At 65.3% G+C, this 113768-nt stretch carries 106 protein-coding genes and 2 tRNA genes (1 of these 108 running past the window's edge); 53 read left to right on the top strand and 55 right to left on the bottom strand.

Features of this window, described 5'->3' with window-relative positions:
- Positions 1–243 precede the first annotated feature (243 nt).
- The 8 genes from dnaK to I6F24_RS31110 all read left to right on the top strand — a co-directional run bounded on the left by dnaK (position 244) and on the right by I6F24_RS31110 (position 7688).
- A complete protein-coding gene (gene dnaK, locus I6F24_RS31075) occupies positions 244–2145 on the top strand; it encodes a molecular chaperone DnaK (protein ID WP_036003245.1) in 1902 nt (633 codons plus the stop codon).
- A 272-nt stretch (positions 2146–2417) separates the two neighbouring features.
- A complete protein-coding gene (gene dnaJ, locus I6F24_RS31080; RefSeq protein ID WP_036003248.1) occupies positions 2418–3554 on the top strand; it encodes a molecular chaperone DnaJ in 1137 nt (378 codons plus the stop codon).
- Between the two features lie 88 nt (positions 3555–3642).
- Complete coding sequence (locus I6F24_RS31085; RefSeq protein WP_036003251.1) at positions 3643–4242, top strand: rRNA adenine N-6-methyltransferase family protein; 600 nt, start codon at positions 3643–3645, stop codon at positions 4240–4242.
- Positions 4243–4297: 55 nt separating this feature from the next.
- Positions 4298–4876 carry an NAD(P)H-dependent oxidoreductase gene (locus I6F24_RS31090; RefSeq protein ID WP_225113132.1) on the top strand — a complete coding sequence of 193 codons (579 nt, stop codon included), beginning with the start codon at positions 4298–4300 and terminating at the stop codon, positions 4874–4876.
- 6 nt (positions 4877–4882) lie between these two features.
- Positions 4883–5593, top strand: coding sequence for an orotidine-5'-phosphate decarboxylase (gene pyrF / locus I6F24_RS31095; protein WP_225113131.1), 711 nt, complete (start codon positions 4883–4885; stop codon positions 5591–5593).
- A 26-nt stretch (positions 5594–5619) separates the two neighbouring features.
- A complete protein-coding gene (locus tag I6F24_RS31100) occupies positions 5620–5931 on the top strand; it encodes a DUF1330 domain-containing protein (RefSeq protein ID WP_036003256.1) in 312 nt (103 codons plus the stop codon).
- 291 nt (positions 5932–6222) lie between these two features.
- Positions 6223–7038: a 4-hydroxy-tetrahydrodipicolinate reductase gene (gene dapB / locus I6F24_RS31105; protein WP_036024349.1), complete on the top strand. Its 816-nt coding sequence runs from the start codon at positions 6223–6225 to the stop codon at positions 7036–7038.
- Positions 7039–7064: 26 nt separating this feature from the next.
- Entirely contained in the window at positions 7065–7688 is a 624-nt protein-coding gene (locus tag I6F24_RS31110; RefSeq protein ID WP_036003261.1) for a 2,3-bisphosphoglycerate-dependent phosphoglycerate mutase, read from the top strand.
- A gap of 151 nt (positions 7689–7839) precedes the next feature.
- On the opposite strand, the gene I6F24_RS31115 is transcribed toward I6F24_RS31110, so the two are convergent.
- Together I6F24_RS31115 and I6F24_RS31120 are read right to left on the bottom strand one after the other, a co-directional pair.
- The gene (locus I6F24_RS31115; RefSeq protein WP_036024351.1) at positions 7840–8736 is read right to left on the bottom strand and encodes a bifunctional helix-turn-helix domain-containing protein/methylated-DNA--[protein]-cysteine S-methyltransferase; all 897 of its coding nucleotides are present in this window, start codon (positions 8734–8736) and stop codon (positions 7840–7842) included.
- 54 nt (positions 8737–8790) lie between these two features.
- Positions 8791–9324: a DUF2244 domain-containing protein gene (locus I6F24_RS31120; RefSeq protein ID WP_036024353.1), complete on the bottom strand. Its 534-nt coding sequence runs from the start codon at positions 9322–9324 to the stop codon at positions 8791–8793.
- Between the two features lie 22 nt (positions 9325–9346).
- Here I6F24_RS31120 and nth point away from each other — a divergent pair, with 22 nt between their 5' ends.
- Positions 9347–10099 (top strand): endonuclease III, encoded by a 753-nt coding sequence (gene nth / locus I6F24_RS31125; protein WP_036024369.1) that lies wholly within the window; start codon positions 9347–9349, stop codon positions 10097–10099.
- Between the two features lie 22 nt (positions 10100–10121).
- Here the strand turns inward: nth and I6F24_RS31130 are convergent, their stop codons facing one another.
- The 3 genes from I6F24_RS31130 to I6F24_RS31140 all read right to left on the bottom strand — a co-directional run bounded on the left by I6F24_RS31130 (position 10122) and on the right by I6F24_RS31140 (position 14021).
- A complete protein-coding gene (locus I6F24_RS31130) occupies positions 10122–10862 on the bottom strand; it encodes a sulfate transporter family protein (RefSeq protein WP_036024354.1) in 741 nt (246 codons plus the stop codon).
- Between the two features lie 137 nt (positions 10863–10999).
- Positions 11000–11446 carry a nickel-responsive transcriptional regulator NikR gene (nikR, locus tag I6F24_RS31135; RefSeq protein ID WP_036003294.1) on the bottom strand — a complete coding sequence of 149 codons (447 nt, stop codon included), beginning with the start codon at positions 11444–11446 and terminating at the stop codon, positions 11000–11002.
- Between the two features lie 124 nt (positions 11447–11570).
- On the bottom strand, positions 11571–14021 hold the full coding sequence (locus I6F24_RS31140) for a heavy metal translocating P-type ATPase (RefSeq protein WP_036024355.1): 2451 nt from the start codon (positions 14019–14021) through the stop codon (positions 11571–11573).
- 63 nt (positions 14022–14084) lie between these two features.
- Between I6F24_RS31140 and I6F24_RS31145 the strand changes: the two genes are divergently transcribed.
- On the top strand, positions 14085–14360 hold the full coding sequence (locus tag I6F24_RS31145; protein ID WP_036003300.1) for a metal-sensitive transcriptional regulator: 276 nt from the start codon (positions 14085–14087) through the stop codon (positions 14358–14360).
- 153 nt (positions 14361–14513) lie between these two features.
- Here the strand turns inward: I6F24_RS31145 and I6F24_RS31150 are convergent, their stop codons facing one another.
- Positions 14514–15479, bottom strand: coding sequence for a YiiX/YebB-like N1pC/P60 family cysteine hydrolase (locus I6F24_RS31150; protein ID WP_074447580.1), 966 nt, complete (start codon positions 15477–15479; stop codon positions 14514–14516).
- Positions 15480–15668: 189 nt separating this feature from the next.
- On the opposite strand from I6F24_RS31150, the gene I6F24_RS31155 reads away from it, so the two are divergent.
- Positions 15669–17057, top strand: coding sequence for an NAD(P)/FAD-dependent oxidoreductase (locus I6F24_RS31155; protein WP_036024359.1), 1389 nt, complete (start codon positions 15669–15671; stop codon positions 17055–17057).
- A 190-nt stretch (positions 17058–17247) separates the two neighbouring features.
- On the opposite strand, the gene I6F24_RS31160 is transcribed toward I6F24_RS31155, so the two are convergent.
- The 5 genes from I6F24_RS31160 to rpmI form a co-directional block, all read right to left on the bottom strand.
- The gene (locus I6F24_RS31160; RefSeq protein ID WP_074447579.1) at positions 17248–18018 is read right to left on the bottom strand and encodes a sulfite exporter TauE/SafE family protein; all 771 of its coding nucleotides are present in this window, start codon (positions 18016–18018) and stop codon (positions 17248–17250) included.
- Positions 18015–20423 carry a phenylalanine--tRNA ligase subunit beta gene (gene pheT / locus I6F24_RS31165; protein ID WP_036024377.1) on the bottom strand — a complete coding sequence of 803 codons (2409 nt, stop codon included), beginning with the start codon at positions 20421–20423 and terminating at the stop codon, positions 18015–18017. Before pheT ends, I6F24_RS31160 begins: the two co-directional genes overlap by 4 nt.
- Entirely contained in the window at positions 20420–21502 is a 1083-nt protein-coding gene (pheS, locus tag I6F24_RS31170; RefSeq protein ID WP_036024378.1) for a phenylalanine--tRNA ligase subunit alpha, read from the bottom strand. The genes pheT and pheS overlap by 4 nt, the downstream gene beginning before the upstream one ends.
- 214 nt (positions 21503–21716) lie before the next feature.
- On the bottom strand, positions 21717–22076 hold the full coding sequence (gene rplT / locus I6F24_RS31175; RefSeq protein WP_027550107.1) for a 50S ribosomal protein L20: 360 nt from the start codon (positions 22074–22076) through the stop codon (positions 21717–21719).
- A gap of 79 nt (positions 22077–22155) precedes the next feature.
- Positions 22156–22356 (bottom strand): 50S ribosomal protein L35, encoded by a 201-nt coding sequence (gene rpmI / locus I6F24_RS31180; RefSeq protein WP_008539890.1) that lies wholly within the window; start codon positions 22354–22356, stop codon positions 22156–22158.
- Between the two features lie 275 nt (positions 22357–22631).
- Here rpmI and I6F24_RS31185 point away from each other — a divergent pair, with 275 nt between their 5' ends.
- A complete protein-coding gene (locus I6F24_RS31185; protein WP_036024380.1) occupies positions 22632–23027 on the top strand; it encodes a hypothetical protein in 396 nt (131 codons plus the stop codon).
- 68 nt (positions 23028–23095) lie between these two features.
- On the opposite strand, the gene infC is transcribed toward I6F24_RS31185, so the two are convergent.
- Complete coding sequence (gene infC / locus I6F24_RS31190) at positions 23096–23635, bottom strand: translation initiation factor IF-3 (RefSeq protein WP_074447655.1); 540 nt, start codon at positions 23633–23635, stop codon at positions 23096–23098.
- A 251-nt stretch (positions 23636–23886) separates the two neighbouring features.
- Here infC and I6F24_RS31195 point away from each other — a divergent pair, with 251 nt between their 5' ends.
- The gene (locus tag I6F24_RS31195) at positions 23887–24675 is read left to right on the top strand and encodes an alpha/beta hydrolase (RefSeq protein ID WP_036003334.1); all 789 of its coding nucleotides are present in this window, start codon (positions 23887–23889) and stop codon (positions 24673–24675) included.
- Positions 24676–24869: 194 nt separating this feature from the next.
- The gene (locus I6F24_RS31200; RefSeq protein ID WP_036024382.1) at positions 24870–25337 is read left to right on the top strand and encodes a nuclear transport factor 2 family protein; all 468 of its coding nucleotides are present in this window, start codon (positions 24870–24872) and stop codon (positions 25335–25337) included.
- Positions 25338–25466: 129 nt separating this feature from the next.
- Here the strand turns inward: I6F24_RS31200 and I6F24_RS31205 are convergent, their stop codons facing one another.
- The 3 genes from I6F24_RS31205 to I6F24_RS31215 all read right to left on the bottom strand — a co-directional run bounded on the left by I6F24_RS31205 (position 25467) and on the right by I6F24_RS31215 (position 28262).
- A complete protein-coding gene (locus I6F24_RS31205; RefSeq protein WP_036024383.1) occupies positions 25467–26264 on the bottom strand; it encodes an acyl-CoA thioesterase domain-containing protein in 798 nt (265 codons plus the stop codon).
- A 181-nt stretch (positions 26265–26445) separates the two neighbouring features.
- Complete coding sequence (gene queG / locus I6F24_RS31210) at positions 26446–27621, bottom strand: tRNA epoxyqueuosine(34) reductase QueG (protein ID WP_036024385.1); 1176 nt, start codon at positions 27619–27621, stop codon at positions 26446–26448.
- Positions 27570–28262: a glutathione S-transferase family protein gene (locus tag I6F24_RS31215; protein ID WP_036024387.1), complete on the bottom strand. Its 693-nt coding sequence runs from the start codon at positions 28260–28262 to the stop codon at positions 27570–27572. The genes queG and I6F24_RS31215 overlap by 52 nt, the downstream gene beginning before the upstream one ends.
- Positions 28263–28431: 169 nt before the next feature.
- Here I6F24_RS31215 and I6F24_RS31220 point away from each other — a divergent pair, with 169 nt between their 5' ends.
- The 3 genes from I6F24_RS31220 to I6F24_RS31230 all read left to right on the top strand — a co-directional run bounded on the left by I6F24_RS31220 (position 28432) and on the right by I6F24_RS31230 (position 31483).
- A complete protein-coding gene (locus tag I6F24_RS31220) occupies positions 28432–29238 on the top strand; it encodes an undecaprenyl-diphosphate phosphatase (RefSeq protein WP_225151954.1) in 807 nt (268 codons plus the stop codon).
- Positions 29239–29413: 175 nt separating this feature from the next.
- Positions 29414–30739: an FAD-binding oxidoreductase gene (locus I6F24_RS31225; protein WP_036024419.1), complete on the top strand. Its 1326-nt coding sequence runs from the start codon at positions 29414–29416 to the stop codon at positions 30737–30739.
- A gap of 3 nt (positions 30740–30742) precedes the next feature.
- Positions 30743–31483, top strand: a complete 741-nt coding sequence (locus I6F24_RS31230; protein WP_036024388.1) for an SDR family oxidoreductase — start codon at positions 30743–30745, stop codon at positions 31481–31483.
- 186 nt (positions 31484–31669) lie between these two features.
- On the opposite strand, the gene I6F24_RS31235 is transcribed toward I6F24_RS31230, so the two are convergent.
- A complete protein-coding gene (locus tag I6F24_RS31235) occupies positions 31670–32635 on the bottom strand; it encodes a complex I NDUFA9 subunit family protein (protein WP_036024389.1) in 966 nt (321 codons plus the stop codon).
- Positions 32636–32786: 151 nt separating this feature from the next.
- On the opposite strand from I6F24_RS31235, the gene I6F24_RS31240 reads away from it, so the two are divergent.
- Positions 32787–32873: transfer RNA gene (locus tag I6F24_RS31240), tRNA-Leu, on the top strand.
- Positions 32874–33029: 156 nt separating this feature from the next.
- Here I6F24_RS31240 and I6F24_RS31245 read toward each other — a convergent pair.
- The 3 genes from I6F24_RS31245 to I6F24_RS31255 all read right to left on the bottom strand — a co-directional run bounded on the left by I6F24_RS31245 (position 33030) and on the right by I6F24_RS31255 (position 36227).
- Positions 33030–33527 (bottom strand): DUF1311 domain-containing protein, encoded by a 498-nt coding sequence (locus tag I6F24_RS31245; protein WP_225151956.1) that lies wholly within the window; start codon positions 33525–33527, stop codon positions 33030–33032.
- Between the two features lie 294 nt (positions 33528–33821).
- Positions 33822–34775, bottom strand: a complete 954-nt coding sequence (locus tag I6F24_RS31250; RefSeq protein ID WP_050995914.1) for a tripartite tricarboxylate transporter substrate binding protein — start codon at positions 34773–34775, stop codon at positions 33822–33824.
- A gap of 186 nt (positions 34776–34961) precedes the next feature.
- The gene (locus I6F24_RS31255) at positions 34962–36227 is read right to left on the bottom strand and encodes an MFS transporter (protein ID WP_036024395.1); all 1266 of its coding nucleotides are present in this window, start codon (positions 36225–36227) and stop codon (positions 34962–34964) included.
- A 307-nt stretch (positions 36228–36534) separates the two neighbouring features.
- Here I6F24_RS31255 and I6F24_RS31260 point away from each other — a divergent pair, with 307 nt between their 5' ends.
- The 11 genes from I6F24_RS31260 (at position 36535) to I6F24_RS31310 (ending at position 48305) form a co-directional block, all read left to right on the top strand.
- Positions 36535–37812 (top strand): UbiA family prenyltransferase, encoded by a 1278-nt coding sequence (locus I6F24_RS31260; protein ID WP_036024420.1) that lies wholly within the window; start codon positions 36535–36537, stop codon positions 37810–37812.
- A 206-nt stretch (positions 37813–38018) separates the two neighbouring features.
- Positions 38019–38633 (top strand): ribonuclease D, encoded by a 615-nt coding sequence (locus I6F24_RS31265; protein ID WP_225151958.1) that lies wholly within the window; start codon positions 38019–38021, stop codon positions 38631–38633.
- A 164-nt stretch (positions 38634–38797) separates the two neighbouring features.
- Positions 38798–39529, top strand: a complete 732-nt coding sequence (gene lptC, locus I6F24_RS31270; protein ID WP_036024399.1) for an LPS export ABC transporter periplasmic protein LptC — start codon at positions 38798–38800, stop codon at positions 39527–39529.
- Positions 39530–39534: 5 nt separating this feature from the next.
- Positions 39535–40251, top strand: coding sequence for an LptA/OstA family protein (locus tag I6F24_RS31275; RefSeq protein WP_036024401.1), 717 nt, complete (start codon positions 39535–39537; stop codon positions 40249–40251).
- Between the two features lie 224 nt (positions 40252–40475).
- Positions 40476–41489, top strand: coding sequence for an LPS export ABC transporter ATP-binding protein (gene lptB, locus I6F24_RS31280; protein ID WP_036024403.1), 1014 nt, complete (start codon positions 40476–40478; stop codon positions 41487–41489).
- Between the two features lie 90 nt (positions 41490–41579).
- Positions 41580–43202: an RNA polymerase factor sigma-54 gene (gene rpoN / locus I6F24_RS31285; protein ID WP_036024405.1), complete on the top strand. Its 1623-nt coding sequence runs from the start codon at positions 41580–41582 to the stop codon at positions 43200–43202.
- Between the two features lie 81 nt (positions 43203–43283).
- A complete protein-coding gene (gene raiA, locus I6F24_RS31290; RefSeq protein ID WP_036009184.1) occupies positions 43284–43889 on the top strand; it encodes a ribosome-associated translation inhibitor RaiA in 606 nt (201 codons plus the stop codon).
- A 220-nt stretch (positions 43890–44109) separates the two neighbouring features.
- The gene (gene ptsN, locus I6F24_RS31295) at positions 44110–44571 is read left to right on the top strand and encodes a PTS IIA-like nitrogen regulatory protein PtsN (RefSeq protein ID WP_008141251.1); all 462 of its coding nucleotides are present in this window, start codon (positions 44110–44112) and stop codon (positions 44569–44571) included.
- 347 nt (positions 44572–44918) lie between these two features.
- Positions 44919–46202, top strand: a complete 1284-nt coding sequence (locus I6F24_RS31300) for an O-antigen ligase family protein (RefSeq protein WP_225151960.1) — start codon at positions 44919–44921, stop codon at positions 46200–46202.
- 13 nt (positions 46203–46215) lie between these two features.
- On the top strand, positions 46216–47235 hold the full coding sequence (locus tag I6F24_RS31305) for a cellulase family glycosylhydrolase (protein ID WP_225135196.1): 1020 nt from the start codon (positions 46216–46218) through the stop codon (positions 47233–47235).
- A gap of 230 nt (positions 47236–47465) precedes the next feature.
- Complete coding sequence (locus tag I6F24_RS31310; protein ID WP_036009176.1) at positions 47466–48305, top strand: outer membrane beta-barrel protein; 840 nt, start codon at positions 47466–47468, stop codon at positions 48303–48305.
- Positions 48306–48341: 36 nt separating this feature from the next.
- Here I6F24_RS31310 and I6F24_RS31315 read toward each other — a convergent pair whose 3' ends face one another.
- Both I6F24_RS31315 and I6F24_RS31320 read right to left on the bottom strand, forming a co-directional pair.
- Positions 48342–48968 (bottom strand): GNAT family N-acetyltransferase, encoded by a 627-nt coding sequence (locus tag I6F24_RS31315; RefSeq protein WP_036009173.1) that lies wholly within the window; start codon positions 48966–48968, stop codon positions 48342–48344.
- 97 nt (positions 48969–49065) lie between these two features.
- Positions 49066–49701 carry a TetR/AcrR family transcriptional regulator gene (locus I6F24_RS31320; RefSeq protein ID WP_050991851.1) on the bottom strand — a complete coding sequence of 212 codons (636 nt, stop codon included), beginning with the start codon at positions 49699–49701 and terminating at the stop codon, positions 49066–49068.
- A 316-nt stretch (positions 49702–50017) separates the two neighbouring features.
- Here I6F24_RS31320 and I6F24_RS31325 point away from each other — a divergent pair, with 316 nt between their 5' ends.
- The 3 genes from I6F24_RS31325 to I6F24_RS31335 are packed head-to-tail and all read left to right on the top strand — an operon-like array spanning position 50018 to position 53586.
- A complete protein-coding gene (locus tag I6F24_RS31325; protein WP_225151962.1) occupies positions 50018–50821 on the top strand; it encodes an SDR family oxidoreductase in 804 nt (267 codons plus the stop codon).
- A 38-nt stretch (positions 50822–50859) separates the two neighbouring features.
- Complete coding sequence (locus tag I6F24_RS31330) at positions 50860–51990, top strand: DUF5938 domain-containing protein (protein WP_225151964.1); 1131 nt, start codon at positions 50860–50862, stop codon at positions 51988–51990.
- A gap of 57 nt (positions 51991–52047) precedes the next feature.
- Positions 52048–53586: an AMP-binding protein gene (locus tag I6F24_RS31335; RefSeq protein WP_225151966.1), complete on the top strand. Its 1539-nt coding sequence runs from the start codon at positions 52048–52050 to the stop codon at positions 53584–53586.
- A 210-nt stretch (positions 53587–53796) separates the two neighbouring features.
- Here the strand turns inward: I6F24_RS31335 and I6F24_RS31340 are convergent, their stop codons facing one another.
- The 11 genes from I6F24_RS31340 to I6F24_RS31390 form a co-directional block, all read right to left on the bottom strand.
- Positions 53797–54717, bottom strand: coding sequence for an FAD binding domain-containing protein (locus I6F24_RS31340; protein ID WP_225151968.1), 921 nt, complete (start codon positions 54715–54717; stop codon positions 53797–53799).
- A complete protein-coding gene (locus I6F24_RS31345) occupies positions 54714–57401 on the bottom strand; it encodes a molybdopterin-dependent oxidoreductase (RefSeq protein WP_225151970.1) in 2688 nt (895 codons plus the stop codon). Before I6F24_RS31345 ends, I6F24_RS31340 begins: the two co-directional genes overlap by 4 nt.
- Positions 57398–58039, bottom strand: a complete 642-nt coding sequence (locus I6F24_RS31350) for a TetR/AcrR family transcriptional regulator (protein ID WP_225151972.1) — start codon at positions 58037–58039, stop codon at positions 57398–57400. The genes I6F24_RS31345 and I6F24_RS31350 overlap by 4 nt, the downstream gene beginning before the upstream one ends.
- Positions 58040–58256: 217 nt before the next feature.
- Positions 58257–58529 carry a DUF1150 domain-containing protein gene (locus I6F24_RS31355; protein ID WP_007598581.1) on the bottom strand — a complete coding sequence of 91 codons (273 nt, stop codon included), beginning with the start codon at positions 58527–58529 and terminating at the stop codon, positions 58257–58259.
- A 50-nt stretch (positions 58530–58579) separates the two neighbouring features.
- On the bottom strand, positions 58580–59005 hold the full coding sequence (locus I6F24_RS31360) for an Hsp20 family protein (protein WP_024338612.1): 426 nt from the start codon (positions 59003–59005) through the stop codon (positions 58580–58582).
- 267 nt (positions 59006–59272) lie between these two features.
- The gene (locus I6F24_RS31365) at positions 59273–60361 is read right to left on the bottom strand and encodes a sn-glycerol-3-phosphate import ATP-binding protein UgpC (RefSeq protein WP_036009161.1); all 1089 of its coding nucleotides are present in this window, start codon (positions 60359–60361) and stop codon (positions 59273–59275) included.
- A 108-nt stretch (positions 60362–60469) separates the two neighbouring features.
- Positions 60470–61318, bottom strand: coding sequence for a sn-glycerol-3-phosphate ABC transporter permease UgpE (gene ugpE / locus I6F24_RS31370; RefSeq protein WP_036024416.1), 849 nt, complete (start codon positions 61316–61318; stop codon positions 60470–60472).
- A complete protein-coding gene (gene ugpA, locus I6F24_RS31375; RefSeq protein ID WP_036009149.1) occupies positions 61318–62199 on the bottom strand; it encodes a sn-glycerol-3-phosphate ABC transporter permease UgpA in 882 nt (293 codons plus the stop codon). The genes ugpE and ugpA overlap by 1 nt, the downstream gene beginning before the upstream one ends.
- A gap of 47 nt (positions 62200–62246) precedes the next feature.
- Entirely contained in the window at positions 62247–63563 is a 1317-nt protein-coding gene (ugpB, locus tag I6F24_RS31380; RefSeq protein WP_036009146.1) for a sn-glycerol-3-phosphate ABC transporter substrate-binding protein UgpB, read from the bottom strand.
- A 282-nt stretch (positions 63564–63845) separates the two neighbouring features.
- Positions 63846–65048 (bottom strand): CaiB/BaiF CoA-transferase family protein, encoded by a 1203-nt coding sequence (locus I6F24_RS31385; protein WP_036024418.1) that lies wholly within the window; start codon positions 65046–65048, stop codon positions 63846–63848.
- Between the two features lie 180 nt (positions 65049–65228).
- Positions 65229–65654 (bottom strand): organic hydroperoxide resistance protein, encoded by a 426-nt coding sequence (locus tag I6F24_RS31390; RefSeq protein ID WP_036009140.1) that lies wholly within the window; start codon positions 65652–65654, stop codon positions 65229–65231.
- Positions 65655–65809: 155 nt separating this feature from the next.
- Between I6F24_RS31390 and I6F24_RS31395 the strand changes: the two genes are divergently transcribed.
- Positions 65810–66268: a MarR family transcriptional regulator gene (locus tag I6F24_RS31395; protein WP_074447577.1), complete on the top strand. Its 459-nt coding sequence runs from the start codon at positions 65810–65812 to the stop codon at positions 66266–66268.
- 4 nt (positions 66269–66272) lie between these two features.
- On the opposite strand, the gene I6F24_RS31400 is transcribed toward I6F24_RS31395, so the two are convergent.
- The 3 genes from I6F24_RS31400 to I6F24_RS31410 all read right to left on the bottom strand — a co-directional run bounded on the left by I6F24_RS31400 (position 66273) and on the right by I6F24_RS31410 (position 67247).
- The gene (locus tag I6F24_RS31400) at positions 66273–66509 is read right to left on the bottom strand and encodes a GIY-YIG nuclease family protein (RefSeq protein WP_036024431.1); all 237 of its coding nucleotides are present in this window, start codon (positions 66507–66509) and stop codon (positions 66273–66275) included.
- Between the two features lie 157 nt (positions 66510–66666).
- Positions 66667–66742 (bottom strand) — tRNA-Ala (locus I6F24_RS31405).
- A 97-nt stretch (positions 66743–66839) separates the two neighbouring features.
- Positions 66840–67247 carry a TIGR02300 family protein gene (locus I6F24_RS31410; protein WP_036024433.1) on the bottom strand — a complete coding sequence of 136 codons (408 nt, stop codon included), beginning with the start codon at positions 67245–67247 and terminating at the stop codon, positions 66840–66842.
- A gap of 158 nt (positions 67248–67405) precedes the next feature.
- Between I6F24_RS31410 and aroA the strand changes: the two genes are divergently transcribed.
- The 12 genes from aroA (at position 67406) to I6F24_RS31470 (ending at position 79743) form a co-directional block, all read left to right on the top strand.
- The gene (gene aroA / locus I6F24_RS31415) at positions 67406–68743 is read left to right on the top strand and encodes a 3-phosphoshikimate 1-carboxyvinyltransferase (protein ID WP_036024496.1); all 1338 of its coding nucleotides are present in this window, start codon (positions 67406–67408) and stop codon (positions 68741–68743) included.
- Entirely contained in the window at positions 68740–69378 is a 639-nt protein-coding gene (gene cmk / locus I6F24_RS31420; protein ID WP_036024437.1) for a (d)CMP kinase, read from the top strand. Before aroA ends, cmk begins: the two co-directional genes overlap by 4 nt.
- A 266-nt stretch (positions 69379–69644) precedes the next feature.
- Positions 69645–71351, top strand: coding sequence for a 30S ribosomal protein S1 (rpsA, locus tag I6F24_RS31425; protein ID WP_036009120.1), 1707 nt, complete (start codon positions 69645–69647; stop codon positions 71349–71351).
- A gap of 377 nt (positions 71352–71728) precedes the next feature.
- Positions 71729–72709, top strand: coding sequence for a signal peptide peptidase SppA (sppA, locus tag I6F24_RS31430; protein WP_036024439.1), 981 nt, complete (start codon positions 71729–71731; stop codon positions 72707–72709).
- Between the two features lie 172 nt (positions 72710–72881).
- Positions 72882–73187: an integration host factor subunit beta gene (locus I6F24_RS31435; protein WP_025032949.1), complete on the top strand. Its 306-nt coding sequence runs from the start codon at positions 72882–72884 to the stop codon at positions 73185–73187.
- 82 nt (positions 73188–73269) lie between these two features.
- A complete protein-coding gene (locus tag I6F24_RS31440; protein ID WP_036009133.1) occupies positions 73270–73662 on the top strand; it encodes a lipopolysaccharide assembly protein LapA domain-containing protein in 393 nt (130 codons plus the stop codon).
- A 67-nt stretch (positions 73663–73729) separates the two neighbouring features.
- Positions 73730–74401 (top strand): phosphoribosylanthranilate isomerase, encoded by a 672-nt coding sequence (locus I6F24_RS31445; RefSeq protein WP_036024441.1) that lies wholly within the window; start codon positions 73730–73732, stop codon positions 74399–74401.
- A complete protein-coding gene (trpB, locus tag I6F24_RS31450) occupies positions 74398–75612 on the top strand; it encodes a tryptophan synthase subunit beta (RefSeq protein ID WP_036024444.1) in 1215 nt (404 codons plus the stop codon). Before I6F24_RS31445 ends, trpB begins: the two co-directional genes overlap by 4 nt.
- Positions 75609–76445, top strand: a complete 837-nt coding sequence (trpA, locus tag I6F24_RS31455) for a tryptophan synthase subunit alpha (RefSeq protein WP_036024448.1) — start codon at positions 75609–75611, stop codon at positions 76443–76445. Before trpB ends, trpA begins: the two co-directional genes overlap by 4 nt.
- A 171-nt stretch (positions 76446–76616) precedes the next feature.
- Positions 76617–77558, top strand: a complete 942-nt coding sequence (gene accD, locus I6F24_RS31460) for an acetyl-CoA carboxylase, carboxyltransferase subunit beta (RefSeq protein WP_036024449.1) — start codon at positions 76617–76619, stop codon at positions 77556–77558.
- Positions 77555–78898, top strand: coding sequence for a folylpolyglutamate synthase/dihydrofolate synthase family protein (locus tag I6F24_RS31465; protein ID WP_036024450.1), 1344 nt, complete (start codon positions 77555–77557; stop codon positions 78896–78898). The genes accD and I6F24_RS31465 overlap by 4 nt, the downstream gene beginning before the upstream one ends.
- A gap of 104 nt (positions 78899–79002) precedes the next feature.
- Positions 79003–79743 (top strand): metallophosphoesterase family protein, encoded by a 741-nt coding sequence (locus I6F24_RS31470; RefSeq protein ID WP_036024451.1) that lies wholly within the window; start codon positions 79003–79005, stop codon positions 79741–79743.
- A gap of 99 nt (positions 79744–79842) precedes the next feature.
- Here the strand turns inward: I6F24_RS31470 and I6F24_RS31475 are convergent, their stop codons facing one another.
- The 12 genes from I6F24_RS31475 to ubiE form a co-directional block, all read right to left on the bottom strand.
- The gene (locus I6F24_RS31475; RefSeq protein WP_225152025.1) at positions 79843–80850 is read right to left on the bottom strand and encodes an ATP-dependent DNA ligase; all 1008 of its coding nucleotides are present in this window, start codon (positions 80848–80850) and stop codon (positions 79843–79845) included.
- Between the two features lie 156 nt (positions 80851–81006).
- A complete protein-coding gene (trxA, locus tag I6F24_RS31480; RefSeq protein WP_008540017.1) occupies positions 81007–81327 on the bottom strand; it encodes a thioredoxin in 321 nt (106 codons plus the stop codon).
- A gap of 70 nt (positions 81328–81397) precedes the next feature.
- Positions 81398–84907, bottom strand: coding sequence for a double-strand break repair helicase AddA (gene addA, locus I6F24_RS31485; RefSeq protein WP_225151974.1), 3510 nt, complete (start codon positions 84905–84907; stop codon positions 81398–81400).
- The gene (gene addB / locus I6F24_RS31490; RefSeq protein WP_225151975.1) at positions 84901–88047 is read right to left on the bottom strand and encodes a double-strand break repair protein AddB; all 3147 of its coding nucleotides are present in this window, start codon (positions 88045–88047) and stop codon (positions 84901–84903) included. Before addB ends, addA begins: the two co-directional genes overlap by 7 nt.
- A gap of 197 nt (positions 88048–88244) precedes the next feature.
- Positions 88245–88967: a nucleotidyltransferase family protein gene (locus tag I6F24_RS31495; RefSeq protein ID WP_225151978.1), complete on the bottom strand. Its 723-nt coding sequence runs from the start codon at positions 88965–88967 to the stop codon at positions 88245–88247.
- 115 nt (positions 88968–89082) lie between these two features.
- Positions 89083–89400, bottom strand: coding sequence for a PilZ domain-containing protein (locus I6F24_RS31500; RefSeq protein ID WP_036009083.1), 318 nt, complete (start codon positions 89398–89400; stop codon positions 89083–89085).
- Positions 89401–89487: 87 nt separating this feature from the next.
- A complete protein-coding gene (tsaE, locus tag I6F24_RS31505) occupies positions 89488–91005 on the bottom strand; it encodes a tRNA (adenosine(37)-N6)-threonylcarbamoyltransferase complex ATPase subunit type 1 TsaE (protein ID WP_225151980.1) in 1518 nt (505 codons plus the stop codon).
- Positions 91002–93506, bottom strand: coding sequence for a PAS domain-containing sensor histidine kinase (locus I6F24_RS31510; protein WP_225151982.1), 2505 nt, complete (start codon positions 93504–93506; stop codon positions 91002–91004). Before I6F24_RS31510 ends, tsaE begins: the two co-directional genes overlap by 4 nt.
- 205 nt (positions 93507–93711) lie before the next feature.
- Positions 93712–94170, bottom strand: coding sequence for a dUTP diphosphatase (dut, locus tag I6F24_RS31515; RefSeq protein WP_225151984.1), 459 nt, complete (start codon positions 94168–94170; stop codon positions 93712–93714).
- Positions 94167–95609 carry a bifunctional phosphopantothenoylcysteine decarboxylase/phosphopantothenate--cysteine ligase CoaBC gene (gene coaBC / locus I6F24_RS31520; RefSeq protein ID WP_225151986.1) on the bottom strand — a complete coding sequence of 481 codons (1443 nt, stop codon included), beginning with the start codon at positions 95607–95609 and terminating at the stop codon, positions 94167–94169. The genes dut and coaBC overlap by 4 nt, the downstream gene beginning before the upstream one ends.
- A gap of 56 nt (positions 95610–95665) precedes the next feature.
- A complete protein-coding gene (ubiB, locus tag I6F24_RS31525) occupies positions 95666–97240 on the bottom strand; it encodes a 2-polyprenylphenol 6-hydroxylase (RefSeq protein WP_225142412.1) in 1575 nt (524 codons plus the stop codon).
- Positions 97237–97998: a bifunctional demethylmenaquinone methyltransferase/2-methoxy-6-polyprenyl-1,4-benzoquinol methylase UbiE gene (gene ubiE / locus I6F24_RS31530; protein ID WP_225151988.1), complete on the bottom strand. Its 762-nt coding sequence runs from the start codon at positions 97996–97998 to the stop codon at positions 97237–97239. The genes ubiB and ubiE overlap by 4 nt, the downstream gene beginning before the upstream one ends.
- 81 nt (positions 97999–98079) lie before the next feature.
- Here ubiE and mutM point away from each other — a divergent pair, with 81 nt between their 5' ends.
- Complete coding sequence (gene mutM / locus I6F24_RS31535; protein ID WP_036009051.1) at positions 98080–98961, top strand: bifunctional DNA-formamidopyrimidine glycosylase/DNA-(apurinic or apyrimidinic site) lyase; 882 nt, start codon at positions 98080–98082, stop codon at positions 98959–98961.
- A gap of 234 nt (positions 98962–99195) precedes the next feature.
- Here mutM and I6F24_RS31540 read toward each other — a convergent pair whose 3' ends face one another.
- Together I6F24_RS31540 and I6F24_RS31545 are read right to left on the bottom strand one after the other, a co-directional pair.
- The gene (locus tag I6F24_RS31540; protein ID WP_225151990.1) at positions 99196–99939 is read right to left on the bottom strand and encodes a ParA family protein; all 744 of its coding nucleotides are present in this window, start codon (positions 99937–99939) and stop codon (positions 99196–99198) included.
- 273 nt (positions 99940–100212) lie between these two features.
- Positions 100213–101571: a serine protease gene (locus I6F24_RS31545; protein WP_225151992.1), complete on the bottom strand. Its 1359-nt coding sequence runs from the start codon at positions 101569–101571 to the stop codon at positions 100213–100215.
- Between the two features lie 261 nt (positions 101572–101832).
- Between I6F24_RS31545 and moeB the strand changes: the two genes are divergently transcribed.
- Positions 101833–102636: a molybdopterin-synthase adenylyltransferase MoeB gene (gene moeB / locus I6F24_RS31550; protein WP_225144095.1), complete on the top strand. Its 804-nt coding sequence runs from the start codon at positions 101833–101835 to the stop codon at positions 102634–102636.
- Positions 102637–102645: 9 nt separating this feature from the next.
- On the opposite strand, the gene I6F24_RS31555 is transcribed toward moeB, so the two are convergent.
- Positions 102646–103653, bottom strand: coding sequence for an aldo/keto reductase (locus tag I6F24_RS31555; protein WP_225151994.1), 1008 nt, complete (start codon positions 103651–103653; stop codon positions 102646–102648).
- Positions 103654–103765: 112 nt separating this feature from the next.
- Between I6F24_RS31555 and I6F24_RS31560 the strand changes: the two genes are divergently transcribed.
- Entirely contained in the window at positions 103766–104677 is a 912-nt protein-coding gene (locus I6F24_RS31560) for a LysR family transcriptional regulator (RefSeq protein ID WP_225151995.1), read from the top strand.
- 3 nt (positions 104678–104680) lie between these two features.
- Here I6F24_RS31560 and I6F24_RS31565 read toward each other — a convergent pair whose 3' ends face one another.
- Positions 104681–105682, bottom strand: a complete 1002-nt coding sequence (locus I6F24_RS31565) for a D-glycerate dehydrogenase (protein WP_036009043.1) — start codon at positions 105680–105682, stop codon at positions 104681–104683.
- Between the two features lie 321 nt (positions 105683–106003).
- On the opposite strand from I6F24_RS31565, the gene I6F24_RS31570 reads away from it, so the two are divergent.
- Positions 106004–106534 (top strand): SH3 domain-containing protein, encoded by a 531-nt coding sequence (locus I6F24_RS31570; RefSeq protein WP_036009040.1) that lies wholly within the window; start codon positions 106004–106006, stop codon positions 106532–106534.
- Positions 106535–106716: 182 nt separating this feature from the next.
- On the opposite strand, the gene irrA is transcribed toward I6F24_RS31570, so the two are convergent.
- Positions 106717–107205 (bottom strand): iron response transcriptional regulator IrrA, encoded by a 489-nt coding sequence (irrA, locus tag I6F24_RS31575; RefSeq protein WP_036009037.1) that lies wholly within the window; start codon positions 107203–107205, stop codon positions 106717–106719.
- A 348-nt stretch (positions 107206–107553) separates the two neighbouring features.
- Here irrA and fabA point away from each other — a divergent pair, with 348 nt between their 5' ends.
- From fabA to fabI, 3 genes are all read left to right on the top strand, one after another.
- Positions 107554–108075, top strand: a complete 522-nt coding sequence (fabA, locus tag I6F24_RS31580) for a bifunctional 3-hydroxydecanoyl-ACP dehydratase/trans-2-decenoyl-ACP isomerase (protein ID WP_036009034.1) — start codon at positions 107554–107556, stop codon at positions 108073–108075.
- Positions 108076–108114: 39 nt separating this feature from the next.
- Positions 108115–109338 carry a beta-ketoacyl-ACP synthase I gene (gene fabB, locus I6F24_RS31585; protein ID WP_036024480.1) on the top strand — a complete coding sequence of 408 codons (1224 nt, stop codon included), beginning with the start codon at positions 108115–108117 and terminating at the stop codon, positions 109336–109338.
- 135 nt (positions 109339–109473) lie between these two features.
- Positions 109474–110274, top strand: a complete 801-nt coding sequence (gene fabI / locus I6F24_RS31590; protein ID WP_225151997.1) for an enoyl-ACP reductase FabI — start codon at positions 109474–109476, stop codon at positions 110272–110274.
- 130 nt (positions 110275–110404) lie between these two features.
- Here the strand turns inward: fabI and I6F24_RS31595 are convergent, their stop codons facing one another.
- The 3 genes from I6F24_RS31595 to I6F24_RS31605 all read right to left on the bottom strand — a co-directional run bounded on the left by I6F24_RS31595 (position 110405) and on the right by I6F24_RS31605 (position 112549).
- Positions 110405–111001, bottom strand: a complete 597-nt coding sequence (locus I6F24_RS31595) for a glutathione S-transferase family protein (RefSeq protein WP_036024484.1) — start codon at positions 110999–111001, stop codon at positions 110405–110407.
- Between the two features lie 167 nt (positions 111002–111168).
- Entirely contained in the window at positions 111169–111618 is a 450-nt protein-coding gene (locus I6F24_RS31600) for a GNAT family N-acetyltransferase (protein ID WP_036024486.1), read from the bottom strand.
- A 4-nt stretch (positions 111619–111622) separates the two neighbouring features.
- Positions 111623–112549 carry a hydrogen peroxide-inducible genes activator gene (locus I6F24_RS31605; RefSeq protein ID WP_036024487.1) on the bottom strand — a complete coding sequence of 309 codons (927 nt, stop codon included), beginning with the start codon at positions 112547–112549 and terminating at the stop codon, positions 111623–111625.
- Between the two features lie 114 nt (positions 112550–112663).
- Between I6F24_RS31605 and katG the strand changes: the two genes are divergently transcribed.
- On the top strand, positions 112664–113768 hold the 5' portion of the coding sequence (gene katG / locus I6F24_RS31610; protein WP_036009010.1) for a catalase/peroxidase HPI. It continues 1070 nt past the right edge of the window; only the first 1105 of its 2175 coding nucleotides appear in the window; its start codon is at positions 112664–112666; its stop codon lies off the right edge, out of view.

The following is a 113768-nucleotide window of genomic DNA, read 5'->3' on the forward strand; positions in this document are numbered from 1 at the left end:
GGCTTGCCGACGCCCGGACCTGTTAATAATTCCTCACCCGCAAGGGCGGTTGAGCCCGGATATCACCTTCCAAAACCCGATGTTTTAGCGGCAGAAACCTAGCTTCGGTCCTTGCGGGCCCCTCCCCCCCTCCTATATGAGCCTCAATCATCGCAATATCGCGGATGTTTGATCTTAGGGGGTTTCGGTTCGGGTGCCTCTTGGGCCCAGCCAACCTGCCGCAAAAAGAAGGATATCAGGACCATGGGAAAGGTCATTGGGATCGACCTCGGCACCACGAATTCGTGCGTCGCCGTGATGGATGGCAAGAACGCCAAAGTCATCGAGAATTCCGAAGGCATGCGCACGACGCCTTCGATCGTCGCCGTCACGGATGACGGTGAGCGCCTCGTCGGCCAGCCGGCCAAGCGCCAGGCCGTCACCAATCCCGAGCGCACCTTCTTCGCAGTGAAGCGCCTCATCGGCCGCCGCTACGACGACCCGATGGTCGAGAAGGACAAGAAGCTCGTTCCCTACAAGATCGTGAAGGCTTCCAACGGCGACGCCTGGGTCGAGGCCGACGGCCAGACCTACTCGCCCTCGCAGGTCTCGGCTTTCATCCTGCAGAAGATGAAGGAGACCGCGGAAGCCCATCTCGGCCAGAAGGTCGAGCAGGCCGTCATCACCGTTCCTGCCTACTTCAACGACGCCCAGCGCCAGGCGACCAAGGACGCCGGCAAGATCGCGGGCCTCGAAGTGTTGCGCATCATCAACGAGCCGACCGCGGCCGCGCTCGCCTATGGCCTCGACAAGACCAAGGCCGGCACCATCGCGGTATATGACCTCGGCGGCGGTACGTTCGATATCTCCATTCTCGAAATTGGCGACGGCGTGTTCGAGGTGAAGTCGACCAACGGCGATACCTTCCTCGGCGGTGAAGACTTCGACATGCGCCTCGTGGGTTATCTCGCCGACGAGTTCCAGAAGGAGCAGGGCATCAACCTGCGCAACGACAAGCTCGCGCTGCAGCGCCTGAAGGAAGCCGCTGAAAAGGCCAAGATCGAGCTGTCCTCGACGACGCAGACCGAGATCAACCTGCCCTTCATCACCGCGGACCAGACCGGCCCGAAGCATCTGACGATGAAGCTCACCCGCGCCAAGTTCGAGGCGCTGGTCGACGACCTCATCCAGAAGACCGTCGAGCCCTGCCGCAAGGCGCTGAAGGACGCCGGCGTCACCGCCGGTGAGATCGGCGAGGTCGTGCTGGTCGGCGGCATGTCGCGCATGCCGAAGGTCCAGGAAGTCGTGAAGCAGCTGTTCGGCAAGGAGCCGCACAAGGGTGTCAACCCGGACGAAGTCGTGGCGATCGGCGCTGCGATCCAGGCCGGCGTGCTCCAGGGCGACGTCAAGGACGTGCTGCTGCTCGACGTCACCCCGCTGTCGCTGGGTATCGAGACGCTGGGCGGCGTGTTCACCCGCATCATCGACCGCAACACCACGATCCCGACCAAGAAGAGCCAGGTGTTCTCGACGGCTGAAGACAACCAGAATGCCGTCACCATCCGCGTCTTCCAGGGCGAGCGTGAAATGGCAGCCGACAACAAGATGCTTGGCCAGTTCGACCTGATGGGCATTCCGCCGGCGCCGCGCGGCATGCCGCAGATCGAGGTGACCTTCGACATCGACGCCAACGGCATCGTCAACGTCTCGGCCAAGGACAAGGCCACGGGCAAGGAGCAGCAGATCCGCATCCAGGCCTCCGGCGGTCTGTCGGAAGCCGACATCGAGAAGATGGTCAAGGACGCCGAGGCCAATGCCGAGGCGGACAAGAAGCGCCGCGAGGCCGTCACCGCCAAGAACGAGGCGGATGGCCTGGTGCATTCGACCGAGAAGGCTTTGGCCGAGCACGGCTCGAAGGTTGCCGAGAGCGAGCGCCGCGCCATCGAGGATGCCGTCAGCGACCTCAAGGAAGCGCTGAAGGGCGACGATGCCGAGGCGATCAAGGCCAAGACCCAGACGCTGGCGCAGGCTTCGATGAAGCTCGGCGAGGCCATGTACAAGCAGCAGGCCGAGGCCGACGCCAAGAAGGATGCGGCCAAGGACGACGTCGTCGACGCGGAATTCACCGAGGTCGACGACGACAAGAACAACAAGAAGTCCGCTTAAGCCCCGAGAGGGTGACGATGCGGACGGCTTGGACCCCACACACGCTACCGGCCTCCTCCCTCGCGGGGGAGGCCGTCGTGTCGGGACGGACGGGCCAGGACTCCTTTCAAGGCTCCTTCAAAGTCGGCCCCGTTACGATCGATCAATTCCCAGCCGTTATTCTCAGCGCTGCCAGGCTGCCCTCTGCCGCAAGGTCGAAGGGCGCTCATTCCGCCGCATGTCAGCGTTGTTCCGCGCCAACTTGAATCGCGATTGGATAGACCGAGCTCATCATGTCCACGTCCACCAAGCGCTGCTATTACGAGACCCTCGAAGTCGAACGCGACGCCGACGAAGGCAAGCTGAAATCGTCGTTCCGCAAGCTGGCGATGAAATTCCATCCCGACCGCAATCCCGGGGATGAGACCAGCGAAGTCAAGTTCAAGGAAATCAATGAGGCTTACGAGGTCCTGAAGGACAAGGACAAGCGCGCCGCCTATGATCGTTACGGCCACGCCGCGTTCGAGCAGGGCGGTGGCTTCGGCGGTGGCGCCGGTTTCGGTGCCGGCTTCGCCTCCTCTTTCTCCGACATCTTCGAGGATCTGTTCGGCATGGCCGGACAGCGCGGCCGCGGCGGCCGCGAGCGCGGCGCCGATCTGCGCTACAATATGGAAATCACCCTCGAGGAAGCCTTTGGCGGCAAGACCGCGCAGATCGAGATTCCGGTCTCGGTCACCTGCGAGGCCTGCTCGGGCATCGGTGCCAAGGCCGGCACCAAGCCGAAGACCTGCTCGACCTGCGGCGGCGCCGGCCGCGTGCGGCAGTCGCAGGGCTTCTTCACGCTGGAGCGGACCTGCCCGGGCTGTCAGGGCCGCGGCCAGATGATCGAAGACGCCTGCCCGTCCTGCGCGGGACAAGGGCGGGTCACCCGGGAGCGGACGCTCTCGGTCAACATTCCCCAAGGCGTCGAGGACGGCACACGGATCAGGCTCGCCGGCGAGGGCGAGGCGGGGGTCCGCGGCGGACCGCCCGGCGACCTCTACATTTTCCTCTCGCTGGCCCAGCACCAGTTCTTCCAGCGTGACGGCGCGGATCTGCATTGCCGCGTGCCGATCTCGATGGTGACCGCCGCGCTCGGCGGCGAATTCGAGGTGCCGACCATCGAGAAGGGCAAGACCAAGGTGAAGGTGCCCGCCGGCACCCAGTCGGGCCGTCGTTTCCGCATTGCATCAAAGGGCATGCCGGTGCTGCGGTCGCGCCAGATGGGCGACATGTACGTTCAGGTCATGGTCGAGACCCCGCAGAACCTGACCAAAAAGCAGCAGGAATTGCTGGCCGAGTTCGAGAAGCTCTCCTCCGGCAACACCCAGCCGGAAGCCGAGGGTTTCTTCGCCAAGGTCAAGGATTTCTTCGGCAATCGGGCGAACTGACGCGTCTTGACCGTATCGCCTCCGGCCTATACGTCTTTATGACCATTTTCTGACACGCCGCGGTCCTGCGGTTCCGTCCGGTCCCGACATGCCATTGCCATCGTCCGCGCGTGCGTTGAAGAAGCCTCGTCTCGATGACGAGGTGCGCTTTCTCAGGTCGTGGATCGAAAAGCCCTTGCACATGGGCGCGGTGATGCCGTCCGGCAAGCTGCTGGCGCGGACCATGGCTCATTATGTCGATCCCGATTCCGACGCACCGGTGGTCGAGCTCGGACCCGGCACCGGCGCCATCACGTCCGCGCTGATCGAGCGCGGGGTCGACCAGAAACGTCTCGTTCTCGTCGAATACAATCCCGGCTTCTGCGCGCTGCTGCGCGACCGCTACCCGCAAGCCAAGGTGGTGCAGGGCGATGCCTACCGCCTGCGCGACACGCTCTGGAATGTCTTGAGCGCGCCGGCCAGCGCGGTCGTGTCCGGCCTGCCGCTCGTCACCAAACCGATGCTGACGCGGCTGCGGCTCATTCGCGATGCCTTCACCGCGCTCGCGCCCGGTGCGCCCTTCATCCAGTTCACCTATGCGGTGGTGCCGCCGATCCCGAAATCGCTATCCGGCGTGTCCACAGAGGCCTCGGAACGGATCTGGATGAACCTTCCGCCGGCCCGCGTCTGGGTGTATCGCAAGCATTAAATCCGCCGGCTCCTCTTTGCGCGGCGGGCTCGTTTCGCCGAATGCATGAGATTGGATGCCAGCCCCCAAGATCCTGATCATTCCCGGCTCGCTGCGCACCGGCTCGCACAATGCGAAGCTGGCGGCTGTCGCTGCTTACGAATTCGTCCAGGCCGGCGTCGACGTCACCCGCATCTCGCTCGCCGATTTTCCGCTGCCGATCTATGACGGCGATCTCCAGGCCAAATCGGGCGTGCCCAAGCACGCGATCAATCTGAAGCGCATGATCGGCGCGCATCACGGTGTCCTCATCGTCTCGCCCGAATACAACGCCTCGGTGCCGCCGCTCCTGAAGAACGCGATCGACTGGGTCAGCCGCGTGCACGAGCTGCACGAGGCGCGCGGAGAGGTGTTCCGCAACCGGGTCTTCGCGCTTGCCGGCGCGTCCCAGAGCCGGTTAGGTGCCGCCCGCGCGCTGCAGGCGCTGCGGCTGATCCTCTCCGCCTGCCACGCCAACGTGATTGCCAGCCAGCTCACGCTCGCCTTTGCCGACCAGGCCTATGACGACAGGGACAGGCTGAAGAACGAGAGCGATATCGCCGCGCTGAAGGAGCTGGTGACGCAGTTGATCGACGTTTCCCAACGCATGATGTGAGGTGACATGACGCCAGCCGAGATCGCCCCGAAGGACCGCCTGATCGTTGCGCTCGATCTGCCGAGCGTTGATGCCGCGGAGGCGATGATCGCGAAGCTCGGCGACAGCGTCACGTTCTACAAGATCGGCTATCAACTCGCTTATGCCGGCGGCCTGCCGCTGATCGGCAAGCTCGCTGATGCGGGCAAGAAGGTGTTCGCCGATCTCAAGATGCACGATATCGGCAACACCGTGACGCGCGGCGTGGAGAGCGTCGCCAAGCTGGGCGCGACCTTCGTCACCGTGCACGCCTATCCGCAGACCATGAAGGGCGCCGTCGAAGGCCGCGGCAGGGCCAGCCTGAAGATCCTCGCCGTGACGGTGCTGACGTCCTACGACGACGACGATTTGCATGCGGCCGGTTATCGGCTCAGCGTGTCGGAGCTGGTCGAGGCGCGTGCGCAGCAGGCGCAGGTGCTCGGTGTCGATGGCCTCGTGTCCTCGCCGGAGGAGGTGGGTAGCCTGCGCAAGATCGTCGGCCACCAGATGAGCCTCGTCACCCCCGGCATTCGTCCGGCGGGCGCCGCCAGCGGCGACCAGAAGCGCATCATGACGCCTAGCCGTGCGATCGCCGCCGGCGCGGATTATCTGGTCGTCGGGCGCCCGGTTGTGGAAGCCGCCGATCCCAAGGCGGTCGCGGACACCATCCACGCCGAGATCGCGCAAGCGCTCGGCTAACCCACTAAACAACAGGGAGAAGAACAATGGCAAAAGGCTACTGGATCGGGCGTGTCGACGTCAGCAATGACGAGGGCTATAAGCCCTACGCCATCGCCAACGGCCCGATCTTCAAGAAATGGGGCGGCCGCTTCGTCGTCCGCGCCGGCAAGTTCACCGCCGTCGAAGGCGCCAGCCGCAACCGCAACGTCGTGATCGAATTCCCTGACTACGAGACCGCGCTCGCCTGCTACAACTCGCCGGAATACCAGGCCAACATCAAGGTGCGCCAGCCGCACTCGATCGCCGACCTCATCGTCATCGAAGGCTACGACGGCCCGCAGCCGCAGGACGGCTGAGGCTCGATCCCGTCTTACCCTCCCTGGAGGGGCCTGGAGGGGAAGGGTCGATCGCGCGCAGCGCGAGCGGGGCGGGGTGATCTCTCCACCGGGCACTGTTCGTCGCGGAGAGACCGTCACCCCACCCCGTCACGCAATCTCGCTTTGCTCGATCGCGTGCCGACCCACGGGCGAGCTACGCTCGTCCCGGGCCCCTCCAGGGAAAAAGTAAGAGCGCCTGCGCCCCCCGATCGCCCCTCGGTTGCCGGAACTGCCTCCCCCCGCTACAACGGCCTCGAAGAGGATCACACCATGTCCGACATGCGCTTGATTGTTGCGGGAGCCGGCGGCCGGATGGGCCGGGCGCTGGTGCGGGCGATTGCTGAAAGCGAGGGCGCCGTGCTGGCCGGCGCGCTGGAGGCGCCGGGCTCCCAGCTGCTCGGCAAGGATGCCGGCGTGCTCGCCGGCCTGCCCGCCAACGGCATCAAGCTCTCCGCCGATCTCTGGGCGATGTGCAAGGAGGCCGACGGCATCCTCGATTTCACAGTGCCTGCGGCGACCATCGCCAATGTCGCGATCGGCGCCGAACGCGGCCTCGTGCACGTCATCGGCACGACCGGCCTGTCCGGCTCGGACAATGCCGTGATCAAGAGCGTCACCAATCGCGCCGTGGTGGTGCAGTCGGGCAATATGAGTCTCGGCGTCAATCTGCTCGCCGCCGTGGTCAAGCGCGTTGCGAAAGCGCTCGACCAGAGTTTTGATATCGAGATCGTCGAGACCCATCACCGCATGAAGGTCGATGCACCCTCGGGCACCGCGCTGATGCTGGGGCAGGCCGCAGCGAGCGGCCGCGGCGTCACCCTCGATGACCATTCCGAGCGTGGCCGGGACGGCATCACCGGCGCGCGCCGGCCGGGCAATATCGGCTTCGCCTCCTTGCGCGGCGGCACCGTGGCCGGCGACCATAGCGTCACCTTCCTTGGCCCGTTCGAGCGCCTGACGCTGTCGCATCAGGCCGAGGACCGCATGCTGTTCGCCCATGGTGCGCTCAAGGCGGCGCTGTGGGCGCACGGCAAGAAGCCGGGGCACTACACCATGGCCGACGTGCTCGGCCTCGACGATATCTGATCCAATCAAGCAACGGAAAGCAGTCAATGAGCGAACGCCTTCTCGTGCTCGTGCGCCACGGCCAGAGCGAATGGAATCTGAAGAACCTGTTCACGGGCTGGAAGGACCCTGACCTCACCGAGCTCGGCGTGAAGGAAGCCAAAGAAGCCGGCCGCAAGCTGAAGGCACAGGGCCTGGTGTTCGACGTCGCCTACACCTCGGTGCTGACGCGCGCGCAGCACACGCTCGATCTCATCCTCGCTGAGCTCGGCCAGGAGGGTCTGCCGACTTCGAAGGACCTCGCGCTCAACGAGCGCGACTACGGCGATCTCTCCGGTCTCAACAAGGACGACGCCCGCAAGAAATGGGGCGAGGAGCAGGTGCTGATCTGGCGCCGCTCCTACGACGTGCCGCCGCCCGGCGGCGAAAGCCTGAAGGACACGCTCGCGCGCGCGTTGCCGTACTACGTGCAGGAGATCCTGCCCGGTGTGCTCAACGGCAAGCGCACGCTGGTTGCCGCCCACGGCAACTCGCTGCGCGCGCTGATCATGGTGCTGGAGAAGCTCTCGCCCGAAGGCATTTTGAAGCGCGAGCTCGCCACCGGCGTGCCGATCATCTACCGCCTCAACGCGGATTCGACCGTGGCCTCGAAGCTGGATCTGGCGGGGTAGACTTTGCCGCAAGCGCGGTGCCGTAGGGTGGGTTAGACGGCGACTGCGCAAAGCGCAGTCGCTGGCGTAACCCACCACTTCTGTTCTGCGGAAACCAGAGAGGTGGGTTACGCTGCGCTAACCCACCCTACGAAATCCTACTGCATCTTGCCTACTGCAGCCCAAGCTGCCCGGCCTCCCAGCCCAGCATCGCCTGCTTGCGGGTGATGCCCCAATGATAGCCGGTGAGCGTGCCGCTCTTGCCGAGTGCGCGGTGGCAGGGCACGACGAAGGAGACCGGGTTCTTGCCGACGGCGGCACCGACGGCGCGTGAAGCCTTGGGATTCCTGATGTTGCAGGCGATGTCGGAATAGGACACTGCGCGGCCCATCGGAATCTTCAAGAGCGTCTCCCACACCCGCACTTCGAAATCGGTGCCGATCAGCACCACGCGCAGCGGCTGATCCGGCCGCCACAATTTTGGATCGAAGATGCGCGCGGCGAGCGGCGCGGTGCCTTCGTGATCTTCCACATAGGTGGCGTTCGGCCAGCGCCGCGTCATGTCGGCGAGCGCGATCTTCTCCTCGCCGTGATCGGCGAAGGCGAGGCCCGACAGGCCGCGATCGGTGGCGATCACGATCGCGGTGCCGAACGGCGAGGAATGGAAGCCGTAGCGCAGGGTGAGGCCGGCACCGCCGTTCTTCCATTCGCCCGGCGACATCGCTTCATGGGTGACGAAGAGGTCGTGCAGCCGGCCCGGCCCGGACAGGCCGGAGTCGAGCGCCGCGTCAAGGATGCTGGCGGAATCCCTGAGCAGGTTCTTGGCGTGGTCGAGGGTGAGCGCCTGCATGAAAGCCTTCGGCGTGATCGAAGCCCAGCGGCGGAACAGATGGTGCAGCTCATCCGGCGTGACGCCAGCGGCATCCGCCATCGCCTCGATGGTCGGTTGCGCGCGCCAGTTCGCCGAGATGAAGGCGATCGCCCGCCGCACCGAATCATAGTCGCGCAACGCGGCGTTCTGGGTGCCCGGCCTGGCCAGGCGCTGGTCATGTATCGCAAGGGTCATCATGACCGGAAATGTAGGGGAGGCGCTGGCGCGAAACCACCCGATTTCCGACTGTGCTCAGGTCGCCGGATGATAGGTCGGGCCGCGCCGCGCGGCGTTGAGAGCCCCCACCAAGGCATTGTAAAAGCTGGCCTTTTCTGCCGGCCCGAGAAAGCCCGCGATAAGCAGGCGGCGGCCGCGGGAGATCAGATAAAGGTGCTCGATGCCGTATTCCTCATCGACCTCCTGGTCGAGCCGGACCCAGAGCGGATTGAAGGTCCATTCGGCAACCTGGCCACGATGGCTGACGCGTCGCACCCGCAATTCCGACGGCGTCACCACGATTTCCTCGCTGGCCCGTGCGGCGCGAAAATTGACCTTGAAGGCCCACCAGATCACGAGCACGTCGAGACCGAAGAAGCCGAGCACCGGCCAGGCGCCCATCATCAGGAAAGCAAGGCCCGTGACGAAGCCGACGGCGCTCAGGAACAGCATCACGGCGAGAAAGCCGGTGCGGTTCAGCGAGCGGTGCGGCGTCAGCAGCGCGGAGAAGATCTGAGGCTCGTCCTCGCTCTCGGATCGCGTCCGCGCAATTTCGTTGCCAGTGCTCATCGTCCATCAGTATATCCCGATCATGGCGAAAATCACCCGCAAGCCGGTCCCGCGCAAAGCGGCGGTGCCGAAGAAAACGGCAAGACCGGTCGCGACCAAGCCGAGAGCACCCGCGAAGAAATCACTCAAAACCACAAAGCCGTGGACGCCGGCCGAGGTCCACGAGGTCTTCAGCCGCTTCCGCAAGGCCAATCCGGAGCCCAAGGGCGAGCTCGAGCACGTCAACCCGTTCACGCTGCTGGTCGCGGTGGTGCTGTCGGCACAGGCGACCGACGCCGGCGTCAACAAGGCGACGCGTGCGCTGTTCGAGGTTGCCGACACCCCGCAGAAGATGCTCGATCTCGGCGAGGAGCGCTTGCGCGACTACATCAAGACGATCGGCCTCTACCGCACCAAGGCCAGGAACGTGATCGCGCTGTCGGCCAAGCTGCTCAGTGAATTCGGCGGCGAGGTGCCGCGCACGCGGGCCGAGATCGAGTCGTTGCCCGGCGCAGGCCGCAAGACCGCCAACGTCGTGCTCAACATGGCCTTCGGCGAGCACACGATGGCAGTCGACACCCACGTCTTCCGCGTCGGCAATCGCACGGGCCTAGCGCCCGGCAAGACGCCGCTCGAGGTCGAGCTTGGCCTGGAAAAGGTGATCCCGGCCGAGTTCATGCTGCACGCGCATCATTGGCTGATCCTGCACGGCCGCTATACGTGCCTCGCGCGCAAGCCGCGCTGCGAGGTCTGCCTGGTCAACGATCTCTGTCGCTGGCCGGAGAAGACGGTGTGAGGCAGCGCCGCCCCGGGCGCCCCTATCGCACCTGCCGCGCCGGTTCGATCAGCTCGGGCCGCGGGCCCGACAGGCGCTTGTGCATGTGGACCATGAAGGCCATGCCGAAGATCGGCGTCGCCAGATTGACGATCGGGATCGAGACGAAGGCGGCGATGAACAGGCCGGCGGTGAAGATGGTCGCGGCATTGTCGCGCCGCATCGCCTTGGCTTCCTCCGGCGGGCGGAAGCGCATCGCGGCGAGCTCGAAATATTCGCGGCCCAGCAGCCAGGCGGCGGCGAGGAAGAAGATCAGGAAACCGGCGCCGGCGAACAGCACCAGCGGCAGAGCGGCGAGATAGACCAGGATGGCCACGAGCGCGGTCTTGATGCCCTCGAGCATCGCCCGGCTGAACGGCAGTGCCGCGCCCGGCCGCTCGGCCGGATAATGCTCGCGCTCGACGATGTCGGCGACGTCGTCGACGAACAGGCTCGCCACCAGCGAGGTGATCGCCGGCATCAGGAAGATGCCGCCGAACACGACGCCGAGACCCGTCGCGATCGAGACGATCCAGGACAGAACCTCGATCGATGAATGCCAGCCCGGCCCGAGCAGGCCTTCCAGCCACACCTCGCCGGAGGTCGCAAACCAGCTGAGCAGCCGCTGCAAGCCGATCGCCAGCACGGTGATCAGCACCAGCGCAAGCCCGATCGACCGCCACAGGATCGAGCGCATCGGCGGCGAGATCAATTGCGACAGCGCCTTAATGGCGGCATCCAGCATGGGGGACCCTCTGAGGTAAACACTGCGCGAGAGGTAGACACCCAATGCGGCTTCGGCAAGGGCGGTGGGCCGTCTCCCCTTGTCGGTGAAGGTGGCGCGATTTCTTCTTTACCCTCCCCTGGAGGGTAAGATTCAGCCTAGTCGTGTCTATGCCCGTGCTTGCGCGCCTTCGCCGGCTTGCCATCCCCGGTCGGGATCATCACCACGCGGCCGTAGCGCACGCCGCGTTCGGCGATGATGTGGTCGGCGAAATGTCTGACTTCGGAGGCAGCGCCGCGCAACGCCGTCATCTCCATGCAATTGTTGTCGTCGAGGTGAACATGCAGCGTCGCCAGCGCGAGGTCGTGGTGGCCGTGGAATTCCTGCACCAGCCGTTTCGACAGATCGCGCGCCGCGTGGTCATAGACGTAGACGAGGCCGGCGACGCATTGGCCAGTTTGCGCGGTGTCCTCGGCGCTCTGCTGCAGGCCGGCGCGCGCGAGGTCGCGGATGATCTCGGAGCGGTTCTGGTAACCGCGCGCTTCGGCCGCGGCGTCGATCTCCGCCAGGAGATCGTCCTCGATCGTGATGGTAATCCGCTGCATCAGATGCTCCCGCTTATGTCCTCTGAACCGTAGCCCGGATGGAGCGAAGCGCAATCCGGGACGGTGCAATATGAGGCAGGACCCCCGGATTTCGCTTACGCTCCATCCGGGCTACACAGCGTCCTTACAGCCGCGTCGCACGCAGCCGCAGCGCGTTGCCGACGACGCTGACCGAGGACAGCGCCATCGCCGCCGCGGCGATGATCGGGGAGAGCAGCAGACCGAACGCCGGATAGAGAACGCCGGCGGCGATCGGAATCCCGGCGGCGTTGTAGATGAAGGCGAAGAACAGGTTCTGCCGGATGTTGCTCATCGTCGCCTGCGACAGTTTTCGCGCGCGGACGATGCCGACGAGGTCGCCCTTGAGCAGCGTCACGCCGGCGCTCTCCATCGCAACGTCGGTGCCGGTGCCCATGGCGATGCCGACCTCGGCCGCCGCCAGCGCCGGCGCGTCGTTGACGCCGTCGCCGGCCATGGCGACGCTGCGGCCGGCCTTCTGCAGCTTGGTCACTACCGCGCTCTTCTGGTCCGGCAGCACTTCGGCCTCGACCTCGGCGATGCCGAGCCGGCGCGCCACGGCCTCGGCCGTGGTGCGGTTGTCTCCGGTCAGCATGATCACCTTGATGCCTTCCGCCGCGAGCGCCTTCAGCGCCTCCGGCGTCGAGGCCTTGACCGGATCTGCGATCGCAAACAGGCCGGCAAGCCGGCCGTCGACGGCCATGTTGATCACGGTGGCGCCGTCACCGCGCAGCCGCTCGGCTTCGGCGGCGAGCGAATGGGTGTCGACGCCGAGCGACGACAGATATCTGGCATTGCCGAGCACGATGGTCTTGCCGTCGACCTTGCCCGTCGCGCCCTTGCCCGTCGGCGAGTCGAACTGCTCGACCTGGCCGAGGGTGAGCTGCTTTTCCTTGGCCGCGCGCACGATGGCGTCGGCCAGCGGATGCTCGCTGGCGCGCTCGACGGTGGCCGCCAGCCGGAGGATGTCTTCTTCCGCGAAGCCGGACGCCGGCGCGATCGTCACCACCTTGGGCTTGCCTTCGGTCAGCGTGCCTGTTTTGTCGACCACGAGCGTGTCGATCTTCTCCATACGCTCCAGCGCCTCGGCGTTCTTGATGAGCACACCGCCTTGCGCGCCGCGGCCGACGCCGACCATGATCGACATCGGCGTCGCGAGGCCGAGCGCGCAGGGACATGCGATGATCAGCACGCTGACAGCCGCGACCAGGCCGAAGGCCAGCCGCGGCTCCGGTCCGAACCAGGCCCAGGCACCGAAGGCGGCGAGGGCAACGACGATCACGGCCGGCACGAACCAGCCGGAGACTTGGTCGGCCAGGCGCTGGATCGGCGCGCGCGAGCGCTGCGCATCCGCGACCATTTGCACGATCTGCGACAGCATCGTCTCGCGCCCGACCTTGTCGGCACGCATGATGAAGCTGCCGGACTGGTTCAGCGTGCCGGCAATGACCTTGGCGCCAGTCTCCTTGGTGACCGGCATGGATTCGCCTGTCACGAGTGATTCATCTAGCGACGAGCGGCCTTCGAGGATGACGCCGTCGACCGGCACCTTCTCGCCGGGACGGACGCGCAGGCGATCGCCGGCGTGCAGCGTGTCGATCTCGACCTCGTGCTCGCTGCCGTCGGCGTCGACGCGGCGCGCGGTCTTCGGCGCGAGCTGCAGCAGCGCCTTGATCGCGCCCGAGGTCGCATCGCGGGCGCGCAGCTCCAGCACCTGGCCGAGCAGCACCAGGACGGTGATGACGGCGGCCGCCTCGAAATAGACTGCGACCGCGCCCTCATGGCCGCGGAAGGTGGCGGGGAAGATCTGCGGCGTGACCGTGCCGAGCACGCTGTAGACATAGGCAACGCCCGTACCCATCGCGATCAGCGTGAACATGTTGAGATTGCGCGTCAGCAGCGATTGCCAGCCGCGAACGAAGAACGGCCAGCCGGCCCACAGCACCACGGGCGTTGCAAAGACGAGCTGGATCCAATTCGACACGGTCGGATCGATCCAGCTGTGGGGGCCCGCGAGGTGGCCGCCCATCTCCAGCGCGATCGGCGGCAGCGACAGCACGCCGCCGATCCAGAACCGTCGCGTCATGTCGGCGAGCTCGGGATTTGGGCCGGTCTCAAGGCTTGCGACCTCAGGCTCCAGCGCCATGCCGCAGATCGGGCACGTGCCCGGACCGACTTGGCGGATCTGCGGGTGCATCGGACAGGTGTAGATCGTGCCCGCGGGCATCTCCGGTTCGGGCGCCTTGTCCTTGGCAAGATACTTGGCGGGATCGGCGGCGAACTTGGTGCGGCAGCCGGACGAGCAGAAATGGAAGGTCTCGCCGTGATGTGTGATGCGATGCTTCGAGGTCGCGGGATCGACCATCATGCCGCAGACGGGATCTTTGACCTTGGTTGCGGCGTCGCCGTGATGATGGTCGTGGCCGGCATGATCGCCGTGGCCGCCGCAGCACGAGGTAGCCTCGGGCTTCGCCGCCGGCGCTGCAGCTTTCGTGGAACAGCCGCATCCGGAATGCGTTCCCGCGCTGTGACGATGCTCGTGCTCGTTGTTGTTCATTGCCATGTTCCGGCCTTTGCGCTTGGTCTTGAAACCTATACCCGGTAGGGGTATATAGACCCCATGCGCAAGGACATCAAGGCATCCGTCGGAAAACGTCTCGGCCGAATCGAGGGCCAGGTTCGTGGCCTCTCGAGAATGGTAGAGGAAGACCGCTACTGCATCGACATCGTGACGCAAATCGCGGCGGTGCGCGCCGCGCTGCGCCGGGTCGAGGAAGAGGTTTTGAAGGATCACGTCGCCCATTGCGTCGAGCACGCCATCGCGAGCGGCGACAAGGCCGACCAGCGCGCCAAGATCGCGGAGCTGATGGCGGTGATCGGACGGGCGGATCGGTAGCGCGCGCTCTCTCCACCGCCGTTGCTTCGCTGCGCTCGTGGCGAAGTCTCGTAGGGTGGGCAAAGCGGAGCGTGCCCACCGTCGGTCAGTGATCGCGCCCGAACGTGGGCACGGCGCTTCGCGCCTTTGCCCACCCTACGAGACCGTGCGAACCTAAGCCGTCTTCTCCCGCGCCCGCGCGCGATACATCGCGAGCTCGCTCAGCTGCACGAAATGCTCGGAGAAAGCCACACTGGCTCGCGCAGGCGGCGCGCTCACTTCTTGAGCCGGAATTTCACCCGACGTCGCTTCGTCAGCCGCTTCAGGAGCGAGCGGCGGCGCCACGAGCGCTTCTGGAAACACACTGAATGAGCCCGCCACCTCCTCGAGCGGCTTCTGCTTGTCGGCCCAGTGCAAGGCGGTGTAGTCGAACCCGTGCACGATGGTGGGTTTGACGACTTCGAAATAGGGCGAGATGTCGAAGTCGCGGGGCATGTAGAGCGAGGAATCGCGGATGTGCAGTATCTCGCGCCGTGCGGCGCGGCTGCCGGCCTTGGTGATCTTCGGCAGGATCGGGTAGCGCACGGCGTCGAAGGCCTGCGCGATCAGCGCCGAGCAGATGATCTTGGTCGGGTCGCCCGAGCCGATCGCGATCATGCGTCGGCGCCAGCGCTGCGGTATCGGCAGCGGGAACAGATAGCGCATGAGGTCGACGATGTTCTTGGTGTCGTAGCCGAAGCCGATGCGGTTGATCGCATAGCGGCACACCGTGGTGCGATCCTCATAGGACAGCCCGACCGGGCGGCAGACGCGGGTGTGATAGGGGAAATATTTCGACAGCGGCGCCGAGGTGACGCCCTCGCCGATATTGGCCTCGATCAGAACATGCGGCTCGCCATTGGACTCCTCTGCCCCATCGATCGGACCGACATAGAGCGCGGCGTGCGACCAGGTCGACTGCGTCAAGTATTTGATGATGCCGGAGATGCGGTTGTTGCCCTCGACCAGCAGCACGTCGCCGGGCTCGATGATGCCGCGCAGATGCTCGGGGTCGCTCGGCGTGAACGGCTCATAGCCCGGCACCTCCTTTGAGAGGTACGCGGCAATCACCTTGCCGACAGAATCCAGGACCGTCCCCATCTCAACCCCCCACGGCCTTTTCCGGCCGTCTTTTTCCCTTCTCTATCATGGTCGAAACGTGTTGCAATTCGGTTCATCACTCTGTGAGATCAAGCATGGTTGATTCACCATCCTGGTTGCTGCGCAACATCGGATACGGCAAGGTTCGCGGGCTGTTCACGTTCGCCGCAAGTCCCCGGAAACCATGACATGACAATCACGCGCCGCGGCTTTCTTTCGGCGTCGGCGGCCCTTGCGGCGATGCCGGTGCTGCGCGCATCGGCCGCGCCCCTGCCGCGCGAGGCTGATATCGTCGTGATCGGTGCGGGGGCGGCGGGAATTGCCGCGGCGCGGCGTATCTTGGCAACGGGCCGCAAGGTCATCGTGGTGGAAGCGGCCGCGCAGGTCGGCGGCCGCTGCATCACCGACAGCACCACCTTCGACACGCCGTTCGACCGGGGCGCGCGCTGGATGTACAATCCCGACACCAACCCGATGATCCGGCTGGCGCGCAGTGCCGGGCTGGACGTGCTGCCGGCGCCCTCGGGCCAGAAGATGCGCATTGGCCGCCGCAACGCGCGCGCGGGCGAGACCGAGCAATTCCTGGCCGCCCTGGTGCGCGTCAACCGCGCCATCGACGAGGCCGGACGGGGCAAGCTCGACACCTCCTGCGCATCGGTGCTGCCGAAGGATCTCGGCGACTGGGCCGGCGCGGCCGAGTTCATGCTGGGCGCGAGCTTTGCCGGCAAGGACCTGAAGGAGCTGTCTGCCATCGACAAGGGACGCGCGCAGGACCGCAACGCGGCGATCGCCTGCCGCCAGGGCCTGGGCACGCTAATCGCCAAGCTCGGCGAGCAGGCGCCGGTGGCGCTGTCCACACCAGCGAGCCGCATCGCCTGGAGCAACCGCGACGTCAGCGTCGAGACGCAAGCCGGCAAGATCGCCGCGCGCGCCGCCATCGTCACGGTCTCGACCAATGTGCTGACATCGGGCGCGATCAAATTCGCGCCCGACATTCCCAAGCGGACGCTGGATGCGGCATCGAAGCTTAGCCTCGGCAGCTACGATCGTATCGTGCTGCAGCTGCCGGGCAATCCCCTCGGCCTGTCGCGCGACGACATCCTCATCGAGCAGAGCAACTCGACCCGCACGGCGCTGATGTTAGCCAATATCGGCGGCTCCTCGCTGTGCTCGATCGATGTCGGCGGCTCGTTCGGCCGCGATCTCGCCGAGCAGGGCGAGAAGGCGATGGTGGCTTTCGCCAGGGAATGGATCACGAAGCTGTTCGGCAGCGAGGCCGCTTCCGTGGTGCAGAAGACCAGCGCCACGCGCTGGAACGCCTCGCCCTACGTCATGGGCGCGATGTCGGCAGCCTCGCCGGGCGGCCAGCTGTCGCGAAGGACCCTGGCCGAGCCGATCGGCAATGTGTTCCTCGCCGGCGAAGCCACGCACGAGACGCTCTGGGGCACCGTCGACGGCGCCTGGGAAAGCGGCGAACGCGCCGCGGACGCCGCCTTGCGCAAGATCGGCGCGCTGAAGGACGAGCCGGCCGACGTGCCGACGCAGTCGACGAAGAAGCGGCGCGTGCCGAAGCAGTAAGACGATCAAGCCGCGATAAATTCCACTGTCGTCCGGACAGGCGCAGCGAAGCGGAGCGCAGATTCGGGACCCATACTCACAGGGAGTGGTTTGGCGAAGACTCGGAGTTGCCACCTTGCCCCATAACCACTCCCCGGGGTTATGGGTCCCGGGCTCGCGCTACGCGCGCCCCGGGACGACAGCGGAGATGTTATCGCAGCACGCCATCCAGCACCGGCAATCCAAAGATCACCGCCATCGCAATCAGCGCGTAGCAGATGCCGCGAAACACCTTCTCGCTGGCGCGGCCGAACAATGAGCTGCCGAACGCAACGCCAACCGCATAGACCGGGCCGACGATCAGCGACAGCACCAGCGATTCGCGGCTGATCAGGCCGGTCGCCGCGTAGCTGATCATCGAGAAGAAATCCGAGGCGCCGAAGAACAGCACGATGTTGGCGCGCGCGACCATCGGCGCGATCGGGCGGCCGAGCCAGTAGCCGACGATCGGCGGGCCGCCGGTTTGCGCGAGCCCGCTGCAGAAGCCGGAGAGGCCGCCGATGCCCACCGACAGCCAGGCATGGTCCTTGCCGCGATAGCGCCAGCCCGACAGCAGCAGAAGGAGCAGCGCCGCTACGAAGCAGGAGATGATCCAGCGCGTGGTAACGGGTTCGAGCACGCTGAGGAAATAGGTGCCGATGGGTACGCCGATCAGCGCGCCCAGCACTATCACGGCCGTGGCCTTGCGATCGGCCTTCCGCCATGCATCCGGCAGCAGCGGCGCGGCTGCGACGAAATCGATGACGAGAAGCAGGGCAGCAACGAGCCGCGGTGCCGCGATGCTGCTCGCCAGCGGCATGAAGATCAGCGCCGAACCGAAGCCGGAGAAGCCGCGCGCTGTGCCCGAAACGAAAGCGACGGCGCAGAGCGCCGCCGCGATCGTGAGGCTGACGTCCTTCGGAAGGAAGTCAGCAGGACTCATCCGCGCAACGTGCCGCCGGTCTTCTTGGTGACCTCGGCCACGATCTTCGTGGCGACGGCCTCGATCTCCTGATCGGTCAGGGTTTTCTCGCGCGGCTGCAGCGTGATCGCGATCGCGATCGACTTCTTGCCGTCATCGATGCCCTTGCCTTCGTAGATATCGAAGACATTGACGCCGGTGATCAGCTTCTTGTCGACGCCTTGCGCCGCGCGAACGATGTCGCCGGCCTTGACGGCGCGGTCGACAATGAAAGCGAAGTCACGCGACACCGGCTGGAACGCCGAGAGCTCGATCAAGGGCTTGGCGCGCGTCGGCTTCTTCTTCGCCTCGGGGATGCGGTCGAGGATCACCTCAAAGACGACAAGCGGCCCGTCGGCGCCGAGCGCCTCGAGGGCTCTCGGGTGCACTTCGCCGAAATATCCGAGCACGTTCTGCGGCCCGATCTGGATCGTGCCGGAGCGACCCGGATGCAGCCAGCCGGGACCACCCGCCACGATCTGCAGCGCCTGCATCGGCGCGCCGGCCACCGCCAGCACCGCCAGCGCATCGGCCTTGGCGTCGAACACGTCGGCCTGCGCCGAGCCGGTCCAGTGCCGGCCGAGCCCTTCGGACGAAGCAAGGCCGCGGCGCACGCCACTCGCCGCCATGAACTGGTCCTGCGGGAGATCGCCCTTGAACACCTGGCCGACCTCGAACAGCGCGACATCGCCGAAGCCGCGATCGGCATTGGCCTGCGCCGCCGCGATCAGGCCGGCCAGCAGGGTCGGGCGCATGTCGGAGAGATCCGAGGCGATCGGGTTGGCAACCTCGAGCTCGCGCTGTCCGCCGCCGAACAATTCGGCCGCAGATTTTGCGATGAACGACCAGGTCACGGCTTCGACCATGCCGCGGCTCGCGAGCGCGCGCCGCGCGCGGCGGTTGCGCAGCTGCAGCGGCGTCAGCACCGGCTTGCGCGGCTCGTCGCCGCGCTCGAACGGCGTCATCGGCACCTTGTCGACGCCGAAGATGCGGACGATCTCCTCGACGATGTCGGCCTTGCCGTGCACGTCGGAGCGCCAGGACGGCACCGCGACCTTCACCACCGGGCCGGGACCCGCCATCATGAAGCCGAGATGGGTCAGGATGCGCTTCATCTCAACCTGCGGCACCTCAATGCCAGACAGGCGCTTGACTTCGGTGATCGGGAATTCGATCAGGCGGTCGTCGCCAAAGGTCTTGCCGACCAGGACGGTTTCAGAGGGCGCGCCGCCGCACATCTCCATCACCAGCTTGGTCGCGAGCTCGATGCCGGGCACCATGAAGGCTGGATCGACGCCGCGTTCGAAGCGGTAGCGCGCGTCCGAATTGATGCCGAGCTTGCGGCCGGTCTGGGCGATGTTGATCTCGTTCCACAGCGCCGATTCGATCAGCACGTCTGTGGTGTTCTCGTCGCAGCCCGATGCTTCGCCGCCCATGATGCCGGCGAGCGATTCGACGCCGTGCTCGTCCGCGATCACGCAAATGGCGGGATCGAGATTGTAGGTGCGGCCGTCGAGCGCCAGCAGGCTCTCGCCCTCGCGCGCGCGGCGCACGACGAGATTGCCCTTCACCTTCTTGGCGTCGAACACGTGCAGCGGGCGTGCGCGGTCGTAGGTCACAAAATTGGTGATGTCGACCAGCGCGTTGATCGGACGCAGGCCGATCGCGGTCAGCCGCTTCTGCAGCCATTCCGGTGACGGCCCGTTCTTGACCCCGCGCACGAGACGGAGCGCAAAGCCCGGGCACAGCGTGGCATCCTCGACCGTCACCTTCACGGGACAGGGGAATTCGCCCTTGACCGGCTTGATGGTGGGATCCTTGAACTTGCCCATGTCGGCGGCGGCGAGATCGCGCGCGATGCCGTGCACGCCGGTGCAGTCCTGCCGGTTCGGCGTCAGATTGATCTCGATGACGGGATCTCCGAGGCCGGCCCATTCGGCATAGGCAGCACCGATTGGCGCGTCCGCCGGCAATTCCATGATGCCGTCATGATCGTTGGAGATCTGCAGCTCGGCCGCCGAGCACAGCATGCCGCGGCTCTCGACGCCGCGGATGGTGCCGACACCGAGCGTGATATCCTTGCCGGGAATGTAGGTGCCGGGCGGCGAGAACACGCTGACGAGCCCGGCGCGCGCATTCGGCGCGCCGCACACCACCTGCACCGGCGCACCACCGTCGCCGGTGTCGACCATGCAGACGCGCAGGCGATCCGCATTCGGATGCTGCTCGGCCGAGATCACCTTCGCAATGGTGAACGGCTTCAGCGCCTTCGCCTTGTCCTCGATGTTCTCGACCTCGAGCCCGATCATGGTGAGCTTGTCGGCGAGTTTTTCGAGCGGCTCGTCGGTCTCGAGATGATCCTTCAGCCAGGAGAGGGTGAATTTCACGTGCTGAGCCCTCCGGCAAGCGTTGGCACTTCGAGCGGCTTGAAGCCATAGTGGCTCAGCCAGCGGACGTCGCTGTCGAACAGCTGGCGCAAATCGGCGATGCCGTATTTCAGCATGGCGATGCGGTCGATGCCCATGCCCCAGGCGAAGCCCTGGTGCTCGTCGGGATCGATGCCGCAGGCGCGCAGCACGTTGGGATGCACCATGCCGCAGCCGAGAATCTCGAGCCAATCCTCGCCCTCGCCGAAGCGGATCTCGCCCTTGTCGCGGCGGCACTGGATGTCGACTTCGAGCGAAGGCTCGGTGAACGGGAAGAACGAGGGCCGGAAGCGCATGTTGATGTGGTCGACCTCGAAGAACGCCTTGCAGAACTCGTGCAGGATCCATTTGAGATGGCCGAGATGCGAGCTCTTGTCGATGACGAGGCCCTCGACCTGGTGGAATTGCGGCGTGTGGGTCGCGTCCGAATCGATGCGATAGGTGCGGCCCGGGCAGATCACGCGGATCGGCGGCTTCTGGCTCAGCATGGTGCGCACCTGCACCGGCGAGGTGTGGGTCCGCAGCAGCATGCGCGAGCCGTCCTGCTTCGGATGGAAGAAGAACGTGTCGTGCATCTCGCGCGCCGGATGGCCTTCCGGGAAATTCAGCTTGGTGAAGTTGTAATCGTCGGTCTCGATGTCGGGGCCTTCGGCCACCGAGAATCCCATGTCGGCGAAGATGGTGGTGAGCTCGTCCCAGACCTGGCTCAGCGGATGGATGCGGCCGGCCTCAGCCGGCGCATCGCGCAGCGGCAGGGTCACGTCGACGGTCTCGGACGCCAGCCGCGCATCGAGCGCCGCCGACTTCAGCACGTCGCGCCGCGCAGCAAGCGCCTGGCTGACTTCGTCCTTGGCCTGGTTGATCGCCGCGCCTTGCGTCTTGCGCTCGTCCGGCGACATCTTGCCGAGCGTGGCGAGCAGCGCCGAGATCGAGCCCTTCTTGCCGAGGGCTGCAACACGCACGGCCTCGAGCGCGGCCTCGTCGGCAGCGGCGGCGATGTCGGCGATGATCTGGGCTTGGAGCTGGGCAAGATCGGTCATGGCAATCCCTTTTGGCCAGGATGCTGAGCCGATGATCCTAGCCCGTCACGCCCGGCCAAAAGCGCGAAGCGCATCTTCGCGTTAGATTCGCCGGGCATCCACGTCGGAGAAGTGTATGCGCGAGAGATGACGGCCGGGGCGATGAACGCGCGACACGCGCCTCTGCCCGGGCCATCACAAGCTGAACGCTGCGCAAGTCGCGCAGTGGGGCGGCTTACGCCGCCAGCGCGGCTTTGGCCTTCTCGGCGATCGCTTGGAACGCGGCGGGCTCGCGGATCGCGAGATCCGACAGCACCTTGCGGTCCACGGTGATGCCCGACTTGGCAAGGCCGTCGATAAATCGGCTGTAGGTCAGGCCGAACGGACGGACCGCGGCGTTGAGGCGCTGGATCCAGAGCGCGCGGAAGGTGCGCTTGCGACGCTTGCGGTCGCGGAAGGCGTATTGCTGGGCCTTCTCCACGGCCGGCTTGGCGGCGCGGATGGTGTTCTTGCGGCGGCCATAGAAGCCCTTGGCGGCCTTGTAGACTTTCTTGTGCTTGGCGTGGGCGGTCACACCGCGTTTGACGCGAGACATGACGAGATCCTTCAGAGATGACTTGGTTATCGGATCGCCGCGGGATGCGCGGCAGAGGTGGCAATGATCGTGGACCCGATCAGGCGTTCGGCAAGAAGTACTTCTTGACGTTGTCGCCGTCGGTCTTGAACAGCACGCGGGTGCCGCGGAGCTGACGGATCTGCTTCTTCGTCCGCTTGATCATGCCGTGACGCTTGCCGCGCTGGGCGTGCATCACTTTGCCGGTGGCAGTCACCTTGAAGCGCTTTTTAGCGCCCGATTTGGTCTTCAGCTTGGGCATTTGGCTCTCCTAATGGCCACAGAGATCCGCCCGCGAAGGCGGCTGGACCGTCAAAAATGCTCGTTAGAGCGTTGATTGTGCTCAAGTTTTGCGAACAGGCGCGAAACCCGCACGAGACACCGCCACGGCAGCCCGTAAATCAGCCGGGCGGTGAAGGCTGGGCTTATGACAGAGGACAGGCCAATTGGCAACGATGAACCGCCGCAACCTGCCCGCCGACTATTGAACGCTGCCACCCCTCATGTCCAAGCCTTCTCGCCTGAAGCAGGTCCAAAATGGCTCATTTCCCGCAACTTCTGATTTCATTCGCCCGCCCGCGCCCTCTGGCGCTGTTCGCCGTGCTCGCCGCGGCTGCGCTGCCACAGGCGGCTGACGCCCGCGCCGGCGGCTATGACGGCATCTGGAACGTCACCTTCGCCACCACCCGCGGCAATTGCAGCTCGGGCTACAGCGTTCCCTTCACCGTGACCGGCACCCGCGTCTCCTCCGCCGGCGGCGGCCGGGTCTCGGGCCGGGTCAACCGTTCCGGCGCTGTCGCCGTGCAGGTCTCGGTCGGCGCCTCCCACGCCAGTGGCGGCGGCCGGCTCGCCGGCGTGAACGGCGCCGGGTCGTGGAAGGGAATTATCTCCGGCGACCAGTGCAGCGGAACCTGGCAGGCGACGAGGACCTGACACACAAAACGGCCCGCCGGGGATCCGGACGGGCCGTTGAAATTCTCGAGGTCCTAAAGCGTTGCGCGTCAGCGCGGCGCCAGCACCATTACGACCTGGCGACCTTCGAACCGCGCGTCCTGCTCGACCTTGGCGAGCTCGGCGACGTCGGTCTTGATCTTGTCGAGCAACTTGGTGCCGATCTCCTGGTGCGCCATTTCGCGGCCGCGATAGCGCAGCGTGATCTTGACCTTGTCACCCTCTTCGAAGAAGCGCTGCATCGCGCGCATCTTCACGTCGTAATCGTGGTCGTCGATCATCGGACGGAGCTTGATCTCCTTGATCTCGACGGTCTTCTGCCGTTTGCGGGCTTCCGCGGCTTTCTTCTGAGCGGAATACTTGTACTTCCCGTAATCCATGATCTTGCAGACGGGAGGGCTGGTATTCGGCGAAATCTCGACCAGGTCCATCCCGACTTCCTGCGCCATGCGGATGGCGACGACGGTCTCGACCGTGCCTTTGTTGTCACCGGTCTGGTCGATCAGCTGGATCTGCGCATTGCGGATATCATCATTGATGCGCGGCCCGTCTTTGCTGGCAGCGGGCGGAGCTTTATTAGGACGGCGAATGGGTGGTTCTCCAAAGTTGTGAAAGAAGCGGCTATTTTGAAGGAAGATGCGTTTGCCGGCAAGCAAGTCGCTGGTGCGAGGCGCGAAAAACCCTCAAATGCGATGCATTTTGGTCACGGCCCTCGGCACGCTGACCGACATAGACACCTTGCCTCTGTTCCGCAAGCGTCCCAAAGGACCAATACCGATGCCGGTCGTGCTTTCGGAACAGGTCCGGACAGCTCAAACCGCACAATCAGAGTAAACGTTCCATGACCGACGCAATTCCCGATGCCGCGCTTGAATTCATCGATGTGGGCGAAGGGCCGTCCGCCCGCAGGATCGCGGTGCGCCGCCGTCCTGGGAAAGGCCCCGGCCTGGTCTGGCTCGGCGGATTCAAGTCGGACATGCAGGGCGGCAAGGCCGTGGCGCTGGATGCCTGGGCCCACGAGCGCGGCCGCGCAATCGTTCGCTTCGACTATTCCGGCCACGGCGAATCCAGCGGCGATTTCGCCATGGGGACCATCGGCAGCTGGCTCGAGGACAGTGTTGCGGTGTTCGAACGCTTCTGCGACGGCCCGCAAATCCTGATCGGCTCGTCGATGGGCGGCTGGATGGCGCTGCTGCTCGCGCGCGAGATCAAGAAGCGTGCCGGCAAAGCGTCGCTCGCAGGGCTCGTCCTGATCGCGCCGGCGCCCGATTTCACCGAAGAGCTGATGTGGAAGAATTTTTCGCCCGCAGTGAAGAAGGAGATCGAGACCAAGGGCTTCTGGCTGCGCCCATCGGAATATGGCGACGGCTCGCCCTATCCGATCACGCGGAACCTGATCGAGGAGGGACGCAATCACCTCGTGCTGGGCAGCGCCATCGATCTCGGCTGCCCCGTCCGCATCCTGCAAGGCGCGAAGGACCCTGATGTGCCCTGGCAGCACGCGTTTGCGCTGACTCATCGCCTGCCGGCCGACGACGTCGTGCTGACCATGATCCAGGACGGCGATCACCGCCTGTCCCGCCCGCAGGACATCGCGCGCCTTCTTGCGGCGGTGGCTGAGATCGGGTGATGTGTCATCTTCCTTCTCCCCTTGCGGGAGAAGGTGGCTTCGCGAAGCGAAGTCGGATGAGGGGTTCTCTCCACGGGCCCGAATGAGAGTTGGACTCGCGGAAGCAACCCCTCACCCGAACGAAATGCGCGTCAACGAGCGGAGCTGGCCTCTCCCGCAAGGGGAGAGGGCATAACAACTGGGAGGCAACGCCAATGACCACCACCGCCATGCTGCGCGCCTTCTGCGATGCCGTCGAGCAGCGCAACGGCGAAGCCTTCGCCCAGCTGTTCACCGAGGACGGCGTCTATCACGATGTCTTCTACGGCGCCTTCGCCGGCCGCGCGAAGATCGCCGCGATGATCGACGACTGGTTCTACCGCACGGCGACCGATTTCCGCTGGGACATGCATGATCCCGTCACCGACGGCACCACGCTCTATGCGCGCTACACCTTCAGCTATAGATCGACCCTGCCGGAAGCAAACGGCGCGCGGGCGATGTTCGAGGGCGTTGCGATCATGACGCTGAAGGGCGGCAGGATCGCGAGCTATCACGAGGTCGCCAACACCGCGCCGGCGTTCGTCGATTTGAACTTCGCCCCGGAGCGGATCGCGAAGATCGTCGCCAAGCAGGGTGCCGAACTGAAGGCGCGGCCGGAGATGCAGCGGCATTTGGACTAGGTCGTCATTCCGGGGCGCGCGAAGCGCGAACCCGGAATCCATTTCAACTCTTGGCCTGCGGCCCGATGGATTCCGGGTCTGCGCCTGACGGCGCATCCCGGAATGACGACCGGAGAGAGGCGCGCGCTCCTACCGCTTCGACGGATTCACCATCGGCTTGCGCTGCGCCAGCGCGGCCACCGTCGCGGTGCCGATCGGACCCTGTTCGTCATAGAGCCAGCATTCGCCGATCGCGACACCGTCGGTGGCGTGGTGGTTCACCACCTCGAAGCCGATCCACTCCGTCGCCGGCAGGCGGTGCAGATAGATCGTGACATCGCTGTTGATGTAGCCGAGCCCCTGGTCGCCGGCATTGGCAAACGGGCTCGCAAAATCGGCGCCGGTGGCGACGCGGACGAACGGCGTCATCGGGGTGCCCGCGACGAGCTCACGCACCTCGCTCATCCACAATCTGCGCGGGCCGAGCGAGCCCATATGGCCGACGATCGGGCGTGTCGCCCATTTGCCGTTCATGCCGAGCCTGGGATCGGTCGGCTTGGGGATCTCGGCCGGCTTCGGTGCGTCCCAGTTCGGCGGCGACCAGACATTGCCATCGGGATTTTGCGTCTTGCGCAGCAGCTGGCACGAGGCGCGCGCCATGCTGACCCCGCCGGAAAAGAACTCCGCTTCCACCACGCGGATGCGCATGCCGTCGCGCACCAGCCGCGTCGTCACTTCGATCGGCTTGTCGATAGTCGGCAGCCGGAACATGTCGACCGTGAGCCGCGCCGGCACGAATTCGGGCCCGGAATGGCGCTCCTCGATGACGAAGCCGAGCAGTCCGACGATGACGCGTCCGTGCAGCGATTTCGGATCCCATGGACCGTTGGCGACTTCCGTCGGATGGAATGTATCGCCGTCGCGGGTGAAGAAAGGCATGCTTGTCATGACGCGCGAGATTGCGGGAATGGGCGGGGAAATCAAGGGTGGTGAGAGCATGTGCCAGCCACAACATGAGTGTCATCGCCCGGCTTGACCGGGCGATCCAGTACTCCGCGGCAGTTGTGATTGAATCGATAGGCCGCGGCGCACTGGATTCCCCGCCTTCGCGGGGAATGACTACGGTGAGCTAGGAAGCGGCGCGCCACTCCTTGCGCACACTCTCGTCGTGCTCGTTACTGATCGCAGCACCCTTCATCGCCTCAAACTCTTCGCGCGCCAGCAACTGGCCCAGCGCCCACACCGCCGCGCCGCGCACCAGCGGACTTGCGTCATCCAACAATCGCCGCGCCGCCTCAGCCAGCGCCACCTCGCCTGAGTTGCCGATCGCAATCAGCACATTGCGCACGAACCGGTCGCGGCCGATGCGCTTCACCGGCGATTTCGTGAACAGCGCACGGAATGCCGCGTCGTCCAGCCGTGCCAGCTCAGCGAGCGAGGGCGCGCGCAACTCGTCGCGCGCGGCGAGTTTTGCCTCACGCCCCTCTTGCGCAAACTTGTTCCAGGGGCAGGCGGCAAGGCAATCATCGCAGCCATAGATGCGGTTGCCGATGCTCTTGCGAAACTCGTGCGGGATCGGGCCCTTGTTCTCGATGGTCAGATACGAGATGCAGCGCCGCGCATCTAGCTTGTAGGGCGCTGGAAACGCCGCGGTCGGGCAGATGTCGAGGCAGGCTCGGCACGAGCCGCAATGATCGATCTCGGGTTCGTCGCGCGGCAGCTCCAGCGTGGTGTAGATAGCGCCGAGAAACAGCCACGAGCCGAACTCGCGCGAGACGAGATTGGTGTGCTTGCCCTGCCAGCCCAGATGCGCGGCCTGCGCCAGCGGCTTCTCCATCACTGCCGCGGTGTCGACGAACACCTTCACCTCGCTCGGCGCGGTCGCGACCAGCCAGCGCGCCAGCGCCTTCAGCCGCTTCTTGATGAGGTCGTGATAGTCGTCGCCTTGCGCATAGACCGAGATCGCCGCGCGCGCGCGCTGCTTCAGGATCGCGAGCGGATCGGAGTCGGGACCGTAATTGACGCCGAGCATGATCACGCTGCGCACATCGGCCCACAGCCCGCGCGGGTCGACGCGGCGCTCCGGCTGGTTCGCAAGCCAATCCATGTCGCCATGGCCGCCCGAGGCGATGAATTCGAGGAAGTATTGTCCGGCCGCATCGATCGAGCCCGGCGCGGTGACGCCGATGCAGTCGAAGCCGAGCGCGTGCGCTTCGCGCGCCAGCGCCGCCTTCAGTTCAGTCGGGTCGCAGCTCAGAAATCCAGGTCCACATAGGTCCGCGACGCCGGCACGCCGGCCAGCCATTCGCTGAGGAGCGGACGGAACGACGGGCGGGATTTCACCCGCGCGTACCACGCCTTTGCTGCGTCGTCCTCGCTCCATGGCACGTCGCCCAGATAGTCGATCGCCGAAAGGTGCGCCGCGGCGGCGAGATCCGCGTAGGTGAGCCGGTCGCCGGCGAGGAAGTTGCGGGTCTGCGCCAGCCAGCCGATATAGGCCAGATGATAGCGCACATTGGCCTTCGCTGCGCGCATCACGTCGGCCGAAGGCGGCCCGCCGCCGTTCTCCTCGCTCATGAAGCGCTTGTAGATGCGCTCGGTGACGAGTGGATGCGAGACTTCCTCGAAGAACTTTTCGTTGAACCAGGCCATCAGCCGGCGCACCTCGACACGCTCGGCAAGCGTCTCCGGCATCAGGCGCTTGGGGCCCATCCCGGCCCCATAGGCCTCATCGACATATTCGGCGATGATGGCCGCGCCCGGAATCGGCGGCTGCTCGTCGTCCACCAGCACGGGCGTGGTGCCGGCCGCATTGAGCAGCAGAAACGCCTCGCGCCGCTCCCAGCTGCGCTCCTCGATCAGCTTCAGGTCGAGCCCGTATTCACCCGCGATCAGGCGAATGAAGCGCGAATGCGGACAGAACGGATGATGAAACAGCGTAAACATGAAGCCTTTGACTATGTGATGGTGCTTAAGAATCCATCAATGTTTGTGCGGCGCCACACTAGTCCTTCAAAACCTCGAAGCAAGGGCGTGATTCGGCATTTTGCGATTGCGGCATGGGGTCGAATAGGCGAGAAGAGCCCCGCTTTTCCAGCCGAAATGGACCGTAAATATGTCAGACGCTATACGGGCAGTGATCCTCGGCATCATCGAGGGCGTGACCGAGTTCCTTCCCGTATCCTCGACCGGTCACCTCCTGATCGCCGAGCGCTTCTTTCATCTCGGAGAAGGCGCGTTCTGGGATTCGTTTACGGTTCTGATCCAGCTGGGCGCGATTCTCGCGATCGTGGGGCTGTACTTCCGCAAGCTGTGGGACGTCGTGATCGGCCTGTTCACGGGCGATGCCTATGCTCGCCGCTTCGTGATCGGCGTGCTGGTCGCATTCCTGCCCGCTGTCATCGTCGGCCTCATCGCCGGTAAGTACATCAAGCTCCTGCTGTTCAATCCGTGGGTCATCTGCTTCACACTGATCGTCGGCGGCGCCGTCCTGCTCTGGGTCGACAAGCTCGAGCTCAAGCCGCGCGAGTATGATGCCACCAGATTTCCGCTCTTGATGTATCTCTATATCGGCATCGCGCAGTGCGTGGCCATGATCCCGGGCGTGTCGCGCTCCGGCGCCAGCATCGTCGCCGCGATGTTGCTCGGAGCCGACAAGCGCGCGGCGGCGGAATTCTCGTTCTTTCTGGCGATCCCCACCATGATCGGCGCGTTCGCCTACGACTTCTACAAGAGCCGCGCCGAGATGACGATGGACCACATCAACATCGTCGCGATCGGCTTCGTGGTGTCGTTCATCACCGCGATCATCGTGGTGAAGACGTTTTTGACCTATGTCACCCGGCACGGTTTCCTGCTGTTCGCCTGGTGGCGCGTCATCGTCGGCACCCTCGGCCTGATCGCGCTGGCGCTGGGACGGTAGGCCCTTGGTCCGTAGCCCGGATGGAGCGCAGCGCATCCCGGTCCGTCATCACTTGGGGCACGATCCCGGAATACGCTGCGCTCCATCCGGGCTACGCTTTCAACGCAATATAAGCTTTTGATCGGTACTCAGTTTCGCAATGCCGGGCGGCGCGCCCGGCGCAGGAGCTGAGCCCATGACCCTCGTCAGCGGCTGGGGGCGCTTCCCGGTCGTCGATACCGAGATGCTGCGTCCGCGCGCGTTCGCGTCGGTAGCCGACGCCATCGTGTCCGGCACCGTGGCGCGCGGCAATGGCCGTGCCTATGGCGATGCCGCGATCGGGACCGTCACGACGTTGACGATGACGGGCTTCGACCGCATCAGGTGGTTCGATCCGGCGACCGGCCGAATCCGCCTCGAGGCCGGCGTGCTGCTCTCGGACCTGATCGAGACCTTCGGCCCGCGCGGCTTCCTGCCCTTCGTACTGCCCGGCACGCGTTTCGTGTCGGTCGGCGGCGCCATCGCCGCCGACGTGCACGGCAAGAATCACCATTGTGAAGGCGGCTTCGGCCGCTATGTCGACAGCATCCTGCTGCGCACGGGCGAGGGCGAATTGATCGAAGCCTCGCGCGAGCAGAACTCCGACGCATTCTTTGCGACGATCGGCGGCATGGGCCTGACCGGGGTCATCCTCGAAGCGACCTTGCGGCTGCGCAAGGTCGAAACGGGGTGGATCCGCGAGCGCGTGATCTCGGCATCCGACCTCGATGCCGCGATGCGCGCGCTCGATGCAGGCGATGCCGCGACCTATTCGGTGGCCTGGATCGATTGCGCCGCCCGCGGCAAGGATCTCGGCCGCTCGCTGATCTATCTCGGCGAGCACGCCGGCAAGGACGAGCTTCCTGCCGGCGCCGCGGCGTTTCCCGCCGGCAAGCATCCCGGTCTTGGCGTGCCCATCGATTTGCCCTCGATGACGCTGAACCGCTTCAGCATCCGCGTTTTCAACGAGCTGTATTATCGCATGGGCGCGCGCCGCGCCGGCGGCAGCCATGTGGTCTCGCTCTATCCCTATTTCTTCCCGCTCGACAGCCTTGCCGACTGGAATCGCATCTACGGCAAGCGCGGCTTTCTGCAGCATCAATGCGTGATACCCGAGAACGGCGCGCGCGACGTGCTCGGCGAGATTCTGGGTCGCGTCGCGCGGCGCGGCGATGCCTCCTTCCTCGCGGTGCTGAAGAAGCTCGGCGAGGGCGAGGGCATCCTGTCGTTTCCGCTGCCCGGCTACACGCTGGCGCTGGATTTCCCTGTGCGCGGCGACATCCTGAATTTTCTCGACGAGATCGACCGTCTCGTTGTCGCGGCCGGTGGCCGGCTCTATCTTGCCAAGGATGCGCGCCAGTCGCGCGAGACGCTCGAAGCCGGCTATCCCGCCCTGCCGCGCTTCAACGCGATCCGCAAAGCGCTCGACCCTGCCGGCAACATCCGCTCCAAGCTTTCACAACGTCTGTTCGATGAGGTCTAGGCCGTGACGTCGCGCAAGTCTGTACTGGTGCTGGGCGGCTCATCCGACATCGGCCGCGCCACGGCGCGCGCCTTTGCCAAAGCGGGATACGATGTGGGGCTCGCCGGCCGCGACGTCGGCGCGCTGGAGCCTGACGCCGCCGATCTTCGCGCGCGCTACGATGTCGAGGTCGGTGTTCACACATTCGACGTGCTCGACACCGCCTCATTCGAGGGCTTCGTCGCCGGCCTGGCCGCGCTGCCCGATGTCGTCATCTCGATCGTCGGCCTGCTTGGTGTGCAAGAGAGCGCGCAGAGCGATCTCGCCCAGGCCACCGCGATCATGCGCTCCAACTACGAAGGTCCGGCGCTGATCCTCGGCCTGTTCGCGGAGAAGTTCTTGGGCCGCGGCAGCGGCACGCTGGTCGGCGTGTCCTCGGTCGCCGGCGATCGCGGCCGCGCCTCCAACTATGTCTATGGCTCGGCCAAGGCCGGCTTCTCCGCCTTCCTGTCCGGCCTGCGCGCCCGCGCCAGCCGTGGCGGCGTGCACGTCGTCACGGTCAAGCCCGGCTTCGTCCGCACCAGGATGACCGAAGGCATGAAGCTGATCGGCCCGCTCACCGTCGAAGCCCCCGTCGTCGGCGCTGAGATCCTTCGCGCCGTCGAGAGCAAGACCGACATCGTCTATGTCAGCGGCAGATGGCGTCTCGTGATGCTGATCATCAAGACGCTGCCGGAAGCGGTGTTCAAGAAGCTGAAGTTTTGAAAGTCGTGTAACAGGCCAGTCTTCGTTCCAGCGACAGTGCACCCCCTCGCCCCGTTCTTACGGGGAGAGGGTTGGGGTGAGGGGTCTCTCTCCGCACGAGCGGTCTTCGAGAGACCTGTACCCCTCACCCGGATTGCTGCGCAATCCGACCTCTCCCCGCAAGCGGGGCGAGGTAAAGAAGATCCCTCACACGCTCATGCGCTGGAACTGGCCCTGCGGGCGGAAGCGCCAGAGATATTGCGGGGCGATCGCTTCCAGCGAGTCGGCCTGGATGCCGAGGCCTTCCAGCGTCAGCCCGGCCGCCTTCGCCGCGTCCGACACGATATTGTCGCGCTCGAGCAGCGTGACCTGGTCCGGCGTCAGCTTGAACGCGCCCGGCGCGAATTGCAGGAAGTTGGCCTGGAAGCGGGCGAGGCCGAATGTCAGCGGCACCAGCATGCGCTTGCGGTCGGTGATTTCGAGGATCGCCTCGATGATCTCGCGCATGGTCAGCACTTCCGGCCCGCCGAGCTCGTAAGTGGCGCCCGCCTTGGCCTTGCCGTCGGCCGCATCCGCGATCGCGCTGGCGACGTCGCCGACATAGACCGGCTGCATCTTGGTCTCGCCACCGATCAGTGGCAGCACCGGCGACATCCGGGCCAGCGCGGCAAAGCGGTTGGTGAACTGGTCCTCGGGGCCGAACATCACGGAGGGGCGGAAGATCGTGGCGGAGGGAACCGCGGCCAGGACCGCGGCTTCGCCGGCCGCCTTGGCCCTGGCATAGCGTGAGGGCGACTGCGCATCGGCCCCGATCGCCGAGACATGCACCAGCGCGCTACCTGCGGCGGCCGCCGCCTTGGCGACGGTCTCGGCGCCCCTGGCCTGGACGGCGTCAAACGTCTGCCCGCCGCTCTCGGTGAGCACGCCGACCAGATTGATCACGACATGCGAATCACGCAGCGCCGCCTTGACCGAGGCCGGATAGCGCAGATTCGCCTGCACGGTGTGAATCTGCCCGACCCGGCCGAGCGGCTGCAGGTATCCGGCGAGTTCCGGCCGCCGCACCGCAACCCGAACCCGGTAATCCCGCTTGCACAGGGCGCGGACGACGCTGCGGCCCAAAAACCCAGATCCGCCGAAAACCGTGACCAGCGTGTCCAGATTCGATGCCATGGGAGCCATTCCTGCGGAAAAGAGTGCGTCTTGTCAGGCTTGTATCGGGCCGGTTTGCGATGCGCAATCGGCATCCCGACCCCGGCCTCACGCATGAATTGACAACGGCGTCACCGAACCGTAGTAACCGCCTCCGTGCCCCAAACGGCATGCCCAGGTGGTGGAATTGGTAGACGCGCTGGCTTCAGGTGCCAGTGGCTTAACGGCCGTGAAGGTTCGAGTCCTTTCCTGGGCACCATCCCCTGCTCAAGCGATTGAAATCGCTCATCCGCAGGACATCGAGCTGCTGACCGGTCCGCGACACCGAAGCACGGCGCTCATGGCGCCGAATGGCCGTCGTCGCCACGTCGGAAGGTGCCGGCAAGGCCGGTGACCCGAGCCCCCCTAGGAAGCCTCAGTGCTCGTTGACCGCAGCGCCCAGCTTGATCAGGCTCAGCGAGCGGTTCGCGGTCTCGCGCAGGCGGCAGTAGCTCGCGCCGCCCCGGTACATGCCGGGGTCGACGTTGTCGAAGACCGCGCAGAGGCGATCACCCGAGGCGGCGAAAACTTTCTGCGAGTCATTGACGGCCTTGATCGCGTCGGCGAACCCGCCGGCCTGAACCTTCTTCAGCGCCCCACTGGTTTTCTGCGTCCAGACGGCGAGTTCGCGCGCCGCGCAGGCCTTCCATCTGGCGACATCGTCATTCGCGCCCTCTGCCGCCTTGATGCAGGGGTCGGCGACGAGCCCGACGCAGGCGCTGCCGAAACCGCCGGTTTTCTCCACCTTCTTCAGGCAGGCATCGATCACGGCAAGGTCGGCTGGCGCGGTGCTCTGGGCGGTGTCTTGGGCGAAAGCCATCGATGCCAGCGGGAGGCCTGCGGCGAGAATCGCGGCGGCAAGCTTGAATTTCACGGGAGATCTCCGTTCGGCGCATCGATGCAACCTTGGTCACCGGAGGCCCGGCGTGGGTTCACCCGAATGTGGAGCAGGAGCCGTTCCTCACACCACCTTCTTCCCGGTCCGCTCCGCCACCGCCTTCTGCACGTCATATCTGGAAACCATCTGGTGGCTCCGCAACGACGACCGTGCATTTGACACGCCGGCAGACGCCCGGAGTGTCGCCATGATCCGCTCAATGTCGGCTGGGCGCCGAATACGGAGAGCCACGACGAGCAAAGCGGGCTGGGCTACTAGGCCGCGACGCGGCTAATCCGACGGCTTGACGCCGAGATCGCCCAGGATGCGGAGCATCACGTCGCTGTCGCGCTTGAAGATCCGATTCGTCGTTTCGAAATCGGCCGGCGATGACAGGATGAAGTTGTTCAGCATCTGCTGAACTTTCGGATCGGTTCCGGCTTGGATCAGCAGCGGCGAGAGGCGATCGACGATATCCCGCGGCGTGCCGGACGGCACCGCAAACGTGGTGAAGGGACGCAGATTGTAGAAGTCGCCGACGGCGCCTTGCTCGGTCATGGTCGGCGTGTCCGGATGGGGCGGCAGACGGGTGCCGACCACGCCGATCAGGTTGCCGGTGCCGGCCTGGATGACGGGCGCGGCTGCGGCATAGCTCCCGGCGGCGCCATCAAGCGTCTGTCCGGCGACGTCATTCCACATCGGCGCCTCGCCGCGATACTGGATGACCTGAACCTTTATGCCGTATTGCTTGGCGATCGTCTCGATCAGGACGTGCGGCGTCGAGCCCACGCCGTAGGATCCCCAGTTCACGCTGCCGACTTTCTTGCAGTATTCGATGAACTCGCGCAGGTTGGTCGCACCGGTCTTCTTCGCCGCCACGACCGGACCGCCAGCGCCGATGACCATCGTCAGATAGGTAAAATCATTTTCGGGATCGTAGGGCAGGTCTCTTACCGTGACGCGGTTCTGGATCAGCGACGACGAGATCGTGCACAGGATGGTGGTGCCGTCCGGATCGGCGCGTTTCGCTTCTGCCACGCCGATGACGCCGCCGGCGCCGCCCTTGTTCTCGACGATGACCGGCTTGCCCACCTGCCGCGCCAGGAAGTCGCCGAACGCGCGCGCGATGCCATCGGTCTGGCCGCCCGGTGGATAGGGCACGATGATCCTGATCGATTTGGACGGCCACGCGGATTGCGCCTCGGTCCTTACAGCCGGCGCGCACAACGCGACGGCCGAACCCATCACGAATGTTCGTCGTGTCAGCTTTCTCATTTCCCGCCCTTGGTCTTGTTTCTTGTCGAGTCGCGAGGACCGATCGGATAAAACTAGCGAAGAACGTGGCTGCGTGACGTGTGGCACTGTGTCCACCACAAAGCAGGTGACTTCCATCGCGCGGAAAACGAATTCGCACGGCGGCTCCTCTCCCCCTCACACCACCCGCTTCCCCGTCCGCTCCGCCACCGCCTTCTGCACGAAGTACATCATCACCAGCGTGATGATCGTCGTGGTCACGACGACGTAGCCGATCCGGTCGAAATGGAGTAGCGCGCCGTCCGCGCCTTGGGCGATGATCGCGCTGGCGAGCACCGAGCCGAGCCCGCCGGACAGTTGCTGGAGCGAGGCGCTGACCGCGCTGAACGAGCCGCGCTGGCCGGGCTCCGGGATCGCCGACATCAGCGCCTGCGAGGGGATCATGCGCGAGAAGATGCCGACGAACATCAGCACGTTGACGATGATTGCGGTCGCGAGCGAGACGTGGCCGAGATGGGTGTAGATCAGCACCATGAGGACGGTCATGGCGCAGCCGAACACGAAGGTCGGATATTTGCCGAACGCGTCGCTGGCGCGGCCGACCAGCGGTCCCGTGACGATGCTGAACAGGCCGGAGACGAGATAGATCGTCGGCAGATGCGTGATGTCGATGCCGAGATTGTGCACGGTGTAGGCGCTGGAGAACGGCATCAGCATGTAGCCGCCGGTCGCCAGCAGCGTCGTGACGGCGAAGGCGAGCGTGTAGCGCGGCTCACCGACCGTCGCGACCAGATGGCGGAACGGGTTTCTGTCCTGCTTCAGCTTCAGATGCGCGTCGACCGGCTCCATGGCAAAGGCGATGATGGCGATCGTCACGATCGACAGCACCACGATGGCGATGAAGCAGACATGCCAGCTCCAGTAATTGGCGAGAAACAGGCCGGCGGGAATGCCGAGCACCTGGCTGGCGGCGAACGCCGTCTGGATGATTCCCATCACGCGGCCGCGCATCTGCAACGAGAACAGGTCGGTGATGATGGCGAGCACGACCGCGCCGATCACGCCGCCGAACAATCCGGTCACGATCCGGCCGATCAGCAGCACATGGTAGTTCGGCGCCACCGCGCACAACAGCGTGCCGAGCGTGAAGCCGACATAGAAGAACAGCAGGAGGCGCTTGCGATCGAAACGATCGGCAAAGCCGGCGGCGAGGATGCCCGATAGTCCCGCACTGAACGCGTAGGCCGATACGGCGACGCCGAACTGCCCCGCCGTGATGCCGAGCGCGGGCATCAGGATAGCGCCGAGCGGCGACATGATGATGAAATCGAGGATGATCGTGAACTGCGTCAGCGCCAGCAGCGCGATGAGGAGCGCCTGGTAGCGCGAAAATCCGCGCGGACGCTGGTCGTCGATCGGCGCAGCGAGCGTTGGTTCGGTCATGGCACCTGATCCAGGGTGGGCCCCCGGGGAGGGAAATTGGCAGATAGGGTGGGCCGGGACGATATCCACGGCGCGCGAAGCAAAAGTTCTGACGGTACAGGAAGCTCGCGCCGGATTGTGGGATCCGGGCAACAGCGCCTCGGGCGGAAGCCGCCCCCATCTCTCCAGGTGAATTAAGCCGCCTTTAGTGAATGTTCCCATAGGGTTGGCCGTCCAATTTCCTGCTCCCCCGGCCGAATGCCGGTCATGTCACGGCAAGTCAGAGCGTTTTCGGATGGAGCAGCGTGCCTCCCAGTATGATCCTCGCGTGTCCGAGCCGTCGCCGGCCCGGACCCTCGTCATCGACCTCGAAGGCGCGCTGCTGCGTTCCGAACTGCTGATGGAGGCGCTGTTCTCCAGCCCCGGCCGCATGCTGGCGCGCTTCGGTGCGGGCGGACGGGCGGGGATGGCGGCGCTCACGGCGATCCTGGCGCGAGGCGAAATCGACTACGCCCATCTGCCCTATGATTCCGATGTGATGAACCGGGCGCTGGCGGCACGGGCGCGCGGCGAGAAGATCTATCTCGTCGCGGATCGGCTCGCCGCTCATGCCGCGGCGATCTCAGCGCATCTCGGCTTCGATGGCGTCGTCACGCACGCCGATCTCGCGGCGGGGCGCGTGCCGTTCGATTGTGCCTCCATCACGCGCATCGAAAATGGCGAGGTCCGCAGAGCCGGCCTCGCCACCTGGGTGAAAGCGCTGCGGGTTCATCAATACGCCAAGAACACGCTGGTGTTCGTGCCTGCGCTCACGGCGCATCAGCTGAACCTTTCGACCCTCGGCTACGCGCTGCTCGCATTCCTGGCGTTCTCGGCCTGCGCCTCGGGCGCCTATCTGATGAACGATCTGCTCGATCTCGCCGCCGACCGGCAGCATCCGAGCAAGCGCCACCGCGCGCTCGCAGCCGGCGATTTGCCGATCTCGTCGGCGCTGTCGGCCATTCCTGCATTGTGGTTGTTCGCGCTTGCCGCCAGCCTCTGTATCTCGCCGCTGTTTCTCGGCGTGCTCGGCCTCTATCTCGCCACCACGATCGCCTATTCGCTCGTGCTCAAGCGCAAGATGCTGGTCGACATCGTCACGCTCGCCGGCCTCTACACGCTTCGCATCGTCGCCGGCGCAGTCGGCGTCGGCGTGGTGCTGTCGGAATGGCTGTTGATCTTCTCGCTGTTCGTGTTCACCTCGCTCGCCCTGATCAAGCGCTTCAGCGAGCTCAGCATGCGCGAGAGCGTGGGCCTCGCCGATCCCTCCAACCGCGACTATCGCGTCACCGACCTTAACGTCATCGCCGCGATGGCGGCGGCAAGCGCCATGAACGCGGTGACCGTGTTCTCGCTCTACGTCTCGTCCTCGGCGGTGACGCCGCTCTACAGCCGCCCCTGGATGCTGTGGCTGCTCACACCGCTGCTGCTGTACTGGTTCGGCCGTGCTCTGATGATGGCGCATCGCCGCGAGATGCCGGACGATCCGATCCTGTACGCGTTCCGGGACGGCCCCAGCCGCACCGCAGTCGCGGCGATGATCTGCATTATGCTCGCTGCGATCTGACGGCCGTAAGGTCACGGCCGCTTGCGTGACCTGTCGCGACTGGCTACATCGCGATCCATTCGACTAAAGCGCGATGCGATTAAGATGAATCGTCATCGCGCTTTAGGTTATTGATTGAGCATGATCTTTTCGGAAAACCGCTGCACACTTTTCCGGATCATGCTCTAGCCTATGATATCGACGCACCGATTCGACCCGAGGGTTTCATGACCGTACGCCTGCACCGCGGCGACCTGCCCGACCTGTCCCGCTACACCGGAGCGGTGGCGATCGACACCGAGACTATGGGGCTGAACCCGCACCGCGACCGGCTCTGCGTGGTGCAGCTCTCGCCGGGCGACGGCAGCGCCGACGTGGTGCAGATCCCCAAGGGCCACACCGACGCGCCGAACCTGAAGGCGCTGCTCGCCAATCCGGCGGTCACGAAGATATTCCACTTCGCGCGGTTCGACGTCGCGGTGCTGTACCAGACCTTCGGCGTCATGACCGGGCCGATTTATTGCACCAAGATTGCGTCCCGCCTGACCCGCACCTACACCGACCGCCACGGCCTCAAGGACCTCGTCCGCGAGGTGCTCAACATCGACCTCTCCAAGCAGCAGCAGTCCAGCGACTGGGGTTCCGACAGCCTGAGCGAGCCGCAGCTCGCCTACGCCGCCTCCGACGTGCTGCATCTGCATGCCTTGCGCGACCGACTGGACGCCATGCTGGTGCGGGAAGGCCGCAGCCAGCTGGCGCAGGCCTGTTTCGACTTCCTGCCGACCCGCGCCCTGCTGGACCTCCAGGGCTGGGCGGAAGAGGACATTTTCGCGCACTCCTGAAGGCCCCCCGTGGCGGTTGGCCCGGGATTGCCGCCCCGTTTCGGACACTTTCGTAACGGCCTGTCGCCGGCTGCATATTTGGGCGGCGCCGGATAGAATGGGGTGCGCCCCCTCGACCGGACAAGGCGAGCGATACGTCAGGAGACAGGTAAGCAGGAACCCCGGTGAATTCGGCCCAGAACCCCACCTACGACGCCGCGCTTGCGGCGAAGTTTGCCAGCGCGGCGCGCCACAGCCGCCTGGTGCGGATTCTGCGTATCGCGGTCCCGGGTGCTGTAGTGCTGTCCATGGCTGTCATCATCGGCGTCTCGATCTTCAATCCGTTCCGCATGCTGATGCCGAAGCTGCCGCTCGACTCCGGAAATCTGGTGGTGTCGGGCACCAGGATCACGATGGAATCGCCGCACCTCGCCGGATACACGCCGGACCAGCGGCCCTATGAGCTCTGGGCCAAGACCGCGACGCAGGACATCACCGATCCCGATCATGTCGATCTCAATGACCTGCGTGCGAAAGTGCTGATGGAGGACAAGTCGACCCTGTTCCTTGATGCCCGCACCGGCCGCTTCGACAACAAGCAGCAGCAGCTCGATCTGCGCAAGGACATCTTCCTGCGCACCTCGACCGGCTATGAGGCGCGGCTCAATTCCGCCTTCGTCGACATGGGCAAGGGCACGGTCTCCTCGGACGAGCGCGTCGACGTCAAGCTGACCAACGGCACGCTGAGTGCGGATCGCCTGCGAATTACCGAAGGCGGCGACGTCATCCGCTTCGAGGGCAATGTGGTGATGCATCTGGACAAGCTGGATGAACCCGCCGCTGCTCAGCCTGGACCAACCGAGCCTGCGCCGACGAAGACGCGCACGCCTCAGAACAAGTCTGCCAATTCGAAGTGATTTTCATGATGAAGTTCTTCTCGCGCAACGACAACAGGCGCAGCGCGATCGTCAGCGCAGCCGCGCTTGCCTTTGGTGTCTTGATCGCATCCGGTGAAGGCCGCACGCAGAGTTCGGCGACTGCGCCCAACAACGCGCTGCAGGGCTTTACGCAAAACCGCGATCAGCCAATTCAGATCGAAGCGGCCTCGCTCGAGATGCGCGACAAGAAGAAGGAGGCGACCTTCTCCGGCAATGTGAAGGTCGTGCAGGGCGACACCACCATGACCTCGAAGACGCTGGTGGTGTTTTACGATTCGGGCGGCGGCGACAAGCCGGCCGCGCCGCAGCCTGCGGCGAAAGCGACCAAGAGCGCGCCGATGCAGTCGGCGCAGCCGGGTCCGGGCGGCAGCTCCTCGATCAAGCGGCTCGAGGCGCGCGGGAATGTCGTGGTCACCCAGAAGGACCAGGTGGTGACGGGGGAGACCGCCGTGTTCGACACCAAGACCAACCTGATCACCATGTTCGGCGGGGGCTCGGGCCAAGTCGTCATGACCCAGTGCAAGAACGTCATGCGGGGCGATCGGCTGACTGTCGATATGACGACCGGCGTGTCACGTGTGGAATCCGACAGCGGCCGGGTTCAGGTCCTGCTGCCGCAGGGCTCCAGCAACGATTGCGGTTCGGGCAAGCCCGGCGGCGCGCCGCCTTTGCAGTTACCCGGTGCAAGTAAACCAAAATGAATTCAACGGCTTGGTTCGGATGCGGCCGAACCGAGGGTTGAAGCCTGCCCGGCGAGCCTGTATCTAGCGCGCAGGGCTTTCGAAGCGGGGTCCGCCGCTTTTCGGGCGTGTTTCACTGGGCATGAGACATTCCTTCACCCATGCTGCGTCGGCCAATCGCTCAGGCTGGCGCGACAGATCGCGCGGATTTCGCGCAAGACGACGCCAAAGGCTAGAAGGCGGGGATGGTCGATCTCTTCAGCATGTTCCGTCGGCGCCCCGCCAAGCGCGGCCGGCCAGGATTTGCGCGTCAGGACATCACTGCGCTCGGGGACAGCGTCGGCGGCCTCGTGCCCAGTCCCGTCAGGGACACGCCGATTGCCCGCGACCAGCCCCGCGGGCCCGACCAGTTCCAAGGTGACTACACGGGCGACTACGAGGCCGACTATCAGGCCGAGCCGCGTCCGCAGGCGGTTCATCCCGTCCGAACGGCCGCCAGGTCCAACGGTGCCGGCGCGCCGCAGCTGTTGAAGCGGCCCGGCTTCCTGGCTGTGCATAGTGTGGAAAAGGCCTTTGGCAGCCGCCAGGTGGTGCGCGGCGTCAGCATCTATGTGCGCCGCGGCGAGGCCGTCGGCCTGCTCGGCCCGAACGGCGCCGGCAAGACCACCGTGTTCTACATGATTACCGGCCTGATCAAGGCCGATCGCGGCGCGATCGAGCTCGACGGCCACGACGTCACCAAGCTGCCGATGTATCAGCGCGCGCGGCTCGGCATCGGCTATCTGCCGCAGGAAGCCTCGATCTTCCGCGGCCTCACCGTCGAGCAGAACATCCGCGCCGTGCTCGAAGTGGTCGAGCCCTCGCGCAAGAAGCGCGAGCAGCAGCTCGACTCGCTGCTCGACGAGTTCAACATCACGCGGCTACGGAAATCACCGTCGATCGCGCTGTCCGGCGGCGAGCGTCGCCGCGTCGAAATCGCGCGCGCGCTGGCGACGCGGCCGAACTACATGCTGCTCGACGAGCCCTTCGCCGGCATCGACCCGATCGCGGTCGGCGACATCCAGGACCTCGTCCGCCATCTCACCAATCGCGGCATCGGCGTGCTGATTACCGACCACAATGTCCGCGAGACGCTCGGCCTGACCGACCGTGCCTATATCGTCTATGCCGGGGAAATCTTGACCGAGGGAACCCCGGATGAGATCGTTGCCGATCCGGACGTGCGCCGCCTTTACCTTGGCGAGGAATTCCGCCTCTAGCCCTTTTTTCCAATTCGTCAAGCCGTGTACATCGGGCTGAGACTAGGATAAGCAAAAATCGGACCAACTTTTGGGATCGGTTCTTGCTTCATGGCGCTTACGCAGAGATTAGAGTTCCGGCAATCGCAGTCGCTGGTCATGACGCCGCAGCTGATGCAGGCGATCAAGCTGCTGCAATTGTCCAATCTCGATCTCACGACCTTCGTGGAAGAGGAGCTCGAGCGAAACCCGCTGCTGGAACGGGCCAGTGACGACGCGCCCGCGGGCGAAGCTCCGGCCGAGGCGGCCAATTACGGCGATTCCGACGGCCAGAACGACGGTCCGGGCGAGGACGGCTTCGGCGGCAGCGCGGAAGGCTTCGAGCCGGGCCAGGAAGAATGGATGAGCAAGGATCTCGGCACCCGCGCCGAGATCGAGCAGACCCTGGACACCGGCCTCGACAATGTCTTCTCCGAGGAGCCGGCCGAGGCGGCCGCGCGCAACGCTCAGGATGCCGCGCCGACCACCTATACCGAATGGGGCGGCGGCGCCTCCGGTGACGAAGACTACAATCTCGAAGCTTTTGTCGCGGCCGAGACGACGTTGTCAGGCCATCTCGCCGAGCAGCTCTCGGTTGCCTTCACCGCGCCCGCGCAACGCATGATCGGCCAGTACCTGATCGACCTCGTCGACGAGGCCGGCTATCTGCCGCCCGATCTCGGCCAAGCCGCCGAGCGTCTCGGCGCGTCGCAAGCCGAGGTCGAAAGCGTCCTCGCCGTGCTGCAAAAATTCGATCCGCCCGGGGTCTGCGCGCGTTCCTTAAGCGAATGCCTGGCGATCCAGCTGCGCGAGCTCGACCGCTACGACCCCGCGATGCAGGCGCTGGTCGAGCATCTCGATCTGCTCGCCAAGCGCGACATCGCGGCTCTTCGCAAGATCTGCGGCGTCGACGACGAGGACATCGCCGACATGATCGGCGAGATCCGCCGCCTCAATCCCAAGCCCGGCATGAAGTTCGGCTCGGCGCGCCTGCAGACCATGGTGCCCGACGTCTATGTCCGCCCGGGTCCCGACGGCGGCTGGCATGTCGAGCTCAACAGCGACACCTTGCCGCGCGTGCTGGTCAACCAGACCTATTATTCCGAGCTGTCGAAGAAGATCGGCAAGGACGGCGACAAGTCCTATTTCACGGATGCGTTGCAGAACGCGACCTGGCTCGTGCGCGCGCTCGACCAGCGCGCCCGCACCATCCTGAAAGTGGCGACCGAGATCGTGCGCCAGCAGGACGGGTTCTTCACCCACGGTGTCGCCCATTTGCGCCCGCTCAATCTGAAGGCCGTCGCCGACGCCATCCAGATGCACGAATCCACGGTGTCGCGTGTCACCGCCAACAAATACATGGCGACCAACCGCGGCACGTTCGAGCTGAAATATTTCTTCACGGCCTCGATCGCCTCGGCCGACGGGGGCGAAGCGCATTCGGCGGAAGCGGTGCGTCACCACATCAAGCAGCTGATCGATTCGGAGGAGCCCTCCGCGATCCTGTCGGACGACACCATCGTGGAACGCTTGCGCGCCTCGGGCATTGATATTGCCCGCCGCACGGTCGCGAAGTACCGCGAAGCCATGCGCATACCTTCCTCGGTGCAACGCCGCCGCGACAAGCAGAGCGCTCTTGGTAACGTCCTCTCTACCGCCTTGTCCGATCGCTCCCGCAATCCCGAACCGGCCTGATTGCGCTGGCGCCAAATCGCGCTACTCTCGATGCCCCATCGAGACCGATCCAAGCTGGGCACCAACCAAGCGAGGCATCACATGACTCTCAGAATCTCGGGAAAGAGCATCAGCGTCGGCGAGGCGCTGCGCGGCCGCGTTGCCGACCGCACCGACGAGGTGCTGCGCAAATATTTCGACGGCAATTATTCCGGCCACATCACGCTGAGCAAGGACGGCTTCGGCTTTCGCACCGATTGCGCCCTGCATCTCGATTCGGGAATCACGCTGGAAGCCGATTCGAACGCACCGGATGCCTATGCCAGTGCCGACCAGGCGCTGGTGATGATCGAGAAGCGGCTGCGGCGCTACAAGAACCGGCTCAAGGACCGCTCCGCGCGCAAGGCCCATGCCGCCTCCGAGGCGATGGCTGCGCTCGACGCCACCAGCTATGTGCTGGAAGCGCCCGGAGAGGGCGAAGAGGAAGTCGCCGGCTACAGCCCCGTCATCATCGCCGAGCAAACCACGTCGCTGAAGCGGCTCTCGGTCAGCGAAGCCGTCATGGAACTCGACCTCAGCGGGGCACCCTGCCTGGTATTCCAGCATGGCTCGTCCGGCCGGGTGAACATCATTTACCGCAGGGCGGACGGCAATGTGGGTTGGATCGACCCGCCGGGAGCCAAGGTGGACGGCCAGGGCGGTGGCTAGGCCCGCCAGCCGGCGCCCGTACCATCCCCGGCCCTTAACAATGACGGGGGCAAAGCCGCACGCGGGAGTTGGCACCGGGATTGCGTTGGAGTAGAAGCCCCCCACATCTGGATCGGGGCTAAGTCCGCCTCCTGCTTCATGTTATTGACGCCGGCCGAGCTTGGTCTATCAAGCTGGCCAAATCGGAACCTGACGGTTTAATTCACCTCGGAAAGCTTCCATGCCGATTACCGATCTGGTCGCACCCGAGGCGATTCTCCCGGCATTGAAAGTCAACAGCAAGAAGCAGGCGCTGCAGGAGCTGGCGGCCAAGGCCGCCGAGCTGACCGGGCAGAACGAGCGCTCGGTGTTCGAGGTGCTGCTGCAGCGGGAGAAGCTCGGCACCACCGCGGTCGGCTATGGCGTCGCCATTCCGCACGGCAAGCTGCCCAAGCTGGAGAAGATCTTCGGCCTGTTCGCGCGGCTCGATCGTCCGATCGACTTCGAGGCGATGGACGGCCAGCCGGTCGATCTCGTCTTCCTGCTGCTGGCCCCCGAAGGCGCCGGCGCCGATCACCTCAAGGCGCTCGCCCGCATCGCCCGCCTGCTGCGCGACCAGGACATCGCCAAGAAGCTCCGCGCCTCGCGCGATGCGCAGGCGATCTATTCGGTGCTCGCGCTGCCGCCGGCAACGGCGGCGTAACCTTCCGTCTTTCCCGCCCGGCAAGGGCCCGATCGTCCCTCGCACCTGATTGTGAGGGCAGCGTCCCGTCATGCCACCTTGATCTCAAAGGTAGAAGGTAGGACAATCTTCCCGCTTGAGACGCACGGCACATTGGGCGGCGCCAACATCCGCTGAGAGCCGTTCGAAGCCGTGGACTGAGCGGACGTGACTGGGAATGGAATGACGCCGTTGCGCCTCGCGGCCGCGGCGGGAGAACGGCGCTGGGAATCAGGCCTCGACCGGCCGATGCCCACGGCAGGCGCGCGTGCGAAGGCGCCCGTGGTGCGCGGTGAGGCAAGATTTGCCGCGCGTCAGGCGGTCAGCTCATGACCAGCCTGCACGATTCCGAGGAGGACGACAGCGCGATCTGGCAAGCGCCCGGCGTCGGCGTGGAAAAGCTCGCCAGAATCGTGATGCGTGGCTCGATCACCGTCAATGTGATCGCGTCGATGGGTGTCTTCAACCCCGCGCTGCTTCCCGCAGAATGGAGCTTCGTGCAACAGGCCGTTGCGCTCCTGATGTGGGTCATCCTGATCTATGCCAGTGCCTTCGTGCGACCCTGCCTGCGCGTGCAGCCCAATCCCGATTTCATCGCGCTGGTCGCATTCTATGCTCTCGCCGCTGTCTCCGTGCTCTGGACCGGCCTCGCCACCGCGGCGATCATGAAGAGCGCGGCCCTCGTGATGACGACTTTCGGTGCGTACTGCCTGATCACGCGGATCGACATTGACGAGATCGTCGGAGCGACGGCGCTGGGGCTCTTCATCTTGGTCGCCGCCTCGGCCCTGTGTGCGGTTTTCGTGCCCGAGATCGGCGTCGATCAGAGCTGGATGCACAACGGCCAGTGGCAGGGAATCTACGAATCGAAGCAGACTCTCGGCTTCATCAGCGCCTATCTGATGTTCTTTGCCTGCTATCAGAAGATGACGGGCCAGGGCTGGACAGTTTTTCTGCTTACGTTTCTCCTGGCATCGACATGCGTCATCGCCTCGGAATCGCGTGGTGCCGGTGCCGTTGCAATTGCCGCCGGTGCACTGCTCATGACCTCCCTATGGTCGATCCGCTGCATGAGGATTTACGCGGTGCTGCCGGTCGTCATGTGCATCCTGGCTGCGCTCCTGATCCTGTATTTCTACGTCACGGGCTACGATTCCATCCATCTCGGCGAATCGACCATCAATCTGACTGAGCGAACCTTCATCTGGCAGTACGCCATCGGCCATTTCGACGATGCGCCGCTGCTGGGCTTCGGCATCAACGGGTTCTGGACGCGCCCTGCGATTTACGACTATTTCAACCAGAACCACGGCTGGGTGCTGGACAATTATCATAGCGGCTATATCGCGGTGGCAATGGAAACCGGATTCCTGGGATACGTGCTGTTCGTGGCGAGCGTCTATCTGTTCTCGGAAAAGGTCCTGTACCTGATCGACACGCGGTCGATCGATCGTCGCCACTGCGCTCTCATCATCGGATTCGTCGTCCTCAGCTTTCAATCGAATTTCACGGAGACGATGTTCCTTCGCTCGACCATGTTCACCTCGGTGCTGCTCGTCGCATTCTTCTTCGCAGTGTGCCGGCCGGTGCCGCAGCAGGGCCTGCAGCAATGATGGGGCAGGCGGGATGAATGCCATCTGCGTCCGCTGGGCTGTAACTTTCGGTCTCGCAATGACGCTATCCGTGCTTGCAATCTGCTCCCCGGCAGAAGCAGCCGGACAGGCCGCGTCCGCGCCCCCAAAACTGGGGCGCGGCATCAACATCCTCGGCTATGACGGCATTTGGGAGGGAGGCCGGAACGCGCCATTTCGTCTGGACAACCTCACCACGATCAGGCGCGCCGGGTTCTCGCACGTCCGGATCAATTTCTTCGGCTTCAAGTTCATGGACCCGGAGAATGCGCTGGATGAGATCGTCTTGAGGCGGCTCGATGCGGTGATCGAGGAGGTGCTTGCCCGAAATCTCATCCCCATCCTGGATGAGCACGATACCCATATCTGTCAGCGCGACGTCTCCGAGTGCGCCGGGAAGCTGAAAGCGTTCTGGACGCAAATCGCCGCGCGCTATGCCGGAAAATATCCGAGGCTCGTCTTCGAGGTGCTCAATGAGCCGGGCGGGCAGATGACGTCCGCCGCCTGGAACGCCCTTCTGAACGAATGTCTCGGCATCATCCGCTCCACCAACCCCCGGCGGCCGGTGATCGCCGCGGTTCTCAACGTCGACGAGCTTCCCGTCGAGGACCTGGTCCTGCCGTCAGATGACCGAAACATCATCGTCACGTTCCACTATTACGCGCCGATCCGTTTCACCCATCAGGGCGCACCGTGGTCGCCGACGTTCTCGCAAATAGGCCCGCTTGATTGGGGCACGCCGGAGGACGAACGGAAGGCGCGCGCCGATTTCGACAAGATCCGGTCCTGGTCCGAACGGGAGAAGCGTCCGATCTATCTCGGTGAGTTCGGCGTATACGAGGCCGCGCCAGCCGAAGCACGGACGAGATATCTGTCGTTCGTGGCGCGAAGCGCGGAGCGGCTCGGCTGGGCCTGGGCCTATTGGCAATTCGATCATGATTTCGCAGCCTTCGACAGCGCGCGTCAAAGCTGGAAGCCGGAGATCATGCGGGCGCTGATTCCGGCGGGGCGGTGAGGCAGGGGCGTGACCTGAACTCGGCCGCGCCGGTGCGAAGCCATCCGACGATCGGATAGTTCAGCCTGGAGCGCCGTCATCAGGCTTAAGGCGCCGTGTTGCGGCGCGTTGTGATCAAACAGTATCGAAGTACCAAATGTATCGGAGTGTTGCTCCTCGAATACAGCGCGCGGAGGCCGGCCGATGTACCTTACCGGAGATTTCTATCGCTGATTGCTTCGGGGTGACGAATGAAACGACTGCTGCTGGCGACGTCGGCTCTGATTGTCGCAGGCTCCGCTCAAGGTGCCGATCTGGGAGCTCGTCCCTACACGAAAGCGCCGGTTGCGGCGGCCGTGCCTTTCAGTTGGACCGGCTGCTATGTCGGGGGTCATGTCGGCGGCGGTGCGAGCCGAACGGGCTTCACGGATCCCGGCATCGGAACGGGGGCGGTCATCTCGCCTGCAATGACTATAGGCAGTGTGCCTGGTGATCGCATTGGGGTGAACGGAGACGTCGGAATTGTAGGAGGCGTTCAGGTAGGTTGCGACTACCAATTTGCCAGCAATTGGGTGCTCGGGATTGCCGGCGATTTCACGGCCACCGATCTTCACGGCACCGCCAACGATCCCTTCTTCGCCGGAAAGACCGGCGCGCCCGCCACTCTATCGAGCCGCACCGACTGGGTCGCCAGCGTCACGGGTCGGGTCGGCTACACATGGGATCGCTTGCTCGTTTATGGCAAGGGCGGCGTCGGGTTTGCGCATGACCGATACAATCTGAACAATTTCTCGTCGATTGGCGGCTTCTTTTGTCCCGGTGTGGGATTCCTCGTTTTTGAGCCCTGCAATTCAAGCGCCAGCACCGATCGTGTCGGCTGGGTGGCAGGTGCCGGTGTCGAGTGGGCCTTCGCCCCGAACTGGTCGGCCTTGGTCGAGTACACTCACTACGGCTTCGACAGCAAGCGCGTGGGATTCGCCAATCCAGCCGCCGCCACCACCGCGTTGATCGATATTCGTCAGGACATCGATATCGTGAAGGTAGGTATCAACTATCGGTTCGGCGGGTCACCCGTCGTCGCGAAGTACTGATTGATCGCTTAAGCAGACAAAGGGAGCGGCCGGGGCTCAACCTCGCGCCGCTTCCATGCGATTCACGATCCGCTGCCCGATCGGGCTCTTCAACCAGGCCTGGAAACCGGGCCGGTCCCAGATCATCCGACGCAATACCAGAAGCGATCCATCCGTATGCGATCGCACCGGTTTTTCGGGTTCGGGCTCGAGCGTCCATCCGAGCTTGGACAGATATTGAATGGTCGTCTGATTGCGCTCCAGCACGAACGCGCGGATGCGGCTCAGCTTGAGATCGTCGAACACGAACCTGAGCAGCGGAATGAAGGTGTTCACCGTCGCTCCGGCATTGCGGTGCTCCTTTTCTCCGATCACGGCGCTGACGAGCGCCTCGCTCGCCGCCGCGTTGATGTCGAGGCGGATGAAGCCGACATGGATGCGGCTGCCACGCTCGAATATCCCGAGCAGGAGCCGTTCGCGCTGATCGAAGGATTTGATGTAGTCGGCGATCTCCGCCTTGGTCATCGCGCGCGGTGACGTGTTGAGGACATGCACCGTCCAGGGATCGGACAACCAGTCCGCCCAGCGCTGCGAGGCGTCATCGCGCTTGATGGTGCGCAGAAAATAGCGCCCGGCCGGAAACCACAATTGCTGCTTGGGCAGACGTTCGACTTTCGGCGGCATGCCGCATCTAAGCAGTTTCGAGACGGACGATCAATTTGGATGGCGCTAACGTGCAGGTCTCGTGCGGCGACGCCTTCGTGGGCGCCGCTTCCGCGCTTCAGCAGACCGTCGGCAGCAGGCGCCGGACTTCGTCGAGCAGTTCGGGGACCGCCCTCTTGTCACCCGCGAGGTGCTTGAGCAGCGCACTCTGGAACAGACCGTCGAACAGCGCGTAGAGCGCGCCTGGCGACGACGCCGGCCGCTTGCCGCCGAGCTCGGCATAGCGCGAGGCAATGCGCCAGATCATCGCTTCCAGGCTCTTGTCGATCTCGAGGACATCCTTGCGAAACGCCGCCTCGAACATCGCCTGCGAGCGCAAATCGTACCAAAGCCGGTGCATGCGGGCTTCGTTCTGCAGCGTTGCTGCGAGCTTGGCGAGGAAGCCCTCCGTCAATTCGTCGCGGCTCGTCGCTGTCGCGACGACCTCGTCATAGCGCGTCACGCACTTGGCCTTGTAGTGGCGAACGCAGCAGCAGATCAGGTCGAGCTTGTCGCTGAAATAATAGTGGAACACGCCGTGCGTGAACGCCGAGTTCTGCGCGATCTCCCGCAGGCTGGTCCGGGCGAAGCCGAGCTCTCCAAGCGTTTCGAGCGCGGCCTCGGCAAGCTCGATGCGTCGCGCGTTGAACTTGTCGTCCCGCACGATCTCCGCCACGGCCTCTCGCTTCGCCGCTCCTGTCGCTTGCCGCGCCATCCTCGCGCTGTCTCCCGTCTCTTGGTCACCACGATCACGTCGTCGGTCATCGTCTACAGACCATCCTCTTTGACAACTGTCAAATTTTTTCCTTGACAACTGTCAAGTTCCGGGAGGAGTGTGCGCGCCAAGAAATTTGGACAGTCGTCAAGACATCAGCAAATGGAGGAAATGCACCCGCCGGCGCCGCGCCGCCGGAACGGACTCGCATGCCGTTGCGCAACCGCGCCGGCACCGTGCTGCCAACCCAGCACGCACCGATCATCAGCGAACAGATCAGTCCAACAGATCAGTCCAAGCAAAGGGAGGACGTGCGATGAGTGAGAAGAGTCTTGATGGCCGCAAAGCCCTGGTCACCGGCGGAGCCCGCGGGATAGGAGCGGCTATTGCAGAAGCACTGGCGCGCTCCGGTGCGGCGGTCATGATCGGCGACATTCTCGATGACGCCGGCAAGGATAGCGCCGGCAAGATCGCCAGGCTCGGAGTGAAGACCGGCTTCGTGCATCTCGATGTCGCCGACGATGCGCAGTGGGAGAAAGCGACTGCTGCGACGGTCGCCACCCTCGGCGGCTACGACATCCTCATCAACAATGCCGGCATCGAGATCACGTCGCTGGTCAGCGAGATCAGGGCCGAGGATGCGCGGCGGATGTGCGACGTCAACATCGTCGGCACCGTGCTCGGCATGAAGCACGCCTTCCGCGCGATGCGGCCGGGCGGAGCGGCGGGCAAAGGTGGCGCGATCGTCAATATCGCGTCTGTCGCGGCGACGATCGCCTTCCCGAGCATCGCGGTCTATTCCGGCACGAAATCTGCGGTCGATCGCATGACGCGGGTCGCGGCGATGGAGGCCGGCAAGCTCGGTTATGGCGTCCGCGTCAACTGCATCTATCCTGGCTTGATCCCGACCGACATGGGCCTGCAGCTCGCCAACGACATCGTCAAGATCGGTCTCGCGCCCGACGTCAACGCCGCGGTCGGCTCGGTGGTGGAGCAGACGCCTCTCGGCAAGCTCGCGGAGGTCGGCGACATCGCCAATGCTGCGGTGTTCCTGTGCTCGAACGAAGCCCGCTTCATCACCGGCATCGGACTGCCGGTCGATGGCGGCATGGGAATGTGAGCTGCAAACCCGACAACGAACATTTCGGAGGAACGAGAATGAGCGCGAAGAAGCCCGTCATCGTCTATGGCGCGTCCGGCTACACCGGCCGCCTGGTCTGCGAATACTTACGCGAGTACAACATCCCCTTCATCGCCGCGGGGCGCAGCGCGGAGAAGCTCAACGCCGCAATGAAAGCGAACGTGGCCGGTATCGAGACCGCCGACTACGAGGTGGTGGAAGTGCCGCACACCGTGAGCGCACTGACGGAGCTGTTCAACGGCGCCTCGGTGGTGCTCAACACCGTGGGCCCCTTCGCCAGGTTCGGTGCCGAGGTGGTGCAGGCTTGCTGGGCGTCCCGATGCCACTACACCGACACGACAGGCGAGCAGGACTGGCTGATCACGCTCGAGCAGGAATGGGGCACCAAGTTCGCCAATGCCGGCCTGCTGCTCGCGCCGGGCATCGCGCAGATGTACACCACCGGCGAGATCGCCGCGCAGCTGTGCCTGGAGACGCCCGGCCTCGACACGCTCGACATCGCCGTGTTCTGGGGCGGCAGCCCGACCATCGCCTCGACGCAGACCATCCTGGTCAACGCCGCGATGGCCAAGGCCTACTATCTGGAGCAGAACAAGTATGTCGAGCATCAGGCGGATGCCGGCCTCTACAACCTCGCCATCCCCGGCCAGCATGAGCTCGCCCTGGCGCTGCCCTGGGGCGGCACCTCGCACCCGGTGTGGTTCAAGCGCGATCCGCGCGTGGCCAACGTGAAGGTGCTGGGCGGCGTGTTCAACCGCGCGCTGATGCTGGGCGTGCCGCAGATCGTCGCCGCCGCGCTGGACGCGACCAAGAACATGAACCCCGACGACCGCTACACTGCTTTGGCGCAGACCGCCGCCGGCGTGATGAACACCATGCCGCCGCGCGAGAACCCGCGCGTCAACAAGTCGCTGGATTCGGTGCATGCCTCTGGCCCGCTCGGGCGCGCGCACTGCGTCATCAACGGCAACAGCAATTACAAGCAGACCGGCTTGTTGCAGTCCTATGCCGCGGCGCATCTGCTGCAGCAGCCGCCCAAGCGCGTGGGTTTCGCCTCCGGTTGCCAGGCGTTCGGTCATCACGAGCTGCTCGGCCAGCTGCGCAGCTTCGGGCTGGTCAGCAGACCGATCCTCACCGTGCACGACTGAGCAAGATCACGGGTGGCGCGGCCGCGCGCCACCCGCCAGCTGCTTCCGGGATTGATCATGCGCTTCATCGATTACCTCGACAAAGGTGCCTCGCTCGGCCCCGATGCGCCGTGCCTGACCATGGACGGGCGCGATCTCAGCTACCGCGAGGTGCAGTTGCTGAGCTATCGCGTCGCGCGCGGGCTCGCGCGATCGGGTATTGCTGCCGGCGAGAAGGTCGCAATCCTTTCCGGCAACGATCCGGCCGCGTTTGCATGCGTGTTCGGGATTTCCCGCGCGGGCTCGGTTTGGTGCCCGATCAATCCGCGCAACGAGGCGGCCGAGAACCGGCTCATCCTCGACCAATTCGACTGCAGCCTGCTGCTGTTTCACTCGAGCTTCGCGCCGATGGTCGAGGCGGTGCGTGCAGAGCTGCCGAAGCTGCGTGTCCTCGTCTGCCTCGATGCCGAGTTGCCCTTCGCGCCCTCGTTCGACGGCTGGCTCGCGGGCCTGTCCGCCGACCAATATCAACGCGAGACGGTCGACGATCTCGCGATGCTTCCCGGCACCGGCGGCACCACCGGAAAGCCGAAGGGAGTCATGCTGTCGGGTCGCAACATCGAGGCCATGACGGCACTGACGCTGATGGGCTATCCCTTCAAGGGTCGTCCGGTCTATCTCGCGCTCGCGCCGTTGACCCATGCGGCCGGTGTGCTGTGTTTCCCGATCATGGCGCTCGGCGGCCGCATCGTGATCATGCATCACCTCGACATCGCCGAATTCCTCGAATTGATCGAGCGCTACCATGTCACGCACACCTTCCTGCCGCCGACATTGATCTACATGCTGCTCGATCATCCCAAGCTCGACTCGGCGAAGCTCGGGTCTCTGCAATGCTTCTGGTACGGCGCGGCACCGATCTCGGCCGCACGGCTTGCGGAGGCGCTCCGGCGCATCGGGCCCATGGCGCAGTTGTTCGGTCAGACTGAAGCGCCGATGATGATCTCGATGATGGCACCGGATGAGCATTACAATGCCGATGGCACGATCGCGATGGAGCGCCTCGCCTCGGCGGGGCGGATCAGCCCGTTGGTGCAGGCCGGCATCATGGATGGCGACGGCAATTTGCTGCCGACCGGCTCACGCGGCGAGATCGTGGTTCGCGGCTCGCTGGTGATGGAAGGCTACTACAAAAATCCCGAAGCCACGGCGGAGGCCTCCGCGCATGGCTGGCACCACACCGGCGACATCGGCTACATCGACGACGATGGCTACCTCTACATCGTCGATCGCGCCAAGGACATGATCATCACCGGCGGGTTCAACGTCTATTCGATCGAGGTCGAGAACGCGCTGCGGGCGCATGAGGCGGTACAGGATTGCGCCGTGATCGGCCTCGCGGACGAGAAATGGGGTGAGCGTATCGTCGCCGTGGTGCAGCCCCGTGCCGGCCAGAGCGTCGATGCGACGGCGCTGGCGGCCTTCGTCAAGCAGCGGATCGGCAGCGTCAAGACACCGAAGCAGATCGAAGTCTGGGACGATCTGCCGCGCTCCAAGGTCGGCAAGGTGCTGAAGCCGGATATCCGCGCGCGGCTGGCAGATCGCTCAGGCGGTTAGTTAGAGCGAAATGGCTTTAGGTTGAATCGATTGTCGCGGCTTGTTCACCTCTCCCGCTTGCGGGAGAGGTCGCGCCGAAGGCGCGGGTGAGGGCTTTCTCCTCTTGGGGATTGTCCCATTGCGGAAGCACCCTCTCCCCAACCCTCTCCCGCAAGCGGGAGAGGGAGCGCACCTCCGGCGTTGCGTGATCAAGCCACATCTCATCGCGCTTCAGCCCGAAAGCCGCTCCAGCACGTCGCGCACCAGCCCTTGCAGGAGATCGAGCTTGTAGGCCGTCATCGGCAATGGTTTGGCACCCGTGCTCGCCGCTTTCGCCGCTTCTGCGATCGATGCCGCATTGGCAAGCTTGCCGCTGAGCTGGACTTCCACGGCGGTGAGGCGAAGCGGCACGGGCGCGACGCCGCCGGCAGCGAGACGCACCAGCTGGAACTTGCCGCCGGCGATCACGACGCGGGCGCAGAGTTCCACCAGCGGCCATTCCGCATAGGTCCGGCTGATCGCCCGCTTGTAGGAAGCGCGCTCGCCTTGATGCGGAGCAGGAAGCGCAATGTTCTTGATCATCTCGCCTGCTGCGAGTGTATGATCGGCGTGCGCGACCGAGCCGTCGCCGAGGAGACCGCTAATCGTCAATCCGCTGCGCCGGTCCGTGGTGATGGTCGCATCATAGGCGAGCAGAGCCGCCGCCATGGTCGAGGGATGCGGCGCGATGCACGGTCCGAGATCGAAGGCAACGCCATAGAGATGATTGCCGGAACGGGCAGGGCAGGTGCTGCCGCCTTTCTTCAGGCAATTGATGTCGGCCCGGCGGAAATACCAGCAGCGTGAACGCTGCGCGAGATTGCCGCCGAGCGTGGCAACGTTGCGCACCTGTGGCGTGGCGAGCCCTTGCGCGCTCGCCGCAATGCCGGGATAAGCGGCGAGGATGCGAGCGTCGGTCGCGATCGTGGCGATGGTGGCGAGCGCGCCGATCCGGGCCGCTCCATCGGCTCCCCAGCTGATCGTCTTGTCGCCGCTGGTCGAGATATCGATCAGCATTCCTTGCGACACGCCGCTGCGGCGGCGTTCGCTGAAGTCGGTGCCTCCGGCGCGGAATTCAGGCGTGGGATTGGCGGTGATGACGGCGACACTCATGCTGCATCCCTCCCTTTCAGCGCGGCCACAAGACGATCGGGCCGGAACGGAATTTCGGTCAGTCTCACGCCGATCGCATCGCGAATGGCGTTGGCGATCGCGGGCGAGGTCGGCACGGTGGCGACTTCGCCGATGCCGACGCTGCCGCCCGGCACATGCTCGAAACCGGCCTCGTCGAAATGCACGTCCAGTTTCGGCATGTCGGCAATGCCCGGAATGCGGTAATCCTCCATGCTGCCGCTCAGGATGTGGCCGCTCGAAGGATCGGCCTCCCGCGACTCATAGAGTGCGTAGCCGATGCCCTGGATCACCGCGCCCGCGGCCTGGCTTCGTGCCAATGCCGGCGCGGCGAGCTTGCCGACTGCGAGGCCCGTATAGGCGTTGAGCACGCGCACATGGCCGAGCCAGGTGTCGACCTCGACTTCCATCACCTGCACCGAGCTCGGCACGCCGGCGCCGACCACCATGTGGTTCATCAGACGCAGCACCCAACCGAACACCCGGCCCATGATGCCCGCCTCGTGCAGCGCGGGCCTGACGCCGGGCGGCGGCTTGCCGTCCTCCTGGCGCTTGGCCGACACGGCGATATCAGGGGAGGCCGCGATCATCTCGCGCCAGGGCGCGTTCGAGCCCGGAGCAGGTGTGCGAGAGGCGGTGCGCCTGATTTCCGCTTTCAGCTTGTCGATGGCGAGCAAGGTCGGCGGCACCACCGAGGCGGTGACGCGGCTGCCGCCGGAGCCCGGTCCGCGCGGCAGGCTGGAGCGGCCGATGCGAACGTCCACATCATGCGGTTCGAGATCGAACGCCTTCGCGACGGTGTTCGCGATCACGCTGCGTGTGCCCGTGCCGATATCCTGTACCGCGCAGCTTGCGACGATGCGGCCGCCCTTGATCGCGAGTTCGACCGAGGAGCCGGTCTGCCAGAGATAGAGCCAGTAACCGGTGGCGACGCCGACGCCGCGCCGGTAGCGGCCGGTCTGCGATGCGGCTGGCTTGCGGCTCTTCCAGACGTCGAGGCCGGCAGCCCAGTCGTACAGTCGCTGGCGGTTGGGATCGGGGTCCCAGAGCTTGCGCAGCTGAATCGGATCCATCTTCATGCGCAGTGCGGCTTCGTCGACCGCCTGCTCCAGCGCAAACGACATCGGCGGACCGCCAGGGCCGCGGAACGGCGCGCCGGGCGGCAAATTGCTGAGCACGTCGAAGTCGACGAGCTCCTTTGCTTCGGCCGGATAGATCAGCCGCGCCAGGCCCGCGATCAGCGAGTTCACGGCGGCGCCGGTATCGGCATGGGCGGTGAGCGACAGCGCCTTGAGGCGGCCTTCCGCAGAAGGCAGCAAGGACAGCTTCAGCTCGGCGGCCGGACGGTAGCCGGTGACGGAAAGCTCCTCTTCACGATCGAAGGCGACGCGCACCGGCGCCTTCGCGGCGCGCGCAAGCTCGATCGCGGCGATGGTCTCCAGCCCAACGCTGCCCTTGGAGCCGAATCCGCCGCCGACGTGATCGGCGATCACACGCACCTTGTCGTGCGGAAGGCCATAACGCTTGGCGAGCTTCTCCATGCTCTCGTGGATGGCCTGGGTCGAGATGTGCACAATGAGCTGATCGCCATCGAACCTGGCCACGGCGGCATGTGGTTCGAGGCTTGCGTGCTGTTGCGTCGAGACGCGAAAGGTCTCCTCGACCAGCAGCGGATTGCGTTGCTGGCGCGCCTCGTCAAGCCAGCTCTTGGCGCGCTTGGCTTTCTGCGAGAACGGCGCCGAGGGCCCGCGCACATTGCCCTTCCACGACACCGGAGCGCCGCCTGCGCCCTCGGACACGTTGCCGGCACGCTTGCGGTCCTTCTTTTCGAACACGACGGGTGCATCGTCGCGTCGCGCTGCATCGAGCCCGATCACAGCGGGCAAAGGCTCGGGCTTGAAGCTGATCGCGGCGATGGCCTGCAGTGCGGTGCGGCGATCCTTGGCCGCGACGGCTGCAATCGGCGCGCCGACGAAGCGGACCATGTTGTCATCGTCTAGCAGCGGAACGACCGCGGCAACGCCGGCAATGGCGCGCGCCGGCGCCAGATCAAGCCCGGTGATCCTCGCATGCGCGACGGGCGCGCGCAGGATGACGCCTTCGAGCTGGCCGTCATGGTGGATGTCGACCGTGTAGCGGGCCAGTCCCGTCACCTTGTCGCGGGCTTCCAGCCGCGGCGCGATGGGCTCGTTGCCGTCGAAGCGGCCCGAGCATGCTTCGGCGACGGCGCGATAGATGCCTTCATAGGCGCCGCAGCGGCAGAGATGTCCCGATAGCGCGGCGGCGATCTCCTCGCGCGAGGGTGTCGCCGCGCCCTTGGTCGCGCGCCAGCCGTCATGGAAGGCGGCGGCTTCGACGACGAAGCCGGGTGTGCAGAAGCCGCATTGCAGGGCGTCGTGCGCCATGAACGCCTTCTGCACCGGATGCAATCCGGTGGCTCCGACGCCCTCGACGGTCGTCAGCGATTTGTCGGCGGCTGCCTGCGCCGGCAACAGGCAGCTCACGACGGGCGTGCCGTCGAGCAGCACGGTGCAGGCACCGCAGACGCCGGAGCCGCAGACGAGTTTGGTGCCGGTGAGGCCGCCATCGCGGATCACGTCGATCAAGAGCGCATCCGGATCGTCGGGCAGCGCCAGAGGCCGTCCATTGATGGTCGTGCTGGTCATCTTCGAACTCCCGTTTTGCGTTGGGACTTCTTTGCGGACGGCGCCATCGCGCCGGCGATCAGCATGCGCAGCATGGTCTCGAGCTGTTTCAGGAACGCGTCGACCGGCTGCATGGCAGGGAAAGCGGATTTGGTACCGTGGATCGCCATCTCGACGCAGCGCGCCAGCTCGCGCACGCTGACGCCGCTTTCGAGGTTAAGCTTTCGCTTGCGGCACACCCGCGCGATCGTGGTTGCGATCTCGTCGGCGAAACGGTTGGAATAGCTCTGGTAGAGGTCGCGCGCCTGCGCGAGGTGCTCGGAAAACAGCTCCTCGGTATGGGGCGAGTCCTTCAGCGAAGCGAGCAGCGACTGCATTCGCGCGCCGATCTCGGCGACCAGGATGTCGGCAAGCTCGAGGCCCGCTTCTTCCGCCGCCTTCGCGGCCGCGATTTCGGCAGCGAGCCCCTGCGCGTAGATCCGCTCGAGCACGGCGCGAAACAGCGCCTCCTTGGAGGCGAAGTGATGATAGAGCGCCTGCCGCGTCAGTCCGGCTTCCTCCGCCGCCAGCTCGATCGAGGAGCGGCGGAAGCCGTGGCGCCGGAACACGCGCAAGGCAGCGTCGAGGATCCGGTCCTGGGGAGGGGCCTTGGCCTGCATTTTGTCAGATTTGACAAACGCGAACGAAATGTCAAATCACGGATTGATGACGGTCTCGTGCGCGGAAGAGCCAAGGCCGCCCCGCGCGGGCGGGAACATCGCCGAATTCCCTTCGGCTGGCGATGGCGACGCGAATACCTCGCCGCTCAAATGAAAGCGGGCACGCCTTCTTGCGAAGGCATGCCCGTTTGAAACCCTATTCGTGCGACGCGCGTGCTTAGTGCACGCTCACCGCTTGCAGCTCGTTGCTCCAGGCGTTGGCGATCGCAGCTTCGCGGCTGTCGGTCAGCATGATCGGCGTGCCGTCGGCGGCGTGGAGCGCGAAAAGCTTGAGGCCCGGCGCGATCTTGGGCGCCTCGGGGAACAGGCCCGGCACGTCCTCGGAGCGGATCTGCTTCACATAGGCGATATGGCCTTCGCCCAGGGTTGCCAGCGTCTCCGGAGAGACGTTCTTGGCTTCGTATTCGAACGCAACGTGACCTTCACTCATGGTCTCGACTCCTCTGGAACACTAAGCGGTCGAGTCCGCTACTCGTTCCATTATTCGTGCTCATTGATAGCGATTGTCTTAACGATCCGCTCCGGTTCAGGCCGGGCCAGATCGATCGACAACAACCCGTTCTTCAGATCCGCACCCAGCACCAGCATCCCCTCCGCCAGCACGAAGGTGCGCTGGAAGTGGCGCGCGGCGATGCCGCGATGGATGTATTGCCGGGTCTTGTCGTCCTGCTGCCGCCCGCGGATCACGAGCTGGTTTTCCTCAATGGTTACATCGAGTTGGTCGCGCGTAAATCCGGCGACCGCCAGCGTGATGCGCAAACGCTCGGGCTGGCCGTCCGTGCGGTCGCACCTCTCGATATTGTAGGGAGGATAACCGTCGGCGCCTTTGACGACCCGATCGAGCACGCGCTCGATCTCGTCAAAGCCCAGCAGGAAGGGACTGGAGAGCGTTGGAACACGAGACATAGTTTACAAAGTCCTCTCGAAGCGACTTTGGTGCATCAGGGCCCGCGAGCGGCGCCCCTTGATCAGCAATATGGGCATGTTCCCCTGTGGGTTCAAGCAGGTAGCGGGGGAGCTGTGGACGGGCCACTTTCTGCCATCGCCCGAATGCCTGGTTCGTCGTGGTTGGCATGACGCGTCGCGCGAGGCGATTTATCCCAACAAAAACAAACCCCCTTCTACTGTGCATGGGGTTGTTTTCGCACTTTTGTCGTCGGGCCCCGGAGCCGCTCAGCCCTTGAGCCGCGTCCGCCCGTCGTCACTGAACAGATGCAGCTTCGCCCGCACCGCCGCGACACGGATTCTCGCGCCGATGGCGGGCGCTTGGGTTCCGGGAATGCGGACGATGACCTCGCCGGGCGGCAGCTCGCCGGGCGTGGCGGCGACGCGCTGGTCCTCCTGCTCGCGGGAGCCGTAGACGAAGGTCTCGGCGCCGACGCGCTCGATGGCTTCGACGGTGAGCGGCAGGACGAGGCCGCCGGCCGGCGTCTCGTCGGTGATGACGAAATCCTCCGGGCGGATTCCGACGATGCCGGCATCGGCCGCGGCGCTGCCGGCGAGCTGCGACCGGATCTCCTCGGGCCGCGTCGACATCAAGTTCATCGGCGGCGCGCCGATGAAGGAGGCGACGAAGGTCGTGGCCGGCTTCTCGTAGATATCAAGCGGATTGCCGACCTGCTCGACCTGGCCGCCATTCATCACCACGAGGATGTCGGCCAGCGTCATCGCCTCGAGCTGGTCATGGGTGACGTAGATCGACGTCGTGTTGAGCCGGCGCTGCAATTTGCGGATCTCGACCCGCATCGCGATGCGCAGCTTGGCGTCGAGGTTGGACAGCGGCTCGTCGAACAAAAACACCTTCGGCTGGCGCACGATGGCGCGGCCCATGGCGACGCGCTGGCGCTGGCCGCCGGAGAGCTGGCGCGGCTTGCGCTCTAGCATGGCGGAGAGCTCGAGCACGCGCGCGGCTTCCTCGACGCGGGTCTTGATCTCGGCCTCGGCCATGCCGCGGTTGCGCAGGCCATAGGCCATGTTGTTGTAGACGCTCATATGCGGATAGAGCGCGTAGTTCTGGAACACCATCGCGATGTCGCGATCGGCGGGCTCTACTCCGTTGACGACGCGGCCGCCGATGTCGATCTCGCCGCCGGTGACCGTCTCCAGCCCCGCGACCATGCGCAGCAGCGTGGACTTGCCGCAGCCGGAGGGGCCGACCAGCACGCAGAACTGTCCGTCGCCGACATCGACGTCGACGCCCTTGATGGCCTCGAAGCCGCCGGGATAGGTCTTGCGGACGCTGCGCAGGGTGACGTTAGCCATGGGTTGCACCGGCGAGTAGCGAGTAGGGAATGGCGAATGGGGACTTGTTAGCACGCAAGGCGGACGCAGCGACCCCATTCGCCACTCGCCATTCACTATTCGCCATCTTCACTTTTCCGTCTCGACCAGGCCGCGCACGAACAATTTCTGCATGGCGACGACGACGAACACCGGCGGCAGCATGGCCAGCACGGCGGTTGCCATCACGATCGGCCATTCGGTCAGCGCGTCGGTGGTGGTGATCATCTTGCGGATGCCGATCTGGATGGTCTGCATGTCGTCGCGCGTGGTGATCAAGAGCGGCCAGAGATATTGATTCCAACCGAGGATGAACAGGATCACGAACAGCGCCGCCATGTTGGTGCGCGACAGCGGCAAGAGCGTATCCCAGAAGAAGCGGAAGGGGCCGGCGCCGTCAATGCGCGAGGCCTCCAGCAGCTCGTCCGGCACGGTCATGAAGAACTGGCGGAACAGCAGCGTCGCGGTGGCCGATGCGATCAGCGGCAGCGACAGGCCGGCATAGCTGTCGAGCATGTGCAGGTCGGCGACGATCTTGTAGGTCGGATAGATGCGGACTTCGACCGGCAGCATCAGCGTGATGAAGATCAGCCAGAACAGCGCCATCCGGAACGGGAAGCGGAAATACACGATCGCATAGGCCGAGATGATCGAGACCGCGATCTTGCCCAGCGCGATCAGCAGCGCCATCACCAGCGAGTTCAGCATCATGTTGCCGACCGGCTCGCGGGTCGAGCCGCTCGTGCCGACGAAGATGGTCTGGTAGTAGGTCTGGAAGAAATGACCCCCGGGCAGCAACGACATCTGCCCGTTGGCGATCACCGCGTTGTCCTGGGTGGACGCCACGAAGGCGAGATAGACCGGGAAGGCGACGATCGCGATCCCGATCCAGAGGATGATATGGGCAATGTAGCGCCGAAAGCCTTCTTCCTCGACCATCAGTAGGTCACCTTGCGTTCGACGAAGCGGAACTGGATGCCCGTCAGCACGATCACCATGATCATCAGGATCACCGATTGCGCCGCGGAGCTGCCGAGGTTTCCGCCGAGCAGGCCGTCGGTATAGACCTTGTAGACCAGCGTCTCCGTCGACTTGCCCGGACCGCCGCGGGTCATCGTGTCGATGATGCCGAACGTGTCGAAGAAGGCGTAGACGATGTTGACGACCAGGAGGAAGAAGATGGTCGGCGACAGCAGCGGGAAGATCACGGTCCAGAACCTGCGCATCGGGCGGGCGCCGTCGATCGCAGCCGCCTCGATCACGCTTCTGGGGATGCTCTGCAGGCCGGCGAGGAAGAACAGGAAGTTGTAGGAGATCTGCTTCCAGGCGGCGGCCAGGATGATCAGCGCTGCGGCCTGGTCGCCGTCGAGCAGTGGATTCCAGTCGATGCCCAGCGCCCGCAGGTAGCGCGAGAGCACGCCGAGCGAGGGATGCAGCATGAAGATCCAGAGCACGCCGACGACCGGCGGCGCCACCGCATAGGGCCAGATCAGCAGCGTGCGGTAGAGCATCGAGCCGCGCAGCGGCTTGTCTGCCATCACGGCCAGCAGCAGCGCGAACGACAGCGACGACACCGCGATCGCGAACGAGAAGAAGAAGGTGCGCAGGATCGCCTCGAAATAGGCGGGCTCCTTGAACAGCTCGATATAGTTCTCGAACCAGACGAAGCTGGTCGACAGGCCGAAGGCGTCCTGCAGCAGGAACGACTGGATCATCGCCTGCAAGGCCGGCCAGTAGAAGAAAATCAGGACGATCGCGAGTTGCGGCGCAACCAGCGCATAGGGCAACAGCTTCGATTGGAAAATGGCTTGCTTTTGCATGATGCCCCAGCGCGGCAGGCCGGGGGACCGGCCTGCCGCTTGTCGCCTTACTTCACGGCGGTCTTTTCGAACTGGCGCAGCATGGTGTTGCCGCGCTCGACGGCCGCGTCCAGCGCCTGCTTGGCGGTCTTCTTGCCGGCCAGCGCCTGCTCGATCTCCTCAGCCCAGACGTCACGGAGCTGCACCATGTTGCCGAGGCGCAGGCCGCGCGAATTCTCGGTCGGCTCCTTGTTGGTCAGCTCGAGCAGCGGCGTCTCCAGATAGGGCTGATCCTTGTAGAAGCCATCCGCCTTGGCCTTCTCATAGGCCGCCTTGGTGATCGGCAGATAGCCCGAGGCCTTGTGGATGTAGACTTGGCGATCGGTGTCCGAGAGGAAAGAGAAGAATTTGGCGACGCCCTTGTAATCGTCCGCCGGTTTGCCGCCCATTACCCAGAGCGAGGCACCGCCGATGATCGAGTTCTGCGGCGCGCCCTTGGCGTCCGGGTAATAGGGCATCGGCACCGCGGTGAAGGCGAACTTGGCCTGCGCCTTGACGTTGCCGAAGAACGCGGACGAGGTCAGGTAGAGCGGGCATTCGCCCGACGTGAAGCGGCCTTCGCCGGTGTTGGTGCGGCCGGCATAGTCGTAGGTCTTGTCCTTCTGGAGCTCGACCAGATTTTCGAGATGCTTGACCTGGAGCGGACCGTTGAAGGACAGCACGGTGTCGAAACCGTCGAGGCCGTTGGCCTTGCTGGCGAGCGGCACGTTGTGCCAGGCGGAGAGCTGCTCGAGATTGACCCAGGTGACCCAGGAGTTGGAGAAGCCGCAGGTGGCGTGGCCGGCCGCCTTCAGCTTCTTGGCGGCGTCGAACACTTCGGGCCAGGTCTTCGGCACCTCGACATTCGCTTTCTTCAGTGCGTCGAGGTTGACCCACATCACGGTCGAGGACGAGTTGAACGGGAAGGACAGCATCTCGCCCTTCGAGGTCGAGTAATAGCCGGTGATCGCAGGCAGATAGGCCTTCGGATCGAACTTCTCGCCGGTCTCGGCCATCAGCTTGTAGACCGGCTTCACGGCGCCGGTCGCTGCCATCATGGTGGCGGTGCCGACCTCGAACACCTGCATGATGTGCGGCGCGTTGCCGGCGCGGAACGCGGCGATGCCGGCGTTCATCGTGTCGGCGTAGTTGCCCTTGTAGGTCGGGATCACCTTGTAGTCGCTCTGCGTGGTGTTGAAATCGTTGGCGAGCCTGACGATGACGTCGTTGTTGGCGCCGGTCATCGCGTGCCACCACTGGATTTCGGTCACGGCAAGCGCCGGCGACGCGCCGAGACCAATTGTGAGTGCGACGGCCGCCGCCGTGCCAAAATGTCGAAGAGCCATCAAGAACCTCCCTTGCCCGTCACTAAAGAAGCGCTTGCGCTAGCAGCGCCATATGACGTTCACATGACTGTGTAAGCGGGAGAAACGAAAGCAGCAAGCGCGGCCAAATGGGAAGTTGTCAAATAGGCCAAGACGGAGCCGTCAGCCAACTCGTTCGCGCTGCACATGCGTGCGCGCGCCGCAGTGCGGCATTGAGATGAGGCACTATCGTGCCGCGGGCTCCGAACCTCTCCCACTTGCAAGCGGGAGAGGGAGCGCACCACCGTTGACGCTCGCCTTAGCTCAGCGTTTCCGCTCGGGACCGCAGACCGTGCCTTTTTCGACCATCGCGTCGATCTCGGCTTTGGAGTAGCCGAACTCGCCCAGCACCTCGGCCGCATGCTGGCTGAATTTCGGCGGCACGCGGCGCAGGCTCGGCTTGCTGCGATCGAGCCGGATCGGCGAGGCAACGCCCTTGTACCAGTCCTTCTCGATAATATCGCCACGCGCGATCGTGTGCGGATTGGTCAACGCCTGGTCGATCTTCTGCACGGGACCTGCAGGCAGGCCGGCCGCGAGCAGGCGGTTGCACAGCGGCTCGGCCTCGTGCTGGCTGAACACGGCGGCAAGCTCGGCGCGCAGTGCCTCGCGATTGGCGATGCGGTCCTTGTTGCGGGCAAAGCGCGGATCGGTGCCGAGCTCGGGCTTGCCGATCTCCTTCGCCAGCTTGCGGAAGGTGCCGTCATTGCCGACGCCGATGAAGATGTTGTCGGTCTTGGTCGGGAAGATCGCGTAAGGCACGAGGTTCGGATGCTCGTTGCCGGTGAGACCCGGCGGCTTGCCATGCATGAAATAATTCGCGGTGTGCGGATGCATGATGGCAAGGCCGGTCTCGTACAGCGTCGTCTCCAGGAACTGGCCCTTGCCCGACCGCTGCCGCTCCGACAGCGCCATCAATATGCCGATCGCCGCATAAAGTCCGGTGGTGATGTCGACCAGCGGCACGCCGATCCGCATCGGCCCGCTCTCGGGCGAGCCGGTCGCTGCGATCATGCCGGTCATGGCCTGGATGATGGCGTCATAGCCGGGGTTGCCGCCGCGCGGGCCGTCGGCGCCGAAGCCGCAGATCCGGCAATGCACGAGGCGGGGATATTTCTTGCTGAGGATTTCGTTGCCGATGCCCCATTTCTCCAGCGTGCCCGGCTTGAAATTCTCGATCAGGACGTCGGCGGTCTCCAGCATCTTGAGCAGCACGATTCGGCCGCCCTCGGAGGCGAGGTCGAGGCCGATCGAGCGCTTGTTGCGGTTGATGCCGACGAAATAGGCCGCATCCTCCTCGTGGAACGGAGGGCCCCATTCGCGCACCTCGTCGCCCGCGGGCGGCTCAACCTTGATCACGTCGGCGCCGTGGTCGGCGAGGATCTGGGTGCAGTAGGGACCGCCGAGCACGCGCGTGAGATCGATGACGCGCAATCCGCTCATGGCGCCCGTTGCTGCTTCAGTCATGCCTTCGCTTCCCTGTGTCGATCATTGGCTCACAGGCCTAGCGAGGTTTGTTTGCGCCAGCAATGGCGCCGAGCGTGGAGCCGCATGCGCCGGCGTGCAGCCATGCCGCGGGGTGGCAAATTCCCTCGGATGCGGCCGGCCCGAGGGGGGATTCCCGGGCCAGCCAATCCGCGCTGCCGATCAGACCACCGTCAGGCGAACGTCGACATTGCCGCGCGTGGCATTGGAGTACGGGCACACCTGATGCGCCTTCGCCACCAGCGCCTCGGCGTCTGCGCGGGCAAGGCCCGGCAGCGAGACCGCGAGGTCGATATCGAGGCCGAAGCCGCCCTCGGAGCGCGGGCCGATGCCGACGGTCGAGGTGACCGAGGCGTCGGCAGGCACCTTCGGGCCGCCCTGCGAGGCCACGAACTTCATCGCGCCGATGAAGCAGGCGGCATAGCCGGCCGCAAACAGCTGCTCGGGATTGTTGCCAGCGCCGCCGCCACCGCCGAGCTCCTTCGGCGTGGTGAGCTTGACGTCGAGCGCGCCGTCGAGGGTCGCAGCATGGCCGTCGCGGCCGCCGGTGGCCTTGGCGCTGGTCTTGTAGAGGACGTTCACAGACATTGTCGTCTCCTCGGGTCTTTCCGGGTTGGGGTGTAAGCTTTATCGCAGACAATTAGATTGCGCGCAATCTAATTCGTCGCGCCTCACATTTAATTGTTCGCAATTGAATCTGGCGCCGGCCGGGCCCAGAATGGGAGAAACGCGCAGGATTCTTCATGGCCCGGAAATCAACGGCGGTAGACCCGCTTCGTCTCGACAACCAGATCTGCTTCGCGGTCTATTCCGCTACGCACGCCTTTAACCGCGTCTACAAGCCGCTGCTCGATCGGCTCGGCCTGACCTATCCGCAATATCTGGTCATGCTGGTGCTGTGGGAGCGCGACGACGTGCCGGTCAAGGAGATCGGCGAGAAGCTGTTCCTGGATTCGGGCACGCTGACGCCGCTGCTCAAGCGCCTCGAGGCCGCCCATCTCGTCAGGCGCACCCGCTCGCGTGAGGACGAGCGCCAGGTTCTGATCGCCCTGACGCCGCAGGGCCATGCGCTGAAGGAAAAGGCCCGCAGCGTGCCGCAATCGATCCTGGCGGCATCGGACTGCTCGGTGTCGGAGCTGGTCGCGATGAAAGACGAGATCGTCGCGCTAAGGGATCGGCTGAATGCGGTGATCGGGGAGTAGGGGACTAAAGCCGCTTCTTGGCGAAGGCGCGGCCTGATGCTGACTTCAAGTACTTTTCGAATGCGACGGCCTGCTTCTCATCGCTGAATGCGACGTAAGTCTTGAGCCCCCAAGGTCCGTATTTCGAAGTGTGGGGCACCTCGCCAGCATTGTGCTTTGCCAGTCGGGCGCGGAGGTCGTCGGTGATCCCGACGTAGAAATGGAGGGAATCGAGGCTCTCCAAGATGTAGACGTACTTCATCGCACTCCCCCCGGTTGTCGAAGAGAGTTTACACCCGCCGTTGCTCTGCTGAAGCCCGGCTTCGCCCTTTGGGCTCCGCCGCGGCAGCCTTCGCTAGCTTCGCCACGAGGGAGCGGAGCTGGCTTGCCGAGCCGTAGCTGGCGAAGCCAGCGAAGGCTGGTGGAGCCAGGCGGGATCGAACCGCCGACCTCTTGCATGCCATGCAAGCGCTCTCCCAGCTGAGCTATGGCCCCTTAGTCCAGATGGGAGGATCCTGGGGGACCCGTCCCGGCCGGCGAGCGCTCTAGGCGACTCGCGCGGAGCACCCTTTTTCACAGATCAGGGCTGATCTCAAGTCTCTTCATCACCGCCAACATCACCAATGATGTCGGTGACGTCCTCATCGCCCTCTTCCTCGTCGGCAATGAAGGTCGAATCGTCGTCATCATCGTCGTCGAGGGTCTCGTCGACCTCGATATCGTCCTCCGATTCGGGCACGACCGCCTTGACCTTGCCGGTGTTCTCCTCGGCATCGGCCTCCTCGAGCGACACCAATTCCTCGGCCTCCGCCGGCTCCGGCGCGTTGTCCTGGGCCATGTTACGGGCCTCGGCCGCACGGGGGCCGCGGGCAGGAGCGACCGGTGCGATCGGCACCACTTCGCCGGTATAGGGCGAGATCACCGGATTCTTGTTGAGGTCATAGAACTTCTTGCCCGTGGTCGGGCAAATACGTTTGGTTCCGAGTTCGGACTTGGCCACGGCAGGAATCCTGGGAATGTCTGAAAAGCGGTGCTTCACTTGGCTAGTTGGCGGCCCGCTGTCAATAGCGCATTACGGGAGAACGACATGCCCGTGACGGGGCGCGGACCATGTGGTACCTGCGCGCCAGCCCACCGGGCCTATTCAAGGACACAATCTTGACCCATTCCGACCAACCGAGGCCGCTCCAGTCTCGCGCCAGCGGTCCCCTGACCGGGAAAGTACGGGTGCCCGGCGACAAGTCGATCTCCCACCGCGCCCTCATCCTGGGCGCGCTCGCGGTCGGCGAAACCAGGATTTCGGGCCTGCTCGAGGGCGAGGACGTCCTCAACACCGCCAAATCGATGCAGGCGCTGGGCGCCAGCGTCGAGCGCACCGGCGATTTCGCCTGGACCGTCAACGGCGTCGGGGTCGGAGGCTTCGCCCAGCCCAAGGCAGCACTGGATTTCGGCAATTCCGGCACCGGCTGCCGGCTGGTCATGGGCGCCGTCGCCGGCTGCCCGATTTCGGCGGTGTTCGACGGCGACGCCTCGCTGCGCAGCCGTCCGATGCGCCGGATCCTCGATCCCCTGGAAAAGATGGGTGCCAGAGTCACCGCCGGCGGCGAGGGCGGGCGCCTGCCGCTGACCCTCCAGGGCGCGCGCGACCCCCTGCCGATCGTCTACAAGACCCCGGTCGCCTCGGCCCAGATCAAATCGGCCGTGCTGCTGGCGGGCCTCGCCGCTCCCGGCACCACCACGGTCATCGAGACCGAGGCCAGCCGCGACCACACCGAGCTGATGCTGAAGCATTTCGGCGCCGACATCACCTCGGTCCAGGAAGGCCGGCACGGCCGCCGCATCACGCTGGTGGGCCAGCCCGAGCTGCATGGCGCCAATGTCGTGGTGCCCGCCGATCCCTCTTCGGCCGCCTTCCCGATCGTCGCGGCGCTGATCGTGGAGGGCTCCGATGTCGTGCTGTCCGACGTCATGACCAATCCGCTGCGCACCGGGCTGTTCACCACGCTGTGCGAAATGGGCGCCTCCATCGAGGAGAGCGAAGTGCGCGGCGATGCCGGCGAGCCGATGGCGCGCTTGCGCGTGCGGGCGTCGAAGCTGCGCGGCGTCGAGGTGCCGCCGGAGCGCGCGCCGTCGATGATCGACGAATATCTGGTGCTGGCGGTGGCGGCGTCGTTCGCCGAAGGCACCACGATCATGCGCGGCCTGCAGGAGCTGCGCGTCAAGGAATCCGACCGGCTTGAAGCCACCGCCGCCATGCTGCGCGTCAACGGCGTCAAGGTCGTGGTCTCCGGCGACGATCTGATCGTGGAGGGTCGCGGCCACGTCCCGGGCGGCGGCACTGTCGCCACCCATATGGACCATCGCATCGCGATGTCCGCGCTGGTGATGGGCTGCGCCTCCGATCAGCCCGTGACCGTCGACGACACCGCCTTCATCGCCACCAGCTTTCCGGATTTCATTCCGATGATGCGTTCGCTAGGGGCCGAGTTTTCATGATCATCGCCATCGACGGGCCCGCGGCTTCGGGCAAGGGCACGCTCGGCAAGCGTCTCGCCCACCATTACGGCTATCGTCATCTCGATACCGGCGTGATCTATCGCGCGGTCGCCTATGCCCTGATGCAGTCGGGGCACGATCTCAACGACGAGGCGGCTGCGGTGCAGGCCGCGTTGGAGCTCGATCCCGAAAAGTTCGGCAATCCTGCGCTGAAGACCCAGAAGGCCGGCGAGGGAGCCTCGATCGTGTCGGCAATCCCTCGGGTTCGCGAGGTCCTGGTCAATTTCCAGCGCCAGTTCGCCGCTGATCCGCCCGGCGCCGTGCTCGACGGCCGCGATATTGGAACCGTGATCTGCCCCCATGCCGACGTGAAGATCTTCGTGGTCGCCGACCCCAAGGTCCGCGCGCGGCGCCGCACCATGGAGGCCAAAGCGCGGGGCGAGGAGGCGGACGAGGCGGCCGTGCTCGCCGACATCCTCCAGCGTGACGAACGTGACAAGAATCGGCCGATTGCGCCTCTGAAACCGGCCCCGGATGCTTACTTGCTAGATAACTCCCAACTGGATATAGAAGGCGGCGTCCGGGCCGCCATCGACATTATCGAGGCTGTCCGAGCGGGCCGGTCGCGGGGTTAAGCCGCCGCCGTCATTGGAGGAAGTGCCCGCTCCCGCTCTTTGAGGTCGATACGCTTCGTCCCGGTTTTGGGACCGGCGCGATCCAGGTTCCGGACAAAGCTTTCAACGTATCGAACGCGCGGGCCTCAGCCGGCCCGCTTCCGCTGTTCTGGTCGCTAGATCGGGGCAACGAGCGGTCGCTCGAAGGTCTTGCGGACCTTCCGACACTGCGCGCGCGATGCGCCCATGAACCCAACGGCCGGCAGACATCCGCAACTGGAGAACAAATGGCTTCGACTTCTGCTGATACCTATAGCCCGTCGCGCGACGATTTCGCCGCGATGCTCGACGAGTCCTTCGCAGGTGGCAACCTGCAGGAAAGCTCCGTCGTCAAGGGCAAGGTGGTTGCAATTGAAAAGGACATGGCCGTCATCGACGTCGGCCTGAAGACCGAGGGCCGCGTCGCGCTGCGCGAATTTTCCGGCCCCGGCCGTGAGAGCGACCTCAAGGTCGGCGACGAGGTGGAAGTGTTCCTCGATCGCATTGAAAACGCCCTCGGCGAAGCCGTGCTGTCGCGCGACAAGGCGCGCCGCGAAGAGAGCTGGGGCAAGCTGGAGAAGGCGTTTCAGAACAACGAGAAGGTCAACGGCGTCATCTTCAACCAGGTCAAGGGCGGCTTCACCGTCGACCTCGACGGTGCCGTGGCCTTCCTGCCGCGCTCGCAGGTCGACATCCGTCCGATCCGCGACGTTGCGCCGCTGATGAACAACTCGCAGCCGTTCCAGATCCTGAAGATGGACCGCCGCCGCGGCAACATCGTCGTGTCCCGCCGCACGGTGTTGGAAGAGACCCGCGCCGAGCAGCGCCAGGAGCTGGTGCAGAACCTCGAAGAGGGTCAGGTCATCGACGGCGTGGTCAAGAACATCACCGATTACGGTGCGTTCGTCGACCTCGGCGGCATCGACGGCCTCCTGCACGTCACCGACATCGCCTGGCGCCGCGTCAACCACCCGACCGAGGTGCTCTCGATCGGCCAGACCGTGAAGGTCAAGATCATCAAGATCAACCACGAGACGCACCGCATCTCGCTGGGCATGAAGCAGCTGCTGGACGATCCGTGGCAGGGCATCGAAGCCAAGTACCCGCTGGGTGCCCGCTTCACCGGCCGCGTCACCAACATCACCGACTACGGTGCGTTCGTCGAGCTCGAGCCGGGCATCGAAGGCCTGATCCACGTCTCCGAGATGTCGTGGACCAAGAAGAACATGCACCCTGGCAAGATCGTGTCGACCTCGCAGGAAGTCGACGTGCAGGTGCTGGAAGTGGATTCCGTCAAGCGCCGCATCTCGCTCGGCCTCAAGCAGACCATGCGCAACCCCTGGGAGGTCTTCGTCGAGAAGCACCCGACCGGTTCGGTGGTCGAGGGCGAGGTCAAGAACAAGACCGAGTTCGGTCTGTTCCTGGGCCTCGAGGGCGACGTCGACGGCATGGTCCACCTCTCCGATCTCGACTGGAAGCTTCCGGGCGAGCAGGTGATCGACAACTACAAGAAGGGCGACATGGTGAAGGCCGTGGTGCTCGATGTGGACGTCGAGAAGGAGCGCATCTCGCTCGGCATCAAGCAGCTCGAAGGCGATCCCTTCGCCGAGCCGGGCGATGTCAAGAAGGGTGCGGTCGTGACCTGCGAAGTGCTCGAAGTGAAGGAAAGCGGTATCGAGGTTAAGATCGCCGGTACCGACTTCACCACCTTCATCAAGCGCTCCGAGCTCGCCCGTGACCGCAACGACCAGCGCGCCGAACGCTTCGCCGTCGGCGAGAAGGTCGATGCCCGCGTCATCCAGTTCGACAAGAAGGCCCGCAAGGTCCAGGTGTCGATCAAGGCGCTCGAAGTCGCCGAAGAGAAGGAAGCCATCGCGCAGTACGGCTCCTCGGATTCGGGTGCGACGCTGGGCGACATCCTCGGCACCGCGCTGAAGAACCGCGACAGCAAGTAAGCGAAACGTCCGTTTTGCGACATCAAGGCCCCGGCGCAAGCCGGGGCTTTTTTGTTGCTGTCTCCACGAACTCCGCTGTCGTCCCGGACAAGCGACGCGAAGCGGAGCGCCGATCCGGGACCCATAACCCCAGGGAGGAGTTTGACGAAGACTCGGAGTTGCCAGCTCGCTCGACGACTCCTCCTTGGGGTTATGGATCCCCGCCCCCGTGCGCAATTGCGCACTAGGCGGGGATGACGACCGAGTCTGCGACGACTTGCTTGCCCCACACGAGGCCTTGTTTTCTTCAAATTGCGCCGCAATTGATGTATCGAGATAGGCCAATGGTCACGCCGTGACGGCACAACGCGCCTGATCTTTCATTTGGAGATATTCCGATGTCGCTCGATTCGGACATCATCGTCGATCGCCGCAGGATCCGCCGCAAGCTGACGTTCTGGCGGGTGATGGCGGCGCTGATCGCGATCGCGGCGATTGCAAGCTTCGCGCTGATTGCGACGCCCGGTGCACGCGGCACCCTCGCATCCGCCGGCTCGATCGCGCGCGTCCAGATCGAGGGATTGATCCGCAGCGATTCCGACCGCACGCAGGCGCTGGAGCGGCTCGAGAATTCGCAGGCCGCCGCCGTCATCGTTCACATCAACTCGCCCGGCGGCACCACCGCCGGCTCCGAGCAGCTCTATGACTCGCTGGTCCGTCTCAAGGCGAAAAAGCCGCTGGTGGTGGTGGTGGAGGGGCTGGCCGCCTCCGGGGGCTACATCACCGCGATTGCGAGCGACCACATCGTCGCCCAGCAAAGCTCCCTGGTCGGCTCCATCGGCGTGCTGTTCCAGTACCCCAACCTCTCCGAGCTCATGAAGACGATCGGCGTCAAGGTCGAGGAGGTGAAGTCCTCGCCGCTGAAGGCGGCGCCCAACGGTTTTGAGCCGACCAGTCCCGAGGCGCGCGCCGCGCTCGATGCGCTGGTGAAGGATTCCTATGCCTGGTTCAAGGGGATGGTGAAGGAGCGGCGTGGCATGGATGACACGCAGCTCGAAAAAGTCGCCGACGGCCGCGTCTTCACCGGGCGCCAGGCGATCGATCTCAAGCTGATCGACCAGATCGGCGACGAGAAGACGGCCGTGACCTGGCTGGTCGAGCAGAAGGGCGTCAAGAAGGGGCTACCGGTGCGCGACTACAAGCTCCAGCCGCGCTTCGGCGACCTGCCGTTCCTGAAGACGGCGGCCGCATTGACGCTGGAAGCGCTCGGTTTGGGCTCGATCGCGCACCAGATCGGGCAAACCGGCGTCGCGCAGGCGGTGGATCGGCTCGGAATGGATGGAATGCTGGCCTTGTGGCAGCCGGCTGCGTCCAACTGACCGTCGGCAGGCGAGTTTCAGAGCTTTTTCGCGTCTGACGCGTGCTGGCGCAGCCTGCTTTTTCGGCATTTGTCACGCATTTTCACGACGCCCATCCTTGATTTAGCGTCTTGACAGATCACGGTATTTTCACGGAAATGGTCATCCGCACGCTCCCGGGTCCTATCTCTCGATGATCAAATCCGAACTTGTTCAGCGTATCGCCGAGCACAACCCGCATCTGTACCAGCGGGATGTCGAGAACATTGTGAATGCGATTCTCGAAGAGATCGTAGCGGCGCTTGCACGCGGTGACCGCGTCGAGCTGCGCGGCTTCGGTGCCTTCTCGGTCAAGCATCGCCCTGCGCGCGCAGGGCGCAATCCACGCACCGGCGCCCATGTGCCCGTCGATCAGAAGAGCGTTCCGTTCTTCAAGACCGGCAAGGAAATGCGCGAGCGGCTGAACCGCGACCATCCGGATCCCGGCGGCGTAGACTAGAGCGCGATGTGAGCGCGCTTTGGGGTTTTTCGCGGTCGCACAGGATGCGGCCGCAAGCTTGATTCAAGGCGAGCGAAGCCAGATGCGAAAGTTCCTGACCGCGCTGATCGTACTTCCGCTGGGCCTGATCCTGGTGGCGTTCGCCGTCGCCAACAGGCATTTCGTCACGGTCTCCTTCGACCCCTTCATTGCCGACGACCCCTCGCTGTCGATCACCCTGCCGCTGTTCCTGTTGCTGATCCTGGCGGCGGCCCTGGGCGTTGTCGCGGGCGGCTCCGCCGTCTGGCTCGGCCAGCGGCGCTGGCGGCGCGCGGCGCGCCGGAATGACGCGGAGGCCCGGGCCGTCAGGGCCGAACTGGCCGATCTGCGGGCCCAGGCGACGGCAGCGAAGGCGGAGTCCCAGCGCCTTCCCGTTCCCTCCGGGATGGGCCTGTACGGGCCCGTCGGGCGAGACAAGCAGCGCGCGACGTTGTAGAAGCGGCCCCGACCGAAAAGCCCCGTTTTCCGGCCGCGGACCCGCGGCCTCTACCCGCTTTGAGACCATGTCCCTGCTCGTCAAGATCTGCGGCCTGTCCACGCCCGAGACGCTCGAAACGGCGCTCGAGGCGGGCGCCGACATGGTCGGGTTCGTGTTCTTTCCGCCGTCGCCCCGGCACCTGTCCCTGGAACTCGGCCGTGACCTCGGCCGTCAGGTCAAGCGGCGCGCGCTCAAGGTGGCGCTCACGGTCGATGCCGATGACGCAACGCTCGACAACATCATGGACGCGCTGTCGCCGGACATCTTCCAGCTCCACGGCGGGGAGAGCGTGGCGCGGCTGCGCGACCTCAAGCAACGCTTCGGCCGCCCGGTGATGAAGGCGGTCCCGGTCGCGACAGCGGCCGATCTCGCGGTGCTGCCCGGCTACGCCGCGGTCGCCGATCGCATCCTGTTCGATGCGCGCGCGCCGAAGGACGCGACGCGGCCCGGCGGCCTCGGGGAGCCCTTCGACTGGCACCTGCTCGAAAAGCTCGATCTGAAACTGCCCTATATGGTTTCGGGGGGGCTGCACGCCGAGAATCTCGCCGAGGCCCTTCGTGTCACCCGCGCCAGCGGCGTCGACGTGTCCTCCGGTGTCGAGAGCGCTCCCGGCGTGAAAGACCCAGAGATGATCAAGGCCTTCATCCGCGCCGCGCGCGCCAGCAAAGATGCCAGTCAAGAGTTGAGCGTCCGATGAACATTGCCAAGCCAAATTCCTACCGCAGCGGCCCCGACGAGCGCGGCCATTTCGGCATTTTCGGCGGGCGCTTCGTCGCCGAAACCTTGATGCCGCTGATCCTCGACCTGGAGAAGGCCTACACCGCGGCCAAGGCCGATCCGGCGTTTCAGGCCGAGATGAACGGCTACCTCAAGAACTATGTCGGCCGGCCCTCGCCGCTCTATTTCGCCGAGCGCCTGACCGAGCATCTCCGCGGCGCCAAGATCTACCTCAAGCGTGAAGAGCTCAACCACACCGGCTCGCACAAGGTGAACAACGTGCTCGGCCAGATCATGCTGGCACGGCGCATGGGCAAGAAGCGCATCATCGCCGAGACCGGCGCGGGCCAGCACGGCGTTGCCACCGCGACGCTGTGCGCGCGCTTTGGCCTCGAATGCGTGGTCTATATGGGCGCCGTCGACGTCGAGCGGCAGCAGCCCAACGTCATCCGCATGGAGATGCTGGGCGCCAAGGTGATGCCGGTGCAGTCGGGCACGCGCACGCTGAAGGATGCCATGAACGAGGCGCTGCGCGACTGGGTCACCAACGTGCATAACACCTTCTATTGCATCGGCACGGTGGCCGGTCCGCATCCCTATCCGACCTTGGTGCGCGATTTCCAGTCGGTCATCGGCGACGAGACCAAGGCGCAGATGCAGGAGATCGAGGGGCGCCTGCCGGATTCGCTGGTGGCCTGCATCGGCGGCGGCTCCAACGCGATGGGCTTGTTCCATCCGTTCCTCGATGATTCCTCCGTGGAGATCTTCGGCGTCGAAGCCGCCGGCCATGGCCTGACGCAGCTGCATGCGGCCTCGATCGCGGGCGGCCGCCCCGGCGTGCTTCACGGCAACCGCACCTATCTCTTGATGGATGCCGACGGCCAGATCCAGGACGCGCATTCGATCTCGGCCGGTCTCGATTATCCCGGCATCGGCCCTGAGCATTCCTGGCTGCACGAGGTCGGCCGCGTCAATTATCTCTCCGCGACCGATGACGAGGCGCTCGCCGCGTTCCAGCTGCTGTCAAAGCTCGAAGGCATCATCCCCGCGCTCGAGCCCGCGCATGCCATCGCCAAGGTGATGGAGCTCGCGCCGAAGCGGCCGCGGGACCACCTGATGGTCGTCAATCTCTCCGGCCGCGGCGACAAGGACGTCCCGCAGGTCGGCGACATCCTGAGGGGCAAGAAGTGACCACGCGTATCGATACCCGTTTTGCCGAGCTGAAAAGCCAAGGCCGCGCGGCCTTTGTCACCTATGTGATGGCCGGCGATCCCGATCCCGCGACCTCGCTCGAGATCGTCAAGGCGCTGCCGAAGTCCGGCGCCGACGTCATCGAACTCGGCATTCCCTTCACCGATCCGATGGCGGATGGTCCCTCGATCCAGGCTGCAGGCCTGCGTGCGCTCAAGATCGGCATGACCTTGAAGAGGACGCTGGAGCTGGTGCGCGACTTCCGCAAGGACGACAATGTCACGCCGCTGGTGCTGATGGGCTATTACAATCCGATCTACATCTACGGCGTCGACAAGTTCTTGGCTGATGCCAAGACGGCCGGCGTCGACGGCCTGATCATCGTCGATTTGCCGCCGGAGGAAGACGACGAGCTCTGCATTCCTGCGCTGAAGGCGGGGCTCAACTTCATTCGCCTGGCGACGCCGACTACTGACGACAAGCGCCTGCCTGCGGTGCTCGCGAACACATCAGGCTTTGTCTATTACGTCTCGATCGCCGGCATCACCGGTGCAGCGGCGGCGGACGCCAATGCCGTCGGCGAAGCTGTCGCGCGCATCAAGCGGCATACCAGGCTGCCGATCTGCGTCGGTTTCGGCATCCGCACGCCGGAGGCGGCGCGCGCCATTGCCGAGAAGGCCGATGGTTCGGTGGTCGGCACCGCGCTGGTCGACGCCCTCAAGAACAGCCTCGATGCCGAGGGACGGGCGACCGCCAAGACCGTTAACGCCGTCGCCGAATTGACGGCCGCTCTGGCCCAGGGCGTCAAGGGCGCGCAGCAGGCGGCGGAATAGGCCATAATTCCGCTGTAGCTCTTTAGTTTGAGCATGATCTGGTCGGAAAACCGCTTCACACTTTTCCGGATCATGCTCTAACGCGGGCGACACGGCGGCTTGCCGGGCAGATGTCCGGCCGCCATATATCCTTCAGGCGATTCCCGGCGGGATCGCACATCGGAGCAAACCATGAACTGGCTTACCAACGTGGTCCGGCCGAAGATCCGCAACATGCTGCGGCGGGAGACGCCGGAGAACCTGTGGATCAAGTGCCCGGATTCCGGACAGCTCGTGTTCTACAAGGACGTCGAGGCCAACCAGTTCGTCATTCCCGGCTCGAACTATCACATGCGCATGGGCGCGGTCGCGCGGCTCAAGTCGATCTTCGACAACGAGACCTGGTTCGACGTGGCGCTGCCCGAAGTCACCCCTGACCCGCTCAAGTTCCGCGACGAGAAGAAATATGTCGACCGCGTCAAGGATGCTCGGGCGCGGACCAATCTGAATGATGCGGTCAAGGTCGGCTACGGCAAGCTCGAAGGCTCCGCCGTCGTCGTCGCCGTGCAGGATTTCGACTTCATGGGCGGCTCGCTCGGCATGGCCGCGGGCGAAGCCATCGTGCGCGGGATGGAGCTCGCGGTCGAGAAGAAGTCGCCGTTCATCGTGTTCGCGGCCAGCGGCGGCGCCCGCATGCAGGAAGGCATTTTGTCCCTGATGCAGATGCCGCGCACCACCGTAGCCGTGCAGATGCTGCGCGAGGCAAAGCTGCCCTACATCGTCGTGCTGACCAATCCGACCACCGGCGGCGTCACCGCGTCCTATGCGATGCTCGGCGACGTCCAGATCGCCGAGCCCGGCGCGCTGATCGGCTTTGCCGGTGCGCGCGTGATCGAGCAGACCATCCGCGAGAAGCTGCCTGAAGGTTTCCAGCGCGCCGAGTACCTCAAGGAGCACGGCATGGTCGACATGGTCGTGCATCGCCACGAGCTGCGGCCGACGCTGGCGCGGCTCTGCCGCCTCTTGACCAAGGCGCCGGCGCAGGAAGGCGCATCGAAGCCCGTGGAGCCGGTCGCCAGCCCGGCGCAGATCGTATCGGCCGCCGAGACGGCGCCGGCTGCGCCGCACGCGTGAACGCCTCCCCTGACAGTGCAAAGAGACCGCTCGACGAGTTGATCGGGCGGCTGTCGACCCTGCATCAGAAGCGCATCGATCTCGGGCTGGAGCGGATGCACCGTCTGCTCGAGCGGCTCGGCCACCCCGAGCGCAAGCTGCCGCCGGTGATCCACATTGCCGGCACCAACGGCAAGGGCTCGACGCTCGCTTATCTGCGCGCGACGCTGGAGGCCTCAGGTCTTCGCGTCCACGCCTATACGTCCCCTTATCTCGTCCGCATCAACGAATGTTTCCGGCTTGGCCGCCTCAGTGGCGGCGTGCTCGTCGGCGACGACGAACTGCGCGCGGCGTTGGAAGAGGTCGAGCGCGTCAATGCCGGCGAGGCCGCGACATTGTTCGAACTGAAGACGGCGGCTGCCTTCTTGCTGTTCGCGCAGAACCCGGCCGACATCGTGCTGCTCGAAGTCGGCCTCGGCGGCCGGCTGGATTCGACCAACGTGGTCGATCAGCCGGCGGCCTCTGTGATCACGCCCGTCAGCATGGATCACACGGATTTCCTCGGCGATACGTTGGCGTCGATTGCCGGCGAGAAGGCCGCGATCATCAAGCGCGGCGTGCCCGTGATTTGCGCCGAGCAGATGCCGGAGGCGATGGCCGTGATCGAAGCGCAGGCGAGGCGCATGCGTGCGCCGCTGTTCGCCGCAGGCGAGAGCTGGCACGTCAATGTCGAGCGCGGACGTCTGGTCTATTCCGACGATCGCGGCTTGATGGACCTGCCGGCGCCGCGTCTGTTCGGGCGCCACCAGTTCGCCAATGCCGGGCTCGCGATCGCGACGCTACGCGCGCTGCCGACCATCAAGGTCAATCACGCCGCGTTCGAGGCCGGCATCGTCGGTGCCGACTGGCCGGCGCGGATGCAGCGCCTCACCTCGGGCGAGTTGCTGTCCTGGGGTCCGCAGGGCTCGGAGATCTGGCTCGACGGCGGCCACAATGCCGAGGGCGGGCGCGTTGCGGCGGCCGCGCTCGGCGACCTCGAGGAGCGGGTGTCGCGGCCGCTGGTGATCATCGCCGGCATGATGGCCAACAAGGATGCGCACGCCTTCCTCGCCAATTTCGCCGGCCTCACCCGTCACATCATCGCAGTGCCGATTCCCGACACGGAGAATGCGATGCCGGTCGACCGTCTCGCCGATGCCGCGCGCAGCCTCGGCATGCGCGTCGAGCCCGCCCCCGGCGTCGAGGCCGCCCTGCGCGCGCTGGCGCAGCTCGCCTACGAGTTGCCGCCGCGGATCCTGATCACCGGCTCGCTGTATCTCGCCGGCCACGTGCTGGCCATCAACGGCACGCCGCCTGCATAGAGGTTGCCGTAGCCCGGATGGAGCGAAGCGCAATCCGGGATCGTGCCACAAGCAAGGAAGGTCCCGGATTACGCTGCGCTCCATCCGGGCTACAGGAAATGCCAATGCGCTTCGCCGCGATTGCCGATGTCCACGGAAACTATCTCGCGCTGGAGGCCGTGCTCGCCGACATCCGCGCGCTCGGTATTGCCGACATCGTCAATCTCGGCGACATGCTGAGTGGCCCGCTCGATGCGCGCCGCACCATCGAGATCCTGATGCCGCTCGATGCCGTGCACGTCCTCGGCAATCACGACCGCTATCTGCTCGACCGTCCGCCGGAGAAGATGGGGTCGTGGGATCGTCCCGCCTACGAACAGCTCGATGCCGCCCACCTCGATTGGCTGCGCGCGCAGCCGATGACGCGTGTCTTCCGTGAGCAGGTGTTCGTCTGCCACGCGACGCCCGGCAGCGATGAGGTGTACTGGCTCGACACCGTTCATCCCGACGGCACGGTGGCGCTGTCGCCGCTCGACCGCATCGAGCAGCTCGCGGACGGCATCACGCAATCGCTGATCCTGTGCGCCCACACCCACCTCGCCCGCGCGGTGCGCCTGCGCGACGGCCGGCTGATCGTCAATCCCGGCAGCGTCGGTAGCCCTGGTTTTCGCGACAAGCATCCGTACGCGCATGTGGTCGAGGCCGGCACGCCGCACGCGCGCTATGCGATCCTCGAACGTGCCGATGCTGCCTGGCAGGTGACGTTCCGCCACGTCGCCTACGATCACGGGGCCATGGCCGCGCTGGCGCGCCGCAATGGTCAGCCGGAGCTTGCGAACGCGCTGGCGACGGGGTGGATCAAGTAGGTGTTGCTGCGTAGCCCGGAGGGAGCGGAGCGCAATCCGGGGCCATCGTTGCTTGGGGCATGATTCCCGGATTACGCTCCGCTCCATCCGGGCTACGGGCTACTTCAACAGCTTCATCGGATCGGCCGCCTTCTGCTTCAGCTGCTCGAACGTGCATTGCCGCGGCGCCTTGTCCGGGCGCCAGCGCAGGATTGAGGTGCCGTGACGGAAGCGTTCGCCGCTGAAATGGTCGTAGCAGACCTCGATCACCAGCTTCGGCTTGAGCGGACACCACTTTGCGGAACGCTCGGTCGACCAGCGGCTCGGCCCGCCCGGCGCGTTGCCGGTGAAGCCGGGCTCGCCGATCAGTGCTTCGAGCCGATCGGTCATACCAGGCTTCGCCTCCGCCTTGATCGCCGAGGTGAAGCCGACGTGATGCAGCAGGCCATCATCGTCGTAGAGCCCGAGCAGCAGCGAGCCGACGACGTTCCGGCCGGCGATCTTGTTGGTGGCGTAGCGGAAGCCGCCGACCACGCAATCGGCGCTGCGGAATTTCTTGATCTTCTGCATACCGTCGCGATTGCCCGCCTGGTAGGGCAGATCGATCCGCTTGGCGATGACGCCGTCCGAGCCGCCGCCGGATCGCGCCAGCCATTTCTTGGCCGTGGCGTAGCTCGTGGTCGCCGGTGAGAGGCGGAACAGGCTGCCCTTGATGTTGGCTTTCGCGAAGGCTTCCAGCGCCGGCCGGCGCTCGCGCAGCGTCTTCTCAGCCAGGCCCTTCTGTCCGGATGTCGCGAGCAGATCGAAGACGAGGTAGAGCGCCGGGGTCTCCACTGAGAGCTTCTTCACGCGGCTGGCCGCCGGATGGATTCGTTGCAGCAGCGCGTCGAAGGAAAAGCTCTTGCCCTGCGGCACGACGATCTCGCCGTCGAGCGTGAAGCGGTCGGCCTTCAGCGCCAAGGCCGCAGTGACGACTTCCGGGAAATAGCGCGCGAGGTCCTCGCCGGATTTGGAGCGCAGGTCGACGTTGCTGCCGTTGCGCGCCAGCAGGCAGCGGAAGCCGTCCCACTTGGGTTCATATTGCCATTCACCGCCGCGCGGGATCGCGTCGACCGAGCGCGCCTCCATTGCGGCGAGAGCGGTGGGCTTGCGATCGCGCTTTCGGGGAGGAGCAGGCAAGGGCAGGACTCGTCATACGCTGAATACGCCCCATCAACGCCAAACGGCCGGCTTTCGCCGGCCGTTGTCGAAAATAATCTTGCGCCAATAATCCTGGCCAGTTGATCAGACCGCGGAGGTGATCCACTGCTGCAGCTTCGCCTTCGGCGCGGCGCCAACCTGGCGCGAGGCCATTTCGCCGCCCTTGAAGATCATCAGAGTCGGGATCGACATCACGCCATACTTCGAGGCGGTCTTCGGGCTCTCGTCGACATTGAGCTTCACGATCTTGACCTTGTCGCCCATCGCGCCGGCGATCTCGTCGAGCGCGGGTGCGATCATGCGGCAGGGGCCGCACCATTCGGCCCAGAAATCGACGACCACGGGGCCGTTCGCCTTGAGCACTTCGGCTTCGAAATCGGCGTCGGAAACCTTGCTAACGGCCATTGGGAGTACCTCACTCGGTTGAAAGAGAATCGGCGCGACCTGGAATCGCGCCCGGGATCATGGGGTGAACCTATGAACGGCCCCTTGCCGGGTCAAGGACGCTCACACCGAGATGAAGGGATGCCAGCGCCGCGTCCAGCGCGGGGGCCGAAATCTCCATATATTCAAGGGCCTCGGTCCAGAGCAGGACGGCCCTGACGGACCTTTGGGGATAAAGCCGCGACAGCACCGCCCGGTATAGCGCAAGCTGCCGGACATAGGCCGCCGGCGCCTCGGCCGCGCTTTTGGGCGCTGCCTGGTTGGTCTTGAAGTCGACGATCAGGACTTCCTCTGGGCGCACGACCAGCCGGTCGATCTGTCCCGATACCAGGGCCGGCGTGCGGCCCGGCCGCTCCAGCCGCCCGGCGATGGCGACCTCCGCCCGGCTGCCGGCGGCAAAGACGGGCGCGAAACGCGGCTCCGTGATCAGGGCGAGCACCTTGTCGGCCAGTGCGATGCGATCGGCCTCCGGCCAGTCCGCGGCGTTGCGCGCCATGAAGCCGAGCGCGGCCTCGCGCCGGCGCTCGCCGGCGATCTCGGGCAGCGATTGCAACAGGCGATGCACCAGCGTGCCGCGTTGCAACGCCAGCGCGCGCGACTGCACCGATTCGCCCGATCGGACGCTGCGGCCCTCCTCGGCAGGCTGGCCCGAGGGGCGCACGGGATCCTCGTCGATGGTCTCGCGCGGGGCCGGTGTCCGCAGCCACTCCGCCAGCGCGATGGTCTGGTGCACGGAGGCCGCCGGCGCGCCCAGCGCCGCGACGTCCTCAGGACGGGCGAACCGGGTGACCTTGCCGAGCGGCGTCTCGATCACCTGCTTGTCGAGGCCCGAGCCTTTGAGCCCGGTGTCGACGAGGTCGTACCAGCTCAGCTTGCGCACCGTCTTCACGTTGCCGGGCATGCAGCCGCCGACGATCAGCCGATCGGCCGCGCGCGTCATCGCGACGTAGAGCAGGCGGCGATATTCGTCCTCGGTCTCCTCCAGCATCGCCTTGCGCGCCTCGGCGACAGGCCTGGGATCGTCGGCCTTGCGGCCGGCCCAGACCACGACCTCGCCGCCATTGCCGCGCGGTACCTGGATCAGCCGCAGCCGCTGCGAGTCCGCGGGCGAAGACGTGGTGTCGACCATGAACACGACCGAGGCCTCCAGGCCCTTGGCGCCGTGTACGGTCATGACCCGCACCTCGTCGCGCGAGATCTCCATGTCGCGCTTCACTTCGGTGTCGGCCGAGCGGAGCCAGGCCATGAAGCCCTGCAGCGAAGCCGGCGCCTTGCGCTCGTAGTTCAGCGCGAGCTCCAGGAATTCGTCGAGCGCGTCATTGGCCTCGTGGCCGAGCCGGCGCAGGATGCGCGCACGCCCGCCATCGCCGCCCAGCAGCCAGGCGTAGAACGCGAACGGCGTCTCCTCGCGGGCGCGGATCTCGCAGGCTTCTAGGCGTCGCAACGCCGTGGTGAATTTCTCGCTTGTGGCCGCATGGTCGCCCAGCGCGCGGCGCAGCGATCCCTTGCGGTCCCACGCAAGCTGGAACAAATCGTCGTCATCGAGCCCGAATAGCGGGCACTTCAGCGCCACCGCGAGCGCGAGATCGTCCTGCGGCAGCAGCAGCGCGTCGGCCAGGTTCATCAGGTCGATGATGGCGATGTGCTCGGTCAGCTTGAGGCGGTCGGCGCCGGCGACCGGGATACCAGCGTGCTTCAGCGCCTGGATCACGGCGTCGAATGCGTTGCCGCGCCGGCGCACCAGAATCAGCATGTCGCCATAGCGAAGAGGACGACGCTCGCCCTCGTGCCCGGTCAGCGTGCCGCTCTCGACCAGCCGCTTGATCTCGGCCTGGATGCGTCGGGAAAGCTTGACCTCGGGGCTGGTGACGGCGACGCCGTCGAATGGCGCACGCCAGCCCTCGATGTCCTGCCGATCGTCGGCCTCGGCGAGATCCCACAGCTCGATCACGCTCGGGCCGGCATCGCTCAGCGAATTGTGCAGGGGATGGCCGATCTCGACCGAATGGATGCTCTTGTAGATCGCGGGATCGCGGAAGACGTGGTCGACCGAATGCAGGATCGTCGCGCCCGAGCGGAACGAATAGGTGAAGGCGACCGGATCGAATTTCAGGCCGGCGGCGGTGAACTTGCGATGCAGCTCGCGCCTGCGCGCGTCGAACTCGTGGGGAGCTGCGCCCTGGAACGAGAAGATCGACTGCTTCTCGTCGCCGACAGCGAAGATGGTGCGGTTCAGCCCCTCGCGCGCACCTTCGCCGGCGGTGAACTCGGAGATGATGTGCGCGATGATGTCCCATTGCCGCGGGCTGGTATCCTGCGCCTCGTCGATCAATACGTGATCGACGCCGCGGTCGAGCTTGTAATGCACCCAGCCCGAGGCGATGCGGTCCAGCATCGCCAGCGTCTTGTCGATGAGGTCGTCGTAGTCGAGCAGGCCGCGCTCCTGCTTCTCGCGGCGGTAATTCGCGGCGGCCGCTGTCGCGATATGCAGCAGGGCCGCGGTGCGGTCCCGAACCGTCACGGCGCGGCGCTTTTCGATCAGCCCTGCAAGGCGCTGCGCCTCGGCTTCGAACAGGCGGGCCACGGACGGATTGTGATCGCAGAACTTCTTGGTCAGCACTGCCTTGCGCGGCAGCTTGTCGTCGGTGAGGAAGACGGACAGATAGGCGTCGACCTGATCGCTGCCGGAAAACACCTTTGCCGCGCGCAGCCGCCCTGCCTGGTCATTGTCGGATTTGCTGCCGTCCTCCAGCGCGAAGGCAATGTCGTCCCAGCGCGCGCGCGGCAGGAACGGGCCGTCGAGAATCTCCGTCTCGACGGCTTCGATACGGTCGCCGATGTCAACGCCCAGCACCGCAGCCATCTGCGCCGCTGCGGCTTCCGCATCGCCGGCCTGGTCGGTCCAGGCCATGAAATGATCGCGGCTGAGGCACGCCTCGCGCACGACCTCCTTGAAGGTGACATCCGCGGCGCTCGCCATCGCCGTCAGCAGCGCGCGGCCGGTGACGCTCTCCGGATCGCGTGCGGCTTCCAGCAGCACCTTCAAATTGGCGCGTTCCATCATGTCGGTCTGGTCGCGCTCGTCGATCACGGCGAAGCGTGCGGGAACGTTGGCCTCGAACGGAAATTGCTGGAGCAGGCGGGTACACAGTGCGTGGATGGTCTGCACCTTCAGCCCGCCCGGCGTCTCCAGCGCGCAGGCGAACAGTTTTCTCGCGTCGCGGCGCAGCTTTGCGCCGGGATGCGGGATGCCGACCGCGCGGATCGCCGCGTCGAGCGCATCATCGTCCAGCATCACCCAATGGCCGAGCGTGGTGAACACGCGCTCGGCCATGTTGGCGGCGGCAGCTTTTGTGAAGGTGATGCAGAGGATCTTCTCCGGTGGCACGCCCGAGAGCAGCAGGCGGATCACGCGCTGCACCAGCACATGGGTCTTGCCCGAGCCGGCATTGGCCGAGACGAAGGCCGATGCAGTCGGATCGGAGGCGCGCGCCTGCCGCGCTCGCACCTCGTCAGGGATGGGACGCGGCGCCTTCACCATTCCTCGATCCCCAACCCGCCGGCCGCGGACCATTCCTTGATCCGGGCAAGGTCGTCATAGGTGCCGTAGCGATTCGCCCACATCGGCAGGTTCAGCGATGTATAGGCCTGGTTCTCGTCCTCGAAGGCGCGGATCAGCGCTTCCAGCTTTGCCCTCGCCTCGGCGGCCGCGGTGTCCGGCGGCTGCGGCTCGTCGCCGGGCTTGTACTTGAGCTCGAGGATGCGCTCCTCGCCGGGTGGATTGTTGCCGCTGAGGCGGACATAGACGAGCTGGCTCACGGAGGCGCCGGCGTCGATGTCGGGAAAACCGCCCTCGCGCAGGATCGCGGCTTCCAACGTCAGCTGCGGCGACAGGCCCATGCGGACCTGCTTGCCGGTCGGCGGCTGGCCGGTCTTGTAGTCGAGGATGGCGTAGCCGCCGCCCTGGCGGCGTTCGATGCGGTCGGCGCGCGCGGAAAGGCGGAAGCTGCGCTGAGGATCGAGCATGAACGAGATCTCGCCACGGGTCTCCGCGACGATCGCCGCGATCGCCTCGCGCCGCGCCGTCTCCCATTCGCCGAACCAGCGCGCGATGCGCTGGAAGCGCGGCCACCACAGCGCCCGTGCTTCGGGCCGCTCCATCAGCGGTGCAAAGTGCTTCTCGCCGATCGCGCGCAGCACCCGCGCGGGATCGTCGGGCAGGCGCGCCGCATAGCTTTCCGTGAATTCGCCGATGGCATCGTGAATCGCCGATCCGCGGTCGGCGGCCGAGAGCGGCATGTCGACGGGATCGAGCGCATCGAGCCGCAAGATGCGTTTGGCGTAGATCGTGTAGGGGTCGCGCAGCCAGTCTTCGATCTCGGTGACGGACATTTTGAGCGGGCGTGTCGCGCGCGGCGGCCGTGGTTCCGGCTGCTTGATCGGCTTGACCTCGTCGGGCTGGTCGAGCGCCGAAGCGAACTGCACATATGTCTCGCCGGCGCGAACCGCCGCCTGCCAGAGCTCATCGCCGGCCACCGCCTCCAGCCGATGAAGGAAGCGCGAGGCCACCGCCGGCGCGCCGCCGGCCTTGGCCGAGTGAGTGAGAATGACCTCGTCGCCGCCGAGCAATTGCGCGAAGTCATGGGCGGACAGGCCGATGCGGCGCTCCGGCAGATCGAGCCCGAGCTCGTGCCGCATCGGCCGGCTGAGCCAGGGATCGATGCGCGGCGCCGGTGGCCAGACGCCTTCGATCAGGCCGCCAATGATGATGCGGTCGGCCTGCATCAGGCGCGATTCCAGCGGGCCGTAGATTTGCAACCGTGCGCCCGGCCTGTCGCGCCGCCGCACCGCGCGGTCCCCGAAGGCGGTCTGGAACACGCCCGCGTAGTCCGCTAGCTGCACCAGCAATCCGCTGGTCGTGCCGCCGCGCAAGAGATCGTCGAAGGCGCCGGCGAGCGCGAGTCCATCGCGATCCTCGAAGGCGAGCGGAATGCCCTGATCGTCGCGCGACAGCTCGATCATGATCTCGCGATGCCGATGCGCAAGCTCCGCGAAATCATACGGCTTCGCCGGCGGCAGGCTCTCGATCGACGCCAATGCCTTTTGCAGGGCGTCGATCAGAGCCTGGATGCGATCGAGATCCTCGGCCTTGAGACGCGCCCGCGGCTCGGCGCGATGCAGTGCGGAGACCTCGCTGCGCCACAGCTTTGCCAGCTCCTCGCGGAAGCGGTTGAACTCGCGCAGGAGGCCGGCCGTGCCTGCCGGCGGGCGCGTGCCGCGCAGCAGCGCAAGCTCCAGGCTCTCGATTGCCATCTTCCACGCGCCCGGCGCGCGGCCGAGCCGGCACAGCGGATGCTTCAGCATCGCCAGCAGCGTCGGCGGCTCCAGGCCCTTGGTCGCCGCCTCCGCCGCGAGGCGCGCAAACGTGCCGGCGGATGTCTCCATCAAGACGTCGCCGCCGGAATCATCGAAGGCGAGATCCCATCGGGTCAGCGCCGCCATCACCCGCCGCGCCAGGGCGCGGTCGGGCGTGACCAGCGCCGCGGATTTGTCCAGGTGTCTGGCCTCGCGCATGGCGATGGCGATGGCGAGCGCTTCCATTTCAGGATTGGGCGCTTCGACCACCGCGAGGTTCTTCATGCCGCCCGCGATCTTCGCGGCAACATCGGGCTGCTTCAGCCGGTCGTGCCAGACCTCGGTCTTGGCGGACGGCCGCATCGATTCCGACGCGAGCAGGTCGCGGCCGTCTTCCGCTGGCGGCTGCAAAATCTCGACGTCGCTGCGCTTGATGCCGAAGCGATCCAGCAGCGCATGCATGGCATATTGCGGATGGTTCGAGGCCGGATGTTCCGCGAACTTGCCGAGCGAATCGCGCACGCCGCCGATGCTGCGCCAGGCGTCCTCGTCGAGATCGGTGTCGAGGCCGGGCAACACCACGGCGCCGTGTGGCAGCAATGCGACCGCATGGAGGAATTTTGCGGTGGCCGGCATCGAGCCGGTCGAGCCCGCCGCAACCACGGGTCCATTTGGATGCGCGGTCAAGCGCCTCGCCTCCGCGGCGATCAGAAGATCGCGCCGCGCGGCCGGTTCGATCCGGTTGATCTCGGCGAGATGATTGGGCCAGGCGATGCGGGCGATGCGCAGGAATTCGAGCGAGTGCTGCCAATAGCGGTCGAGGTTGTCGGGTACCAGCCCATCAAGGGCGCTCCAGTCGACGCCGCGCGTCACCATGTCGTCGATCAGGCGCGCGAGATCGGACGCCAGCGCCAGCGTCGAGGCGGGGCCGCCCACCACCAGCGGCGCCAGCACCGGGCCCTTGGCCCAGGCGGCGACGAGCTGCGCCAGCGTCAGGCGCCGTTCGAGCTCGCCCAGGCGCGGCGGAATGTCGAGCGGCGCGGTCCCGGAAAACTGTTCGCTCTCGCCCGCGAAAGCGAGCTCGTCCTCGTCGATGTCGCCGAGCGCGACGATGCGCGGCAGCACGACGGCATCCGCCTTCATTTCATCGAGGAAAATCTCGCGCACGATCCGCATGGCGCGCCGCGTCGGCAGATACAGCGTCGCGTCCGCCAGCCGCGCCGGTTCCTTGCGCGCCTCGAATCCCTCCACCAGCCGCCCATCGAGCAGGGCGGTGACGACCGTGCGCAGGAACGGAACTGAGATGGGAACGCTGAATACGCGCATGAGCTGCCTGATTCGAAGGATCAGGCAATATAGGGAGGCGGGGTCAATTGGTCATGGGTGGCGGAGGAGTCGTCCCCGCTGTTCGCCGAGGTTCGTAGCCCGGATGGAGCGCAGCGCAATCCGGGATGCTGCTCCGCGGCGAGAGGGCCCGGATTACGCTACGCTCCATCCGGGCTACGGCCTCTTCGAGGCAGCCCCTAAGCCACGCTCTCCAAGAACGCCTCTTCCGCGGCGTGCACGGCGTCGGGCGTGCCGACATGCATCCAGACGCCATCGAGGCGCAGGCCGAACAGCCGTTCCTGCTCGCCCGCGCGATCGAACATCTTCGTCAGCGAGAATTCGCCCTTGGGTGCGTCCACGAAGATCGCGGGCGACATGATCGCCGCGCCGGCATAGACGAACGGAACGACCTCCTTCTCCTTGCGCTTGCGCAAGGCGCCGTCGGGCAGCATGCCGTAATCGCCGCGACCGCCATAGCCGATGCTGGTCGCAGTCGGCGCCATCAGGAGCAGGATGTCCATGCGATCAGGGTCGAAATTTTCCGCGAGCCGCGTCAGGTTCGAGCGCACACCGTCGATCCACAGCGTGTCGGAATTGACATGGAAGAACGGCGCATCGCCGAGCAGCGGCAGCGCCTTGACGACGCCGCCACCAGTGCCGAGCACCTGGTTGCGCTCGTCGGAGATCGTCACGCGCGGAAGCTGGCGTGATGCGACGTGGTCGATGATCTGGTCCGGCAGGTAGTGCACGTTGACCACCGCCTCGGTCACGCCGGCCTGGCCGAGCTTGTCGAGCACGTGGTCGAGCAACGGCTGGCCTGCGACCGGCACCATCGGCTTCGGCATCTTGTCCGTCAGGGGGCGCATGCGCAGGCCAAACCCTGCGGCGAGCACCATGGCTTTGGTCGGCTTGACGGACATCCTTCCCCTTCTCAGACCTTTTCGCGTCGCAATCCTAACACGAGGCTCGATCTGCCGCACCGCATCTCGACCGCCTTAACCACCCGCCGTGACGGTTGTACGACGGGTGTTGCCGTCACGCCCCAACGGCTGTGGAACGTACCTTCTTCTTCTTGTCGCCCACTTTCAGGAAATTGACGCCGATCTGGTCGCCATTGACCCAGGCCAGCTCGCAACGCCGGTAGGCGAGCCCCGTGGAGGACAGCAGGAGAAAGAATTCCTTCAGATGCAGACCTTCGACCGAGCCGTCGATGGTCAGCTTGGCGCCGGTCTCGGAGACGTCCTCCATGGTGCAGTCGCGCCGCCAGGTGCCGTCGATTCCCATCATCTGGGCCGAAAACCCGCGCTCGAAAATGACCCGGCTATTTCCGCGCTGATCCGCTTTCGCTGCCATCTGCCCCGCTCCAGCCCCGCAATGTTCCGGCTCCCTCGGCGCCAGAATAGCGACATCTTGGCTAACGGCCGGTAAATCGGTCCTGAATCAGCCCGGCGGCGGGACGTTGGCGAGATACCAGTCGCGCAGATGGGCGAGCGCGGGATGCGCCAGCGAGCGCTGGAGATAGGTCCAGATCCGCGGCTGATGGCGCAGGTAATGCGGCTTGCCATCGCGGCGGTTGAGCCGGGCGAAGGTGCCGAGCAGGCGCGTGTTCCGCTGCGCCGACATGATCGCGTAGAGCTCGGCGAAGCCGGCGGCGTCGAAGCTCGTGTCCTGCGCCCGCCGCGCCTTGATGTAGCGCGACAGCAGCGTCAGCTCGATAGTCTCGGGTACGTCGATGCGGGCATCCTGCAGCAGCGACACCACGTCGTAGGATTGCGGCCCCAGCACGGCGTCCTGGAAATCGATCACGCCGACGCGTTCGACACCGTTGCGCTCGCCGAGCCAGATCAGATTGGGCGAGTGATAGTCGCGGATGATCCACGTCCTCGGCGCCGCCAGCGGTCTCTTCAGCAATTCGCGCCACATCGCAAAAAATTCCGCGCGCGCCTCATCGCTCAGCGGCGCGTTGCGATCGGGCAAATACCATTCCGGCATCAACCCGATCTCGATCAGCAGCGCCTCGACGTCGAAGACGGGGATCGCGTAGGTCTGCCCGTCCAGCGGCAGCGTCTCCGGTAGCGTCTTGCCGTGCAGCATCGCCAGCACGTCGGTGGCGGCTTCGTAGCGCCCGAGAATCGGCCGCGGCGGATCGCCCTCGATCACGCCCTCGCTGCCGAAATCCTCGGAGATCAGAAAGCCCTGGTCGAGATCGAAATGATGGATCGCAGGCGCGGAGATCCCCTGCGCCCGGAGGCCTTCGTCGATGGCGACGAAGGGTTTTACGTTCTCGGCCAGATGCACCGCGGCGCTGTAGGATTTTCCGTTGTAGAGCGCCGCGCCGTCGGGCCGCTGTGGGAAGTTCATGAGGATGACGATGTCCTCATCGCGCACCAGCCGCGCGTAGGAGCGTGTCGAGGCGTCGCCCGGCATGCGCTTGCGCGTCGCATCGATGTAACCGGATGCGTCGAGGAAGTCGCGCAGCGCCTTCAGCCGCGCAACTATAGCTGCGCTCTTGCCATGGCCTGTGATGTCGGCGGCACGTGCGCTCGCGCCCAGCGCCGGCCGATGCGTCAGCGCGATGTCGATGCGGTTCTCGGGCATCGCCGACGGGGCGCGCTCCGGCCATTCGATCAGCACCAGCGTGGCATCGGGCAGCGGCGACAGCCCGATCTCCTCGAGCTCGCTCTCCTCCTCGACACGGTAGAGATCGGCATGCAGCACCGGGAAGGGCGGCAGCTCGTAGCCCTGCACCAGCGTGAAGGTCGGGCTCGGCACTTCCAGCGCATCGTCACCGGCGAGATAGCGGATCAGGCTGCGCGCCGCCGCGGTCTTGCCGGCGCCGAGATCGCCGGTCAGCGTAATGACGTCACCGGGACCGACCAGCAGCGCGAGGTCGGCCATTAATTGCGCCGTGGCCGTCTCGTTGTGAAGCGCGACGGAGAATGTGGTTGTTTCCGTCATTCGGCGGCGTCGCGATGCGCCGCCTGGTCGGTCGGGAAATCGCAGATCACGACCGTGCCGCGGCCGACGATCGAATCCACCCGCACCTTGCCGCCATGCAGCTCGACGAAGGAGCGCACCAGCGACAGGCCGAGCCCGGCGCCGCGGTGACGCGAGCCCTGCGAGCGGCTTTCGAACCAGTTGAACACCTTGTCTTTCATGTCGGCAGGTATTCCAGGGCCCGAATCTGTCACGGTGAAGACCACGCTGCGGTCCGTGCGCCGCGCGCTGATGCCGACGGTGGAATCCTGTGGAGAAAACCCGACCGCGTTGGCGAGGAGGTTATAGAGCACCTGCACCACGCGCTTCTCGTCGCCGACGAAGCTGCCGACGTCGGGCGCGATCTCGACCTTGAGGCGGATGCGGTCGGTGGCGAGCCGGTCCTGGATGCCCTCGGCGGCAAGCTCGATGGCCTTGCTGACGTCGACCTGCCCGAGTTCCAGCTTCATCGCGCCGGCGTCGATGGTGGCGAGATCCAGGATGTTGTTGGTGAGCGCGAGCAGAGCGTTGGTCGATTTGGTGACGTAGTCGAGATATTCGGCCTGCTTCGGCGTCAGCGGTCCGGTCGAGGGATCGCTGAGGAAATGCGCGAAGCCGATGATGGTGGTGAGCGGCGAGCGCAGCTCGTAGGAGACGTGGTGGACGAAATCCACCTTCATCTGGTCGGCCGCCTCCAGCGCCTCGTTGCGCTCGCGCAGCGCGCGCTCGACATTCTCGGTGTCGGTGATGTCCTGGAAGGTCAGCATGGTGGCGCCGTCCGGCAGCGGCCGGATCATGCCATCGAGTACGCTGCCGTCCTTGCGCTCCAGCTTCAGCGGCAGGTCGGCGCGGTTCTCGATCGCGGTGATGGCCTCGCGGATCTGGCGCCAGACTTGCGGATCGTCGAACAGCTGATGGCACCAGCCTTCGACGGTCTGGATATGCGGCTCGTCGCGCATGGCATCGCTCGACAGCTTCCACATCCGCACGAAGGCCGGATTGAACAGCTGCGCCTTGCCGTTGCTGCCGAACACCGCGACCCCCTCGGCGAGGCTGTCCAGCGTCTCGCGCTGGACGCGGATCAGGCCGTCGAAGCGGCGGGCGAGGTCGAGGCTTTCAGTGACATCGTCGAACAGATAGGTGACGCCTCCTTCCGGGTTCGGCGTGGTGACGACCGAAAGCGCGCGTCCGTCAGGCAGGAACCAGGTGTCCTTGGCGGTCTCGACCGCGCGATAGGCCTCGTGCAGCTTGGCCTTCCAGGCGCGGAAATCCGGCTGCTCCGGTAATTTGCGCGCGGCGCGGAGCTGGTCGAGCACGCTGGAATCGTCCGGATGGGCGTCGAGGAAGTTGCGATCGAGATCCCACAGCCGGCGATAGGAATCGTTGTAGAAGGCAAGGCGCCGCTGGCCGTCGAACACGGCAACGCCGGAGGAGAGCTGGTCGAGCGTGCGGCGGTGCGCCTCCGCCATGCGCACCAGCGCCGAGCTCAGCGCATCCGCCTCGCTGGCATCGATGGCGACGCCGACGCTGCCGCTGCCGACATTGACGGCGCGCACGTCGTAGATGCGCCGTTCGCCGCCGACCACGATCGGCAGCCGCGAGGTGAAATTGGCGGCGTCCTTCAGCCCCCGCTCCATCGCATTGCGGTCGTCGCTGTCGAGCAGCTCGAGCTTGCGTTCCTGGGCATCGATGGCGCTGGTCGCCTCAGTGGCGCGCACATAGGCCGGGTTGGCGTAGGTCAGCGCGCCGTTCTCGCCCTTCGCCCAGATCGGCCACGGTGCGGCCGCGGCAAAGCCGCGAAGCATCTCGGTCTCGTCGGAGAGCGCCTTGTAGCGCAGATTGGTTTCGGCCAGATCACGGCGCAGGCCCGAGAGCTCGCGAATGCGGACGATGGCCTGGCCGCCGATGGCGCGCCCGATCGCTTCCAGCATATGGCCGTGCGCGGTGGTCAGCGTCAGCTGGAACCCGTCGCCGCGCTCGCGCAGCGCATCGACCGCATGGTCCATCCGCAGCGCCGGTTCCGGCGGCAGCCAGGTTCCGAACGCCAGCACGCGCTGCGGCGAGGAATCGCGCGGCAGCACCAGCGCGATATCGCCGGAAATCTGCGCGCGGTTGTCGCCCGCCGGCCATGAGATCAGGATCTGCGGCTCGGCGAACAACAGTGCGCCGAAGCGGTCGGCCTGGAGCTGAAGTTCCCCGATCCGCGCGCGAAGCCGCGCCTCGTTCTTCGCCGTGCGCACCCGCGTCCGCATCAACAGGATCGCGGCCATCACCGAGAAGCCGAGCAGGGCCAGCGCAGTGGCGAGCACCGCGAGTTCCTGCCGGTTGAGATCCATCACGAGGGCGAGGGTGTCGATGAGGTCGGCGGCCTTGGCCGGCGCAGCCGGCAGCAGCGCTGCGAGAGCGCCTCCCACCAAGCCGTTGCGCGCCAGCGATGTGCACGACAACAGCGTCCGACGCATCGACACGATCACGCCTGACATAGTTGCCCCAAGACGCGGAAATTCAAGACCGCACGAATCTGCGCGCGGCGACCCCCGTCGCGCGCGAATCAAAAGACAATACCCTCACCGCGACTCCGCCGGTAAGAGTCCAGATCGTGAACGCAAAGGCGGCCCCAAAAAAATGCGGGCCGCGCGGTTCCAAGGCGCGTGATTCTGCGGATGATTCGGCTGGAGTTGTCTTGGGTTAGCGCCCGGTAGAACCAAAACCGCCGGCGCCGCGGTCGGTCGACGACAATGTGGCGACGGGAACCAGCGCGGCCTGCAGCACCGGCGCGATCACCATCTGGGCGATGCGCTCGCCGCGCTTGATCACGAACGACGCGGTGCCGTGATTGATCAGGATCACCTTGATCTCGCCGCGGTAGTCCGCATCGATCGTGCCTGGCGAATTCAGCACGGTGACGCCGTGCTTGGCCGCCAGCCCCGAACGCGGCCGCACCTGCGCCTCGTGTCCCGGCGGCAAGGCGATGGCAAGGCCCGTCGGCACCAGCGCGTATTGGCCTGGTGCGAGCGTCATGGGCTCGTTGTCCGGCACCGCGGCCATCAGATCGAGGCCGGCGGCCTCGCTGGTCTGATAGGCCGGCAGCGGCAGGCCCTCAGCGTGGGCGAGGCGTTGCAGCTCGACGGTCACCTTCGTGCTCAAGATGCGGACTCCAGGGATTTGCCGCTCACGCTTTTCGCGATCTGCGCGACCAGTTCGACGGCGACCTGTTCCTTGGTCATCGGCGGCCAGGAATCAACTGCAATCTCGCCGTCCGGCGCACCGGTCTTGCGGCTGAGCAGGTGGACCGTGTTGCGGTCGCCGCCCATCACGCCGGTGGCGGGCGAGACGTCGTTGGCGACGATCCAGTCGCAGCCCTTGCGCGCGAATTTTGCTTTGGCGTTGTCGATGAGGTGCTCGGTCTCGGCGGCAAAGCCGATCACGAGCCTCGGGCGCTTGTCGGCGAGCTTGGAGATGGTGGCGAGAATGTCGGGGTTCTCGACCAATTGCAGCGGCGGCATGCCGGCCGCGGTTTTCTTCAGCTTCTGCTCGCCTTCATTGGCGACGCGCCAGTCGGCGACTGCGGCGGCGAAGATCGCGACGTCGGTGGGAAGCGCGGCCTTGACCTGCTCCAGCATCTGCCGCGCCGATTCGACATGCTTCACCGTCACGCCCGGGGGATCGTCGAGGTCGACCGGACCGCTCACCAGAGTAACCTCGGCGCCCGCGGCCTGTGCAGCGGCGGCAATGGCAAAGCCCTGCTTGCCGGAGGAGCGGTTGGCGATATAGCGCACCGGGTCGATCGCCTCATGGGTGGGACCGGCGGTGATCAGCACGCGCGTGCCCGCGAGCGGCTTCGGCGTCGGCGGCCGCAGCAGGCGCTCGGCGGCATTGGCGATCTCGATGGCTTCCGACATGCGGCCCGTTCCGGCTTCGCCGGCCTCGGCCATCTCGCCCGCATTCGGGCCGATCAGCACAACGCCGTCGCGCTGGAGCTGGGCGACGTTGCGGCGCGTCGCCGCGTTGCTCCACATCAGCGGATTCATCGCCGGTGCCAGCAGCACCTTGCGGTTGGTCGCAAGCAGGATGGCGCTGGCGAGATCGTCGGCATGACCGTTCGCCATCTTCGCCATCAGGTCGGCCGTGGCCGGCGCCACCACGATCAGGTCGCAATCGCGCGCGAGGCGAATATGGCCGGCATCGAACTCGCTCTGCGGGTCGAACAGGTCGGTATAGACGCGCTCATGCGACAGGGCGCTCGCGGCCAGCGGCGTCACGAATTGCTGCGCCGCCTTGGTCAGCACGCAGCGGACCTCGATGCGGCGCTCCTTCAGCCTGCGGATCAGGTCGAGCGACTTATAGGCCGCGATCCCGCCGCCGATGATCAGGGTGACGCTGACCTCGGGAACGGCGCCGCCTCGCTGCGGCGTCGGGGCGGCGGAGGGCACCGCAAACGGCGTCAGCGGCTCCTCGCGGCCCTCGATCAGCTCCCGCAGGATGACCCGGACCTCCTCTTCGACCGACCTGTGGTTCTTGGCCGAGCGCAGCCGCAAATAGGTTTTGACGGCGTCGTCGAGCTTGCGGATTGTCAGGCTTGCCATGACGCCCTCCGGCACGGAATGATAGCGATGCTATCACTCCAGTGATTGCAATGCAATCACAGATTCCGGACGGCGATCAGAATCCCGATGAAGGTCGCGGCGATGATCCAGAGCGCCACGGTGCGCCAGCGGTTCTTGCGGCCCTCGCTGCGTCCCATCGCCGCGATGCTCTCCGGCGACAGCCTGATGCCCTCCCGCGTCATGGTCTCGAGCTGCTCGAGCACCTTCACCGACCGCTCGGCGATCTCAGGCAGGCGCATCAAGACCCGCGCGATGTCCCCGGTCCCTGTGAGGGCGCCCTCGATGCGGCCGATCGGTCCGAGGTTGCGCTCGATCCATTCGCGCACCACGGGGTCGGCGATTCGCCAGATGTCGAGCTTGGGATCGAAGCCGCGCGCCACGCCCTCGACCACCACCATGGTCTTCTGCAGCAGGATCAGCTCGGGCCGCGTCGTCATATCGAACAGGCCGGTGACCTCGAGCAGCAGCGTGAGCAGCCGCGCCATCGAGATCTCTTCCGCCGTGCGGTTGTGGATCGGCTCGCCGATGGCGCGGATGGCTTGGGCAAAATTCTCGACCGAATGATGCGCGGGCACATAGCCGGCCTCGAAATGCACCTCGGCCACGCGGCGATAATCGCGGGTGATGAAGCCGAGCAGGATCTCGGCGAGGAAGCGCCGCTCCTTCATGCCGAGCCGGCCCATGATGCCGAAATCGACCGCGACGAGGCGGCCGGCGTCATCCAGGAACAGATTGCCCGGATGCATGTCGGCGTGGAAGAAGCCGTCGCGCAGCGCGTGGCGCAGGAAGCTCTGGATCACCTTGCGGCCGAGATCGGGCAGGTCGACCCGCGCCTCGGCGAGGCGCTTGTGATCGTTCAGCGCGATGCCGTCGATCCATTCCATCGTCAGCACGTTGTGCGTGGTGCGGTCCCAGTCGACGGCGGGCACGCGGAAATCGGGATCGTCGCGCGTGTTCTCCGCCATCTCCGACAGCGCGGCAGCCTCTAACCGTAGGTCCATCTCCATCGCGACCGAGCGCGACATGGTGTTGATGACCTCGATCAGGCGCAGGCGCCGCGCCTCGGCCGAATAGGCCTCAGCCTTGTGCGCGACGTAGAAGAAATCGGAGAGATCGCGGCGGAAGCGCGCGGCGACGTTGGGTCTCAGCACCTTGATCGCGACGGACTTGCGGATGCCGTCGCGCACCACCTCGCCGCGATGCACTTGCGCGATCGAAGCCGCCGCGACCGGCGGGCCGAAGCTCACAAAGATGTCCGTCAGCGGCCGTTCCAGCGAGGTCGCGATCGTGGCCTCGGCTTCCTGCTGCGGAAACGGCGGCAGGCGGTCCTGCAGGCTTTCGAGGTCGCGCGCCATGATGACGCCGACCACGTCGGGGCGCGTGGCCAGGAACTGGCCGAGCTTGAGATAGGCCGGGCCCATCCGCGTCAGCGCGCGCGAGATCCGCGGTCCCTGCTTGGCGCCACGGCGCTCGATGATGCGCGCCAGCTTCAGCGCGAGCTGTCCCGGCGGCGGCACCAGGCTCGGATCGACCGCGCCGAACACGCCTTCGTGCGCAAACACGAACGCGGCGCGGATCAGGCGCGCAATGTGGGTGACGGCAGAGATCACAAACGCCAGCCCGAATGCAATGCGACGATGCCGCCGGAGAGTGTCTGCCAGCTGACGCGGGCAAAGCCGGCCTCGCGGATCATGTCGGCGAAGGCGGCGGGCTTCGGAAATTTGCGGATGGACTCGACGAGATACTGGTACGATTCGGCGTCGCCCGTGACCATGCGCCCGAGCGGGGGGATCACCTTGAACGAGAACAGATCATAGAGCTTGTCGAGGCCGGGCATCTCGACAGTGGAGAATTCCAGGCACAGGAAGCGGCTGCCGGGTCTCAGCACGCGATAGGCCTCGCGCAGCGCAAGGTCGATCCGGGGCACGTTGCGGATGCCGAAAGCGATCGTATAGGCATCGAAGCTGCGATCGGCGAAGCCGAGCGATTCGGCATTGCCTTCGACGAAATCGACCTGGGTGTCCAGATGACGCTTGGCGGCGCGTTCGCGCCCCACGGCCAGCATGTCCGCATTGATGTCGCACACCGTGGCGTGGAAGCCGGGGCCGGCGGCCTTGGCGGCGCGGAACGAGATGTCGCCGGTGCCGCCGGCGACGTCAAGCAGCGCGAACGGCCGGTCGCCCCTCGGCGGATCCAGCGCGGTGATCAGGATGTCCTTCCAGACCCGGTGCAGGCCACCGGACATCAAATCGTTCATCAGGTCATAGCGCGACGCCACGCTGCGAAACACATCGTTCACCAGCGTCTGCTTGTCCCCGAGGGGAACGTCCCTGAAGCCAAAATGCGTGGTTTCGCCCGGCCGATCCATTACTCTACTCCACTCGGCGGACCATAGCCCGCCCGCCGCAATGGCGCTATCACACCGCCTTCATAAGGTGAATGCCCGACCATGCCTGAATTGCCCGAAGTCGAGACCGTCCGCCGCGGCCTTCAGCCTGTGATGGAGGGCGCGAAAATCCTCGATGCGGAGGCCCGCCGGCCGGATTTGCGCTTTCCGTTCCAGCCCGACTTCGTGGCCCGGCTCAAGGGGCAAGTCGTCACGGGCCTCGGGCGCCGTGCAAAATATCTCATGGCCGATCTCGCCTCCGGCGACGTGCTCTTGATGCATCTGGGCATGTCGGGCTCGTTCCGCGTCATCAAGCCGGACAACGAGGCTCAGCCAGGCGAGTTTCATTATCCGAAGGCCAAGGATTCCGCGCACGATCACGTGCTGTTTCGGATGTCCTCAGGCGCCGACATCGTCTTCAACGATCCGCGCCGCTTCGGATACATGAAAGTTATTGCGCGTGGCGCGCTCGAAGACGAGCCGCTGCTGCGCGGGCTCGGCCCCGAGCCGCTCGGCAACGAATTCGACGCCGCGATGCTGGCGCGCTCCTGCCAAGGCAAGACCACGAGCCTGAAGGCCGCGCTGCTCGACCAGCGCGTGGTGGCCGGGCTCGGCAACATCTATGTCTGCGAGGCGCTGCACCGCTCGCATCTGTCGCCGCGGCGCATTGCTGCGACGCTATCCACCAGGAAGGGCGAGCCGACGGATCATGCGCAGCGCTTGGTCGGCGCGATCCACACCGTGCTGAACGATGCCATCAAGGCCGGCGGCTCCAGCTTGCGCGACCATCGCCAGACCTCGGGCGAGCTCGGCTATTTCCAGCATTCGTTCAGGGTCTATGACCGCGAAGGCGAAAAATGCACGACGCCGCGCTGCGGCGGCACGATCAAGCGGTTCGTGCAGAACGGTCGTTCGACGTTCTGGTGCGCGAAATGTCAAAAGTGACCGTCGGGATTGCCGCAGCGTCGTAGCCCGGATGGAGCGCAGCGTAATCCGGGGCCGGCCTCTCCGCGGAGAGACCTTCCTGGATTGCGCTTCGCTTCATCCAGGCTACGGGAGCCCTCGCTACAACGCACGAGGCGAAGCAATCCGGCCGGGCTGGTGGCCGAACTGCTTCGTCGCTTGGGCCCGTTCACCGGATGGCGAAGAGCCCGACTGTCGTCCGAGCGATCGCCCCGCTCAGGACGCCAGTGCCGTGGTCTCGTCCGCCGCCTGTTCCGCAGCGATCTGCAGCATGCCGTGCGCAGCCGAGATGACCTGGTCGATCAGGACATTGGTGGTGGCTTCGAGCTCGAGCCGGGTCTCGATCCAGCGCCAGAGGCCGCGGATCTCGTCCGCCGATTTGCCGTTCGGCGCGAATTCACTCACGGCAAGGCCGCTCGCAAGCGCGTCCTGGTGATCGTTGCGCATCACGATCAGCGGACGCGCGAGCACCTCGGCAAGATCGAGCGCGGCTTCCTCGGCGAGCGCGGTCGCGGCGTTGTCGATGCGCTGTCCGCGGATCGGCGTCTGGTTGAGCACGAAGCTGTAAGGCCGCTTCCAGGCGCGGGCGACGCTGAGCGTCGAGACGGTCGCCTCGATGTCGGCGACGCTGGGACGGGCCGGGATCAGGCAGAGGTCGGAATGGCGGATCGCGGCGGTGGTGGCGGCGCTGAGGCCGGCGGCGGTGTCGACGATCGCGAGCTGGAGGCCGCTGTCGGCGAGCATCTTGAGACGCGGCGCGATATCGGCGGCGTGATAGATCGGCTCGACGACGAGATCGTCGCTAGAGCGGCGGCGCTGCCAGTTGGAGAGGGTGCCCTGCGGGTCGGTCTCGATCAGGCGGACGGTGAAGCCGGCCTGCTTGGCGGCCAAGGCGAGGCCGACGGCGAGCGTGCTCTTGCCGCTGCCGCCCTTTTGGGTGGCCAGTACGATCGTGTGCATTGAAGGTCAATCCTTTGGAGTGCTGGGTCAGGGATACGCCACGCGAACGTGCATCGCTTCTGGATGCTGAGCGCTTCTCGCTCAGGACGTGCCGGCCCGATCCAAAGGGGATCGCGGAGGTCCGAATCAACGGTAACGATGATGGCGGAATCGCGAATACCAGCGAATCCGTACCATTACCGGCTCCGTAATCGTACGTAAGGTGGCCCTCACGGCCGTGCCCCGGCTCTGCGCGGCAGCGCAAGCGCTGCAACGCGTCCAGGGGCACGAGACCTACTTGCGCACGCAGATCACGCGCACGACGGCGGCTTTGGCGTCGGTCGACGTGCCATTCGGGCTGACGCCCTTCGCCTTGAGAAACCCGCGCACCGCCTCGGCAGAGACCATCATCGCCTGTGATGCCGGCACCGACGTCGCGGGTCCCGCGACCACCGCCGGCTTCAGCAGCGCGATGCCGGCGAACTTGCCGTCGCCGTCGACGGCTGGGCTGCCGGAGAAGCCGACCGCTGGCGGCGGCGAGAGCGCGGAATTGCTGCTCATCGCCGGCGTCAACGCGGCCTTGAGGTTCGACACGGCGGCGGCGCCGCCCTGGCTTTGCGGATCGGCGATGCCGACGACATCGACATTGGTCTTCGCGGCCCCTCCGGCGAGGCTGAGCGGCCTCAGGTCGCGCGCGCCGTAGATGCGCAGCAGCGCGAGATCGTGCTCCTTGTCCTCGGCGAGACGGTCGGCGCTGCCATGGCCGGCGATCGTGATCGCAAGGCAGCCGTCGGTGACGAGGCGGTCGGTGACGATCGCGCCGTCCTCGCTGACGACGATGCCGGTGCCGTATTCAACGGTCTTGCGCGGCGGCGGCCCGGCCGGCGGTCCCGACGGAAACGCGTTGAACGCGCTCGACATCGCGATCACGACCGGCTCGACCGTATTCTCTGTCGCCTGGTCGTAGAGGATCGTCATGGTGCGGACCTCGTCACCCTTGAAGGTGCCGCGGACGTAGAACTTCTTCTGGCCCTGCAAGCCCGACAGCACGAAGAAATCCGGCTTCACCACGGTGTAATCGACCTTGCGGCCGGACGGCTCCTTCTCGAGATCGGCGAGCTTGGCCGAGGTCGGGCTCACTTCCTTGCGGCGGCTGAGAACCACCTGCACCGTCCCTGTCGGCGAGGTCCATTTCGAGCCGTTGGCGTCGCTTGCCTGCTGCGGCACCAGCTTGCCGGGAATGCCGAGCCGGGCGCCGCTGGTCGGCTCCGTCACGATCTTCCAGCCGACGCTCTCCTGCTTCTTGCGTGCCGCCTCAGTGAGCGCGGTGCGCTCCTGCGGATTGAGCACGCCGGTCGGCTTGCCGCCCGTGGCCTTCTGGTACTCCTTGATGGCGTTGACCATGCGCTCGCTGACGTCGCCGGTGATGGCGCCGTTATATTGTCCGACCCAGGCGAGGTCGGACTGGAGCGCCAGCCGCTCGGCTTTGGCCATGGCATCGGCCGTCGCGGACGGCGTCTGCATCGCAGGGGGCTTGACCGGAACGGTCTGGACCGTCTTCGGGGTGGCGCCTGGCACTTGGGGCGTCGTCATCTGGGCGTGCGCGCCCGTGGCAGCCGCCAACATCAGTGTTGCCGCAAGCATCGATCTCATGACAAATCCAGCCAGCCCGTTGAACGCCAAAACATTGAAAAGCATGCGATTGAAGCACATCTCGTTGGTCGCGAACAATGTTGCGGTGGTTCAGTGGCGTAGAGGCCGCGAGCTGAGATCCTCATCCTGAGGAGCGGCCTCGAGGCCGCGTCTCGAAGGATGGCCGCGGCGAAATCGGGACCTGCATGGTTCGAGACGGCGCTTTGCGCCTCCTCACCATGAGGGTTGAGAGCGGCGGCTTGGTAGGAGAGGCGTACGACGATGCTGAGCCCGGACGAACTCGAACGCTATGCCCGCCACATCGTGTTGCGCGACGTCGGCGGCCCCGGCCAGGCGGCGCTGAAGCGGGCCTCGGTGCTGGTGATCGGCGCCGGCGGGCTCGGCGCGCCCGCGCTGATGTATCTGGCCGCCGCCGGCGTTGGCACGCTCGGCGTGGTCGACGACGACGTGGTGTCGCTGTCCAACCTGCAGCGTCAGGTGATCCATACGACGCCCGATATCGGGCGGCACAAGGTCGAGAGTGCCGCCGAGCGGATCGCGGCGCTCAACCCACATGTCCGCTTCATCGGTCACGCCACCTGGCTCAACGCGGATAACGCGCTCGGCCTGATCGGCGATTACGACCTGGTGCTCGACGGCTCCGACAATTTCTCGACGCGCTATCTCGTTTCCGATGCCTGCTTCTTCGCCAAGCGGCCGCTGATATCAGCGGCGCTCGGCACCTTCGACGGCTCGCTGACCACCATCCGCGCGCATGAGACGAACGAGCAGGGCGAGTTCAATCCGACCTACCGCTGCCTGTTTCCGGAAGCGCCGCCGCCCGGCACGGTGCCGGCCTGTGCAGAGGCCGGCGTCATGGGCGCGCTCGCGGGCGTGCTCGGCTCGATGATGGCGCTGGAGGCCATCCGCGAGATCGTCGGCTTCGGCGACGGCCTCGTCGGCCGCCTCCTGATGATCGATGCGCGCGCGATGCGCTTCGAGACGCTGCGCTATTCACGCGATCCCGCCAATCCGCTCAACGGCGACGGGCCCGTGTTCGAGGATCTCAGCGTCCATCGCACCTGATCGCCGCGGTTACGCCGTCGCCGGCTTCTCGCTGTCGAGATGCGCCATATGCTCGGCCGGGTAGCGCGTGCCGGCCGCGATATTGGGTGGAAACGCCTTGGCCAGCGCCGCGACATGCACCGGCGTCAGCGTCACCTTCGTTGTGCCAAGCGCTTCGCTGAGGCGGTTGCGGGTGCGGGCGCCAACCAGCGGCACGATCGCGTTGTTCTGTGCAGCGACCCAGGCGATCGCAACCTGTGCCGGCGTTGCGCCGATCTCGTTCGCGATTGCGCGCAGCTGCTCCACCAGCGCGAGATTGGTATCGAGGTTCGCACCCTGGAAGCGCGGCGTCATCAGCCGGTAGTCACGGCCGGCCCTGCCTGAGTCCTTCGACCAGTGACCGCTGATCAGGCCGCGCGCGAGCACGCCGTAAGCGGTGATGCCAATGCCGAGCTCGCGGCAGGTCTTCAGGATATCGCGTTCGATGCTGCGCTCGATCAGCGAATATTCGATCTGGAGATCGGCGATCGGATGCACCGCATGCGCGCGGCGGATGGTGTCGGAGCCGACCTCGGACAGGCCGATATGCCTGACATAACCGGCCTTCACGAGATCGGCGAGACCGCCGATGGTCTCCTCGATCGGCACATTGGGATCGAGACGCGCGGGACGGTAGATGTCGACATAGTCGGTGCCGAGGCGCTGCAGCGAATAGGCGAGGAAGTTCTTTGTCGCCGCCGGCCTCGTGTCCATTCCCGCGAATTCACCGGCGGGGCCGCGCAGCGCGCCGTACTTGACGCTGAGCTGCACTTTGTCGCGCGGCACGTCCTTCAGCGCGTCCCGCAACAGCATCTCGTTGTGCCCCATGGCGTAGAAATCGCCGGTGTCGAGCAGGGTGATGCCGCCGTCGAGCGCCGCGTGCACCGTGGCGATGGCCTCGCCGCGATCGGCGGCGCCGTAGACCTCCGACATGCCCATGCAGCCGAGGCCGAATGTGGAGACGGTCGGGCCGGTTGAACCGAGTTTGCGCTGTTCCATGATGATCATCCTCGAAAAGGCGGCTGCGCCGCGTCACGAGGCCAGATATGAGCCAGAGCGATTGCGCTGATAAGCTGGACAATCCAGAACGACTTGTTCACATTGACGAACAATGGCCGAGCCCGATTTGCGCGATCTCGATGTCTTCGTGGCGGTTGCCCGCACCCGGAATTTCCGGCGCGCGGCGGTCGAAATTCGCGTGTCCGTATCGAGCCTTAGCCAACGGCTGCGGGACCTGGAGGAACGTCTCGGCGTGCGCCTGATGAACCGCACGACCCGCAGCGTCGCGCTGACCGAGGCGGGCGAGCTGCTGTTGTCGCGCGTCGCACCGGCGCTACGCGATGTCGGCGATGCCCTGGAGCAGGTCCGGGACCTGCGCGGGGTCGCCTCGGGCCGCCTGCGCATCAATGCGCCGCCGCCCGCGGTCGATCTGGTGCTGGCGCCGCTGGCCGGGCCGTTCCTGAGTGCCCATCCGCAGGTCGATCTCGACATCGTCAGCGAAAGCGGCTTCGTCGACATCGTGAGCGGGGGCTATGACGCCGGCGTGCGCTATGGCGAGCATCTCGCGCAGGACATGGTGGCGATCCCGCTGAGCGGCCCACAGAGCTACGTCGTGGTCGCTTCGCCCGGTTACATCGCGCGGCGCGGCAGGCCGAAGCATCCGAAGGACCTGCTCGACCATGATTGCATCCGCGCACGCTATTCGAGCGGCGTCATGCACGATCTGGAATTCGAGAGAGCCGGGCAGGTGGTGAAGGTCGATCCGCCGGCGAAGCTGATCTCGACCAATATGAATCTTGCGATGCGCGCCGCGCTCGACGGCGTCGGCATCTGGGCCACGCTCGACGGCTATGTTGGCGATGCCGTGAAGTCGGGCGATCTGATCAGCCTGATGGAAGAATGGTGCGAGCCGTTTCCAGGCCCGTTCCTGTATTATCCGAGCCGGCGCCAGACGCCGCCAGCGCTGCGCGCGTTCATCGATTTCGTTGCGGATTGGCGCAAGCGCGAAGGGCGCGGGAAGTAAACCTCAAAGCATGCTCGGCAGCACGCGGTCCGGCGGCTTGTGGGCGTCGAGGAAGGTGCGGATGTTGATGATCACCTTCTCGCCCATCTCGACGCGGCCTTCGATCGTGGCCGAGCCCATATGCGGCAGCAGCGTCACCTTGCCGGCTCTGGCGAGCCGCACCAGCTTCGGATTGACCGCGGGCTCGTGCTCGTAGACGTCGAGGCCGGCGCCGCCGATCTCGCCGCCTTCGATCAGCTTGATCAGCGTGTCCTCGTCGGTGACCTCGCCGCGCGCGGTGTTGACGATATAGGCGTCTTTGCGGATCAGCTTCAGCCGCCGCGCCGAGAGCAAGTGATAGGTCGCCGGCGTGTGCGGGCAGTTCACCGAGATGATGTCCATCCGCGCCAGCATCTGGTCGAGGCTTTCCCAATAGGTCGCCCCTAGCTCCTCGGCGATCACGGGGGCGACGGGACGGCGATTGTGATAGTGGATCTGCAGGCCGAAGGCGCGGGCGCGGCGCGCCACCGCCTGGCCGATGCGGCCCATGCCGATGATGCCGAGGCGTTTGCCTCCGATGCGGTGACCGAGCATCCAGGTCGGCGACCAGCCGGCCCAGGGCTTGCCTTCGGTCAGGATCGAGGCGCCTTCGATCATGCGCCTGGGCACCGCGAGGATCAGCGCCATGGTCATGTCGGCGGTGTCTTCGGTCAGCACCTTCGGCGTGTTGGTGACGGTGATGCCGCGGGCATGGGCGGCTGCGACGTCGATATTGTCGACGCCATTGCCGAAATTGGCGATCAGGCGGAGCTTGCAGTCGGGCTGGTTGACGACCTCGGCGCTGATGTGATCGGTCACGGTCGGAACCAGCACGTCGGCGGTGCGGGCGGCTTCCGCGATCTGCTCGGGCGACATCGGCGTGTCGTCGAGATTGATCCGCGCGTCGAACAGCTCGCGCATCCGCGTCTCGATCGAATCCGGCAGCTTGCGCGTCACCACGACGAGGGGCTTTTTCTTCACCGACATGTCCTGCTCTCATGAGACATCGCAGGCCGCCTCTGTCGCCAAAGGCCGGTCGTTGAGGCCTCATTAACCCGGTTGTTCGACACTGCCCTTGCCGTGTCCGTCCCCGGCGTTTCCTCCAAGCTCACCCGACATTTCCGGCCGGAAAATCGGGGCCAATTGGTTGCTCAAGTGCCCGTTCTCTCTAGCAGAAGGCCGGGCCAAGACAAGAACCACGGCTCAAGGCTTGGAACCCGCGTGGGGCGGGGAGAAGGGCAGGCGCGGCAGGGTTTTGGAATTTGGGGTGAGGGCCCGGTGTGCCGGGTCTTCGAAGGAGACGGGTTGATGGCGTTGGGGCGTTTTTGTTGGGTGATGGCGCTCGTTTGCACTTGGTTGAGCGCCTCGGTCGGGCCCTCGCATGCGGCGAAGGACAATACCCCGCAGACCACCAGCGGCTTGCCGGTGCCGCGCTATGTCAGCCTCAAATCGGATCACGTGAACGTCCGCGCCGGCCCGACCAAGGACAATGACGTCGCCTGGGTCTACACCCGTGCCGGCCTGCCGGTCGAAATTACCGCCGAGTTCGAGAATTGGCGCCGGGTGCGCGATTCCGAAGGCGCCGAGGGCTGGGTCTATCATTCGCTGCTGTCGGGCCGCCGCACCGCGGTCGTCACCATGAAGCACAAGGACGACCTCGCCCCGATCTATGACCGGCCCGATCCCGACAGCGCGGTTGCGGCCAAGCTCCAGGCCGGCGTCGTCACCCAGGTCAAGAAATGCGCCGCAGGCTGGTGCCGCGTCATCGGCAATGGCTTCGACGGCTGGATCCAGCAGGAGCGCCTCTGGGGCGTCTATTCGGACGAGCAGGTCAATTGACGCCGTCGGGCGGCGGAGCAATCTGCCGCCCCAACGTCATGCCCGGGCTTGTCCCGGGCATCCACGCTCTTCTGACTAGTCCCAAAACGTGGATGGCCGGGACATAGGCGAGCGCAAGCGACGCCGTCCCTTTGGACGGCTATGCCCGGCCATGACGACCAAATCAGTGATGCAGGATTAGCTCAGCGCTTCTTGCGCAGGCGCACGACCATGTCGATGCGGGAGATCTCGTAGCCCTCGGGCACCTCCGGCATCTTGGACAGCGCCAGATGCGGATCCTCGATGTCGACCAGCTCGTGGCTGTTCTCGAGATAATAGTGGTGGTGGGTGGTGACGTTGGTGTCGAAATAGGTCTTCGTGCCGTCGACGCTGACCTGGCGCAGCAGGCCGGCATCGGTGAGCTGGTTCAGCGTGTTGTAGACGGTCGCCAGCGACACCGGGACCTTGGCGAGGGTGGCTTCCTCGTAGAGCATTTCAGCCGTGAGGTGGCGTGCGCCCTTGCCGAACAGCAGCCAGCCCAGCGCCATGCGCTGGCGCGTCGGCCGCAACCCCGCGGACTGCAGCATTTCGTTGACGTCGTGCCAGGGACACCCGGTCAGGGCCGGCTGGCGGCCGGACAGGAGGGCCGCGGCATGGTCGTCGTCGTGTTGGGACGCGGTATTCTCGTTCATTTCCAAGATTTCGGGCACGCGTGAACAATATCTCCCTGTAACATAAGAAGAGAAAGATGCAGATGCAAGTTTCTCGCAACTAGAGACGTTCTAATTAGGCTCGGAACCGGTTGGGGGAGCCCGTCATTTTACCTTCATCTCTGCGCTTTGCTACCCGAAATGGCCTGTGTTAGAGAGCGCGCGGTTCCGCTTAGCCGATTTTGGCGCAGCCGGGCATGGAGGCCCGGTTGGCAATCCATGCGAAGCTTGCGCAAGTCGCGGCCGGCGGTGGCGATTGGCGGTCCGATCGAGACGGGCCCATTTTCGCCAGGAACGCCGCTCAATCGGGATTTGAACAGAGGCTCGTGAATGCTGAACAGGCGCAACGGTTACGACTATGAAGATCTGCTGGCCTGTGCCCGCGGCGAGATGTTCGGCCCAGGCAACGCCCAGCTGCCGCTGCCGCCGATGCTGATGTTCGACCGCATCACCGACATCAACGACAATGGCGGTGAGTTCGGCAAGGGTCTGGTGCGCGCCGAGCTCGACGTGAAGCCCGACCTCTGGTTCTTCGGCTGCCATTTCAAGAACGATCCGGTCATGCCCGGCTGCCTCGGACTCGATGCGCTGTGGCAGATGGTCGGCTTCTACCTCGGCTGGAGCGGGGGGGAAGGCCGCGGCCGGGCGCTTGGCCTGAGCGAGCTGAAGTTCGGCGGCCAGGTGCTGACCGACGCCCGCAAGGTTGTGTACAACGTCGATATCAAGCGCGTGATGCGTTCGAAGCTCGTGCTCGGCATCGCCGACGGGTGGCTTTCGGTCGATGACCAGATTATCTATCGCGCCAAGGATCTGAAGGTCGGCCTGTTCAAGCAGGGCACGAGCCTGGGCTGAGCGCATCACTAAGAAGACAACGATTGAGGCGAGGCTGTCATGAGGCGGGTTGTGGTCACCGGGATGGGCATCGTCTCGTCGATCGGAAACAACACCCAGGAAGTGCTTGCGAGCCTTCACGAGGCGAAGTCGGGCATTTCGCGGGCTGAGAAATATGCCGAGCTCGGCTTCCGTTCGCAGGTGCAAGGCGAGCCGTCGCTCGATCCGTCGACGGTGGTCGACCGCCGCGCGATGCGCTTCCTCGGCCAGGGCGCGGCGTGGAATCACATCGCGATGGAGCAGGCGATCCAGGATTCCGGCCTGTCGCCCGACGAAGTCTCCAACATCCGCACCGGCATCATCATGGGCTCCGGCGGCCCCTCGGCGCGCACCATCGTCGAAGCCGCCGACATCACCCGCTCCAAGGGACCGAAGCGCGTCGGCCCGTTTGCGGTGCCGAAGGCGATGTCCTCCACGGCATCCGCGACGCTCGCGACCTGGTTCAAGATCAAGGGCGTGAACTATTCGATCTCATCGGCCTGCGCGACCTCGAACCATTGCGTCGGCAATGCCTATGAGACCATCCAGATCGGCAAGCAGGACGTCATCTTCGCCGGCGGCTGCGAGGAGCTGGACTGGTCACTGTCGGTGCTGTTCGACGCCATGGGCGCGATGTCCTCGAAGTACAACGACACGCCGGCCACGGCCTCGCGTCCCTACGATCTCAATCGCGACGGCTTCGTCATCGCCGGCGGCGCCGGCGTGTTGGTGCTGGAAGAGCTCGAGCATGCCAAGGCGCGCGGCGCGCGCATCTATGGCGAGGTGGTCGGCTATGGCGCGACCTCTGATGGCCACGACATGGTGGCGCCGTCGGGCGAAGGCGCCGAGCGCTGCATGCGCATGGCGATGTCGACGGTGAAAACCAAGGTCGACTACATCAACCCGCACGCGACCTCGACGCCGGCCGGGGACCCGCCGGAGATCGAGGCGATCCGCAAAGTGTTCGGCGTCGGCGAGAAGTGCCCGCCGATCTCGGCGACCAAGGCGCTGACCGGCCATTCGCTCGGCGCCACCGGCGTGCAGGAAGCGATCTATTCGCTGCTGATGATGAACAACGGCTTCATCTGCGAGAGCGCGCACATCCAGGAGCTCGACCCCGTGTTCGCCGACATGCCGATCGTGCGCAAGCGCATCGACAACGCCAAGATCGGCACCGTGCTGTCGAACTCCTTCGGCTTCGGCGGCACCAACGCCACGCTGGTGTTCAGCCGGCTGGATGCGTGATCTCTGACTTTGTCATGCCCCGCGAAGGCGGGGCATCCAGTACGCCGCGGCTTCTCTATTTATCACGACGGTCTCTGGAATACTGGATCGCCCGCCTGCGCGGGCGATGACGTCGAAAATAGGAGCGATGGCGGTATGGAAGGTTTGATGAAAGGCAAGCGCGGTCTGATCATGGGCATCGCCAATGATCATTCCATCGCCTGGGGCATGGCGCGGACGCTTCATGCCCATGGCGCCGAGCTTGCCTTCACCTTCCAGGGCGAGGCGCTCGGCAAGCGCGTCAAGCCGCTGGCGGAGCACCTCGGCGTCGATCTGGTGCTGCCTTGCGACGTCGAGGACATCGCCAGCGTCGATGCCACCTTCGCGGTGCTCCGCGAAAAGTGGGGCAAGCTCGACTTCGTGATCCACGCGATCGGCTTTGCCGACAAGAACGAGCTGAAGGGCCGCTATGCCGACACCAGCCGCGAGAATTTCTCGCGCACCATGGTGATCTCCTGCTTCTCGTTCACGGAGGTCGCAAAGCGCGCCGCCGAGCTGATGACGGAGGGGGGCAGCATGATCACGCTGACCTTCGGCGCCTCAGAGCGCGCGATGCCGAACTACAACGTGATGGGCGTGGCCAAGGCGGCGCTGGAGGCCTCCGTGCGCTATCTCGCCGCCGATTTCGGACCGCGCGGCATCCGCGTCAACGCGATCTCCGCCGGCCCCATCCGCACGCTCGCCGGCTCCGGCATCGGCGAGGCGCGGGCGATGTTCGCCTTCATGCAGAAGCATTCGCCGCTGCGCCGCGGCGTCACGCTCGACGACCTCGGCGGCTCGGCGCTATATCTGTTGTCGGATCTCTCCGGCGGGGTGACCGGCGAAGTCCATTATGTGGATTCCGGCTACAACGTCATCCTGATGCCGCGGCCGGATGATCTGAAGTCATCGGAATAGCTTCGTAGCCTGGATGGAGCGCAGCGAAATCCGGGACAGGCTCATCCGCGGATGCGATTGCCCCGGATTGCGCTGCGCTCCATCCGGGCTACTGCAGCTACTTCGCTTTGCCTACCCTACGAGAGCTTGCTTAACCCGCCGCGATCTTCTCCGCGCGCTGGAAGGCCGGCCGCGCCGTGCAGCGCGCGAGATAGGCGTCGAACGCCGGGCGCGACGGCACCATCTTGAACAGGCGCACCGCGAAATTCAGGCCGGAGCCGATGACGACGTCGGCTGCGGAAAATTCCTCGCCGAGAATCCACGGGCCCTTCTCGAGCGCGGCCTCCAGCACGTCGAACACCTGCGTCGCGCTGCCCCAGGCCGCGGTCGAGGTCGGGATCTCGATCTTGGTGAAGATCTGGATAATGGCGGGCTCGATGCAGCCCGGCGAGAAGAACAGCCATTGCAGGTAGCGCGCCCGGCGCGGATCGGTCACGGCTGGCGCGAGCCTGGTTTCGGGATAGCGGTCGGCGATGTAGGCGCAGATCGCGGCGGCTTCGGCGAGCGCGGCATCGCCGTCGGTCAGCGCCGGCACCTTGCCCATCGGATTGATCTTCAGATAGTCCGGCGCCTTCTGCGCGCCGGTCGAGATGTCGGTCAGCACGCGCTCATAGGGCAGGCCGCTCTCCTCCATCAGCCAGAGCGTCGTGAACGAGCGCGAGCGGGGCGACCAATAGAGCTTGATCATGGCGTGGAACCTTCCATCGACGAGAAGCGAACAGCGCGATTCATGACGCGTTTGTAGCGCATTCGCAACGCACTACGTCTGGGCAAGGAGCCGGCTGCGCGAACGACATGTTGGTCAACGCGGCAGGTTGCCAGCGCGGCTCCCAAGCAAGCTGCGTACGGCTCCTACTATCGCTTCCACCGATAACACTTCATCACGAACCCGTTCGATGGCTCGATCTCTTCCCTCTCGAGCACAAAGCCTTCGCGCTCGTACCAGCGCCAGGCCTTTTCGTTCTCGCGGACGCAGCGCAGATACATCTCGTCGGGTATTTGCGTGCGCGTGAAGGCGAGCAGCTTCCGCCCGAGCGATTGCCCCTGATAGGCGGGCGCGACGAACAGCATGTCGAGATAGAGCTTTGGCAGATGCAGCGCCAGCATCGCCGCGAGCGTGCCGCGGTCGTCGGCGACGAACAGGCTCCAGCCGTTCTCGATCTCGCGCCGGATGCGCGCCCGCAGGTTCGCCAGCAGGAAGTCGCTGGCTTCGGCGAGCCCGGTCGAGACCCAGCTCTCCATCCAGACGCGCCCGATCTCGTCATATTCAACCGCGCGGGCGGGGCGGATGATCGGATGCGACATCCGGTCAGGCTTTCTGGCTGCGCACGGATTGCCGCACGCGGACCTTGCCCGCGGACAGACACACCACCTCGGAAATCTGCAGCAGCTGCCGCGCCAGCGGGCTGGTCTTGCGCCAGACCATGCCGATGGTGCGCGACGGCTCGGGGTCGCGGAAGCGCGCCAGCGAGACCGAGGCGGAGCGCGTCTCCACCGGCACCGCCATCTCCGGGATCAGGGTCACGCCGATGCCGGCGCTGACCATCTGCACCAGCGTCGACAGGGAGTTCGCATCCAGCATCTCGCGCGGCGGCGCGGCCTGCATGTTGCAGAAGGAGAGTGCCTGGTCGCGGAAGCAGTGCCCCTCCTCGAGCAGCAGAAGCCGCATCTCGCGCATCATCTCGCGTGACGGCACCGGTGTGCCTTCATCGGCGCCCGGCCGCACCAGCAGAAATTTCTCCTCGAACAGCGCGACCTCGGTGAGCGATGGCTCCGACACCGGCAGCGCCACGATGGCGGTGTCGAGCCGTCCCTCCACCAGTTCCTGGATCAGCCGCGGCGTCATGGTCTCGCGCACGCGGATGTCGAGCTCCGGGTGCATGCGCGTGAGGTTCTTGGTGATCTTGGGCAGCAAATAGGGCGCGATGGTCGGGATCATGCCGATGCGCAGGCGGCCGGCGAAGCGGTCCTGCGAAGCGCGCGCGAAATCGCCGAGCTCGTCGACCGAGCGCAGGATGTCGCGGACCCGTTGCGCCAGCTCCTCGCCGAACCGGGTCAGCGCGACCTGGCGCGCGCTGCGCTCCAGCAACAGGCCGCCGAGCGTCTCCTCCAGTTCCTTGATCTGCATCGACAGCGCCGGCTGCGAGATCGAGCAGGCCTCGGCGGCACGGCCGAAATGGCCGTGGCGCGCCAGCGCATCGAAATACCGGAGCTGGCGCAGCGTCAGATTGATCATCAGAAAATCCTATCGCAGCGATCATTAAAGTCAACTTCCCCTGATAGGACGCGACGCTTAGAGTGGTTCTACCTGGCCAAGGGCGCGAGTTCGACGCCGCCAGAGGAGGTATTCATGGACGACACTTCGAAGTGCCCGTTTTCGGGCGGAAAACCCACGCGCTCAAACCGCGATTGGTGGCCGACGCAGCTCAACATCGAGGTGCTGCACAAGAATTCCGACAAGTCCGATCCGATGGACAAGGACTTCGATTACGCCAAGGAGTTCAAGTCGCTCGACCTGAACGCGGTCATCAAGGACCTGACCGCGTTGATGACGGATTCTCAGGAATGGTGGCCGGCCGACTTCGGCCACTATGGCGGCCTCATGATCCGCATGGCCTGGCACAGCGCCGGCACCTATCGCACCACCGACGGCCGCGGCGGCGCCGGCGCCGGTCAGCAGCGTTTCGCCCCGCTCAACAGCTGGCCCGACAACGCCAATCTCGACAAGGCGCGCCGTCTGCTCTGGCCGATCAAGCAGAAATACGGCCAGAAGATTTCCTGGGCCGACCTGATGGTGCTCGCCGGCAACGTCGCGCTCGAATCGATGGGCTTCAAGACCTTTGGTTTCGCCGGCGGTCGCGTCGACGTCTGGGAGCCGGAAGAGCTCTATTGGGGGCCGGAAGGCACCTGGCTCGGTGATGAGCGCTACAGCGGCGAGCGCCAGCTCGCCGAGCCGCTCGGCGCGGTGCAGATGGGCCTCATCTACGTCAATCCGGAAGGCCCGAACGGCAAGCCGGATCCGGTCGCCGCGGCCAAGGACATCCGCGAGACCTTCGCCCGCATGGCGATGAACGACGAGGAGACCGTCGCGCTGATCGCTGGCGGCCACAGCTTCGGCAAGACCCATGGCGCCGGCGATCCCTCGCTGGTCGGTCCAGAACCGGAAGCCGGTGCGCTTGAAGACCAGGGCCTCGGCTGGAAGAGCAAGCATGGGGCGGGCCACTCCGCCGACTCCATCACCAGCGGTCTGGAAGTGACCTGGACGAAGACGCCGACGAAGTGGAGCAACAACTTCTTCGAAAATCTCTTCAACTTCGAATGGGAGCTGACGAAGAGCCCGGCCGGCGCTCAGCAATGGACCGCCAAGAACGCCGAAGCGATCATTCCGGACGCGTTCGATCCGTCGAAGAAGCATCGGCCGACCATGCTGACGACCGACCTCTCGCTGCGCTTCG

The organism is Bradyrhizobium sp. BRP23, assembly GCF_020194135.1.
Taxonomy (GTDB): domain Bacteria; phylum Pseudomonadota; class Alphaproteobacteria; order Rhizobiales; family Xanthobacteraceae; genus Bradyrhizobium; species Bradyrhizobium yuanmingense.

Bases quoted from the DNA above. Each gene is read 5' to 3' on its own strand.
- dnaK (WP_036003245.1), top strand. From the start codon at position 244: ATGGGAAAGGTCATTGGGATCGACCTCGGCACCACGAATTCGTGCGTC.
- dnaJ (WP_036003248.1), top strand. From the start codon at position 2,418: ATGTCCACGTCCACCAAGCGCTGCTATTACGAGACCCTCGAAGTCGAA.
- I6F24_RS31085 (WP_036003251.1), top strand. From the start codon at position 3,643: ATGCCATTGCCATCGTCCGCGCGTGCGTTGAAGAAGCCTCGTCTCGAT.
- I6F24_RS31090 (WP_225113132.1), top strand. From the start codon at position 4,298: ATGCCAGCCCCCAAGATCCTGATCATTCCCGGCTCGCTGCGCACCGGC.
- pyrF (WP_225113131.1), top strand. From the start codon at position 4,883: ATGACGCCAGCCGAGATCGCCCCGAAGGACCGCCTGATCGTTGCGCTC.
- I6F24_RS31100 (WP_036003256.1), top strand. From the start codon at position 5,620: ATGGCAAAAGGCTACTGGATCGGGCGTGTCGACGTCAGCAATGACGAG.
- dapB (WP_036024349.1), top strand. From the start codon at position 6,223: ATGTCCGACATGCGCTTGATTGTTGCGGGAGCCGGCGGCCGGATGGGC.
- I6F24_RS31110 (WP_036003261.1), top strand. From the start codon at position 7,065: ATGAGCGAACGCCTTCTCGTGCTCGTGCGCCACGGCCAGAGCGAATGG.
- I6F24_RS31115 (WP_036024351.1), bottom strand. From the start codon at position 8,736: ATGATGACCCTTGCGATACATGACCAGCGCCTGGCCAGGCCGGGCACC.
- I6F24_RS31120 (WP_036024353.1), bottom strand. From the start codon at position 9,324: ATGAGCACTGGCAACGAAATTGCGCGGACGCGATCCGAGAGCGAGGAC.
- nth (WP_036024369.1), top strand. From the start codon at position 9,347: ATGGCGAAAATCACCCGCAAGCCGGTCCCGCGCAAAGCGGCGGTGCCG.
- I6F24_RS31130 (WP_036024354.1), bottom strand. From the start codon at position 10,862: ATGCTGGATGCCGCCATTAAGGCGCTGTCGCAATTGATCTCGCCGCCG.
- nikR (WP_036003294.1), bottom strand. From the start codon at position 11,446: ATGCAGCGGATTACCATCACGATCGAGGACGATCTCCTGGCGGAGATC.
- I6F24_RS31140 (WP_036024355.1), bottom strand. From the start codon at position 14,021: ATGAACAACAACGAGCACGAGCATCGTCACAGCGCGGGAACGCATTCC.
- I6F24_RS31145 (WP_036003300.1), top strand. From the start codon at position 14,085: ATGCGCAAGGACATCAAGGCATCCGTCGGAAAACGTCTCGGCCGAATC.
- I6F24_RS31150 (WP_074447580.1), bottom strand. From the start codon at position 15,479: ATGGGGACGGTCCTGGATTCTGTCGGCAAGGTGATTGCCGCGTACCTC.
- I6F24_RS31155 (WP_036024359.1), top strand. From the start codon at position 15,669: ATGACAATCACGCGCCGCGGCTTTCTTTCGGCGTCGGCGGCCCTTGCG.
- I6F24_RS31160 (WP_074447579.1), bottom strand. From the start codon at position 18,018: ATGAGTCCTGCTGACTTCCTTCCGAAGGACGTCAGCCTCACGATCGCG.
- pheS (WP_036024378.1), bottom strand. From the start codon at position 21,502: ATGACCGATCTTGCCCAGCTCCAAGCCCAGATCATCGCCGACATCGCC.
- rplT (WP_027550107.1), bottom strand. From the start codon at position 22,076: ATGTCTCGCGTCAAACGCGGTGTGACCGCCCACGCCAAGCACAAGAAA.
- rpmI (WP_008539890.1), bottom strand. From the start codon at position 22,356: ATGCCCAAGCTGAAGACCAAATCGGGCGCTAAAAAGCGCTTCAAGGTG.
- I6F24_RS31185 (WP_036024380.1), top strand. From the start codon at position 22,632: ATGGCTCATTTCCCGCAACTTCTGATTTCATTCGCCCGCCCGCGCCCT.
- I6F24_RS31195 (WP_036003334.1), top strand. From the start codon at position 23,887: ATGACCGACGCAATTCCCGATGCCGCGCTTGAATTCATCGATGTGGGC.
- I6F24_RS31200 (WP_036024382.1), top strand. From the start codon at position 24,870: ATGACCACCACCGCCATGCTGCGCGCCTTCTGCGATGCCGTCGAGCAG.
- I6F24_RS31205 (WP_036024383.1), bottom strand. From the start codon at position 26,264: ATGACAAGCATGCCTTTCTTCACCCGCGACGGCGATACATTCCATCCG.
- queG (WP_036024385.1), bottom strand. From the start codon at position 27,621: ATGGCTGGCCGGCGTGCCGGCGTCGCGGACCTATGTGGACCTGGATTT.
- I6F24_RS31215 (WP_036024387.1), bottom strand. From the start codon at position 28,262: ATGTTTACGCTGTTTCATCATCCGTTCTGTCCGCATTCGCGCTTCATT.
- I6F24_RS31220 (WP_225151954.1), top strand. From the start codon at position 28,432: ATGTCAGACGCTATACGGGCAGTGATCCTCGGCATCATCGAGGGCGTG.
- I6F24_RS31225 (WP_036024419.1), top strand. From the start codon at position 29,414: ATGACCCTCGTCAGCGGCTGGGGGCGCTTCCCGGTCGTCGATACCGAG.
- I6F24_RS31235 (WP_036024389.1), bottom strand. From the start codon at position 32,635: ATGGCATCGAATCTGGACACGCTGGTCACGGTTTTCGGCGGATCTGGG.
- I6F24_RS31250 (WP_050995914.1), bottom strand. From the start codon at position 34,775: ATGGGTTCGGCCGTCGCGTTGTGCGCGCCGGCTGTAAGGACCGAGGCG.
- I6F24_RS31255 (WP_036024395.1), bottom strand. From the start codon at position 36,227: ATGACCGAACCAACGCTCGCTGCGCCGATCGACGACCAGCGTCCGCGC.
- I6F24_RS31265 (WP_225151958.1), top strand. From the start codon at position 38,019: ATGACCGTACGCCTGCACCGCGGCGACCTGCCCGACCTGTCCCGCTAC.
- I6F24_RS31275 (WP_036024401.1), top strand. From the start codon at position 39,535: ATGATGAAGTTCTTCTCGCGCAACGACAACAGGCGCAGCGCGATCGTC.
- lptB (WP_036024403.1), top strand. From the start codon at position 40,476: ATGGTCGATCTCTTCAGCATGTTCCGTCGGCGCCCCGCCAAGCGCGGC.
- rpoN (WP_036024405.1), top strand. From the start codon at position 41,580: ATGGCGCTTACGCAGAGATTAGAGTTCCGGCAATCGCAGTCGCTGGTC.
- raiA (WP_036009184.1), top strand. From the start codon at position 43,284: ATGACTCTCAGAATCTCGGGAAAGAGCATCAGCGTCGGCGAGGCGCTG.
- ptsN (WP_008141251.1), top strand. From the start codon at position 44,110: ATGCCGATTACCGATCTGGTCGCACCCGAGGCGATTCTCCCGGCATTG.
- I6F24_RS31300 (WP_225151960.1), top strand. From the start codon at position 44,919: ATGACCAGCCTGCACGATTCCGAGGAGGACGACAGCGCGATCTGGCAA.
- I6F24_RS31305 (WP_225135196.1), top strand. From the start codon at position 46,216: ATGAATGCCATCTGCGTCCGCTGGGCTGTAACTTTCGGTCTCGCAATG.
- I6F24_RS31310 (WP_036009176.1), top strand. From the start codon at position 47,466: ATGAAACGACTGCTGCTGGCGACGTCGGCTCTGATTGTCGCAGGCTCC.
- I6F24_RS31315 (WP_036009173.1), bottom strand. From the start codon at position 48,968: ATGCCGCCGAAAGTCGAACGTCTGCCCAAGCAGCAATTGTGGTTTCCG.
- I6F24_RS31320 (WP_050991851.1), bottom strand. From the start codon at position 49,701: ATGGCGCGGCAAGCGACAGGAGCGGCGAAGCGAGAGGCCGTGGCGGAG.
- I6F24_RS31325 (WP_225151962.1), top strand. From the start codon at position 50,018: ATGAGTGAGAAGAGTCTTGATGGCCGCAAAGCCCTGGTCACCGGCGGA.
- I6F24_RS31330 (WP_225151964.1), top strand. From the start codon at position 50,860: ATGAGCGCGAAGAAGCCCGTCATCGTCTATGGCGCGTCCGGCTACACC.
- I6F24_RS31335 (WP_225151966.1), top strand. From the start codon at position 52,048: ATGCGCTTCATCGATTACCTCGACAAAGGTGCCTCGCTCGGCCCCGAT.
- I6F24_RS31340 (WP_225151968.1), bottom strand. From the start codon at position 54,717: ATGAGTGTCGCCGTCATCACCGCCAATCCCACGCCTGAATTCCGCGCC.
- I6F24_RS31345 (WP_225151970.1), bottom strand. From the start codon at position 57,401: ATGACCAGCACGACCATCAATGGACGGCCTCTGGCGCTGCCCGACGAT.
- I6F24_RS31350 (WP_225151972.1), bottom strand. From the start codon at position 58,039: ATGCAGGCCAAGGCCCCTCCCCAGGACCGGATCCTCGACGCTGCCTTG.
- I6F24_RS31355 (WP_007598581.1), bottom strand. From the start codon at position 58,529: ATGAGTGAAGGTCACGTTGCGTTCGAATACGAAGCCAAGAACGTCTCT.
- I6F24_RS31360 (WP_024338612.1), bottom strand. From the start codon at position 59,005: ATGTCTCGTGTTCCAACGCTCTCCAGTCCCTTCCTGCTGGGCTTTGAC.
- I6F24_RS31365 (WP_036009161.1), bottom strand. From the start codon at position 60,361: ATGGCTAACGTCACCCTGCGCAGCGTCCGCAAGACCTATCCCGGCGGC.
- ugpE (WP_036024416.1), bottom strand. From the start codon at position 61,318: ATGGTCGAGGAAGAAGGCTTTCGGCGCTACATTGCCCATATCATCCTC.
- ugpA (WP_036009149.1), bottom strand. From the start codon at position 62,199: ATGCAAAAGCAAGCCATTTTCCAATCGAAGCTGTTGCCCTATGCGCTG.
- ugpB (WP_036009146.1), bottom strand. From the start codon at position 63,563: ATGGCTCTTCGACATTTTGGCACGGCGGCGGCCGTCGCACTCACAATT.
- I6F24_RS31385 (WP_036024418.1), bottom strand. From the start codon at position 65,048: ATGACTGAAGCAGCAACGGGCGCCATGAGCGGATTGCGCGTCATCGAT.
- I6F24_RS31390 (WP_036009140.1), bottom strand. From the start codon at position 65,654: ATGTCTGTGAACGTCCTCTACAAGACCAGCGCCAAGGCCACCGGCGGC.
- I6F24_RS31395 (WP_074447577.1), top strand. From the start codon at position 65,810: ATGGCCCGGAAATCAACGGCGGTAGACCCGCTTCGTCTCGACAACCAG.
- I6F24_RS31400 (WP_036024431.1), bottom strand. From the start codon at position 66,509: ATGAAGTACGTCTACATCTTGGAGAGCCTCGATTCCCTCCATTTCTAC.
- cmk (WP_036024437.1), top strand. From the start codon at position 68,740: ATGATCATCGCCATCGACGGGCCCGCGGCTTCGGGCAAGGGCACGCTC.
- rpsA (WP_036009120.1), top strand. From the start codon at position 69,645: ATGGCTTCGACTTCTGCTGATACCTATAGCCCGTCGCGCGACGATTTC.
- sppA (WP_036024439.1), top strand. From the start codon at position 71,729: ATGTCGCTCGATTCGGACATCATCGTCGATCGCCGCAGGATCCGCCGC.
- I6F24_RS31435 (WP_025032949.1), top strand. From the start codon at position 72,882: ATGATCAAATCCGAACTTGTTCAGCGTATCGCCGAGCACAACCCGCAT.
- I6F24_RS31440 (WP_036009133.1), top strand. From the start codon at position 73,270: ATGCGAAAGTTCCTGACCGCGCTGATCGTACTTCCGCTGGGCCTGATC.
- I6F24_RS31445 (WP_036024441.1), top strand. From the start codon at position 73,730: ATGTCCCTGCTCGTCAAGATCTGCGGCCTGTCCACGCCCGAGACGCTC.
- trpB (WP_036024444.1), top strand. From the start codon at position 74,398: ATGAACATTGCCAAGCCAAATTCCTACCGCAGCGGCCCCGACGAGCGC.
- accD (WP_036024449.1), top strand. From the start codon at position 76,617: ATGAACTGGCTTACCAACGTGGTCCGGCCGAAGATCCGCAACATGCTG.
- I6F24_RS31470 (WP_036024451.1), top strand. From the start codon at position 79,003: ATGCGCTTCGCCGCGATTGCCGATGTCCACGGAAACTATCTCGCGCTG.
- I6F24_RS31475 (WP_225152025.1), bottom strand. From the start codon at position 80,850: ATGGAGGCGCGCTCGGTCGACGCGATCCCGCGCGGCGGTGAATGGCAA.
- trxA (WP_008540017.1), bottom strand. From the start codon at position 81,327: ATGGCCGTTAGCAAGGTTTCCGACGCCGATTTCGAAGCCGAAGTGCTC.
- addA (WP_225151974.1), bottom strand. From the start codon at position 84,907: ATGGTGAAGGCGCCGCGTCCCATCCCTGACGAGGTGCGAGCGCGGCAG.
- addB (WP_225151975.1), bottom strand. From the start codon at position 88,047: ATGCGCGTATTCAGCGTTCCCATCTCAGTTCCGTTCCTGCGCACGGTC.
- I6F24_RS31495 (WP_225151978.1), bottom strand. From the start codon at position 88,967: ATGTCCGTCAAGCCGACCAAAGCCATGGTGCTCGCCGCAGGGTTTGGC.
- I6F24_RS31500 (WP_036009083.1), bottom strand. From the start codon at position 89,400: ATGGCAGCGAAAGCGGATCAGCGCGGAAATAGCCGGGTCATTTTCGAG.
- tsaE (WP_225151980.1), bottom strand. From the start codon at position 91,005: ATGACGGAAACAACCACATTCTCCGTCGCGCTTCACAACGAGACGGCC.
- I6F24_RS31510 (WP_225151982.1), bottom strand. From the start codon at position 93,506: ATGTCAGGCGTGATCGTGTCGATGCGTCGGACGCTGTTGTCGTGCACA.
- coaBC (WP_225151986.1), bottom strand. From the start codon at position 95,609: ATGGCAAGCCTGACAATCCGCAAGCTCGACGACGCCGTCAAAACCTAT.
- ubiE (WP_225151988.1), bottom strand. From the start codon at position 97,998: ATGGATCGGCCGGGCGAAACCACGCATTTTGGCTTCAGGGACGTTCCC.
- mutM (WP_036009051.1), top strand. From the start codon at position 98,080: ATGCCTGAATTGCCCGAAGTCGAGACCGTCCGCCGCGGCCTTCAGCCT.
- I6F24_RS31540 (WP_225151990.1), bottom strand. From the start codon at position 99,939: ATGCACACGATCGTACTGGCCACCCAAAAGGGCGGCAGCGGCAAGAGC.
- I6F24_RS31545 (WP_225151992.1), bottom strand. From the start codon at position 101,571: ATGAGATCGATGCTTGCGGCAACACTGATGTTGGCGGCTGCCACGGGC.
- moeB (WP_225144095.1), top strand. From the start codon at position 101,833: ATGCTGAGCCCGGACGAACTCGAACGCTATGCCCGCCACATCGTGTTG.
- I6F24_RS31555 (WP_225151994.1), bottom strand. From the start codon at position 103,653: ATGGAACAGCGCAAACTCGGTTCAACCGGCCCGACCGTCTCCACATTC.
- I6F24_RS31560 (WP_225151995.1), top strand. From the start codon at position 103,766: ATGGCCGAGCCCGATTTGCGCGATCTCGATGTCTTCGTGGCGGTTGCC.
- I6F24_RS31565 (WP_036009043.1), bottom strand. From the start codon at position 105,682: ATGTCGGTGAAGAAAAAGCCCCTCGTCGTGGTGACGCGCAAGCTGCCG.
- I6F24_RS31570 (WP_036009040.1), top strand. From the start codon at position 106,004: ATGGCGTTGGGGCGTTTTTGTTGGGTGATGGCGCTCGTTTGCACTTGG.
- irrA (WP_036009037.1), bottom strand. From the start codon at position 107,205: ATGAACGAGAATACCGCGTCCCAACACGACGACGACCATGCCGCGGCC.
- fabA (WP_036009034.1), top strand. From the start codon at position 107,554: ATGCTGAACAGGCGCAACGGTTACGACTATGAAGATCTGCTGGCCTGT.
- fabB (WP_036024480.1), top strand. From the start codon at position 108,115: ATGAGGCGGGTTGTGGTCACCGGGATGGGCATCGTCTCGTCGATCGGA.
- fabI (WP_225151997.1), top strand. From the start codon at position 109,474: ATGGAAGGTTTGATGAAAGGCAAGCGCGGTCTGATCATGGGCATCGCC.
- I6F24_RS31595 (WP_036024484.1), bottom strand. From the start codon at position 111,001: ATGATCAAGCTCTATTGGTCGCCCCGCTCGCGCTCGTTCACGACGCTC.
- I6F24_RS31600 (WP_036024486.1), bottom strand. From the start codon at position 111,618: ATGTCGCATCCGATCATCCGCCCCGCCCGCGCGGTTGAATATGACGAG.
- I6F24_RS31605 (WP_036024487.1), bottom strand. From the start codon at position 112,549: ATGATCAATCTGACGCTGCGCCAGCTCCGGTATTTCGATGCGCTGGCG.